The following is a 109,760-nucleotide window of genomic DNA, read 5'->3' as shown; positions in this document are numbered from 1 at the left end:
GGTATCGAGCGCCATCCTCCATAAACTGGTGGAAGGCGGCCGCCGCGCCTGCGGCATGAAGCCTGTCGCCGCCGGCGCGGAACTCGTCGACGGCGAGCTGCACAACGAAGACGCCGACATGCTGCGCGCCGCAGGCAACGTCCATCTGCCGTCCAGCATCACCACCCCCTTCATGCTGAAGGAACCGGCCGCGCCGCACATCGCCGCGGCCCTGGAAGGCGTGACCATCGAAGCGGTGCCGATCCTGGCTGCCTACACCGAAATCCATGCGGCTTCCGACGCCGTGGTGGTCGAAGGCGTCGGCGGTTTCCGTGTCCCCTTCAACGACGACTTCGACAGCGCCGACCTGGCTGCGCAGCTGAACCTGCCGGTGATCCTGGTGGTAGGCCTGCGCCTCGGTTGCATCAGCCACGCCCTCCTGACCGTGGAGGCGATCGTGGCGCGCGGCCTGGTGCTGGCCGGCTGGGTCGCGAATACCGCGGACCCCGACATGCGCTTCATGCGCGAGAACATCGAAGCGCTGGAACAACGTATTCCGGCGCCGCTGCTGGGCCATGTGCCCCGCCTGGAGAATCCGACGGCAGCCGCCGCCGCCCAATACATCGACCTCGCGGGCCTGCCAGGATGGCACGCCCCGCGCGCCCAGAACTAAGGAAAACCAAGATGTCCCAAACGAATACCGTCGCCCTCCACCGCCCTGTCGCCATCAAGCAGGCGGAAAACGTCACCTGGCCGCTGCCTGACGTGCTGGCCCTGTTCGAGCTGCCCTTCAACGACCTGATGTTCCGCGCTCAGCAGGCGCACCGCGCCAACTTCCCGGACGGTGACGTCGAACTGGCGACCCTGCTGTCGATCAAGACCGGCGGCTGCGAAGAAGATTGCGGCTACTGCCCGCAGGCCGCGCGCTACGACACCGGCGTCGAGGCCAAGAAGATCCTCGACATCGACACCGTGCTGGACGCCGCCCGCCAGGCCAAGGCCAGCGGCGCGACCCGTTTCTGCATGGGCGCCGCCTGGCGCAGCCCGAAGGAGCGCGACATGGAGAAGGTCGAGGCCATGGTGCGCGAAGTGAAGGCGCTCGGCATGGAAACCTGCGCGACCCTCGGCATGCTGGAAGAGGGCCAGGCCGAGCAGCTGAAGAAGGCGGGCCTCGACTACTACAACCACAACATCGACACCGCGCCGGACTTCTACAACAACGTGATCTCGACCCGCGAGTACCAGGACCGCCTGGATACCCTGGGCCGCGTGCGCAGCGCGGGCCTGAAGGTCTGCTGCGGCGGCATCGTGGGCATGGGCGAGACGCGCGAGCAGCGCGCCGGCCTGATCGCCCAGCTGGCCAACCTGAACCCGTATCCGGAATCGGTCCCGGTCAACCACCTGGTGCAGGTCGAAGGCACGCCGCTGCACGGTGTCGAGAAGCTCGACCCGATCGAATTCGTGCGCACCATCGCCGTCGCCCGCATCACCATGCCGCAGGCGCGCGTGCGCCTGTCCGCCGGCCGCCGCGAACTGGGCGAAGCCGTGCAGGCCATGTGCTTCATGGCCGGCGCCAACTCGATCTTCTACGGCGACAAGCTGCTCACCACCGGCAACCCGGAAGCGGACGACGACCGCGTGCTGCTAGAGAAGCTGGGCCTGAAAACCCGTGCAGCGACGCTGGAGTCCGCTCCCAAGGCCGCCTGCGGCTGCTAATTAGCGAAGCGGCCGGGGAGACACGGCCGCGATTGAACACATAACCAGAAGCGAAAGACAAACGCATGTTCACCAAGATCCTCATCGCCAACCGTGGCGAAATCGCCTGTCGTGTCGCCGCCACCGCGCGCCGCATGGGTATCCGCACCGTCGCCGTCTACTCGGAAGCCGATGCGGGCTCGAAGCACGTGGCGGTCTGCGATGAGGCGGTCCTGATCGGCCCGGCCGCGGCCAAGGACAGTTACCTGCGCGGCCAGAAGATCATCGAGGTCGCGAAAGCCACTGGCGCCCAGGCCATCCACCCGGGCTACGGCTTCCTGTCCGAGAACGCGGAGTTCGCCGAAGCCGTACAGGCAGCGGGGCTCGCCTTCATCGGCCCGCCGGGCTCCTCGATGCGCGCCATGGGTTCCAAGTCGGCCGCCAAGCAGCTGATGGAAGGCGCTAATGTCCCCCTGGTGCCGGGCTACCACGGCGACAAGCAGGAGCCGGCTTTCCTGCGTGAACAGGCCGACCGCATCGGCTATCCGGTACTGCTCAAGGCCAGCGCCGGCGGCGGCGGCAAGGGCATGCGCGTGGTCGAGCGTTCGGAAGACTTCGAAGCGGCGCTGGCCTCCTGCAAGCGCGAAGCGATCAGCTCCTTCGGCGACGACAAGGTGCTGGTCGAGAAATACCTGATCCGCCCGCGCCACATCGAGATCCAGGTCTTCGCCGACACCCATGGCAACTGCGTCTACCTGCACGAGCGCGACTGCTCGGTGCAGCGCCGCCACCAGAAGGTGCTGGAAGAAGCGCCGGCCCCGGGCATGACCCAGGACCACCGCGCCGCCATGGGCGAGGCGGCCGTCAATGCCGCGCGCGCGGTCGGCTACGTGGGGGCGGGCACCGTGGAATTCATCGCCAACCAGGACGGCTCCTTCTACTTCATGGAGATGAACACCCGCCTGCAGGTGGAGCACCCGGTCACCGAGATGATCACCGGGACCGACCTGGTCGAGTGGCAGCTGCGCGTGGCCGCGGGCCAGCCGCTGCCGAAGAAGCAGCATGAGCTGGCGATCCACGGCCATGCCATCGAGGCGCGCGTGTATGCGGAAAACCCGGAAAAGGGCTTCCTGCCCTCGATCGGCACGCTGCGCCACATGGACACCCCACATGCGGTCGAATTCCAGCTGGGCGCCATTGGTCCCAACCCGGCCGCCGTGCGCGTCGACTCGGGCGTACGCGAAGGCGACGCGATTTCTCCCTTCTACGACCCGATGATCGCCAAGCTGATCGTCTGGGGCGCCGACCGCACCCAGGCCCTGGCGCGGCTGTCGCAGGCCCTCGCCGAATTCCAGATCGTGGGCCTGGCGACCAATATCGCTTTTCTCAAGCGCCTGGTCGAAGGCGAGGCCTTCTCGACCGCCGACCTGGACACCGGCCTGATCGAGCGCCACGGCGACACGCTGTTCCCGGCCCCGGCCGCCGCCCCGCTGGGCGCCCTGGCCCTGGCCGCGCTGGCGCTCACTGCAAGCGAGACCGTGCGTGGCGCGGCGAATCCGGCCGACCCATGGGCCCAGGCCAAAGGCTGGCGCATGAACAGCGCCTACCGCCGCGTGCTGTCCTTCGGCGACGAATTCAGCGGCGCGGAAGGCTACAAGGCAGGTTTGACCTACGGCGCCCACGGCTGGGAAATCGACGCGGGCGGCGAGCGCCAGCGCCTCGAGCTGGTCCGCCACGAGGGCGCCGAGCTGACCATCCGCCTGGGCGAATCCTCCCTGCACGGCAGCGTGCGCCGTGACGGCGAGCTGTTCCACGTGTTCACCGGTGGACGTCATTACACCCTGGCGTACAATGACCCGATGGCGCACGCCGGCGAAGTCGAGTCTCCAGGGGGCCGCCTGACCGCGCCGATGCCGGGTAAAGTCGTGGCGGTGCTGGCCTTGTCCGGCAAGGAAGTCAGGAAGGGCGAGCCGCTGGTCATCATGGAGGCGATGAAAATGGAGCACACGATTTCCGCGCCGAGCGACGGCCTGGTGGAGGATGTGCTGTACCAGGTTGGCGACCAGGTGGCGGATGGGGCGCCGCTGCTGGCTTTCAAGGCGGCTTGAGAAAACCATAAAAACGTAGGGGGAGACATGCGCATACTCCTGTTCCGGGGCGACGGCGTGATCGAGCCATGGGTGCGCGAGTTCGCCGCCCTCATGCCGCAGGTGGAGACCGTCGCGTGGAGGGAGGGCGCCGCCCTGCCGCCATGCGACTACGCGGTCGTATGGAGCCCCACGCCGGCCCTGCTGGACCAGCTCGCGCACGTGCGGGCGATCTTCCTGATGGGCGCCGGCGTCGATGCCCTGCTCAAGCTCGGCGACGCCCTGCCCCCGGTCCCGATCGTGCGCCTGGGCGATGCCGGCATGGGCGTACAGATGGCCGAATACGTGGCGCACGCCGTGCTGCGCTATTACCGCCATTTCGATGACTACGAGGAGCAGGCGCGCCACGGCGTCTGGGACCCGCTGCCGCTCACGCCCAAGGAAGACTTCACGGTCGGGATCATGGGCCTGGGCCGGCTCGGCATGCCGGTGGTCGAGGCCATGCGCCTGTTCGGCTTCCCCGTGCGCGGCTGGAGCCGCACGCCCAAGGACCTCCCCGGCGTGGAATGCTTCCATGGCGCCGACGGCCTGGACGCTTTTCTCCGCGGTACCCGCGTGCTGGTCTGCATGCTGCCGCTCACGCCCGAGACGGCGAACCTGCTCGACCGCCACAACCTCGGCAAGCTGCTCCCGAACGCCTACCTGATCAACGTCTCGCGCGGCGCCATCCTGGCCGAACCCGACCTGATGACCCTGATCCGCTCGGGCCACATCGCCGGCGCCACCCTCGACGTGTTCCGCCACGAGCCGCTGCCGGCGCCGCACCCGTTCTGGAACGAGCCGCGCATCGCCATCACCCCGCACATCTCGGCGCTCACGATGCGCCACGACGCCGTGCGCCAGATCGCCGACAAAATTGCGAAACTGGAGAGCGGCCAACCCGTCGACGACATCGTCGACCGCGACCTAGGATATTAAACAGCATGTACCAGCCAGCCAGCCTGCCGAAGAAGGTCAAGATTGTCGAAGTGGGGCCGCGCGACGGCCTGCAGAACGAGAAGGAGGCCCTGTCCGCCGAGGTGAAGATCGAACTGGTCAACCGCCTGGCGCGCGCCGGTTTTGCCAATGTCGAGGCGGCGTCCTTCGTGTCGCCCAAGTGGGTGCCGCAGATGGCGACCAGCGCGCAGGTCATGGCCGGCATCGAACGCCTGCCGGGCACGATCTACTCGGCCCTGACCCCGAACATGCAGGGCTTCGAGGCGGCGCTGCTTGCGAAGGCCGATGAAGTCGTGATCTTCGGCTCTGCTTCGGAAGCCTTCTCGCAGAAGAACATCAACTGCTCGATCGCCGAATCGATCGCGCGCTTCGAGCCGGTGGCCAAGGCCGCCAAGGCCAACAATCTGCGCCTGCGCGGCTCGATCAGCACCGCCTTCGGTTGCCCCTACCAGGGCGAGGTGCCACTGAGCGCCGTGGCCGACGTGGTGCGCCGCATGCGCGACCTCGGTGTTGATGAGATCGACATCGCCGACACCATCGGCGTCTCGACCGCGCGCAAGACGCAGGCGGTGATGCTGCGCGCCGCAGAGGAGTTCCCACTGGAGCGCCTGTCCGGCCATTTCCACGATACCTACGGCCAGGCCCTGGCCAACATCTATGCGGCGATGGAAGTCGGCGTGGCGATCTTCCACTCCTCCGTCTCGGGCCTGGGCGGCTGCCCTTACGCGAAGGGCGCGACCGGCAACGTCGCCACCGAGGACGTGATCTACCTGATGAACGGCCTGGGCATCGAGACCGGCATCGACCTCGACCAGGTGGTGGACGCCGGCCAATTCATCTCGCAGCAGCTGGGCCGCAAGGGCGCAAGTCGCGCGGGCAATGCAATCGCGGCCAAGCGGGCGGGCTGACGATGCGGGACATGACACGCGCCGCCATCCTGCTGACAGCGGGCCTGCTGTGCACCACGGCGCAGGCCGATGCCGGCGATATCCGCTGCTTCCGGTCTCCCGGCGTCGGTAAACCGCTGAGGCTGGAGTTCGGCTTTCCGCCCGAGGGTTCGAAGACGGCGTACGTGCGCTACGAGAACGGGAGCGCGAACATTCCGCTCAAGCTCATCAAGAGTGACGCGGTCGAGACGGCGCCCGACAGGCCGATGGAAATCACGACCACATGGAAGGAAATGATGCCGGGCGGCGGCACCTACACGGTCGTGTCCCAGGGCGCGAACGTCTATGGATTCACCTACATCCGCGCGAAGGACGGCAAGGCCTACCAGTTCGAGCAGGACCTGGAGGCCTGGGAAGAAGGCGGCTGCCGCTGGACGCGCCGCTGAGCGCGGCCGGTAGAACGAAAAAAGCCGACAGCTTTCACTGTCGGCTTTTTCCTTAATGCTGGTCGGAGTACAAGGATTCGAACCTTGGACCCTCTGGTCCCAAACCAGATGCGCTACCGGGCTGCGCTACACTCCGAGAAGGCAGATCATATCTCCTTGGGGTGACCGGGTCAAGGTTTAAGGGCAAAATAAAGAAACTAGGGCATTGTTTGTCGTATTCTTCGACAAAGTTCAAGCAGGCAATATTGTGAATCTGGCAGCACATTACGGCAGCGACACGGGCATGATGCAGGGGAACAAGCGCGTCCTGATCGGCGTGGGCGTGTCGATGGCCGTGCACCTGATGTTCATGCTTGCTTATCGCAATACCGGCCCCTCACTGCCGGCATTCGAAGCGGAGCCGCCCTCTTCCATCGCCGTGCGCATCCTGCCGCCGCCTCCACCGCCACCCAGGCAGGCGGAGCAAGCGCCGCAAGCGCGCTTGGCACCGGCAGCGCCACGCAGCGCGCGCCGCTCCACTGCCAAACCCGTCATTGCCGTGCCCGCTTCAACAGAACAGCCGGCGGCCCCGGATGCATTCTCCGTCGAGCAATCCGGCGAACCGGCGCCAGGGCAGGACAGCGCGCCCCGGTTCGACATGGGGGCGGCAAGGCAGACGGCGCGGGAGCTGGCCGGACGCACCAAGCTCGGCATCGAAGGCACGGCCCACGCCCAGTTCCCCGATCCTCCTTTGGAGACCGAAACCAAAGCCGCACGCGCCATCAGCAGGACCAAGCGCGCCAACTGCAAGGACGGCCTACCCGGTGGCCTGCTGGCGCCGCTGTTTCTGATGATGGACAAGAAAGACCACGGCTGCAAATGGTAGGGAGCCGGGTGCTACACTAAGGCGATGAAACACCGACTCTTCCTGTTCGACCTTGACGACACCCTGCTCGACTTCAAAGCTTCCGAACAACTGTCCTTCGATCACACAATGCGCGAGCTCGGCCTGCGCGAGCTGCCCGCAGGCCTGTTCGCCAGCTACCAGGCCATCAACCTGGCGCTCTGGAAAGCCTTCGAACTCGGCACCGTCTCGAAGGATTTCCTGAAAGTGGAGCGCTTTCGCCAGACCTTCGCCGCGAACGGCCTCGACCTGGATCCGGAAGCCGCCAGCCACCTCTACCTCGAATCGCTGTCGCACAATGTGGTGCTGGTCGACGGCGCGCAGCAGCTGTGCGAAACCCTGGCCGGCATCGGCGAAGTGGGCATCATCACGAACGGCGTCGAGCACATCCAGCAGCGCCGCATCGCCGCGTCGAAACTGCATCTGCACCTGTCCTTCGTCGCCACCTCGGATGCCTGCGGCCACGCCAAGCCCGACAGCCGCTTCTTCGACTACACGGTAAAAATGGCGCGCGCCTTCTCGCATGCGGAGACGGTCATCGTCGGCGACCGCCTGGACGCCGACATCCTCGGCGCGAACCGCTTCGGCATCGAGAGCTGCTGGTTCAACCCGGGCGCCCTGCAGAACGACACGCAGGCCCGGCCGACCGTGGAAGTAGGAACCTTGCACGAGGTCATCCCGGCGCTGCGCGGCCTGGCCGCCGCCTGAGCCACTACAATTCACCCCCTCACCTGGAAAGCGCAAGGAAAGCACATGGCCAAGAAAGAAGAACTCGACGAAGAAACGCTGGCATTCATCCACTGGTGCATCGAGGTGGAGAAATTCCTCGTCGCCGGCGGCGCCACCGTCAAGCAAGCCCAGGACCACATCGAAGAACAGGTCGAATGGTTCACCGACCAGTTCTACGATGGCTTGACGCCGGAAGAAGCGGCCAAGGAAGCCCTGGCCTGATCACTCACCCTTGATCTGCAACGCGCGCTCGTACAGCGCGTTCTTCTTGCGCCCCGTGATCTGGGCCGCGAGGTTGGCGGCCTGCTTCACCGAGCATTCGGTGAGCAGGATCTGCAGGATGCGCTCGGCTTGGGCGTCCTGCGCATCGGTCGCCAGGACCGCCCCTTCCACCAGCACGACGAATTCGCCGCGCTCGCGGTGCTGGTCGGCCTTCACCCAGCCCAATGCTTCGCTCAGCGGGCAGCGGTGCACTTCCTCGAACAGCTTGCTCAACTCGCGCGCGAACACCACCTGGCGCGTCGGCTCGAACACGGCCAGCAATCCTTCCACGCATTCGACGATGCGGTGCGGTGCTTCGTAGAGGACGAGGGTCGAGGTCTCGCGCACCAGCTCCTGCAGGGCCGCTTCGCGCTGCTTCGCCTTGGCCGGCAGGAAGCCCACGAAGTGGAAGCGGTCGTTCACCAGGCCGCTGGCCGACAGGGCCGCGATGGCCGCCGACGGTCCCGGCAGCGGCACCACGTTCAGGCCCGCCGCGCGCACCGCATCGACGATGCGCGCCCCCGGGTCGGACACGGCCGGCGTGCCCGCGTCCGACACCAGGGCCACGCGCTGGCCGCCGCGCAGGCGCTCGACGATCTTGTCGGCAACCTCGCGCTCGTTGTGCATGTGGGCGGCGATGGTCTGCTTCGATAATCCGAAGCGCTGCAGCAGGGCGCCGGTCTTGCGGGTGTCCTCGCAGGCCACGACATCGGCGAGCGCCAGCAGGTGCAGGGCACGCAAGGTAATGTCGGTGACGTTGCCGATCGGTGTAGCCACGACATACAGCGTTGCGGTAGGATAGGACTGCTGGGCCGCCTCGCCCATGACGGGAAGCCGGGCGATGTCGATGGTCTGCTGTTCTGTCATAAGGGATTCCGATGCTGAAGAAAAATCTCAAGGCGCTGCTTGCAACGTCCGTGTTTGCTTTGTTGGCCGGCTGCACCAGCACGCCATTGCCGCCCGACACGGGTTGCGGCGTACCGGGCGGATTGTGCGCGCCCGCCGCGCCGAGTGCAAGCCCGCCTCCTGCCGAACCGGGCTACACGCCGCCGGCGCCCGTCGAGCGCGCCGTCACCAATCCGGTCGACCTGCCTCCACCGCTCGACGGCAGCACGCGCGCCGCAACGAACGGCAGTGGCCAGGGCACCCGCATCGCCCTGCTGCTGCCGCTCGAGTCCGGCGCCCTGGCCCAGCCCGCCGAAGCGGTCCGCGCCGGCTTCCTGGCCGGCCATGAACGCGAACGCAGCGGCGTGACCGTCAACGTGATACCGACCGGCGATTCGGCCCAGGCGACGCTCGACGCCTACGCGCGGGCAGCGGAATCGAACGACATCGTGGTCGGCCCGCTGGCCCGCCCTGCCGTGGCCGCCCTGGCAAGCAGCGGCGCCGTCAGCAAACCGACCATCGCCCTGAATCACCCGCAGACCAATGGCCCGCTGCCGCGCCAGATGCTGGTGGTCGGCCTCGCGCTCGAGGACGAAGCGCGCCAGGTCGCCGACTGGGCCGCCGCGGAACAGCCCGGGGGCCGCGCCCTCGTGCTCACCGGCTCCGCCGCCTGGCAGCAGCGCCTGACCGGCGCCTTCACGGCGCGCTGGTCGCAGCTGGGCCTGAGCAACTACGTGGTCGAGCTGCCGAGCAGCGACGGCTATGTCGACGGCAATGCCCTGGCCGAGCTGCGCGCCCGCCTGCAGCAGGACCCGCCGCAGCTGGTATTCGCGGCCCTGGACGCCGTCGGCTTGCGCCAGGTGCGCAGCGCCATCGGCACCTCGCTGCCGACCTATGGCACCGCCTCGATCAACCCGGGCCGCGATCCGGCCATGGCGAGCCCGGAGCTGGCCGGCGTGCGCATCCTCGACCTGCCCTGGACCGTGCAGCCCGAGCACCCGCTGGTGGCGAGCTATCCGCGCTGGGATGCCGGCACGGGCGGTTTCGACATGCAGCGCCTGTACGCCCTCGGCATCGACGCCTACCGCATCGCGCGCGAACTGGCGCTGCGCCCGGGCAGCCGCTTCGAGATCGATGGCGTGACCGGGCGCCTGTCGGTGGACATGGGAAGCGGTTCCGCCGCCTTCCGCCGCGTCGAGACCGGCACCGTCTACCGCGACGGCGGTGTGTTCGAGTCGGTGGCGTTCGGGCAGTGATATGTGGCCGCTGCGCCTGTCTGAGCGGCAGGCCCAGGGCCGTCAATGGGAGCAGGCCGCCCTGCTCTACCTGAAACGCCGCGGCCTGACGATGGTCGAAGAGAATTTCCGCTGCAAGGGCGGCGAGATCGACCTGATCATGCGCGATGGTGACACCCTGGTGTTTGTCGAGGTACGCCAGCGCGCGGATCGCACACACGGTGGCGCGGCCGCCAGCATCACCCCGCCAAGATCCGCCGCCTCGTGCGCGCGGCCCAGTTCTACCTGTTGCGTTTTGCCGTCACCCCGCCCTGCCGCTTCGATGTCGTGGCTTTCGATGGCGAGCAGGTGGAATGGCTGCAAGATGTGATCAACTGAGTCAATGAAATGTAAGCAATTTTTACCGCGGTTGCCCGCCCTCCGTTGCCACTGCACTATAATCCTTGGCTATGAATACTCAACGCATCCTCGCTCACTTCCAGGAGAGCGCCGATCTCAAGATGAAATCGGCGCCTGCCCTGGCACTACCCATTTCGCAGGCGATCGAACTGATGTTTGGCGCCCTGTCCAACGGCAACAAGATCCTGGCTTGCGGCAATGGCGGTTCCGCCGCCGACTGCCAGCACTTCGCTGCCGAGCTCGTGGGACGTTTCGAACGCGAGCGTTTCCCGCTCCCGGCGATCGCCCTGACCACCGACACCTCGATCCTGACGGCCGTCGGCAATGACTACAGCTTCAAGGACATCTTCTCGAAGCAGGTGCAGGCTTTCGGCCAGGCCGGCGACATCCTGCTGGCGATCTCGACCTCGGGCAACTCGGGCAATGTGCTGGCCGCGGTCGAAGCCGCGCTGGAACGCGAGATGCGCATCGTGGCCTTTACCGGCAAGGACGGCGGCGCGTTGGCCAAGCTGCTGACCGACGCCGACGTGCACATCAACGTGCAGCACAACCGCACCGCGCGCATCCAGGAAGTCCACCTGTGCGCGATTCACGCCATCTGCGACGGCATCGACGTCGCGCTGTTCGGAGGAGAAGAGGAATGACGAAAACGCGACCGCTGGCCGGCCTGCTCTCGAAAATCGTACTGGGCACCGTCCTGGCCAGCTCGCTGTCGGGCTGCGTCGCCCTGGCCGTCGGCGGCGCCGCCGCGACCGCCCTGGCGACCAATGACCGCCGCACCATCGGCATGCAGACCGAGGACAAGGCGATCAACGTCAAGGCCGAGATCAAGATGCAGCAGCTCACCGGCGAGAACGGTCACGTCAACGTCACCAGCTACAACCGCAAGGTGCTGCTCACCGGCGAAGTGCGCGACGAGGCGATGAAGGCCGCGGCCGAGCGCGAAGTGCGCGCGATCGAGAATGTGGTTTCCGTCATCAACGAACTGGAAATCGCCGGCCCGTCGAGCTATACCTCGCGTTCGAACGACGCCCTGATCACCACCAAGGTCAAGGCCAGCCTGGTCGACAAGAAAACCGTCTCGGCGACCGCCTTCAAGGTCACCACCGAGCGCGGCGTGGTCTACCTGATGGGCCTCGTCACCCCGCGTGAAGGCAATATCGCCGCCGACGTGGCGAAAGGCGTGCCGGGCGTGAACCGTGTCGTCAAGATCTTCGAGTACATCCAGGACGAGGACCCGCGCGCCAACCAGCCCGCACCAAGCCAGAGCTAATCCCAACGGCAGGACTGCGGTCCTGCCGTTTTTCCATCCATTCCCGCCATGACTACTTCTTCACGCTCCTGGATCAAGCCTGCCGCGGCCGCCGCGGTGGTGCTGGCGCTGGCCGGCGTCGGCTATGCCTCTTTCTACAGCACCACGCCGGCGCCCGACGTCACCTTCATCAGCATCAAAGGCGACAAGATCAGCACCGACTCCCTGCGCGGCAAGGTCGTGATGGTCAACTTCTGGGCGACTTCCTGCACCACCTGCGTGAAGGAGATGCCGCACATGGTCGAGACTTACGAGAAGTACAAGGCGCAAGGCATGGAGTTCGTGGCGGTGGCGATGCAGTACGACCCGCCCAACTACGTGCTCAACTTCACCGAGACCAGGAAGCTGCCCTTCACGGTGGCGATCGACTCGGCCGGCGACATCGCCAGGCAGTTCGGCGACGTCACCCTGACCCCGACCACCTTCCTGATCGACAAGAACGGCAAGATCATCAAGCGCTATGTGGGCGAGCCGGATTTCCCGGCCCTGCACAAGCTGATCGAGAAAGAGCTCGCTTCGTAAAGCTGACTGCTAGGCCTTCGGGTAAAGAATCATCTGGGTGCAGCGGAACAGGGCGATGGTCTTGCCGCTGCCCTTGTCCGTCACGACGGCATCCCAGACGTGGGTGGTGCGGCCCAGGTGCACGGCGGTCGCCACGACGGCGATCGTTCCCTGGCGCGCGGTGCCGAGGTGGTTCGATTTCAGTTCGATGGTGGTGAAGCTGTTCGCGCCTTCCGGCAGGTGGGCGATGCAGGCGTAGCCGGCCGCGGTGTCGGCCAGCGTGACGACGCTGCCGGCGTGCAGGTAGCCGTTCGGCGCCAGCAGGTGCGGCTGCACCGGGAGTTCGGCGCATACGCGCCCTTCGGCGACTTCGGTGATCTGGATGCCGAGATGGCCGGGCAGGTAGGGCTTGCCGAACTCGTTGAAGGATTCTGGAGTGTATTTCGGGTTCACGGTGCTGTCGCTTTATCGATAAAAGCGGCATCGTACACCGTGTACCCCGATCGCGCTGGCAGCCTGCTCTAGCGCCGTCGCTTGCCGCCGCCGGTCCGTCCACTGCCGCCGCGCTGCCGCGCCGCTGCATTCTGCTGCTGCAGCATCGCATCCACCCGCTCCGACGCTTCACGCGCCAGCTGCTGCGCGAGCTCGATGCTCGGAAAGTATTCCGGCTCGCGGTATCCCAGCCAGGCATAGGCCGAATACATGCGGCATGTATCTTCCACCTCCTGCAGGTTCATGTAATACAGCTCCTGCGTCGGCGGGGTCAGCTTGCTCACCTTCTTCTTCGCCAGCGACAGCGACCAGTGCTCCCAGGCGCTCTGCAGCACCGGCACCTTGGTGGAGATCGGCACCAGGGACAGCATGAACTTCTCGGCCACCGACAGGGGCAGGGTGTCGAGCCACTCGGCGCGCTCGTTCTGTTCCTCGGTGATGCGCGGGTAGAAGAAGCCGTCCGGCACGTCGATGTTGTGCACGAAGCGCTTCAGGAGCTTGACCAGCGAAGTCTCCCCCGTCACCGAGGAGATGCGGTGCAGCTGCTCCAGCGAGGGCGCGACCGCGAAGCCGGTGGCCGGCACGGGCGGGATCTTTTCCTTCATCAGGGCGCGCATGACCGTATGGGTGTCGTCGTCATAGCCGGCGACAAAACCTTCTTCGTGCACGCCGTAGCGCCCTGCCCGTCCGGCGATCTGCTTGGCCAGCGCGGCCGAGATCTCTTCTTCCTCGTAGCCGTTGTACTTGACGGTGGTCGTCATGACGATGCGCGCGATCGGCATGTTCAGGCCCATCGCCAGCGCGTCGGTGCCGACCACGATGTCGGCCTGCCCCTCGCGGAAGCGCTCGGCCTGGGCGCGCCGCACCTCGGGCGACAGGTTGCCGTAGACGGTGGCGACCGACAGGCCCTTCTCGGTGATCATGTCGCGCCACATCAGCACGTCGCGCCGCGAGAACGCGATCACCGCATCGCCGCGCCGCAGGTTGCCGAGCTTGCGCACCGGCGAGGGTTCCATCGCCAGCGGCGCCATGCGCTTCAGGACGTGGACCTCGAGCGGCACTTCCAGGCGTTCGGCCAGCGCCTCGATGGCGCGGCGCGCTTCCGGCGCGCCGACCAGGAACACGGTCGATGCCGGCGCGCCGCACACGGCCGCGGTCCAGGCGGCGCCGCGGTCGCGGTCGGCCAGCATCTGGATCTCGTCGATGACGGCCACTTCCACCGGCGTCTTCGTGTCCAGCATCTCGACGGTGCTGGCGACATGGGTCGCGCCTTCGGCGATGCGGCGCTCCTCGCCCGTGATGAGGCTGACGGCGATTTCTTTTCCATGCGGGCGCGCGTTCTGCAGGCGCTCGTAGTTTTCCAGCGCCAGCAGGCGCAAGGGGGCCAGATACACGCCGCTCTCGGCCTTGGCCAGGGCCTCCATGGCGCGGTGGGTCTTGCCGGAATTGGTGGGGCCGAGCAGGGCGATGAACTTGCGGCCCATCCTGCTGGCCACCTCGAAGGATTCCGGGTACTCGGCCAGGTTGATGCTTTCCTTGGTGCGCGCGGCAAAGCGTTCTTCCTGCTCGCGCTCGATCGCATGGGTCAGGCGCTGCGAGATGCGGTGGAAGACGAATTCGGCGGGCTCCGAAGTCTCCAGCTCGTCGAGCACGTGCAGGAAGAGCATCGGATCCCAGCCGAAGTCGTCGGCCTCTTCCGCGATGTCGCGGACGAACTCTTCGACCTCGGTCTGCAGCCCCTCGATGGCGTCGGGCGTCGCGCGCTCTTCCAGCAGGTCGCGCCGGGCCAGCATGTCCATCTTGCGCCACTTGCTCGGCTTGGCCAGCACGCCCCGCGCGGGCACCAGGCGGTAGGGCACACGCAGGCCTTCGTAACGCACCTCGCCGGAGAAGCGCAGGAAGACGCGGCCTTCCATCTTGACCAGTTCGATGCCGCGCTCGGCGAAGTCGAGTTCGCGTTCGAGGAAGGCGTCGTCGTGTTCGGTGTCGTCGGACGGAGGATGGGATTGATTCATGGGTCGCTGGCTGATGTCTTGTTGTCGCCACTATATCGCAGCGAGCGCCCATGCACGGCTCATATCAGGCGCGGACCAGGTCGAACCCTTCGTCGAGCCAACCGGTAATGCCGCCGATCATCAGCTTGACGGGCCGGCCCAGCCTGGCGAGGCGCTCGGCGCCGCGGTGGGCGCCGTTGCAGTGCGGGCCGGCGCAGTAGACGACGAACAGGGTATCCATCGGGTATTCCCTTAGTTTGACGTCGACGATCTTCCCGTGCGGGAGGTTGAGCGCGCCCGGCAGGTGGCCTTGTGCGTAGAGCGCTGCGCTGCGGGTGTCGAGCAGGACGAAATCCTGCCGGCCGTTGGCGATGGCGTCGTGCACGTCGGCGCAGTCGGTCTCGAAGGTAAAGGCCTGGGCGAAGTGGGCCAGGGCCTGTTCGCTGGACGCTGCGGGGATGGCGGATACGGCTGAGGGCATGGTGGACTCCTGTGTTGAACGAGGCCTTAGTGTGGCAGCCGCCGGGCGGGCAGGGCAGGCGTTGGCGCGACAGAAACTGGTAACATCGCGCCATGCCCCACCACGTCGCCATCCTCGCCTACGACGGCCTGTGCACCTTCGAATTCGGCTGCGCCATCGAGCTCTTCGCGCTGGACCGCCCCGAGCTGGGCGTGCCCTGGTATTCCCATGCGGTGTGCGCCGTCGAAGCCGGCCCCTTGCGCGCCGCCGGCGGATTGACGGTCGCGGCGCCGCACGGACTCGACGAAGTCGAGCGTGCCGACACCATCGTGATTCCGGGCTGGCGCGGCGTCGACCAGCCGCCACCTTCAGCCTTGATCGACGCCCTGCAACGCGCACACGCGCGCGGTGCGCGCATCTGCTCGATCTGCTCGGGCGCCTTCGTGCTTGCGCATGCGGGCCTGCTCGACGGGCGAAGGGCGACCACGCACTGGCGCTACCTGGAGCAGATGGCGAGCAGCTTCCCGAACGTCGCCGTGGAAGAGGGCGTGCTATACGTGGAAGACGAGCGCATCGTCACCTCGGCCGGCTCGGCGGCGGGCCTGGACATGCTGCTGCACCTGGTGCGCAGCGACTTCGGCGCCGACATCGCGAGCCGCGTCGCCCAGCGCCTGGTGGTGCCGGGCCACCGTGACGGCGACCAGGCGCAGCTGGTCGCACGTCCGCTGCCGCCAAGCGAGCACAATGCGATCGCACGCCTGATGGACTGGGTGCGCGAGAACCTGCGCGCGGAGCATTCGGTCGAGTCGATGGCGGCGCAGGCGAAGATGGGGGCGCGCACCTTCCAGCGCCGCTTCAAGGACAGCACGGGGCAAAGCCCGCTGGCCTGGCTGGTGCGCGAGCGTGTCGAACTCGCGGCGCGCATCCTGGAGACGCGGCCGCAGCTCCCGCTCGACACCGTCGCCGACCTGGCCGGACTCGGTTCGCCCGAATCCCTGCGCCGCCACTTCCGCAGCCACGGAATGCCGCCGCCCGGCCGCTACCGCAAAATGGAAAGGGCCGGCGCCGCCGCGTGAAGCGGCAGGCCGGCCCTTCTGGAAATACCCTTAGCGCAGGATCAGGCGGCGACGCCCGCTTCGTGCGCCTGCTGGTCGGCGTGGTACGAGGAACGCACCATCGCGCCCACGGCGGCGTGCACGAAGCCCATCTCGCAGGCCTTCTCTTCGAACATCTTGAAGGTGTCCGGGTGCACGTAGCGGCGCACCGGCAGGTGCGAGTTCGACGGCGCCAGGTACTGGCCGATGGTCAGCATGTCGATGTCGTGCTCGCGCATGTCGCGCATGACTTCCAGGATCTCTTCGTCGGTCTCGCCCAGGCCCACCATCAGGCCGGACTTGGTGACGGCGTTCGGGTACATCTTCTTGAAGTCGCGCAGCAGCACCAGCGAGTGCTTGTAGTCGGCGCCCGGGCGCGCTTCCTTGTACAGGCGCGGCACGGTTTCCAGGTTGTGGTTCATCACGTCCGGCAGGCCGTCGGCGAAGATGTTCAGGGCCTTCTCGAGGCGGCCGCGGAAGTCCGGCACCAGCACTTCGATCTTGGTGTTCGGCGACAGGGCGCGGGTCTTGGTGATGCACTCGACGAAGTGGCCGGCGCCGCCGTCACGCAGGTCGTCGCGGTCCACCGAGGTGATCACGACGTAGGACAGGCGCAGGTCGGCGATGGTCTTGGCCAGGTTGCCCGGCTCGTTGACATCCAGTGGATCGGGTCGGCCGTGGCCGACGTCGCAGAAGGGGCAGCGGCGGGTGCACTTGTCGCCCATGATCATGAAGGTCGCGGTGCCCTTGCCGAAGCACTCGCCGATGTTCGGGCAGCTGGCTTCCTCGCACACCGTCACCAGCTTGTTCGCGCGCAGGATGTCCTTGATCTCGTAGAAGCGCGAAGAGGCGGTAGCCGCCTTCACGCGGATCCAGTCCGGCTTCTTGAGGCGCTCGGCGTCGGCGATCGGCACGATCTTGATCGGGATGCGCGACGTCTTGCTGGCGCCTTTCTGCTTTTCGGTGGCGTCGTACGTTGCGTTCGAAGCGGCGGTGACGTTGGTTTCGGTAGTCATTGGCTCGTGCCCTGGCGGGCTTCCATTCAGAGATTGTTCAGTTCCGGCTCGGTAGCCAGTTGGCGCACAAGTTCTTGCGCCAGCGCCTGCTGGACATCCGCCAGCGGGGCGTCCACACCCATCGTGCGCATGTCGACCGTGGCCAACCCCGAGTAACCGCAAGGATTGATCCACGTGAACGGGGCCAGGTCCATCGCCACGTTCAGCGAGACCCCATGGTAGGTGCAGCCGTTGCCGCGCACCTTGAGGCCGAGGGCGGCGATCTTCGCGCCCTTCTTCGGGCCGTCCGCCATGTAGATGCCGGGCGCCCCGGCAACGCGTTCGCCCGCGAGATTATACGCCGCCAGCACCTCGATGACCGCCTGTTCGATTTTCGCCACAAACTGACGGGCATACAGCTTGCCACCCGGCTTGTTGCGGCGCAGGTCCATCAATAGGTAAATGACAACCTGGCCGGGGCCGTGGTAGGTCACTTCGCCGCCGCGATCGGTCTGGACCACAGGTATATCGTGCGGCGCCAGCACGTGGCCACGGTCGGCGCCCAGGCCCAGGGTGAAGACGGGAGGGTGTTCCACGATCCACAGTTCGTCCCGGGTGTCGGGCGTGCGCGCGTCCGTGAAGGCGCGCATCGCGGCGAAGGTGGGTTCGTAGTCGGCGCGGCCGAGCTCGCGGATCAGCGGCGTGGCGGGACGGGTCATGGGTATAGGGCGGGAATATGGACAGCCCTGCCATTATAAGCCAGCGCGATCGTCTGTGCCCGCCGGCCGTCCATTTCCCGGGACGCTCAGAGGACCATTTTCACCATGGGGTGGGACGACAGGGCGCGGTAGACGTCGTCCAGCATCTCGCGGCTGGTGGCGCGCACGGTGACGGTGAGGCCCGTGTAGTTGCCCTTGGACGAAGGACGGCTTTCCACCTTGCCGGCATGGAAAGTCGGATCCAGCTTCGTGACGACCTCGACGATCGTCGCCGCGAAGTCGACGTGCGTGGCGCCCATCACCTTGATCGGGAAGTCGCTCGGGTATTCGATGAGGGAGTCTTTCGGGTCCATGGTTTTGTCCTGTGCAAAGCGTTATTGTAGTCTCTCCGATATGGCGATGCTTCGCTGGAAAAAAAGAGGCCGGCGCTGGGGCCGGCCTGAACTATTCCATGTTGGGGAAATAGCGGGATATGTTGCAGGGTTCCCAGGTGTTGCGGCCTGTGAACCACTGACGCCACTGTATCCAAAGCAGCAGCCGGCGGCGACCGGAATGCGACGAAATGCAGTTTGGCGCGACAGGCGACCCGATGCGCGGACTGAGCGGTTATTCGCTGCGGATAGCCTGGTCCTGCGCCCTTGGCCGTTCCCTGAGGCGCTGTGGCGCCTCCGCGCGCGGCGGCGGCGGCGCGACGGCTTGCGGCGGCGGCGCGACGCGTTGCGGTGGCGGGGCCATGACAGGAGCCGGCTGGGCTGCAGGTTGCGGCATCGCGACCAGCGGCTGCGGACGCTCGCGGCGGCCTTCGAACCTGTCGCCACGGTCGCCGCGATCGAAACGCCTGCCCTGATCGCGGTCGCGGTCGCGGTCGCGGTCGTTGCTGTCGTTACCGCGGTCGAAGCGCTGCCATGGCTGGGGCCGGGCCGGCTGCGCGACGAGCGGGGCCGGCGCCGGTACGGCCGCTTGCGGCGCCGGAGTGGTCACAAGCACCGGCGCACGCTCGGCACGATCGACACGCGGCCGTTCACTGCGCTCGCCGTCCAGGTCACGCGGCTCGCTCACGATGCGGTGACGGATTGCCTCGCGCTGTTCAAGGCGGGCACGCAAGCCCTGCGGCGCCGGCGGCGCGGAAGCGGGCGCGTTCGGGACCACCAGTGGCGACGGGGTCGCGCGCGGCACGTTCGGCACGACGACCGGCCCGCGCTGGCCGAAGTTCGCATGCGGGACCACGGTCAGGCCGCGGTGACGGTAGTCGGGGCGACCGTCACGATCACGATCACGGCCGCGCGGCCAGTCGCGGTGCCCGTCCTTGCGATCGTCCCTGCGATCCCGCCACGCATTCAGCCGGCGCAGGCGTTCGTCCGACAGCCGGTAGCCCGGCACGAAGTGGTCGCGCGGGCCGAGCGGATACCAGCCGGTCGCGGGCCGCGAACCGTGCGAATGAAAATTGATGTTCCAGCCGCTGCCGCCAACCCAGCCGACCAGGGCCGGCGCCCACACCGGGCGGCGCTCGATGCGGCCCGGAGCCCAGGCCCAGCGATTGCGCACGTGCACCCAGCGGCCATAGTGGAAGGGCGCATAGCCCCAGGGCGCATTGTCGACCCAGGTCCAGCCCCAGGGGGCGATCCAGGTCCAGCGGCCGTCGCGGTAGGGGACCCACGTGGTGGACACCGTGGGCAGCCACAGGGCGCCGTATTCCGGATCGTCCTGCCAGCTGCCGTGGCGGTCCAGCTCCTCGTAGCCGGTCATGTCGGTGGTGACGTAGCGCGCCGACTTGGCCCCATCGGCCACGCGGTCGCGCTCCAGCGCCCAGGTATCGAAAGCGTCGCTGCGCGCCTGCAGGGTGCGCACGTCCTCGTCGCGCAGTTCGGCGCTGCGTCCGGCACGAATGGTGAGAGTCGCGCCGCCGCCCTCGACCTGGGCTTCGCCCTCGAACACGCTCACCACGCTGGTGTCGCGCACGCGCTCGGCGTCCACGCGCAGGCGGCCGGGTTTCAGCATGCGCACCCGGCCCTGGGGCGTGGAGAGTTCGAACTCGGGCAGCACGTCCTCGCTCAGGATGCGGATGCTGGCGCTGCCGTAGTGCAGGCGCAGGCGCACGCTGTCGTCGTCGAGTTCGCTGATCTCGAGCGAGCTGTCGGCATCGACACGGATGGCGGTCGACCCCACCCGCACTTCGGTACGTCCGCCGGCTTCGGTGGTGATCAGGTTGCGCGTCGTGACCGGCCAGTTGACCAGGGCGTCCTGGCTGGCCTCGCCGACGTCGCCGCCGATGCTGACCTTGCCCTGGACCAGCGCGACCCGGCCGACCCGGCCCGGCGGTTCCGTGTCCAGCGACTCCTGCGCCAGGGCGACAGTGGATAGCGCCGTGAGCGCGAGCATCACGGCAGTCTTGGCGAAACGCTTGTTCATGGCGGGCTCCGGCGGAACGAGGGGACGAGGGACTGCTACCTGATTACAACGCACGAGCGCGCGCTGGGACTACGTAACTTACAGAAAGTTTCAAACGCCGAGTGACGAAACACGGCGGATACAAAGCTCAGGCGCGGCGGCCCGGTTCGACCAGGAAGAGCAGCGAGCCCATCAGCATCAGCACGGCGCCGAACACGCGGTTCTGGAGCTTGACCGCACGCGGGTCACGGAAGAAACGCTGCATGGAGGAGGCCAGGGCCGCGTAACCGTGCATGACGATGGAGTCGATGGTCACCATGGTCACGCCCAGGATCGCCAGTTGCGGCAGCAGCGGCGCCTTCTTGTCGATGAACTGGGGCAGCACCGCGACCATGAAGATGATGCCTTTGGGATTGGTGGCATTGGTGAGAAAACCGGTCATCACGCGCTTGCCGAAGCTCGGGTGGGCGGCCAGGCCGGCCGTATCCACGGCTGGCCCATCGGCTTTGGCGCGCCACTGGCCGATGCCGAGCCAGATCAGGTACAGGGCGCCGACGATCTTGACGGCGGTGAAAGCCGTGCTTGACGCCAGCAGCAGGGAACCGACGCCCGCGCCGGCGATGACCAGCACCAGGACCAGGCCGAGCTGCAGGCCGAGCACGGTGGCGCTGGCCTTCTTCAGTCCATAGGCCAGCCCGTGCGACATGGACAGCACGGCGCCGGAGCCGGGCGAGATGGCGATCAGCGAGCCGGCGATGACGAAGGCGATCCAGGTGGTGAGGAGCATGCTGCTGCGGGAGATAAGGGGGTAAAACCCGGGGGAGACAGGAAAGGGGCCGGCGCGCGCGTCCGGAGGAATCCGGAGCGCGGCGCGTGGCCGGGTACTGCTTACTTCTTCTTCGGATTGACGGCGGCCTTCAGGGTGGCGCCGGCAGCGAAGCGCGGGGTCTTCGATGCAGCGATCTTGATGACGTCGCCGGTTGCCGGGTTGCGGCCCTTGCGTGCGGCGCGCTTGGTGACCGAGAAGGTGCCGAAGCCGGTGATGCCGACGGTGTCACCTTTCTTCAGGCGTTCGGTGATGATCTCGATGATCGTGTTCACAGCGGTGTTAGCGGCCGCGCCGGACATTTCGGTGCGCTTCGCGAATTCCGCGATCAGTTCGCCTTTTTTCATAGTTCCTCCGGGGTTAAAAGAGCGGGAAGATTAGCATAATTATTGCTGTATGTAATCTCGCTACCCGGAGGCGGGCGCATCAATACATCAGGCGAGGCTGGTTTCGACGCCAGGCGCGGCCAGGCGATGGCGCAGCGCGGCGTTGATCAGGGTCTGGTAGCCGGTGCCGCAGCGTTCGGACAGGCTGCGGAATTCGCTCAGCACTTCGTCGTCGAGGTAGATCGTGATACGGGTCTTGCGTTTCGGCGGACGGGTGCGGCGTGCTGGCGCCGCGGTCACTGCTTGCAGGGTCGTTTCGGTATTCATGGCATCTCCTTCGGTGGCGAGGCTGCAGTACCGCAGCCAACAGCTTGCACTATACGTATGCCAGTTTGCCAATACCCGCGAAAAGCGACGAGATGCAGATTTCCGCGACTGAAATGCAAAAAGCCGCGCTGAACCGTGTGACCGGCATTCTCCCGTCAGGTAAGATGATGCGATCTTGACACTATTAACTTAAGCGGAGCAATCGATGGCTGGAGGCAGTCTGCTGGCATTACTGGACGATATTGCAAGCGTCCTCGACGACGTGACCCTGATGAGCAAGGTGGCGGCAAAGAAAACCGCCGGCGTGCTCGGCGACGACCTGGCGCTGAACGCCCAGCAGGTCACCGGCGTGAATGCCGACCGCGAGCTGCCGGTGGTGTGGGCGGTAGCCAAGGGGTCCTTGAAAAACAAGGCGATCCTGGTGCCGGCCGCGCTGGCCATCTCCGCCTTCGTGCCCTGGCTGATCACGCCCCTGCTCGTGATCGGCGGCGCCTTCCTGTGCTACGAAGGGTTCGAGAAGCTGGCCCACAAGTTCCTGCACAGCAAAGAGGAAGACGAACAGCACAAGGCCGAGCACATCGCCCACCTGGCCGCCGAGAATGTGGACATGTGCGCGCTCGAAAAGGACAAGATCAAGGGGGCGGTGCGCACCGACTTCATCCTGTCGGCGGAAATCATCGTGATCGCCCTCGGCACCGTGGAACAGGCGCCCTTCAGCCAGCAGGTCATGGTCCTGGTCGCCATCGCGCTGGCGATGACGGTCGGCGTCTACGGCCTGGTGGCCGCCATCGTCAAGATGGACGACGCCGGCGTCTACCTGAGCCAGAAAGCAAGCGGCGCCGCGCGCGGCGTCGGCAAGTTGCTGCTGGCTACGGCGCCCAAGCTGATGAAGTTCCTGTCGGTGGTCGGCACCGCCGCCATGTTCATGGTCGGCGGCGGCATCATCGCCCACGCCTGGGAACCGCTGCACCATTTCGCCGAGGAAGCCGCGCACATGACGGCCGGCGTGCCGGGCGTCGGCGGCGTGCTGGCGGCCATTACCCCGACCGTGGTCGACGCCCTGGCCGGGGTGCTGGTCGGCGCCATCGTGCTGGCGGTGGTCACCGTCATCCAGCGCATGCGCGGCAAGAAGGCTGCCGCCCACTGATTCTTCCGCGCCGGGCCCGCACAGGCCCGGCGCCTCCGCTGTTTCCCTTCCTCCTCCTGGACATCCCGTCTATGTCAGTGCGCATGGCAGCACGTTTATGCGTCTCGCCTACCGATCTACCAGATTTTCATTCCCTCGGCATGATATTTACAGAAACTGTTGCCTTTTTTTAACATCAAATTGACAACTTGTCTGTATAAGTGGTTTGATCGCTCCGTCAATACTCGCAATATCTGCGAAGCAATTGATCATAATTATTAACAATTTAACGGAGCATCCATGCATTTCACATCCGGGCGCTATCAGCGCACTGCCGCCGCCCTCGCAGTCGGCATGTTGATTTCCTCAGTCGCCATTGCGCAGAGTTCCGAAGGTTCGATCTACGGCCGCGGCAAGCCCGGTGACAAGGTCACGATCACCAGCGTTGAAACCGGTACTTCGCGTACGATCACCATCGACTCCAACGGTACCTACACGGCGCCCAAGCTCCAGCCGGGCGCCTACCGCGTCGAAGCCGCCGGTGTGAGCCGCAACGTGAATGTCGCCATCGGTTCCGGTACCGCGGTCGACCTGTCCGGTACCCCGGTGACCGTGGCCGGCGACAACGTTGCGCGCGTCGTGGTCGCGGGCACCCGTACCGTGATCGACACCTCGAGCGTGGAATCGAACACCGTGTTCAGCGCCGACCAGATGGCCGCGCTGCCGGTGGCGCGCGACCCGAATGCATTCGCACTGCTCGCTCCCGGCGTCGTCAAGGGCGACTCGGACCTGGGCGCAGGCGGCCTGCCGTCCTTCGGCGGCGCCTCGGTTGCCGAGAACAGCTACTACATCAACGGCTTCGACGTCACCAACATCCGCAACTTCCTGTCCTATGCCAACCTGCCGTTCGACGCGGTGGCCGCACAGCAGGTCAAGTCGGGCGGCTACGGCGCCGAATTCGGCCGTTCGCTGGGCGGCGTGATCAGCCTGGTCACCAAGCGCGGCACCAACACCTGGAAGGGCGGCGCTTCGGTCTACTACGAGCCGGATTCGCTGCGCGCCAGCGGCAAGAACATCCGTGACCTGAACAACCCGCAAGACAACAACTACATCTCGTTCAGCGAGGCGCGCCAGCAGCGCGACCTGTCCTTCAACGCCTATGCCGGCGGTCCGATCATCAAGGACAAGCTGTTCGTGTTCGGCCTCATCGAAGGCCGCCATGACCGTACCGACACCTTCTCGGAGTCGAGCAGCACGCGCACCACCTCGACCAAGCCGAACGGCATGATCAAGGTCGATTTCACGCCGACCGATGCGCATCGCCTGGAACTGACCGCGATCTCCAACGAGCGCGAAGAAGAAATCCTCGACTTCAACCGCAACATTTCCGTCTACCCGGACCGGAAGAACCTGACCTACCACATGGGCGAGCCGGGGATCAGCAAGACCACCTCGGGCGGCGAGATCCTGATCGGCAAGTACACCGGCTACCTGACCGATGACCTGACCGTTTCCGCCCTCGTCGGCTCGGTGAAGGAGCAGTCGGCCCTGACCGTCGGCGCGCGCAAGGCAGGTCTCGATTGCCCGGTGGTGCTGGATGTCGACGCGACCGAGATCGGCTGCTGGGCGATGCCGTGGCCGGGTCCGCGTGTCCGTTCCCCGGACGCGAAACCCGCCGATGAAGACAAGCGCCGCGCCTTCCGCTTCGACGTCGACTACGCGATCGGCGGACACTCGCTGCGCGCCGGCGTCGACCGCCAAACCTTCACCTCGTACGCAGGCGCCCAAGCGACCTACTCGGGCGGCTACTACTACCGCTATTTCATCTCCGAGACCGGCACCGTCAACGGCGTGCCGAACGTGGTTGCGCCGGGTGGCGAATACGTGCGTCGCCGCGAAGCGGCGAACACCGGCGGCAGCTTCGAAGTCGAAAACAATGCCTATTACATCGAAGACAACTGGAAGGTGACCGACAATGTCCTGCTGTACGCGGGCCTGCGTTCGGAGTCGTTCAACAACATGAACGGCGCCGGCGTCAGCTTCGTCAAGGCCGACAACCTGCTGGCGCCGCGCCTGGGCTTCGCCTGGGACGTGAAGGGCGACGCATCGCTGAAGGTGTACGGCAATGCCGGCCGCTACTTCATCCCGGTCGCTTCGAACACCAACATCCGCGCGACCCAGGGCGAACTCTTCGAACAGCGCTTCTACACCTTCAACGGCCGCGATCCGCGTACCCAGGCTCCGCTGAACATGAGCTCGAGCGACATCGGCGTACCGCAGATCACCGGCGACGGCACCCTGCCGCTTCCGGCCACCATCGCGGATACCGAGCTGAACCCGATGTCCCAGGACGAATTCATCCTGGGCTTCCAGAAGGCGCTGGCCAAGGGCTGGACCATGGGCATGAAGGCGACCTATCGCAAGGTCAATGACGGCATGGACGACTACTGCTCGCACCTGGGCTTCGAACAGTGGGCAGCGGACAACGGCTACGAGAACTTCGACTCCAGCACCATGGCCACCTGCTTCCTGATCAATCCGGGCAATGACGTGTCGCTGAAGATGGACCTGGAAAACGACGGCAACCTGAAGCAGGTCGTGGTGCCGGCCAAGTACCTGGGCCTGGGCAAGTACACCCGTACCTATCGCGCCATCGAGCTGACCGCGGAACGTCCGTACAACGGCACCTGGGGCCTGGCAGCGTCCTACACCTGGGCCAAGCTCAAGGGTACCGCGGAAGGCTACGTGAACTCGGTCATCAACCAGGAAGATGCCGGCGTGTCGCAGGACTTCGACTTCGGCTCGCTGGATGACGGCGCCGACGGCTACCTGTCGAACGACCGCCGCCACGTGTTCAAGCTGTACGGCAACTACGCGATCACCGACACGCTGCGCCTCGGCTTCAACGGCACGATCGCTTCGGGCCGCCCGACCAGCTGCATCGGCTTCGTGCCGCCCACTGCATTCGACTATTCCGATGCGGCCGCCTACACGACCGCTTCGTCGTACTACTGCCTGAAGGAAGGCGGCAAGTCGAGCCTGGTGCAGCGCGGTACCGCGGGCCGTACGCCATGGACCAGCACCGTCGACCTGCAGCTGGCCTACATGCCGCGCATCGCCAACGGCAAGGTCACCTTCCAGGTCGACGTGTTCAATGTGTTCAACAGCCAGAAGGCTGTCGAGTTCAATGAGCAACGCGACTACTCGGCCGACACCCTGAAGGAAGGCAAGCTGAACCTGAACTACCAGCAGCCGTCCTCGTTCCAGAGCCCGCGTTCGGTCCGCCTGACCGCCCGCTACGAGTTCTGATCGCTTCCTGATCGGTAACATGGAGGCCGCCTTCGGGCGGCCTTTTTCATTGGAGCGCCATGCGCGCCAGTCGCCGTGCCGCAAGCAGGTCGCGCAGGCTCCACGTGACGGCACCGAAGGCCATCACGCTCAGCACCCAGCTGGCCCAGCCGTGGTCGGCCGGCATCAGTCTTGATGGCAGCGCATGCCAGGCGATGAGGGCCTGCCCGGTCAGCGTGAACATCACCCCGAGGTTCATGAAAAGGAAGAGGTGCAACAGGTGCTCGCTCTTCGGCAGCTTCCTGACCTCGCCTTCGACCACCACGTCGCGCGCCGAAATCGCCATCTCCGCCAGGAACAGCGCCACGATCCACCAGACGAAGCCGCCATGCCACTCGCACCAGGCGAGCGAGGCGAACAGGGCCGCGAACACGCCTTCGCGCGCGCTGTGCAGGCGCTCCTCGCCCGCGCAAGCGGGGCGCGAGGGCAGCTTCGCCAGCCATTCGTGGTTGACGAAAACGTCGAGGGCGCCGATCACCCCGTGCACCATCAAGGCATAGACATAGGGCGGCACGTCGTTTCCTTCCTCCCTGCAACTAGCGGCGGCGGACCAGCGCCGCCCCTGCAGCCAGTCCCAGCGCGAAGCTGGCATACACCATGACCAGCGAGGACGTTGACAGGTGCTTCTCGTAGCCCGGCCGCATGCGCCTGGGCGTCAGCCTGTAGTCGGCAAAGGCGGCGCAGGCGGCGGTGGCCGCCGAGGCGGAGAGCAGGCCGGCCGGCGCCTTGCGATCGAGGCGGCTGCCGGCGTAGCGCTCGAACAGGATGGCCCAGAAAGTTGCGCTGGCATGGTGGATCAGGTAGCCCGGCACCGTATAGCGCATCGACGGGCCACTCTGGCGCGCCGCCTTGTCGCCGTGGATCCAGCGGCTGATCACATTGGTCGGCGCGCAGAGGCTGCCGACCTCTTTCTGGCCCAGGGCCGCCAGCATCACCGTCGACAGAACGCTCGACGTGGCGCCGGAGACCAGGCCACGCCGAACTGCCGTGTTCCATTTATGCATGAGGTCCTCTTGTCATGGGTTTCCATGGCGCCGCCGGACGACGTGGGCGCGTCACTTTTCCGGCTTCTGTTCTAGACTAGGTGCTGGCTCGTCCTGGCGCGTCATGGCGGCGCCGATCGCGAGCCCCAGCGCCAGGCAGGCATAGACGCTGGCCAGCGATTTCTGGGAGAGGTGTTTCTCGTAGCCGGGGTGGAAGCGTTTCGGTGTCAGTTTGTAGTCGGCAAAGGCGGCGAAGGCCGAGGTGGCCGCGGAGGCGGCGAGGATGCCTACCGGCGTCTTGCGGTCGAGGTACCTGCCGGCGACGCGCTCGAAGATGATCGACCAGAAAGTAGCGCTGGCATGGTGGATCAGGTAGCCGGTCGCGGTGTAGCGCAGCGAGGCGCCACCCTTGCGTGCGGCCTTGTCCCCGTGCACGTAGTGGCTGACCGCGTTCGTGGGGGCCAGGGCGCTGCCGGTCTCCTTCTTGCCCGCGATCGCCAGGGCCACGGTCGAGAGCAGGCTGGAGGTAGCGCCCGACACGAGGCCGCGCTCCAGGGTCTTGGTCCAGTTTTGCATGATTTTTCTCTCTGGTAATAGGTAAAGGAAGCATGGATGCGAATATTGCTGACGGGCGCTAGCGGCTTCATCGGACAGCACCTGCTGCAGGCGCTGCTGCTCGAGGGCCACCACGTCGTGTGTGCAGTGCGCAAGCCCCGCAGCAGTACCGACCCACGCCTGACTTACATCCACGCGGACTTCGCCAACGATACCCAACAAACGGTCTGGCTGGCGCGCCTTTCCGGCATCGACGCGGTGATCAACACGGTCGGCATCTTCCGCGAATCCGGCAGCCAGACTTTCGCGCGCCTGCACACGGAAACGCCGCGCGCCCTGTTCGCCGCCTGCGCCGAATCGCATGATGTCCAGATGGTGATCCAGCTCTCGGCCCTTGGCGCCGACCGCGAGGCCGACACGCCCTACCACCTGTCGAAAAAGGCGGCGGACGACTTCCTGGCGACGCTGCCGCTGCGCGCTTACATCGTCCAGCCATCGCTGGTCTACGGCAGTGACGGCGCCAGCGCGCGCGCCTTCCGTACCCTGGCAAGCATGCCATTCACCCTCCGCTTCGGCAGCGCACCGCAGCTGGTGCAGCCGATCCACGTCGACGACCTGGTGGCGGCCATCGTCGGCCTGCTCAAGCACCGGCTGCCGATTCCGCCCGGCTCGGGCACCGCGCTGCGGGTGCCGCTGGTGGGGCCGCAGGCCATGCCTTTCGTGGACTACCTGGGAGCGCTCAGGCGCGGCATGGGCATGGGACGGCAGCCGGTCCTGCCACTGCCCGGGGCACTGGCGCGCGCACTGGCGCACCTCGGGCGCTGGCTGCCGGGCGGCCTGCTCGATCCGGACGCGCTGCGCATGCTCGAGCGCGGCAATGCCGGCGACGTGGGCATGACCACCCAGCTGATCGGCCATCCGCCGCGGCCCGTCACGCGTTTCATCCAGGACGCACCCGGGGCCCGGGTCCAGGCCAAGCTGGGCTGGCTGCTGCCCATCCTGCGGACAAGCATCGTGGCGGTATGGATCGTCACGGCCATCGTGTCCTACGGCCTCTACCCGGTCGAGGCCAGCTACGAGCTGCTGGCCCGCACCGGCATCCCGCTGGCACTGCAGCCCCTGATGCTCTACGGCGCCGCCACCTTCGACCTGCTGCTCGGCCTGGGCATCCTGTTCTTCTCGCGGCGGCGCTGGCTGTGGCTGATGCAGCTCGGCCTGATCGGCTTCTATACCGTCGTCATCGCGATCAAGCTGCCGGAATTCCTGCTGCACCCCTACGGGCCGCTCACCAAGAACCTGCCCATGCTGGCCGCCATCTGGCTGCTCTACGAACTCGAGGAACGCTGAAATGGAATACATCGTCGTCAAATGGCTGCACATCCTGTCGTCCACCTTCCTGTTCGGAACCGGCATCGGCTCGGCCTGGTACATGCTGTTCGCGAACGTCAGCCGCGATGTGCGCGCGATCGCCGTGGTGGCGAAGTATGTCGTGATCGCCGACTGGCTGTTCACGGCCACCACCGCCATCCTGCAGCCGGCGACGGGCTTCTACATGATCCACCTGGCCGGCTATCCGCTGCACAGCAAGTGGATCATGTGGTCCATCGCGCTCTACGTGCTGGCCGGCGCCTGCTGGCTGCCGGTGGTGTGGCTGCAGATGCGCATGCGCGACATCGCCCAGGAGGCGGCGAGGACGAACACCGAACTGACGCCGCAGTACTGGCGCTACTTCCGCATCTGGGTCACGCTCGGCGTGCCGGCCTTTATCGCCTTCGTGGCGATCTTCTGGCTGATGGTGGCCAAGCCCATGTGACCCGGACCGACAACCTGCCTGATACAAGGAGAACCCCATGCGGGCTTACCAGATTCTTCCCGGCGCGAACATCGACGCCCTGCAATGCGTGGACTACCCGGACCGCGACCTCGCGCCTTTCGAGGTGCGCATCCGCGTGCACGCGGTCTCGCTCAACTACCGCGACCTGATGGTCGCCAGCGGCAACTACCTCGTCACCGTGGACGACCCCATCGTCCCCTGCTCGGACGGCGCCGGCGAGGTGCTGGCCGTGGGCCCGGGCGTGACGCGGGTGCAGGTGGGCGACCGCGTGGCCGGCTCCTTCTTCCCCTACTGGCAGGACGGCCCGACCTCGCCCGAGAAGATCCGCCATGCGCTGGGCGGCGACATCGACGGCATGCTGGCCGAGGAAGTGGTGCTGCACGAAGAGGCCGTGGCGAAGATCCCGGCCTCACTCTCCTTCGTCGAGGCGGCCACCATGCCCTGCGCCGGCGTCACGGCCTGGAACGCGCTCTTCGTGTCCAGCAACGCCATCAAGCCGGGCGACACCGCGCTCTTCCTCGGCACCGGCGGCGTCTCGGTGCTCGGCATGCAGTTGGCCAGGGCGGCGGGGCTGCGCACCATCATCACCTCGTCCAGCGACGAGAAGCTGCGGCGCGCCCGCGAGCTGGGCGCCCACCACACCATCAACTACCAATCCATTCCGGAGTGGCACGAAGAGGTGCTGGCGCTGACCCACGGACGCGGCGCCAACGTGGTGCTGGAAGTGGGCGGCAAGGGGACGGTCAACCGCTCGGTGTCGGCGGCCGCGATGGGCGGGACGATCGCCATCATCGGCGGCGTCAGCGGCTTCGGCGGCGAGGTGAACCCGGCGTCGCTGCTGGCCACGGCCAAGCGCCTTGTAGGCATTTTTGTGGGCAGCCGCACCATGCTGGACGACGTGATGCGCTTTGCCGACGTGACTGGCCTGAAACCGGTGATCGACCGCGTCTTCCCCTTCGGGCAGGCGAAGGAAGCGTATCGCTACATGGAATCGGGTTCACACTTCGGCAAGGTCGTCATCGACGTGACGAAACAGGCCTGAATCAGCGCGTCTGCGGCCTGAGTTCGATCTCGAAGACCTTGGGCCACAGCTTGCCGGTGACGAACAGGCGCTTGCGCTTGGCGTCCCAGGCGATGCCGTTCAGGACCGCGTCCGGATCGAGGGTGCCGCGCTGCGCCGCCGGCAGCAGGCCCTCGAGGTTGATCACGCCCTTCACGCTGCCGTTGGCGGGGTCGATGCGCAGGATCAGTTCACTGCCCCAGACGTTGGAGAACAGCTCGCCGTCGACCATCTCGAGTTCGTTGAGCCTTTCGATGGGCTGGCCCTTGTGCGTCACCTGGATGCGGCGCAGCTCCTTGTAGGTTTTCGGCTCGAGGATGCGGATGAAGGAACTGCCGTCGCTCATGTAGACCTGCTTCGCGTCGCTGGCCAGGCCCCAGCCTTCGCCCACGTACTTGAAGGTCTGCTTCAGCTTGAAGGTCTTCATGTCGAAGACGTAGCCGACCTGGGAGGTCCAGGTGAGGGCGACGATGTCGTTGCCGACCGCGGTCGAGCCTTCGCCGAAGATCTCTTGCGGCATATCGGCCTTCTGCAGCACCTTGCCGGTGTTCAGTTCCACCTTGCGCAGCGAGGACGTGCCGTTGCGACCCGTCGTTTCATAGAGGTGGCCGTCGCGGAAGAACAGGCCCTGCGTAAAGGCTTTCGGATCGTGCGGGTAGCTGTTCTTGACGACGTAGCCGTAGATCGGGACGTTGGCCTGGGCGCTGGCTCCGGCCGTGGCGGCCAGGGCGAGGGTGGAGACGATGACGTGTTTGAGCATGATGCCCGAATGTAGCACGGTTCAGAACAGCGAGAGGTTCGGCGACGGTTCAGGTGTTTTCTTCGCCACCGCTTGCGGCGCCGCCCAGTCCTTCATGCGCGCCGCCGGGTAGTGGCGCAGGAAGCTGCGCGCCGTCTCGACGTCGCGGCAGGCCAGCCAGTCTTCCATTTCGTCGGGGGCGATCACCACGAGCGAACGTTTCTCGTCGTCCGGCTTGTGCATGCGCGACATCAAGGGATGGTCGTCGGCGTTGATCGTGATCTGGGTGAAGGAGGACGACAGCGTCCCGTCGGCTTCCGTCCATTCGCGCCACAGGCCGGCGACGTAGAACAGGCTGTCGTCAGCCATGCCGATCGCGTGGCGCACGGCGCGGCCGCTCTCGTAGCAGGGCTCGTAGAACCAGGCCATCGGCACCGCGCACAGCTGCAGGCGGCGCCAGGCGGGCGCGAAGGAACGCCGCTCGCCCAGCGATTCGGCGCGCGCGTTCATGGTGTCGAAAGGTTTCACGCCGGGCGGAATGTGGCGGCGCGGGACCATGCCGTAGCTGGCCAGGCAGGCCATGGGGCCGCCGTCGCTGCCCCGGCGTACGATGGGAGCCGAATAGTCCTTCCAGACTTCCTCGGGCCAGCGCCAGTCGGCCGGCAGCTCGCTGAAGGCCCCGAGGGTGCCGAACTGTTCACGGGTGGGAGAGTGGTAATTGACGCACATGATCCGTCCAGCATAGTGCCGTCTACCTGCCTTGGCAACCGGCGCTCAGAAATAGGCGAGCAGGCGTCCGCTGGCGATCACGGCGATCCACAGGCCGAGCGACAGCAGGGCGTGCAGGACGGCCCGGCCGGGCGCGCGTGCGTCCCAGGCGTCGGCGCCGCGATACGGTCCGGCGTGGAAGGCGAGCGCGTTGACGCCCGCCAGCACGATCAGGGCCAGCTTGAGCAGGAAGACCCGGTTCGCCAGCAGGGCGGCCGGGTCGGCCATGAAGAGCAGCAGGCCGGTCGGCAGCACCAGCAGCATGCTGCCGGCCGACCAGGGCAGCAAGTGGCGCGCCAGCGCGCGCACCGGCAGCTGGCGGCCGAAACCGAGCACGCGCAGGTCGAACATCGCGACCGCGCCCACCAGCAGGGCGAAGCCGACGATGTGCAGGGTCTCGACCGCCGGATACAGCCAGGGATGCTCACGCATGGCCTGCGCCAGCGGCAGGGACGCGGCCAGAGCGGCCGCGTCTTGCAAGGGCATCAGCGCAGCTCCGTGGTCTTGTCCTTGATGGTGATCCGTTCGGCGCGCAGCTCGGTCGCGTTGCTGCGGTGTGGATAACCATGGACCGTGGCCTGGCCGCCCACCGCCAGGTTTTCCTTCGGCAGGCCGCGGTTTTCCATGCGCGAGGGCGGCGCCAGCACCACCATCCAGGTCTTGTCGGCCATCTTCAGGCGCACGAAGCCGTGCGGCTGCAGGTAGCCGGACTCCTCGATGGTGCCGGACAGGGTGAGCGGCTTGTCGGCGTTGTATTCGCTCCAGCCATGGTGGGCGGAAGCGGAGGTGGCCACCAGCGCGGCCAGCAAAAACCAGCGTTTCATGGGACTCTCCTTGGAAGAACGGTTGACAGGGGAAGGCGGCCCACCACCCGCAGCCGCCCGTCGACCGGCTGCGCCACCACGATGCCGCCCTGCTCCACATACGCATCGACCAGGGCGCGGATGTTCACGTCGTGCGTCACCAGCACCAGATTATCCTTGCCGCCCGCCTGGCGCCAGAGGGCGATGCGCGCCAGCACCTCGCGTACCTTGGCGCGCCCGGCGGCGTCGCTGTCCTGGAACATGGAATCGAGCATCGGCGCTTCCTCGACGCGGCCGAAGGCGAGGCGGGCGGTATCGAGGCAGCGGCACCAGCGGCTCGACAGCACGGGGCCGAGCGGGATGCCGCGCTGGCGCAAGACGGCGCCGATGGCCACGGCGTCGCGCTTGCCCTGCTCCGACAGATTGCGCTGGGTGGCGCAGGCGGCCAGGCGGAAACCGGGCGGATCGCCGATGCCGGGGGTGGTGAGCGCGTGACGGATGAGCAGCACGTGGCCGCCGCCCTGCAGGCTTTGCCAGAGATCGGACTGCGCCGCCGCCGGCGGCGTGGCAAGCAGGGTCGTCAGGGCCAGGAAGCATCGTCGAAGCATGGCGTCTTCTCCATCGGCTGCGGGGCTCGCCGTCGCATTATCCTGCCTTGGGCCATGGACGAGCGCACGGCAGCATCATAGACTGGTGCATCCCTTCGATGGAGACAAGATGAGCACGCCTACCCGGCGCCGCGCCATACTCGCCGACCTGCCTGAACTGTGGGCCCTGCGCACCCGTGCGATACGCGCCAGCTGCGCGAGCCACTATCCGCTTGAGGTCATCGACACCTGGTGCGCGGCCGCGCCACCCGAACAGATGACGGCCCTGATCGCGGCGGGCGGCGCACTGGTGGAGGAAGCGGACGGGCAACTGCTCGGCTACGCGATCCTGAACCTGGACACGGGCGAACTCGATGCCGCCTTCGTCGATCCGGCGCAGCAGGGGCGCGGCGTCGCGCGGCGCCTGCTGGCGGCGCTCGACGCGATGGCCCTGCGCCACGGCCTGCGCCGGCTCTTCCTCTCGTCTTCGCTGAATGCGGTGCCGGCCTACGAACGCGCCGGCTATGTGGCGCTGCGCCGCGAAACGTATCCGCACCGCAGCGGCATCGTGCTGGAGTCGGTGTTCATGGAGAAGACGCTTCCATGCTGAGCGCATGGGGCGGCGTACGCCCGACTTGGCTGACTCAGACGAAGGTGAAGGTCAGCTCTTCCGGCAGGCGCGACTTCGGCAGGCCGGCGTTGAAGTCCGCATCCGAGGAATAACCGAAGCTGGCCAGCACCACGCTCGCCAGGCCTTGCGCGTGCAGGCCGAACTCCTCGTCCAGGATCTTCTGGTCGAAGCCTTCCATCGGGGTGGCGTCGATGCCCAGGGCGGCGGCGCCCAGCAGGGCGGTGCCGAGGGCCAGGTAGACCTGTTTTTCCAGCCACTGCGGCATGTCGCGCGTCGTGTAGCGGTGGGTATGCACGTAGCCGCGGCGGCCCGCGTCCTGGCCGGCGCGGGCGGCGTCGTCGCGGAAGCGGCCGTCCTTGCCTTCCTGGGCCAGCAGGCGCTCCAGGTGGGCGTCGTCCATGTCGATGCGCGAGCAGAACACGATCACGTGCGAGGCGTCCAGGATCTTGGCCGCGTTGTAGCCGTAGCCGCCCTGCGCCGCCTTGGCCACGCGCGCCTTGCCCTCGGGGGTATTGGCGACGATGAAGTGCCAGGGCTGCGAGTTCACCGAGGAGGGGCTGTGGCGCAGCAGGGAGTAGACCTGCTGCATCAGCTCTTCGGGGATCTGGCGTTCCTTGTCGTAGGCCTTGGCGGTATGGCGCTTGCGGGCTGCCGAGAGAATATCCATCTGTTTCTTCCTTCTTTCACTGAACAACTTAAAAATCTTCGAGCACGATCTTGCCGACCGCACGGCCGCTTTCGATCAGCGCATGGGCGCGGCGCAGGTTCCCGGCCGAGATGCGGCCGTAGTGTTCGCCCAGGGTCGTGCGCAGCTCCCCGGCGTCGACCATGCCGGACACACGGTTCAGCAATTCATGTTGCTTGACCATGTCGGCGGTCTCGAACATCGAGCGCGTGAACATCAGTTCCCAGTGCAGCGAGATCGACTTGCGCTTGAGCGGCACGGCGTCGAGCTGGGCCGGGTCGTCGATCAGCGCGAACTGTCCCTGCGGGGCCAGCACGTCGACGATGGCGTCGTAGTGCCTGTCGGTGTGGGTCAGGCTGATGACGATGTCGACGTTGGAAAAGCCGAGCGCTTCCAGCTGCGGGCGCAGGGGCTGGGTGTGGTCGACCACATGCTGGGCGCCGAGTTCGCGCACCCAGTTGCGGCTTTCCTCGCGCGAGGCGGAAGCGACGACGGTCAATGCGGTGAGCTTGCGCGCCAACTGTACCAGGATCGAGCCGACGCCGCCGGCCGCGCCGATGACGAGCAAGGACTTGCCGGCGCCGCCGCCTTCCTCCACCTTGAGGCGGTCGAACAGCAGCTCCCAGGCCGTGATCGAGGTCAGGGGCAGGGCGGCCGCCTGGGCATGGCCGAGCGAGGACGGCTTGCGGCCGACGATGCGCTCGTCCACGGCCTGGAACTGGCTGTTCGAGCCGGGGCGCAGGAGCGAGCCGGCGTAGAAGACTTCGTCGCCTTCCTTGAACAGGGTGACGCTGCCGCCGACGGCGCGCACGATGCCGCTGGCGTCCCAGCCCAGCACGCGCGGTTCCGTGACGGCCGCGCCCTTGCGGATCTTGGTGTCCACCGGGTTGACCGAGACGGCGCGCACTTCGACCAGCAGGTCGTGGGGGCCGGCCAGGGGCATCGGCAGCTCGACCTCGTGCAGGGAAGCGGGGTCGCTGATGGGCAGGCCGTGCTGGGTATACACTACTGCTTTCATGTTGAATCTCCGGTAAGTTTTGGACTTGCCGACGATTCTATTGGGCAGCCCGGCAGGGAAAAAGCCGGCTGGAGCGATTTCACTTTCACAGCTGGAGAGAAAATGATCAGGCTAGACGACCTGGCCCTGTTCGTCCGCACCGCCGCCCTGGGCAGCTTTTCCCGGGCCGCGCGCGAGGTCAACCTGCTGCCGGGCCAGGCCAGCGCCGCGATCGGGCGCCTCGAGCGCGAACTCGACATCCGCCTGTTCGCGCGCTCCACACGCAGCCTGCGCCTGACCGAAGAGGGCAAGCGCTACCTGCCCTTCGCCCAGGATGCGCTGCAGGCCCTGCGCGACGGCTTCGACGGCATCCGCGGCGATGCCGGCTGCCTGACCGGCACGCTGCAGATCGCGGCGCCCTCTGACTTCGGGCGCAACCTGCTGCTGCCCTGGATCTCGGAATTCCGCCGCGACCATCCGGGGCTCGACATCCAGCTGCTGGTGTCGGACCAGGTGGCGGACGTGTTCCGCGATCCCGTCGACATCGCGCTGCGCTACGGCCAGATCGACGATGCCAGCTATGTCGCCCTGCCGGTCGCGCCCGAGAACCGCCGCGTTCTGGTCGCGTCGAAAGACTACATCGCGCGGCACGGCAGGCCTTCCTCACTCGAGGAACTGGCGGACCACAACTGCCTGCAATACCGGCTGCGCGGGCGCACCTACGACCGCTGGTCCTTCCCGACGGCGGACGGCGCGAAGGTCGTGCAGGTGACGGGGCGGCTGGTGAGCGACGATGCGGAAGTCGTGCGGCGCTGGGCGGTGGCCGGCGAAGGCGTCGCCTATAAATCCTGGCTCGACGTGAGCGCGGATGTGGCGCAGGGGCGGCTGGACGTGCTGCTGCCGGACCTGCCGGGCGAGCCCACGCCCCTGAGCCTGGTGTGCCCGCACCGCCGGCAGTTCTCGCCGGCGGTCAAGCTGCTGCACGCGCTGATCGAGGAGCGCTGCCGGCCGCTCGCGCGCGGGACTTAAGCCTGCATTTCCGCCACCAGCGCCGCGACCAGTTCCGCCGCCGGCATGGCACGCGCCTGCGCGAAGTTGGTGCCGCCCCAGTTGACCGAATATTCCTGGTTGCCTTTGGCTGACGCGGCCGCGTGCAGCTGCTTGGCGGCGTCGTAGGCGATCGGATAGTCGGGCACGGGTGGATGCCCGGGCGCGCCGACGTCACGGAACTGGCGGTTCACGATGCCGCGCGCCGCGCGTCCCGAGATGACGGGGGTGAGTTCGGTCTCGAGCTGGGCGCCACCCGCGATGAGGGAGCGGTGGTGGGGCGAAGCGGACGATTCCGGACAGGCGATGAAGGCGCTGCCCATCTGGACCGCGCTGGCGCCGTAATGGAGCGCGGTGCGGATCTGCGCGCCATCCATGATGCCGCCCGCCGCGATCAGGGGCAGGGAGGTCTTGCCGTGCAGCTGCTGCAGCAGTTCGACGGTGCTCAAGGCGGCGTCCGGCGCTTGCGGATCGAAGACGCCGCGGTGCCCGCCCGCCTCGATGCCCTGGGCGACGATGGCGTCGATGCCGGCCGCTTCGATCCGGCGCGCCTCGTCAAGCGAGGTCGCGGTGGCGAACAAGGTGATGCCGGCGGCCTTCAGGGCATCGATCTTCTCCTGCGGCGGCAGGCCGAAATGGAAGCTCAGCACGGCGGGACGCTCGGCCAGCATCACCTCGCACATCGCGTCGTCGGTGACGAAGGTACCGTAGATCTCGGTCAGTCCTGCCGGAGGCCGGGCGCCGAAGCGCTCGAAATGCGGACGCAGCCAATCGAGCCAGGCGGCCTCGCGCGCGGCGTCGGCCTGCGCTGGCACATGCGTGAACACATTCACCTGGAAGGGGCGGCCGGTCTTCTCGCGCACGGCCCGGATCGCGGCCCGTGCGGCGTCGGGCGTCATGGCGCCCACTGCGATCGAGCCCAGCGCGCCGGCCTCCGACACGGCGGCGGCCAGCGCCGCGCTCGAGATATTGGCCATCGGGGCCTGGATGATGGGATAGCGGATATCCAGCTTCGACAGCAGGTCAGTGCTCATGGCGCGGCTCCGTCAGGTCTTGGTCGAAACACAAGTATAGCCAGAGCGGCGGACTTACGCTCCGCGTACCAGCAGCACGGCCAGCACCAGCATTAGGGTGCCGGTGGCGCCTTCGATCACGCGCCATACCGAGGGGCGGCCGAGCACGCGGGCGAAGCGCTGCGCGCCCAGGCCCAGCGCCGTGAACCACAGCACGGAGGCCGTCATCGCGCCCGCGGCGAAGGAGGTGCGGGCCTCGCCCGCGAGGCTGCTGCCGACCGCTCCCAGCAGCACCACGGTGTCGAGGTAGACGTGCGGATTCAGCAGCGACAGCGCAAGCACGGTGGCCAGCGCGCGGCCCAGGGTCTGGCTTTTCGCGTCGGGCGAGAGTTCGAGGGAAGCGCCGCCGCGCAGGCTGCTCTTCCAGCAGCGCCAGCCATACCAGACGAGGAAGGCCGCGCCGCCATGGCGCGCCACCGCCATCGCCGTGGGCGAGGCCTCGACCAGGGCGCCCAGGCCCGAGATGCCGAGCGCGATCAGGACCACGTCGACCACGATGCAGGTGGCGACCGTGGCCGCCACGTGGTGGCCGCGCACGCCGGTGCGGATCACGTGGGCGTTCTGGGCGCCGATGGCCATGATCAGGCTGGCGCCCAGGCCCAGGCCTTGCAGGAATACCTGTTGAGAAAACATGAAAGCTCCGTGGTGAAGAGCGCATCTTCGCTTCCACACGGACTAAATTCAAATATATTCATGATATTTAAAGATGGTTAAGAAAAATTAATGAAGATCGATCCCCGCCGCAGCGCCGCCTTCATCGCCGCCGTCGACACCGGCAGCCTGGAGCTGGCCGCCGTCCAGCTGTCCTTGACCCCATCGGCCGTCTCACAGCGCATCTCGGCGCTGGAGCAGGATTTCGGCACGCCCCTCCTGGTGCGCAGCCGTCCCTGCCGTCCCACTGGGCCGGGCACGCGCCTGCTGCAGTACCTGCGCCGCTCGACCCTGCTGGAATCGGAGTTCCTCGCCGAGATGGGCATGGATGCGGGGCCGGCGCGGCTCAGCCTGGCCGTCAACAACGACACCCTGGCCACCTGGCTGCTGCCGGTGCTGGCGCCGATCCTGGCGGATGAGGAACTGCTGGTGGAATTCGTGCTCGACAACCAGGGCCATACCTTCTCGCTGCTGGAGCAGGGCCGCGTCGTGGCCTGCGTGGCGGGCGAGCCGACGCCCATGCGTGGCTGCACGGTGAGCCCGCTGGGCCAGATGCGCTACCGGATGGTGGCCTCGAAGGACTTCGCCCACCACTGGTTCGCGAACGGTTTCACACGCGAGAACGCGCAGCGCGCGCCGGTCATCGTGTTCGACCGCAAGGACTCGCTGCAGTCGGCCTTCCTGCTGCGCCACTTCGGCCTGCCCGAAGGCGCCTATCCCTTCCACTACGTGCCGGCCAGCGACCCCTATGTGGGCGCGATCCGGCACGGCATGGGCTACGGCATGCTGCCGCTGGAGCAGTGCGCGGACCTGCTGCGCGAGGGCGTGCTGGTCGACCTGGCGCCCGCACTCTTCGTGGACGTGCCGCTGTACTGGCATGCCTGGCGCATCCAGCCGCCGCGCCTGGAACGCATGGGCGCGGCGCTGGTGAAGGCCGCGCGCGACGTCCTGCTACCGCTGCCCTGACACCAGGGTCAGGTGCGGCTTGCGCCGGTCCGGGCGCCGTGCGCTGCGCGCGACGGCCACCGGCCAGGCCTGCGCCACGGCCCACAGCAGCTCGAGCACGAAGTAGCACCACAGCAGCGGCAAGCCGCCTTGCGCCAGCGCCCAGGCCATCCACAGCGCGAACACCGCGCGCCCGCATGCATCGAAGCGCCCCAGCACCACGCTGGTGCGCAGCAGGCGCAGGCTCGACCACAGCAGCACCAGGCTGCCCAGCAGGCAGGCGAACAGCACCTGCACCGGCGCGCAGGCCGGCAGCGGCGCGCCGCCCAGGCTCACGTTCAGGTTCGATAACTGCGGATACAGCAGGGCGAAGGTCCAGGGCGTGGCGAAGGGCGTGATGATCAGGATGTCGTACAGCGCGCTGGCGCGCGTGAGACGGAAGTAGGCGGGGGGAGAAAGGGAAAGCATGGCGGGCTCCGGCTGTGGCTGCGGAAACCATGCTGGCACGCCTGGCGCGCCTCCTTCTTGCGATGGACGAAGGCGGACAAAAAAAACGGGCCGGACGCCTGCGCGTCCAGCCCCAAGGGAATCACGGAGAAAGAGCAGTGTTGCGATCAGGTGCCGATGCGGCCGCCGTCGTTCTTGGTGATGACGATGGTGGCCGAGCGCGGACGCTTGCCGGCGCCGTAGCCGGCGTTCGACGGCCACTGGCTGGTGTATTTCGTCGGGTCGGCGACGTTGGCGGCGGCGGTGCCTTCGCCCGGGTGCTGGATGTTGATGAACAACGCCTTGCCGTCCGGGGTCTCGGCGATGCCGGTGATCTCGGAGCCGACCGGGCCCACCAGGAAGCGCTTGAGCGTGTCCGCGGTCGCGGCCTTGCCGACGTAGGTATCCACCGTCAGGTTGCTGCCGTTGGCGCGCGGGTAGCTCAGGCTGACCTTCTTGCCGTCGCCGACCTGGCCCGGGAGGCCCGCCAGCATCATGCAGTTGGTGACGTCGGTGTAGGCGCCGTCGTCGGTCTGGATCCAGCAGATGCCGGTGGAAGGCGTGAAGGCCAGGCCGTCCGGGCTCGAGAAGTCCTGGTCGGCGGTGAGGCCGGACAGGTTGACCTTGCTGCCGTCCGCGCCGGATTCGGCGCCGAACAGGTAGACGTCCCAGCTGAAGGTGGCGGCGGTGGAGCCGGCGCTGCCTTCCTTGACGCGGATGACGTGGCCGTTCGGGTTGCCCTGCTGCGCGCTCGTGCCCTTCATGTCGGTGTAGACGCGCGGGTTGGCGGCGTCCGGCGCGGCCTGGCTCGAGCCGCTCGGCTCGACGCGGCGGTTGCTGTTGTTGGTCAGCGTGAAGTAGATCTCGCCGGTGCCCGGGTGCACCGAGCACCATTCCGGACGGTCCATCTTGGTCGCGCCGACGGCGTCGCCGGCCAGGCGGGCGTTGACCAGCACGTCGGCCTGGTCGGCGAACTTGTAGCCGGCGTAAGCTGCGATCAGCGGGTTGGCGATCGACAGCTCGATCCACTGGCCGGTGCCGTCGGCATTGAACTTGGCCACGTACAGCTTGCCGCTGTCGAGGTATTTGTCGCCGGTGGCAACGCGGTCTGCTGGCGTTGCGTCAGCGGCGGCCCAGACCGCGGTCGACACGAATTTGTAGATGTACTCGTTGCGCGAGTCGTCGCCCATGTAGACGGCCAGCGGCTGGCCCACGACGGGTTTGCCGAAGACGGCGCTCTCGTGGGCGAAGCGGCCCAGCGCGGTGCGCTTCTTGATCGCTTTGCTCTTGTCGAAGGCATCCATCTCGACGATGTAGCCCATGCCGTTCATCTCGTTGCGATAGTCGTCGCTGCCGTCGACCGACGTACCCTTCTTGCTGATGTTCCAGCGCTGGTATTTGTCCTCGCTACCGCCGGTCTCCCAGCCGTGGCGCGACGCCGCGCCGGCGTCGCGGCCGTAGCGCTTGAGCGAGGTGACGCTCTTGTCATTGCCGCGCGCGGCATCGTCCGTGCTGGCGCGGGTGAAGTAGCCCGACCAGTTCTCTTCGCCCGACAGGTAGGTGTTCCACGGGGTCCTGCCGGTGCCGCAGTTGTTCAGGGTGCCGCGGATCTTCGTGCCGCCCGTCGAGTACTTGGTGACCACCAGGGCGTTGCCGCGCACCGGGCCGGAGAGCTCGATGTCGGTCTGCTGGTGCACGCGGCGGTTCAGGCTCGAATCCTTCACATAGCTCCACTTGCCGCTAGCCGCACGCACTTCGACCACGGACAGGCCGTGCAGGGCCATCTCCTTGTCCACTTCCGCAGCAGGACGCGGCAGGCTCATGGTGCCGCCGTTCGCGTGCACGAAGAAGGACGACAGCTTCTCGTCGGTGGTGGCTTCGTGGTTCATCACCAGCACGCCGCGGTCGTTGACCGTGGTCGCCGGGCCGTTGCTGGCGGAGAGCGCGAAGAATTCCATGCCGTCGTGGTGGTCGCCGGCGCGGTTCTCGAAATCGGTATCGGTGCCGTCGTTCTTGAAGGCGGGGGTGCTGGCGGTAAGCGGGTCGCCCAGTGCGTACAGGACGGTGGCGGTATAGCCGGCCGGGACGACGACCGTATCGGCCAGGCTCTTGGAGACTGCCGTGAAGCCGAGCAGCTTCTCGGCCGGGGGCGGATTGGTGCCGCCCGGCGGATTCGGCACGGTCGTGACGTCGTCGTTGTCCGAGCCGCCGCAACCGGAGAGGCCGATGGCGCCCAGCAGCGCGGAAGCCGCCGTCGCGGCGCCGCCGCGCAGCAGGCTGCGGCGGCTCAGGCGGGCTTCGAGGACGGTGCTGAATTGTTCGTTCGACGAAACGTTCGTATCGATGTCGTGATGGTCGATGCGGGCGAGGTCGGTCGGCTTGTTCACGGGTAATCCTGTTGGTTGTTAGGAAAAGTCCGTGCATGGTAAGAAGCCAACATGACAACCTTGTGACGATCTCGTAACAATTCGATGACAGGCGCCGATGCTGGCGACGAAACACATGTCCTTGCGGCTATACTGCCCGGACCCCACTCAGGATATGCACATGCAGGACAGCCGCAGCGCCGCCAGCGCGCTCGATCCGGCCACGCTCGGCCGCCAACTCTTCGAAGCCAGCCCCGACTGCGTCAAGCTGCTCGACGGCGAAGGCCGCATCGTCGCGATCAACCGCTGCGGCATCGAGGCCCTGGGTGCGGACAGTATCGACACCCTGCGCGGCCGCCTCTGGAGATCCTTCGTGCCCGAGGCAAGCCATGCCGAGCTCGATGCCTCCATGGCGCAGGCGCACGCCGGCGGAGTCGGCCGCTTCCGGGGCTGCATGCCGGATCCGCAGGGCCTGACCCGCTGGTGGGAAGTGACCATCAGCCCGATCGATGGCGGCCTGCTGGCGACTTCGCGCGACATCAGCGAACAGGTCGCGGCCGAGGCCGAGCGCGAGCGCCTGCTGGCCCAGCTCAGGAGCGCCAACGAGCGCATGGAAGACGTGTTCCGCCAGGCCCCCGCCTTCATGTGCGTGTTTACAGGGCCGGGGTTGGTATTCGACATGGTCAACGAGCGCTACCTGCAGCTGGTCGGCGGGCGCGACCCGGTCGGCCTGGCCCTGCGCGAAGCGCTGCCGGAACTGGCCGGCCAGGGTTTCGTCGAGCTGCTGGAGGGCGTGTACCGCAGCGGCGAGCCGGTGTTCGGCACCGACGTGCCGGTGATGCTGCAGCGGCGGCCCGGCGCGCCCCTGGAACGCCGCTTCGTCGACCAGGTCTACATGCCGCTGCGCGACCCCGATGGCGGCGTCAGCGGCATCCTGGTGCACGGCATCGACGTCACCGACCGCAAGCTCAATGAGATCGCGCTGTACGAAAGCCGCGAACGCTTCCAGAAGATCGTCAGCCAGGCCGCCACCGGCGTGGTACAGATGGACACCGAAGGCCGCATCACCCTGGTCAACCAGAAGTACTGCGAGATGGTCGGGCGCAGCGAAGCCGAACTGCTCGGCGTGAGCGTGCTCGACTTCACCGCTCCCGGCTCGGTGCCGGTCACGATCGACGCCATGCGGCGCCTGGCCGGCGGCGAGCAGGGTGTGGTGGTCGACAAGGAATACCTGCGCCGCGACGGCAGCCTGATGCCGGTCACCAGCAGCGTGAACGCCCTGCGCGGCCCAAGCGGCGAATTCCAGGGCCTGGTCGCGATCGTGGTCGACACCACCGAGAAACGGCGCGCCGAGGAACAGCTGCGCGCCAGCGAGGAACGCTACCGCACCCTGTTCGAATCGGTCGACCAGGGCTTCTGCATCCTCGAGATGATCTTCGACGAGGACGAGCGCCCGGTCGACTACCGCTTCCTCGAGATGAACCGCATGTTCGAGGTGCACACCGGCCTGGTGGGCGGCGCCGGCAAGACCGCGCGCGAGATGGTGCCGACCCTGGACAGCTTCTGGTTCGAGACCTACGGCCGGGTGGCGCAAACCGGCGAACCGGTGCGCTTCGAGAGCGAGGCCCCGGCCATGGAGCGCTGGTTCGACGTCTACGCCACGCGCCTGGGCGGCCCCGGCAGCAACCGCGTCGCCCTGCTGTTCAGCGACATCACCAGCCGCAAGGAGTCGGAAGCCACGCTGCGCAAGCTGGCCAGCGACCTGGCCGAGGCCGACCGCCGCAAGACCGAGTTCCTGGCCACGCTGGCGCACGAGCTGCGCAACCCGCTGGCGCCGATCCGCAGCGGCCTGGGCGTGATGCGCCTGAAAGGCGACAGCCCGGCCGCGGTGGCGCGGGTGCGCGAGATGATGGAGCGCCAGGTCGGCAATATGGTGAACCTGATCGACGACCTGCTCGACATCGCCCGCATCAGCGGCGGCAAGCTGGAACTGAAGAAGGAGCGCGCCGACCTGCGCACGGTGCTGTCGAGCGCCGTCGAGACCAGCCTGCCGCTGGTCGAAAGCGGGCGCCACGAGTTGACCGTGGACTTGCCGGAGACCGAGGTGCCGGTCGAGGCGGACGTCACCCGCATCGCCCAGGTGGTGGCTAACCTGCTCAACAACGCGGCCAAGTACACGCCGGCCGGCGGATGCATCGGCCTGGCGCTGCGCGTCGAGGACGATCACGCCGTAATCTCGGTATCCGACAACGGCATCGGCATCCCCCAGGACCAGCTGTCCGCGGTGTTCGAGATGTTCAGCCAGGTCGGCCAGCATACCGAGCGCTCGCAAGGGGGGCTCGGCATCGGCCTGTCCCTGGTGCGGCGCCTGGTGAACATGCACGGCGGCGAGGTGAGCGCGGCCAGCAGGGGACCTGGCACGGGCAGCGTGTTCACGGTGCGCCTGCCGCTGGCGAGCGGCGCCCAGGCCGGTGGCGACATGGCCCCGGCCTTCGAACCGGATGGCGCCGGCGGCGAGGGCGCGCGCATCCTGGTGGTGGACGACAACGTCGACGCCGCCGTGACGCTGTCGATGATCCTGGACGCCTGCGGCTACACCACCCGGGTGGCGCACGACGGCGCGCACGCCGTGGAGCTGGCCGCGGCGTTTCGTCCCCAGGTCGCTTTCCTCGACATCGGCATGCCCGGCATGGACGGCTACCAGACCGCGCGCGCGATGCGGCGTTTAGCGGGCCTGGAACACATCACCCTGGTGGCGCTCACCGGCTGGGGCGCCGACAGCGACCGTCAAAAATCCAGCGAGGCCGGCTTCGACCACCATCTCACCAAGCCGGTGCAGCTGGACGTGGTGCAGGATTTGCTGGCCAAGCTCGCGGCCTGATGCCTCAGGCCTGGCGCTGGCCCAGGGCGATGGAGGCTGCGCCGGCCAGCGCCAGCGCCACGCCAAGGTAGTCGCTCCACACCGGCTTGACCCCATCTACAACATACAGCCAGCCCAGGGCGGTGGCGATGTAGACCGCGCCGTAGGCCGCGTACACGCGTCCGCTGGCGGCCGGATGCAGGGTCAGGAGATACACGAATACCACCAGGCTGAGCGCCGCCGGCAGCAGCAGCCAGGGCGATCCCTTCCCCGTCAGCCACAGCAGCGGCAGGTAGCAGCCCAGCAGCTCGGCGATGGCGGTGAGGAAGTAGAGACCGGCGGTGCGGCCGAAGGGCAGGAGATCGACAGGCATCGGGACGAAAGCGTGTGGAAAACCCGCATCTTATCCTCAAGCGGGTTTCGGTCCCTTTTCGGCCTGGGCCTGGAACCAGCGCCGGCTGCTGTCATCCGCCGGGAAGAAGGATTCCAGGCGCAGCTCGTGCACGGTGACGTCGTGCGGCGTGCCCAGGGTCGTGATGGTGGTGAACAGGTTCAGCGCGATGTCGTCCTTCTTGAGGGTGACCGGCAGGAAGGGCAGCGCGCGCCGTTCCAGGTTCGGCTGGCTGGCAGCCAGGGCGATGCCGGGCAGCGCCATCAGTTCGTCCAGCAGGGCGGTCGCTTCGCTGCCGGGACCGTCGCCCATCGCTTCGCGCTGCACCCACTGCAGCAGGTCGGTGCAGACGTCTTCCCAGTTCACCAGGTACTGGCGCAGGCCGTTCGGGTCCAGGATCAGCTTCAGCACGTTGACCGAGCCATCGCGCGGGATCGGGGCGTGTGACGGCATGCCGAGGAAGAGGCGCATCATGTTCGCGGCCGGTTCGTTGGCCATCACCAGGTTCCACAGGCGGTCGACCACCAGGGCCGGATAGGGCGCCTGCTGCGCCAGCATGAAGTCGAGCGCCTGCATCACGGCGCCGAGCTCGGGGTCGGACAGGCTGCGTTCGCGGTAGGCCGGCGCGAAGCCGGCCGCGAGCAGCATGGCGTTACGCTGGCGCAGCGGGATGTCGAGCACCAGGCCGAGCTTGAGGATCAGCTCGCGGCCGGGCTGGGCCCGGCCCGTCTCCAGGAAGCTCAGGTGGCGCTGCGAGATGCCGGCATCCAGCGCCAGGCGCAGCTGGCTGATGCCGCGCTTGCCGCGCCAGTAGCGCAGGGCGGCGCCGAAATCGCTGAAGTACTGGTGTTCGGCTGCGTGTGCAACGGTGTCCATGCCTGTCTCCCCTCGAAGTTGCGGCGATTGTGGCCGATCGTGCCCGCGAACTCAAGCCTTGTCGAGGAAGCCGGTGACGCTGGCCAGGCGGCCGTCGCCCGCCACCACCGCGATGTCGGTGCCGTGCGCGACGCTGTCGCCGTCCGGGGCGCGCAGGGTCCAGGAAAAGCGCACCACGTCGTTGTGGCCGTCGGGCACGCCCGACAGCTCGAAACGGTGGCCGGGGAAGTGGTGCTGGGCGCCGGCGATCAGGGTCTCGATGCCTTCGTGGCCACTGCCCTGCATCATCGGGTCGACGTAGCGGGCATTCGGGGTGAACAATTGCTTGACGTGGTTGCGGCGGGCGGCGCCGTCGGCTTCGTTCCAGGCGGCCAGGTATTGGCGGGCGATCGTGCTTGCGTTGTTCATGGTCATCTCCGGTTGGTGTGTGTCGACTTGACGGATTCCATTCTCCGCAAGCCGGGCGGGCGCGGCGATTACCTCCCAGGTAATGAAGTCCCGCCACCTTGATCGCGCCTGCGCCATCGATTCGCGATGTGGCGTATTCTCGCCTGGTGGCGGATACCGCAAGCATTGGAAACAACGGGAAACATCTTGAGCGAGCAGACACTTTCAGCAATCAAGCAGGGCGCCCAGCAACTGGCCGACGTCGTCACCCTGAGCGCGCCGCAGCGCTACCTGCGCTTCGTGGAAGGGGTGGCCGCAAGCGGCGAGGTCTGGGGCCTGTACCGCGACGGCTGGGCGCTGGCGAAGACCGACGACGGCACCCTGGTGTTCGCCATGTGGCCGGCCAGCGAATTCGCCGACCTGTGCGCGGAATTCGAGTGGGACGGCTACGAGCCGCAGTCCTTTCCGCTGGACGACCTCCTGAACGACCTGCTGCCGCAGCTGGAGGAGGATGGGGTGTTACCGGGGATTTTCTATACGCCGGGGGACAAGGGCCTGACGCCGACGGCGTACATGCTGCGCGTGGACCTGGAACGCGCGCTCAAGAATTCGTAGGGTGGACCGGGCCACGAAAGGCGGGTTCCCCGTCCGCGCGTTCAAATTCCGCATGAACGGACAGAACGTCTGATTACACGCTGGCTGAACGCGCGGTCGGCAGAGCCGACCACCCTACAACAGCTCATAACGCACGTCGCGGCGGTCTTCCGTCTGCAATCCTTCGACCAGGTAGGCATCCCAGCCCAGGCGCCCGTCGACGCCGTCCAGGCGCACGTTGTGCACATCCGCCGCCAGCAAGACCAGCTCGACCTCGTACTCGAGTGTCAATCCCGTGAACATCGCCAGCATGCTGCGCAGCGCCCGCGCCGCCAGGCCGCCCGGTAGGAAGTCGTTGAAGCCCGCGCGGTCGAGCGGTCCCACCACCAGGCGCAGGCGCAGGTCCCGCTGCCAGACACGCGCGCCGGCGATCGTCCCGCCCCCGAGCACGGCCTTGTCGCTGCCCAGCAGGGTCTGCTGCGCCAGCGGCACCTCGTACCAGCTTCCGACGAACTGCTCCGCCACGACCTGCTGGCCAAAATATTCGGACAGCACACGCGCCAGCTGCACGCTGGAGCTCGGGCGGTGCCGCATCGAGGAAGCGAAGTAGGCGATCGACTCGTCCCTCACCTCGCCATCCTGCTTGCCGCTCAGGCGCCGCCGCAGCGCCTTGTCGCCCAGGCCCGCAAGGCTGAGCAGGATCGCCATGAAGCCGTCCTCGCCTCCCTGCTGGTATTGCAGCGCCAGCCGGTACTTGCGCCAGGCTTCGTAGAACAGGGCCAGCGAGCGGTTCGAGAAGGCATCGAGAAAGGCGCGCGCGCCTTCGGCTTCCGGCTCTCCCTTGGCCTGCGCCTGGTGCTCGGCGATGCGCTCCGTGTAGTGCAGGGGCAGCACGCCCTGGGCGCCCAGCAGGCCCATGAAGGCCGGGGTCAGGCGCAGGTATTTCAGGCTGCCTTCCTGCAGCGCGGCGGCCAGGGCCGGCGTGCTGGCATCGAGCTCGCGCGGTTCCGGCGTGATGGCCTCCAACTGGCTTGGCGGGAAGCCGAGCGAGAGCGAGTTCTGGAAGCGCAGGTAGTCCGCCACCAGGCCACGGCGTGGCTGGCCGCGGCGGTGCAGCCACAGTTCCAGCATGCGCACCGCCTGGAAGTACTCGAAGCGGTAGGGCTCGCGGAACAGGCGCTCGATTACAGCAGGCGCAAATCGCCGCTGCGCGGCTCGCATGTCAATAGCGCTTCTCCGGTTTTGTGGGACACGATCACCAGCTGGGTGAAGCTGTTCGCATGCACGTAGAGGGCGAGGAAGCGCGCGATCACCTCCGCGAAGGCGTGGATGCCGCTGCCGATGAAGGCTTCCTCGTCGATGCCGATCCTCACCTCGACCCCGCGCACCAGGCAGGTGAACGGGTTCCCGTCCAGCCAGGCCGTGGTGGGTTTCTGGGAAATCGACTTGATGCCGCCGATCTGGCGCTGCGAGGAGGGCGAACGCGGCAGGTCGTACAGGGCCAGCATCTCGCGGAAGGCCTCGACGCCTCCCTCGGCCAGGGACAGGTGGTTCAGCGCCAGGTGCGAGACCAGGCGCCAGTGCGCGCCGCGCCCGTGCGCGAAGCGGTAGGGGCTTGAAGGCTTGCGCAGGAAGGAGATGGCGCGCTTGCTGGAGCCGCCCTCCAGGAACAGGTCGCCGCCCGGCTGGCCGTAGCTCAGGCTCGAGGGCAGGTCGCGGTTGGTGCAGGTCAGTTCGATGTTCAGGGTGTCGGTCTCGATCTCGGCGGGGTCGAAGTCGATGTCGACGATCGAGACCTGGGTCTCGAAGCCGGGACTGCGGTCCGCGAGCGTCTCGTCGCGCCGCACGCAGTAGTAGTGGCCCGCGTCCTCCGGCGTCTGCGCATGGTGCAGCGCATAGAAGGGGCGGAAGGCGACCAGCGATTCGCCCTGCGGCGTCTGGCGCACCAGGGTGAGCGACTCGATGGCATAGACCTCGTAGGCCCAGGCGCGCCGCGCATCGCCGAGCACCGGGTAGCTGGCGCTGGTGTGCGTCACCCGGATCGGATCGCCGTGCTGGCGGAACAGGTTGATCACCGGCGTGCAGCCCAGCAGCACGTTGTTGGTCGACAGGGTGCCGAGCATGCGCGCCAGGTTCGAGTCCGAACGGATGCTGGCCAGGGCCAGGTGCAGGTTCACGGCCCGCGTGCCCGGCGGGACGCTTGCCGCCAGTGCGGCCAGGTCGATGTCGACGAAGTTGAACTTCTCGGGGAAGCAGAAGTATTCCGTCAGCAGCCGGTAGGCGGCGTGCGAACGCGCGGGGAAGTCGATCAGCGCTTCGTCTTCCTCGAAGCCGGCCGGCCGCACGGGGACCGCGGACAAGGCGCGCCAGACACCGCTGCCCTCGACCTCGACCCAGGCGCCCACGGTGCGCATGAACAGCGCGTCGCGCAGCGCCGCGCAGAAGGATGGCTCGCCGTCCAGGAAGACACGCAGCGTCCGCATGCCGCTGTGCTCCAGCGTGCCCCGCTCGGATGTCGAGACGAGCCCCAGGCTGATGCAGGACGAGGCGCTGCCCGGCAGCTGCGCGGCGTCGGGCGCCTCGATGACGGCCGAGAACCGCGCGCTGCGCAAGGCCAGCGGCGCCACCTCGACCGGATAGACGGTGCGGAAGGTGCAGGCGGCGCCGCGCACCGGGCGTGTGTTCAGCTGGGTGCCGCGCGCGATCGTGCTGGGGCCGGACTGCGCGGCGGCGCCGCCCAGGTCCACGCGCGCGATCGAGCACGAAGGAAAAGGCCGCAGGTAGTGCGGATACAGCACTTCGAACAGGGCTTCGGTGAACTCCGGATAGTCGTCATCCAGGCGGCGGGCAATGCGCGCATTGAGCAGGGCGAAGGATTCGATCATGCGCTCGGTATGCGGGTCTTCGCACACCTCGCCGCTGATCAGGAGACGCCCGGCGATGCGCGGGTAGCGTTCGGCGAACTCGCGCAGGTTGCGGCGCAGGTAGGCCAGTTCGCTTTCGTAATAGGGCAGCAGCTGGTCGACGCTCATGCCGCGGCTCCCGCCGGGCGGCCCGTCTTGCCGGCCTTGCTGATGCTGTACTGCAGGGTCGAGGGCGTGAGCACGGCGTCGAAGTTGACCGGCTCCTGCGAGGTGCTGGCCACCAGCACCGCGGTGATCGAGAAATTCAGGCGGTTGACGGAGTCGCCACGCATATCCAGGCTGGCCCGCACATTGCGCAGGCGCGGCTCGTGGCAGGCAATGGTCTTCTCGATGCTGGCGCAGATCTCGGCGCGGTCCGAGGGACTGGACAGGCAGCGGTCGGCGAAGTCGCCCAGGCCGTAGGTGACCATCGAGCGGCTGCATTCCGGATAGGCTTTCAACGCCTCTTCCGGAATGCTCGAACGCGTGTTGAGCAGGGCCTCGAGATCGCGCGCGACCGTGTCCTTCAGCTCCTCGGCCGTCAGTCGCTGGGCGGCGTTGTTGCCGTGGCCACGGTTCGGCTGCCCCAGCAGGCGGTCGAACAAGCCTGGCGTATATCCCTTCATCCCGCTCTCCTCGCGCTGTCGCATTCGTGAACACGAAACGCGATGTTGCCATGCGAACTCGTACCAACGTTTGATCAAGTTCACATGCGAAACCCTTGCCGCTTGTTATGTTTCGCTGAGTATCCGACCAAGCATTGAGGGAGGCAGGACATGACCAGCAAAGTTCTCTGGGGCGAAGGCCTGTTACTGCGACCGCAGCACTTCCAGCGGCAAGACCACTACCACGAGCAGTGTCTGCACAAGAGCATCAAGGCGGTCCACCCCTATGCCTGGGGCGTCGAGAACCTGCAGGTGGACAAGGAAGCACTGGCGAGCGGCGTGCTGCGCCTCCTGGGGCTGTCGGTGCGCTTCCAGGACGGCGAGCTGGTCGACGCGCCCGACGTCGACGCCCTGCCCGAGACGGTCGACCTGAGCCTCCTGCCGCCCACCCAGCAGGCCCTCACCTATCACATCGCCCTGCCCGGCATGAAGCCCTTCAGCGGCAACTTCACGCCGCCGGGCCAGGCCTCGAACACGGCGCGCTTCGTGCAAGCGAACCAGGACACGCCCGACCTCTATACCCAGGCCGCGCCGGTGCAGCTGGCCTACCTGAAAAAGTCGCTGCGCCTGGTCTCCGAGGCCGAGCCGCGCGATTCCTACATCCACTTCCCGCTGCTGCGCGTGCGCCGCGCGTCGACCGGTGGCTTCGAGCTGGACGACGCCTTCGTGCCGCCCACCCTGTCGGTAGGCGCCGCGCCGATGCTGTTCCAGCAGCTGCGCCGCCTGCTCGATGCGCTGCAGGCCAAGGTGGCCGCCCTGTACGGGCACCAGCGCGAGCCGAGCCGCAATGTGGTGGAGTTCCGCTCCGGCGACATGGCCTCGTTCTGGCTGCTGCACACGGCCAGTTCGGCCTGTGCGACCTTGACCCACAACTTCCAGCATCCCGCCCTGCATCCGGAACGGCTGTTCCAGCAGTTGCTCGACGTCGCCGGCGGGCTGATGACCTTTTCGAAAAGCTGGCAACTGAGCGACCTCCCGGCCTACCAGCATGGCGATCCCGGTCCCTGCTTCACCAAGCTGCACGCCATCATCCGCGAACTGCTCGACACGGTGATCTCGTCGAAATACTTCGCGATTTCCCTGTCGGAGGTGCGGCCGTCCTACCACATCGGGGCGCTGGATTCGGGCAAGATCGACGAGAAGACCACCTTCTATATCGCGGTGTCGGCCGCGATCCCCGCGGTGGAGCTGGTCGACGTGGTGCCCCTGCGCTTCAAGGTGGGCGCGCCGGACGACGTCGAGAAATTCGTGCTCTCCGCCCTGCCGGGGGTGCGGCTGCAGTACGCGCCGCAGCTGCCGGCGGCCGTGCCGGTGCGGCCCGAGACCTGCTACTTCGTGCTGGAAGCGAAAGGGCCGATGTATGAACGCATGCTCAAGGCGCAATCGATCTCAATCTATGTCCCGGCCGGCATGAAGGAACTGCGGCTGGAACTGCTGGCCGTCGCCGCATGAAGCGTTTCAGTCAAGCGCCCACCTTTTCCGAGTGCCTGTCATGACAACTGCTACGACAACCCCGGCACGCCGGGCTGCCGGGTGGCTCAGGTACGGCCTCGTCGTCCTGGCGACCTTTCTGGTCTGCTGGACCGGCATGCTCTGGTATTGGCACAAAACGCAAGGTGATCCGGGCACGGGCGAGCTGGCGTTGACCCTGCTTGTCGTGCCCCTCGCTCTGCTGCTGGGGTTCTGGAAGACGAGCAAGGTGGTCGCGGCCAAGGATGCGGCGGCCATGGCCGCCGGCGCCAAGCCGGCAGTGGCTTCGGCTGGCTCGGCTACAACCCTCGAGGCCGCTTCTCCCTCGCCGGTGCTCGCCATCGTCGCGACGGCGCTGCGGTCTCCGCACGGAAGCTCCGCCGAGGACCTCGCCAGCGCGATCGCGGACAACGAGGCACGCGCCGACCTGGACGAGGAACTGGTCGACGACAATGGTTTTCCCGTCATGACCGCGCGCAGTGACGATGCGCCCGATGAGGCCCTGCAGGACGAGATCATGGCATGGCTGTGCGCACAGGGAATGCCCCAGCCGCGCTTCAGCGAAGAGCAATGGCGCGCCCTGACCCTGGCGACGGGCGTGGCCGGCGAACTGGGTAGCCGTGCGGGCGAGCTGATGCCTGTCGAGGGCACGCCGCCCCTGCTTCAATTGCGCCTGCTTCTGCCGCAGGAATGGCCGGCCGATGTGCGCCGCGCGGCGACGATGTGGCTCAAGCATGCCATCAGCCAGTACGGCTGGCCTGTGGATAAGATCACGGTGCCAGAAGCAGCGGGCCAGGCCCAAGCGCTGACGCCGGCCGCAATGCTCACGCAACTCATGCCAGCGGCCACGAAACCGGGATCCATGGTCGCCATCGTCATCGCGTGCGCGTCCCTGATCGGACAGGAAAGCGTGGACCGCCTGGCTGCGAGCGAATCGCTGTTCACCTCGTCGTCCCAGGCGCGCGGACAGATCCCGGGCGAGGGCGCGGCGGGCTTGTTGCTGACGGATGTGGAACAGGCGCGGCAGTACGAGCCCGGCGACAATGCCCTGCTCGGTCCCATCGGCGAAATGCGCCGCGATGACTCTGCCGACGAGGCACGACGCGTCGAGGCGGCGGTGCTGCTGGAATTAAGCGAACACGTCGCCAAGGCAGGCGGTATCGAACTGGACCAGGTCGACATGGTCGTGGCCGACACCGCACACCGCGCGAACCGGGTGCGCGAGCTGATGGCCCTGGCGGCCCCGACCATTCCCCAGCTCGACGCGGCCGACGACGTGATCCGTATCGGCCTGGGCAGCGGCAGCTGCGGCGCCGTGCCCTTCGTGACCGTGCTTGCGCTGGCCCAGCACTATGCGCGCGAACGTGGTGTGCCCGTCCTGTGCATCAGCAACGAGGACCCCTGGCTGCGTGCTGCCGCCCTGGTCCGCCCGATGGCGTGAGCCTCAAGCGTCGAGCGCGCTGACCACCAGCTTACGCTTGCCGTTCGGCGCCAGCGGGATATCGTTCTCTTCCTGCAGGGAGATATCGAAGAAGCCACCCCAGCGGCGTTGCTGCGCATCGAGCACGAAGGCTTTCTGCTCGTCGTTGAGGCTGCCATGGCGCGGCACCACGGCCAGGGTGATCTCGCCAGCCTTGTTCTGGCGCACCTGGTACAGGCGCACGAAATCCCAGGTCACTTCGTCGATGACGATCGACAGGCCCGGAATGCGCTTGCCGCTGCGGTCGACCAGGTACTCGTGGCCGCGGCCGTCGATGCCCGCGCAACGTCCATTCGCGTCGATCAGCCCGTAGTCGTTGGTGCGGTAACGGATCAGGGGCATCACGTCGTTCCACAGCGAGGTGCCGACGATCTCGGGACGGTCGCCATCCATGCGGTTCTCGTTCCAGCCATACAGGGCGTCGAACTGGTAGTCCGAGGTCCCTGCATCGTCGACCTTCAGGAAGGCCAGGTTTGTCCTTTCCGACAAACCATAGTTTAGCGATACAGGCGCACGGAACAGGCGCCGGATCGAGGCAAGCTGGCTCGGCGTGGCCGGCTCCGAGGCCAGCAGCACCGCTTTGACCTGCACCTCGAGTTCGCCGGCCTGCAGGAGTTCGGACAGCGCCGTCGCGGAACTCGGGTAGGCGTGCACGTACTCGGGGCGGAAGCGATGGATGGCGTCGACGATGGCCGCCTTGTGCTGCTCGTGCACGTGATAGGGCGAAAGCATCAGGCGGTTGCCGACGACCCGTGCCGGCTCCTCGTGCGCCAGGCGGCGCGCGTCGGCGCCGATGCGCAGGATGCGCGACTTGTCGAAGGAGAAGCCGAGCTTGCCCCATTCGTGGGTGAAAAAGGCTTTTTCGATATCGGCCAGGCGCTTGGTGCGCCACAGGCCGATGCCCTGGCCGGAAGAACCGCCGCTGGTGGCGTACATCAGCTTCTCGGGGTCGAGCCGGCTGTCGAGGAAGTCGCGCTGCTGCGACATCACTTCTTCCTTGGAAAGATAAGGAAAGGCGGCGAAGACCTCGTGCAGGGGCTCGTTGGCAGCCTCGGCGCTACTGAGCTTGACGCTGCGCTGGTAGAACGGCACGTGCTCGAGCGCATGCACGAGGATGTGGCGCAGGCGCGCGTTCGCGTGTTCGGCAATGGCGGCCTTGTCCTGCTTCAGGAGCTCGCAGACGCGGAAGAAATCCGGGTGGTAGAGCACCCGGCTCGGGATGTAGCGGCGCCAGGTGTAATAGGGTTTGGCGAGAAGGTCGTGCAGGCTCACATCGTCACCCGTTCAGAATGCGTTTGAATTCTTCCGGGCCCACGCCCCCCAGTCCCAGCGCTTCCAGCGTGCGTGCCTCGGCGGTGAAGTCGCGGTCGAGCAGGGCGCCCGCGATGCAGATCAGCGCGTCCGCCGTCGGGGTCGGCACGCCCATCAGGCGGCCGACCGAGGACAGCAGCGCCAGTCCCATGGGCACGTCTTCGGTGATGAAGCGCGTCTGCAGCGTGGCCGGCCCCTTCGGCCCGCCTTCGCGCGCATAGCGGCGGAACACGGAGATCGACTCCTGCGACAGGTCTTCCTCGTTGCGGAACTTGCACTCGTCGAAGTAGGGCGAGGGTTTCCCGCCGGTGGCCGCGATGACGGCGTTCTTCTCAGCGTCGAGTTTATATAGCAGGTTCAGCACGCAGGGCGTGAAGGCCTCGCGGTACATCCAGAATTCGCCCTGGGCGTACTCGATGCGGCTGGCCGAGAGCAGCGAGCCGACCGTGTGCACGATCAGGTTCGGGTTGTGCATGGCCGACTCGAGCACATTGCTGCGGATCGCGACATAGGTCGGGAACAGGCGGGCGGCGCGCTCCAGGCCTTCGCTAGCGCGCTCGCGCGGCAGGAAGGCCAGGGCATTGCGGGTATTCTTGAACAGGACGTTGACGACACCTGGCTCGGTGATGCGCGCGTCGTAGGGCAGGCTCTCGCCTTCCGCGAGCAGGAAGGGCTCCTTTTCCTGGTAGGGCAGGAAATAGCAGGAACCCATATAGCCGGGCGCCATCAGCACCAGCTGGTGCGCCTTCAGGTAGGGACCGATCAGGGCCGCGATTTCGGCGTGGCACTGGGTCTGGGTGGTGATGATGATCGCGTCGGGCGTTTCCGCGAAGGCTTCCTCGACGTCGCGGGTGGCCAGGGCCAGGGTCGCGGTGCTGCTCTCGCCACCCTTGGGATTGCTGACGATCCTGATGGTGCGCGTCTCGCGGACGTGGTCGAAGTTTTCGTCGTGCAGGGAACGGGAAGTCTTGAACAGGACCACCCGGTGTCCGTCCTGCGCCAGGATCGCGCCGAGCGCACACCCGGCGTTGCCTGCACCAACCATTAACACATTCATGCGTCCTCCAGTAGACAGCCAGGGGCACGACGCGGCGAGCGTCAGTGACAGGTCCGCTCACGCAGGGGCGGTGGCTCGTTTGTCGGTCGACATGGGAGGACGGGTGGGACGCCTGGACGTCACACCAGAGAGGATTCTGTCGCTACCCACGCGAGAAAATGCAAGACAGGCAAGCTTTTGGCCTGCTCATCGATGAAATTAAGATAAGTTTGTTCGAGGGGGAAGTCAACCGAATTCCCAATTGAACGCGGCAGTACGATGAGCAAAGATAAGGCCGTGATGCAGGCTTTTGCTTGATTTTGGTTGCCTGATGTAATCAGACGAGTTGCGCGATATTTGCCTTGGATCAGCCTTTTCAAACCCTTCTACGAGGGGGAGGGTTGACGTACGCTAGGCTGGGGGAAATTGATGAGCTGCTAGAGAATTGCTGAGCAGCAGGTTTGGCCGCCAGGGACCGGTGATGAGCAACAAGTGGCGGGAAAGCCGATGCGTCCGGCGAACGAAGCGCGTTCGCCGGACAGGAAGGTCTTATTCCACCGTCACCGACTTCGCCAGGTTGCGCGGCTTGTCCACATCGGTGCCGCGGGCCAGCGCGGTGTGGTAGGCCAGCAGCTGCAGCGCGGCCACGTGCAGGATCGGCGACAGGTCGCCATAGTGTTCCGGCAGGCGGATCACGTGCAGGCCATCGCCCGAGGTGATGCGCGAGTCGACGTCGGCGAACACATACAGCTGGCCGCCGCGGGCGCGCACTTCCTGCATGTTCGACTTCAGTTTTTCCAGCAGCGCGTCGTTCGGGGCGATCGTCACCACCGGCATCTCTTCGGTCACCAGGGCCAGCGGACCGTGCTTCAGTTCGCCCGCCGGATAGGCTTCGGCGTGGATGTAGGAGATCTCCTTGAGCTTCAGCGCGCCTTCCAGGGCGATCGGGTAGTGCATGCCGCGGCCCAGGAAGAGGGCGTTTTCCTTGCGTGCGAACTCTTCCGCCCAGGCGATGATCTGCGGCTCCAGCGCCAGCACCGAGCTCAATGCGACCGGCAGGTGGCGCATCATCTTGAGGTGCTCGGCTTCTTCCTCGTCGGTGAGGCGGCCGTTCACTTGCGCCAGGGTCAGGGTCAGGAGGAAGAGCGCGGCCAGCTGGGTCGTGAAGGCCTTGGTCGAGGCCACGCCCACTTCCACGCCGGCGCGGGTGATGTAGGCGAGCTTGCACTCGCGCACCATGGCGCTGGTGGAGACGTTACAGATGGTCAGCGTATGCGGCATGCCCAGGCTGCGCGCGTGCTTCAGGGCGGCCAGGGTGTCGGCGGTTTCGCCGGACTGCGAGATCGTCACGACCAGGGTCTGCGGGTGCGGCACGCTGTCGCGGTAGCGGTATTCGCTGGCGATCTCGACGTTGACCGGCACCTTGGCGATGCATTCGATCCAGTACTTCGCGGTCAGGCCGGCATAGTAGCTGGTGCCGCAGGCCAGAATCAGGACGCGGTCGATTTCCTTGAACACGCCATAGGCGCCGTCGCCGAACAGTTCCGGCATGATGCCGGTCACGCCTTCGAGGGTGTCGCCGATCACGCGCGGCTGCTCGAAGATTTCCTTCTGCATGTAGTGGCGGTAAGGGCCGAGCTCGGCCGCGCCGGTGTGGGCGTGCACTGTCTTGACTTCGCGCTCGACCGGACGGCCTTCGCTGTCGACGATCCAGTAGCGCGCCAGTTGCAGGTCGACGACGTCGCCTTCTTCCAGGTAGATGATCTGGTTGGTGGTGCCGGCCAGGGCCATGGCGTCCGAGGCGACGAAGTTCTCGTTCTCGCCCACGCCGACGATCAGCGGCGAGCCCTGGCGCGCGGCCACGACGCGGTGCGGTTCCTCGCGCGAGAACACGGCGATGGCATAGGCGCCGTGCAGGCGCTTGACGGCCTGCTGGACGGTGTCGAACAGGTCGCCGTTGTACATGTGGTCGACCAGGTGGGCGATGACTTCGGTGTCGGTCTGGCTGGTGAATTCGTAGCCGAGGCCTTTCAGCTCGCTGCGCAGCTCGTCGTGGTTTTCGATGATGCCGTTGTGGACAAGTGCGATGCGCGCATTCTCTTCGTTCGGCGAGAAGTGCGGGTGGGCATTGTGCGAGGCCGGGGCGCCGTGGGTGGCCCAGCGGGTGTGGGCGATGCCGGTGAAGCCGTCCAGGCGGGCTTCGCGCACCTGCGATTCGAGGTCGGCCACGCGCGAGGTACTGCGCGAACGGGTCAGCTTGCCGTCCAGGTGCACGGCCACGCCGCAGGAGTCATAGCCCCGGTATTCGAGACGTTTCAGGCCCTCGATCAGGACTGGCGTGATGACGCGCTTGGCGACTGCACCGACGATACCGCACATGGTTGACCTCTTTAATGGTTAGCAATGCAAACTATCGTAGAGCAACTAGAATGAAATAAGCTTTCAGTTTCCACTATTATTTGAAAGAATATTTCATAATGAAACCATGATGAAATATAATTTCAAAACTAACTAAGAATTTCTCATTTATTTCATCATGTCAGAACGATATCCCATCGACGATCTGGATCGTCGCATCCTGAACGCGCTGCAAACTGATGCATCGCATACGAATGCCGAATTGGCCGAACTCGTCCACGTGTCTCCACCCACTTGTTTGCGCAGGGTGAAACAACTGACGGACAGCGGCGTCATCGAGCGCCAGGTGGCGATCGTCGCGCCGGAGAAAATCGATGCGCGCCTGACGGCCATCGTCGAGATCACCCTGGACGTGCAGGCGGCCGAGCGCATGGGCGAATTCGAGGCCCTGGTGGCCGGCGAGGGCGCCGTGCTCCAGTGCTATCGCGTGGCGCCGGGCCCGGATTTCGTGCTGGTCGTGCAGGTGGCGGACATGCCGGCCTACCACGAGCTCGCCCACCGCCTGTTCACCTCGCACGCGAACGTGCGCAATGTGAAAGCCTATTTTTCGACCCACCGCAGCAAGTTCGATACGCGCATCGCTCTGTAAACGCCCGTCGAACTTGTGGATAACTTTGTGGAATACCTTTGGTAAAAGCACAGGATAAGCATGTGATTACCCTGTGTTTTTCCTGTTCTTAAGCTGTTACCAAGCTGTCGATTTCCAGTGGATTACTTCTTCACCTTCACTGGACGGCTCCAGCCTTCGATGGTCAATTGCTTGGGACGGGAGATGGTCAGCTTGCCCGCCGGCGCGTTCTTGGTCAGCGTCGTGCCCGCTCCCAGGGTGGCGCCCTTGCCCACGGTAACCGGCGCCACCAGCTGGCTGTCGCTGCCGATGAAGGCTTCGTCCTCGATCACGGTACGGAATTTGTTCGCGCCGTCGTAATTGCAGGTGATGACGCCGGCGCCGATGTTCACGCGCGAGCCGACCGTGGCGTCACCGACATAGGCGAGGTGGTTGGCCTTGCTGTGCGCGGCGACCTGGCTGTTCTTGATCTCGACGAAGTTACCCACATGGACGTCCTCGCCCAGCTCGGTGCCAGGACGCAGGCGTGCGTAGGGACCGATCTGCGACTTGTCGCCCACCACGGCCTCTTCGATGTGGCAGAAGGGCTTGATCTGGGCGCCTGCACCGATTTTCGCATTCACCAGCACGCAGTTCGGCCCCACGCTCACGCCGTCCGCCAGTTCGACCCGGCCTTCGAACACGCAGCCGACGTCGATCGTCACGTCGCGTCCGCAGATGAGCTCGCCACGCACGTCGATGCGGGCCGGATCCATCAGGGTCACGCCTTTTTCCAGCAGGGCATTGGCGATGTTCAATTGATGGCGGCGCTCGAGCTCGGCCAGCTGCACCTTGCTGTTCACGCCCGCCACTTCCCATTCCGCCGAGGGCTGGGCCGACACCACCGGCACGCCGTCCGCCACCGCCTGGGCCACGATGTCGGTGAGGTAGTACTCACCCTGGGCATTGTTGTTCGACAGGGCGGCCAGCCATTTCTTGAGGTGCGCGGTCGGGATGCACATGATGCCGCTGTTGATCTCGCGGATCGCGCGCTCGGCCTCGTTCGCATCCTTTTCTTCCACGATGCGCACGATCTTGCCGTCCTCGCGCACGATGCGGCCCAGGCCGAAGGGATTGGCCTGCTCGACCGTCAGGATGGCCAGCTTATCGGTGCCCGCGGCCTCGACCAGGCGGCCGAGCGAAGCGGCGGTGGTCAGGGGCACGTCGCCATACAGCACCAGGGTCGGCACGCTCTCGTCGAGCTGCGGCACCGCCTGCATGACGGCATGGCCGGTACCCAGCTGAGGCTGCTGCAGGGCGGTGTCGATCGACGTGCCGGAGGCTTCGGCCAGCTTGCCGAGCATCTCAGGCACCGCTGCGCCCCCGTGACCATAAATCACGCATAATTTACTTAAAGATAAGCTGCGTGCGGTATCGATAACATGCTGCAACAGCGGCTTCCCCGCCAGTGGATGCAGGACTTTCGGCAGGGCGGACTGCATGCGCTTTCCCATGCCGGCGGCGAGGATCACAACGTTCATATGCGGTTCTCAAAAAGTTGATAATATGAAAAAGTTTAACACGCCAGACACCTTGTTCCAGCGCACTATTGCGCTCTGCCTGGTCGCGCTATTCGCCCTTCTTGCCGCTTGCAGCTCGGTGCGTTTTACGTACAACCAGGGCGATACCTTACTGTATTGGTGGTTGGATTCCTACGCCGATCTGGAAGGCCAGCAGGCCGACATCGCCAAGCGCGACATCGACAAACTGTTCCAGTGGCACCGCCAGACCCAGTTGCGCGATTACGCGGCCCTGCTCGGCACCATGCAGCGCGAACTGGCCGGCAATCCCACCCAGGCTGACCTGATCAATATTTACAGAGAAATCCGTGTCCGCGGCGAGCGCCTGGCGACCCGCGCCGTGCCGGAACTGACCACCCTGGCACTGTCCATCAAACCAGACCAGATCGCCGATATCGAGCGCAAGTTCAACACGAAAAACACCGAATATCGCGAGAAATTTATTGAGGGCAGTGTGGAGAAGCGCCAGCGTGCCCGCTTCAAGAAGGCCATGGACCAGCTCGAGCTGTGGTTCGGCCGTTTCAGCAATGAACAGGAAGACGCCCTGCGCCGCACCATGAACGCGCGTCCGCTCGACAACGAGGTCTGGCTGGAAGAGCGCATCTGGCGCCAGCGCCGCATCCTGGCCCTGCTGCGCAAGTTCCAGCAGGAGAAGCCGAACCGCGAGCAGGCGGCGGCCCAGATCACGGCGATGCAGCGCGAACTGTTCGGACGCATGGAGTCGCCCGAGCGCAAGGCCTTCTACGATACGAGCCTCGACCAGACCACGAAGTTCATCCTGGCCGCGATCCGCATGGCCACCCCGGCCCAGAAAAAGCATGCCCAGGAGCGCATGCAAGGCTGGATCAACGATTTCCAGGCACTTGCGGCCGGCAAGTAGCGCGGCGAAAGGGCGGCAGGATGCCCATGCTATAGTGCCGCCCATGCAAAAGAAGTCTTCCCCCAAGCCCCACGGGGCTCCGCGCCTGGCCCCGCGCCAGGTCCGCATCATCGGCGGCATGTGGAAACGCGCCCTGTTGCCGGTCCTCGACGCCGAAGGCTTGCGCCCGACCCCGGACCGGGTGCGCGAGACCGTCTTCAACTGGATCAACCACCAGCTCGGCAGCGACTGGGACAACGCCGCCTTCCTCGACCTGTTCGCCGGCTCCGGCGCCCTCGGCTTCGAAGCTGCCAGCCGCGGCGCGGCTTCCGTCACCATGGTGGATAACCACGGCCCGGCGGCACGCCAGCTGGAAGCCAACCGCGACAAACTGAAAGCCGGCAATGTCTCCGTGCTGCGCGCCGACGCCCTGACCCTGGTGCGCGACCTGGCCGCCCGTGGCCAGCGTTTCGACGTGATCTTCCTCGATCCGCCCTACCAGCTCGGCCTGCTCACCCAGATCCTGCCGCTGTGCCGGGCGCTGCTGAAGGAAGACGGCATGGTGTATGCGGAGACGGGTGAGGCCCTGCCCCTCGAGGGAGAAGTACCCGACTGGCTGGGCGGCTGGGAAGCAATTCGCGAGGACAAAGCGGGCATGGTCTACTATTACCTGCTCAAACCGCAGGCGAGCGCGGCATAAGCGAGACATATAACGCCTGTCCTGCACAAGGATTGGGCATCGAGCGCCCCAGGCTGGGGCGGCTGCCGGATTTTCAGGCATAATGCGCGTTCTGACAGGGTGATCTCCAAGGGAGCCGCAATGGTTGTAGCCGTTTATCCAGGTACTTTCGATCCGCTCACGCGGGGGCACGAGGACTTAGTGCGCCGTGCATCGGGCCTGTTCGACCGCCTGGTGGTGGGCGTGGCCGACAGCAAGAACAAGAAACCGTTCTTCTCGCTCGACGAGCGCCTGGAAATCGCCAACGAAGTGCTGGGCCATTATCCGAACGTGCAGGTCGAGAGCTTCTCGGGCCTGCTGAAGGATTTCGTGCGCCAGCACGATGCGCGCGTGATCGTGCGCGGCCTGCGCGCCGTGTCCGACTTCGAGTACGAGTTCCAGATGGCGGGCATGAACCGCTACCTCTTGCCCGATGTCGAGACCCTGTTCCTGACCCCGTCCGACCAGTACCAGTTCATCTCGGGCACCATCGTGCGCGAGATCGCGATGCTGGGCGGCGACGTGTCGAAATTCGTTTTCCCCTCGGTGGACCGCTGGCTGCAGAAGAAGATCGCAGCGATGAAGGCGGCCCCGGCGGCTTGAAAGCAGTAGAAGCGAGACCAGCATGGCTCTGATGATTACCGACGATTGCATCAACTGCGACGTCTGCGAACCCGAATGCCCGAACGACGCGATCTCGATGGGCCTTGAGATCTACGAAATCGACCCGCACAAGTGCACCGAATGCGTCGGCCACTTCGAAGAGCCGACCTGCGCGGTGCTGTGCCCGGTCGCCTGCATTCCCCTGAACCCGGCCTGGCGCGAATCGCGCGAAGAACTGCAGGCCAAGTACGAACGCCTCACCGCCGCCAAGGCGGGTACCTGATCCCCGAGCCGGCTGTCCAGCCGGCTTTTTTTATCTCTTTCTTCCATCCAGGGCTGCGCCAGGCTGCGTGCGTGCCCGCACCTTGGCCGCCCGGTGCTGCGGCTATGCTGCCGTCATGGATGCGAAAGACGATCAGGAAGAGGTGATTCCTTCTTCCGTGCATGAACATGTCGGTACCTTGTCCGAATTCTATGCCCGGCACGAGGAGGAACTCACGCCTGCGCAGCGCTTTGTCGAGCGGATCAGCGTCTTCCTCGGCAGTCCCGGCTATGTCGCCGGCAACCTGGTCTTCGTCGTGCTATGGATCGCCTGGAACCTGGCCGCCCCCGAACTCGGCTTCGACCAGTGGGACGAGCCGCCCTTCTTCTGGCTGCAGGGCCTCATCGCCCTGAACGCCTTCGTCATCTCGACCACCGTGCTGATTCGCCAGAACCGCATGTCCACCCTCGCCAGCCAGCACGCCCACCTCGACCTGCAAGTGAACCTGCTGGCGGACGAAAAGACCAGCAAGATCATCCAGATGCTCGAGGAACTGCGGCGCGACCTGCCCCAGGTCGCCGACCGGGTCGACCCCGAGGCCGAGGAACTGGCCAGGCCCACCGATACCGAGGCCGTCCTGTCCATCATCGAGGAGTCGTCCGAGCGGCTCAACTGCGAGAAGAAATGATTTCCTGACGAGCTGCTGCGTACATGGCAATTTTCCGGGCCCGCTTCCTTACGCTCGCCTAATCGACCAATAATTTCATTAACTGGTCGCTACAATGTGAACTTTGTATAACCGCATGCATTACTCAGCAATAAGCACGCTTTGTGCTGGCATTTTCACTAATCCATGCGAAAAACAACCCTGGGAAGCAGCCTGCTCCCGCACCAGCCACAGCCCACCAAATTTCGCTCTTCCTCGCTCTAAATTCGGAGTATTTTCACGCATCGTGCTTTCTTCTCCTCTCGATACAAAATGGGCCGACATTTCGAAAGGTGACTTATTGTGATATTTGTTAAATCGGAAGAGCGAGAAAAGCCGGGTGACGAAGAGTCACGAGCGACGATGCGCTAGCGGGTCAATGGGGGCTGAACGAGGGGTAAAAAAGGGAGCGGGTCCGGCGATCGCCACCTCGAGACGGAGACGACCGGAAAAACGGGCGAAAAAAAACGCGGCGTCCGGATCGGAGGCCGCGTCAATGGAGGAAGACGGGTGTCAGGACGTTGTCCTGGATCAGAAACGTTCGCCCAGCTGCACCTTGGGCGGGCGCGGGCGGATGGTCAACACTGCGGCGCGGCCAATACCGACGAGCAGGGGACGGAAGAACATGGCCACGCCACCTGCCAGCGCCAGTCCCGTCGCGGTACGCAGGACATCGCCGACCGGGACGGCGGCTACGGTGGTCTGGAGGAGGGCAAGCGCGTTCATGATGTGTTCGGTGTTGAGATGGCACGACTATAGTGCGACGCAACATATAAATCTAATTTTGTTCACTGATGACGATTATCCATTTCATGAATAGTTAAGGTACACTCATGGCAACGTCCGTATTGCTACCACCTGCCCATGAGCTTCCTGACGCTTGACCTGAACCTGCTGCGCGTGTTCGACGCAGTCATGACCGAGCAAAACCTCACCCGCGCCGCCGGCCACCTGGCGATGACCCAGCCGGCGGTCTCGAACGCCATCAAGCGCCTGCGCGAGAGCCTCGGGGACGAACTCCTGATCCGCACCGCCTACGGCGTCAAGCCGACCCCGCGCGCGGAAGCGCTGTGGCCGGCCGTGCGCCAGGCCCTGGCCGCGCTGGAAGCGGCGGTGATGCCGGAAACCTTCGACGTCTCCAAGGCCCAGGCGACCTTCCGGATGGCGATGGCCGACGCCACCGCCGCCCTCTGGCTGCCCTCCCTGATGCGTTCCATCGAGCGCGAGGCCCCGGGTGTGAACATCCGCATGGTGCCCCTGACCACGCGCGAGCCGCGCCCCATGCTGCTGCGTGGCGACATCGACCTGGCGGTCGGCTTCTTCCCGGGCGTGGCGGCCCAGCTCTCGTACGAAACCGGCTCGCCGATCCGCCACGAGCGCCTGTATTCCGGCGTCTACGTCTGCGTGATGCGCAAGGACCACCCGCTGGCCAAGGAAAAGCTCGACCTCGACACCTACTGCAAGGCCAACCATCTCCTGGTGAGCTTCTCGGGGCGCGCCCACGGCCTGGTCGACGAGGCCCTGGCCCAGATCGGCCGCGAACGCCGCATCCTCCTGACCGTGAACCAGTTCTTCACCGCGGGGCGGGTGGTGGCGAATTCAGACCTGATCACGGTGCTGCCGAAGCACCTGATGGTCTCGACCGGCATGACCGATGCGCTGGTCTGGCGCGAACTGCCTTTCCAGCTGCCGGCCGTTCACCTGGACATGCTCTGGCACGAGCGCGACGGCCGCAGCCCGGCGCACCGCTGGCTGCGCAAGAACCTCGAAAGCATGGCGGAAAGCGCGGCGCCGAAGACGGGCGCACGCAAGGTGGTCTGATTGCCTGCGGGGCGGTTTTTGCCGCCCCGCAGTGATTTTAGGCACAGTTCCAAGACGTTTATATCCACCATGAAATTCGCACCGGCAACTTGCGCCTGATCGGCGCGCCGTTTGCGAGAGCTCATCTTCATCGCATCCGTCACCTCTACATTGGTGAGGCGCCATGCATCCGGCATGGGGCAGCACATGGAGGCAAGCATGCGAACTTTATCCACAAGGCTGGTTTCCGTCGCGACCGCTGCGCTGGCCCTGGCCGCAACCGTATGGAGCAGCGTCCAGGCGGCCGGCACCGATGTCGCCTACGCCACGCCGGCGGCAAGCGAAGCGGGCAAGGCAGGCGCCCATGGTGGCGACGTCTACGGCATCGTCAACCTGATTTCGCCCCTGTCCTTCAACGCCATCATCAACGCGCGCGGGCAGGTCGCCTTCGATTACGTCCCGCTCGGGAACGACAGCCTGCACGTGGGCTTTTTCAACGGCGAGCGCCTGGTCGACATCCTTCCGCCCAACCACGACACATCGCGCCTCGGCGGCCTGAACGACAAAGGGGAAATCGCCCTCAATGTGCGTCTTGCCTATCCCGGCGATCCCGTTCCAAGCGCCTTCCAGCCCTTCCGCCGACACCCGGGCGCGGCCTGATTCCCTTACGCGCCTTCAATCCTGAAGAGGAAACCTTCCTCAGCGAGATCAACAACCGTGGAGAGATCGTCGGCAGCTCGGCCACCGGACCAGCGAACAGTACCTTCCGGGCGGCGCGCTGGACGGCGGACAACCGGCTGTTGCCGCTGCCGGGCCTCGCCGGCTTCGGCGAAACCTACGCGGACGACATCAACGAGCGCAATACCAGCGTCGGCTTCGGTTACGATGCCAGCGGCACCGCGCGGGTGCTGGTGTGGGATGCGAACGGCCGTCCCGCTCCGCTGGCGCTTGGTCCGTCGAGCGCGAGCGCCAATTTCATCAACAAGCGTGGCGACATCACAGGGATGCTCGACACAGAGGGACCGAACTTCCGTGCCTACCTGTGGAGCCCCGTCAAGGGCGTCGTGCGCCTCGGCAGCAACACGGTCCCGACAGCGCTCAGCGAATCGGGTGAAGTGGTCGGCCGCAGGCTGGTCGCGGACCTCGTCACCCATGCCTTTCTGTATTCGCGTGCACGCGGACTGGTCAACCTGCATCCTGCGCCGGCCCACGCTTCCGAGGCGCTGGGCGTGAACGACAGCGGCGTGGCCGTGGGTTTCGTGCGGCCATCGAATACCTTGGAGAGCCTGGCCTACCGCTGGTCGCCAGGGGGCGCCGCCACCGACCTGAACACCCGCCTGTTCAATCCACCGGCAGGGCTCATACTCACCGAGGCGCGCGCCATTTCCCCCAGCGGCGACATCGTGGCCGACTCGAATGCCGGCGTAGTCTTGTTGCGGCGCGGTGGTGGCGGCACCGATGCGCCGGTGCTGGGGCCGATCCAGCTTTCCTCACTGCGCCCCAAGGAGCCGGTCCAGCTGACCCTGTCCTTCCGCGACCGCAACCCGGGGGACACCCATACCGCGACGATCGACTGGCACGACGGCAGGGGACCGCAGCCGGCGGTGGTGAGCGAATCCAGAGGCAGGGGAGAAGTGCGCGGCGAGTTTGTCTTTCCGTCCCAGGGCGGCTACGGCGTCACGGTCAGCGTGACCGACTCGACCCGCCGCACCACCGTCATGCACCGGCAGGTCGACGTCTTCGACATCAGCCGCCCGGCTTCCCTGGCGAAGGAAGTGGCCGGCGCGCGCACGAAGCCGACGTCATACGGTTGGAAAGGAGGCGAGAGCTGGGCGACGCGCGAACGCGCCATGCAGCGCAAGCCACGGTAGGCGCGAGCGTGGATGCGGGCTTCGGAGCGCGCCGGCAGGGCTAGCGGATCGGCAGCTTGGTGGTGTTCTTGACTTCTTCCATGACCGCATAGGTGTGCGTTTCGCGCACACCTTTCTGCAGCAGGGTCTTGCCGAGGAATTCACGGTAGGCGGCCATGTCCTTGACGCGCGCCTTGACCAGGTAGTCGAAGCCGCCCGCCACCATGTGGCATTCCAGCACTTCCGGGATCATCTGCACGCTCTGTTTGAATGCATCGAAGACCTCGGGAGTGGTACGATCGAGCACCACCTCGATGAACACCAGCAGGGAAACGTCGAGCAGCTGGGGATTGAGCTGGGCCGTGTAGCCCGTGATGTAGCCGGACTCGTGCAGCTTGCGCACCCGTTCCAGGCAGGCGGCGGGAGACAGGTTGACGCGTGCAGCCAACTCGACGTTGCTGATTCGCCCGTCGTTCTGCAGTTCCACGAGAATTTTCTTACTGATCTTGTCGAGCATGGTCTGTCTCCTGCCATGTAAACATTATTCGGCCAGATTGTCGCACCAAAAACTATCTTTTGCTAGTCTGTCTTAAAAACAGAATTAATCCAGAAGATTTCCTTCTACAATCGAATCATTCCAACGTGTTCCACAGCACGCCGGCCGCTCGCAATGCGGTGCGGCGTTTTTTGCTGCGCGGGGCACGCTCGGTGATATCCAATTCCTTTTTCTGAAGAGACACCATGCAGATTGCCGCAGCTCCGGCTTCGACCGCTTCGACCTCGACCCCGGTTTCCACTTTCGTTCCCTTCGATGCACTCAAGAGCGAAATCAAGCGCGAACAGACCCCGCTGCGCGCGGCCATCACCGCCGCCTACCGCCGCGACGAAACCGAAGCAGTGCAATGGCTGCTGGCGCAGGGCGCCAGCGCCAACGGCGACGCCTACATGCTGGCCCACCGCCTGGTCTCGAGCGTGCGCGAAAAGCGTACCCGGGCCTCGGGCGTGGACGCGCTGATGCACGAGTTCTCGCTGTCCTCGGAAGAAGGCGTGGCGCTGATGTGCCTGGCCGAAGCCCTGCTGCGCATCCCGGACAGCGAAACCGCCGACCGCCTGATCGCCGACAAGATCAGCCGCGGCGACTGGAAAAAACACCTGGGCGAATCGCCTTCGCTGTTCGTGAACGCGGCCACCTGGGGCCTGCTCATCACCGGCAAGCTGGTGTCGACCAATAGCGAGAAGAACCTGGGTTCGGCCCTCACCCGCCTGATCGCCAAGGGTGGCGAGCCGCTGATCCGCAAGGGCGTCGACATGGCCATGCGCATGCTGGGCAACCAGTTCGTCACCGGCCAGACCATCGAGGAAGCGCTCAAGAACAGCCGCGAGAACGAAAACCGCGGCTACCGCTACTCCTACGACATGCTGGGCGAAGCGGCGCTGACCGAGCAGGATGCGAAGAACTACTATGCCTCCTACGAGACCGCGATCCACGCGATCGGCAAGGCCTCGAACGGCCGCGGCATCAAGGACGGCCCGGGCATCTCGATCAAGCTGTCGGCCCTGCACCCGCGCTACAGCCGCGCCCAGTACCAGCGCGTGATGGGCGAGCTGCTGCCGCGCGTGCGCAGCCTGGTCCTGCTGGCCAAGAGCTACAACATCGGCATCAACATCGACGCCGAGGAAGCCGACCGCCTCGAGATCTCGCTCGACATGCTGGAATCGCTGGCGTTCGACAAGGAGCTGGAAGGATTCGAAGGCATCGGCCTGGTGGTGCAGGCCTACCAGAAACGCTGCCCCTTCGTGATCGACTACCTGGTCGACCTGGCCAAGAGGAGCAGCCGCAAGTTCATGGTGCGCCTGGTGAAGGGCGCCTACTGGGACGCCGAGATCAAGCGCGCCCAGGTCGAGGGCATGCCGGGCTATCCGGTCTACACCCGCAAGGTCTACACCGACGTCTCCTACCTCACCTGCGCGCGCAAGCTGCTGGCGGCCAGCGACATCCTCTATCCGCAGTTCGCCACCCACAATGCGCATTCGCTGTCGGTGATCTACACCTGGGCCAAGGCGGACGGCGTCAGCAACTACGAATTCCAGTGCCTGCACGGCATGGGCGAGACCCTGTACGACCAGGTCGTCGGCCCGCGCAAGCTCGATAAAGCCTGCCGCATCTACGCGCCGGTCGGCTCGCACGAGACCCTGCTGGCCTACCTGGTGCGCCGCCTGCTGGAAAACGGCGCCAACTCCTCCTTCGTGAACCAGATCGTGGACGAGAACGTGGCGATCGACAGCCTGCTGGCCGATCCGTTCGAGCAGGCGCGCGCCTCGGCTGGTCGCCCGCACCCGGCGATCGCCCTGCCGCTGCAGATGTTCGGCGACGAGCGCAAGAACTCCGCCGGCCTGGACCTCGTCAACGAGAACATCCTGGCTACCCTCGCCGGCGGCCTCGCCCAACAGCGCCAGCACCTGGCCATGCCGCTGATCGCCGGCCCGGTCGATGCGAGCGCGCGCGCGGACGTCATCAACCCGGCCATGTCGAGCGACGTCGTCGGCCAGGTCGTCGAAGCGACCCGTACCGATGTGGAGACCGCCCTGGCGGCAGCCAGCGCTTTTGCCGGCGAATGGGAAGCCAGCAGCGTCGAAACCCGCGCCACCATCCTGGAGCGCACCGCCGACCTGTTCGAACAGAACGGCACCGAGCTGATGGCCCTGGCCGTACGCGAAGCCGGCAAGTCGCTGCCGAATGCGATCGCAGAACTGCGTGAAGCGGTCGACTTCCTGCGCTATTACGCCGTGCAGATCCGCGATTCCAAAGCGGACGGCGCACTCGGCCCGGTCACCTGCATCTCGCCATGGAACTTCCCGCTCGCGATCTTCACCGGCCAGGTGGCCGCCGCCCTCGTGGCCGGCAACGTGGTGCTGGCCAAACCGGCCGAGCAGACCCCGCTGATCGCGCACCGCGCCGTGGAACTCTTCCATGAAGCCGGTACCCCACGCGCCGCGCTGCAGCTGCTGCCGGGCCGCGGCGAAGTGGTGGGCGCCGCCCTCACGTCGGACTCGCGCATCAAGGGCGTGATCTTCACCGGCTCGACCGAAGTGGCCCAGCTGATCAACCGTACCCTGGCGGCGCGCGCCGAACAGGAAGGCATCGACATCCCGCTGGTGGCCGAGACCGGCGGCCAGAACGCCCTGATCGTGGATTCCTCGGCGCTGCCGGAGCAGGTGGTGCAGGACGTGCTGTCCTCGGCCTTCGATTCGGCCGGCCAGCGCTGCTCGGCGCTGCGCGTGCTCTTCCTGCAGGAAGACATCGCCGACAAGACCATCAAGATGCTCAAGGGCGCGATGCTGGAACTGCGCGTGGGCGCCCCCGACCGCCTGGCCACCGACATCGGCCCCGTCATCGATGCCGAAGCCCAGCGCAACCTGCTGGCCCACATCGAACGCATGCGCGCCACCGCGCGCGGCCACTATGCGCTCGAGCTGCCGGACACTGTCACGAAGAACGGCACCTTCGTCCCGCCAACCGTGCTGGAAATCGGCTCGCTGGCGGAACTCAAGCACGAGGTCTTCGGCCCGGTGCTGCACATCGTGCGCTACCGCCGCGCCGAACTGCCGAAGGTGATCGGCACCATCAACGCCACCGGCTACGGCCTGACCCTGGGCGTGCACTCGCGCATCGACGAGACCATCGACTTCATCGTCGAGCGCGCACACGTGGGCAACATCTACGTGAACCGCAACATCGTCGGCGCAGTGGTCGGCGTGCAGCCTTTCGGCGGCGAGGGCAAGTCCGGCACCGGTCCGAAGGCCGGCGGTCCGCTCTACCTCAAGCGCCTGCAGCGCAATACGGGGCCCCTGATGGAGCACAGCCGCGCGTTCGACGCGGGCCTGGACGCGCTGCTCGGCTGGATGCGTGCGAACGGCCACGGCGAGCTGGCGACCCTGGCGCAAAGCTACGGGCGAACCGCACTGACCAATGTCGAAATCGCCCTGCCGGGTCCGACCGGCGAGCGCAACACCCTGGCCTTTACCAAGCGCGGCACCGTGCTGTGCGCGCCGAAAACGGCGGCCGGCCTGCTCAACCAGCTGGCCGCCGCCCTGGCGACCGGCAACCGCGCCCTGGTACTGGCGGAACCCGGCCTGATCCCGGCCGAGCTGCCGGCGCTGGTGAAGGAGCGCGTGCGCTTCGTCGGCCAGGACGAAATCGATGCGAGCGAGTTCCAGATCGCGCTGCTGGAGGCAGGGCTGGGCGGTTCCCTGCGCGCCAAGCTGGCCGCGCGCACCGGCGCCATCGTCGGTATCGTCGACACCACGGCGCATGAAGGGGTGGCGCTGTGGCGCCTGGTGGCCGAACGGGCCGTCTGCGTCAACACGACGGCGGCTGGCGGCAACGCAAGCCTGATGACCTTGGGCGTGTAATGATGAACGGGGAGCGAAAGCTCCCCGTTTTGTTTTGAGCGATGTAGTGGCAGTTCGTAGGGTGGTCGGCTCTGCCGACCGCGCGTTCAACCAGCGTGAAAATGGACGATATAACGCATTTCATCGTGTATTTGAACGCGCGGTCGGCGAAGCCGACCACCCTACAAAAACCGTAGCAGCAGGAGACACATTCTTATAAAACGGAGGTAGACATGCTGGTTGGCGTACCAAAGGAAATCAAGAATCACGAGTACCGCGTCGGGCTGACCCCGCCCTCGGTGCGCGAACTGACGTCGCGCGGCATCGAGGTCGTCGTGCAGCAGGGCGCCGGGGAGCAGATCGGGCTGTCGGACGATCAGTACACGGCGGCCGGCGCCACCCTCGCCGGCTCGGCCAGGGACGTCTTCGGGCGCGCCGACATGATCGTCAAGGTCAAGGAACCGCAGCCCCAGGAATGCGCCATGCTGCGCGAAGGGCAGATCCTCTACACCTACCTGCACCTGGCGCCCGATCCCGAGCAGACCGCGGCGCTGGTGAAGTCGGGGGCCGTCTGCATCGCCTACGAAACCATCACCGGCCCAGGTGGCGGCCTGCCCCTGCTCGCGCCGATGAGCGAGGTGGCCGGCCGCATGGCGATCCAGGCCGGCGCCGCGCATCTCGAAAAATCCAGGGGCGGCATGGGCCTGCTGCTGGGCGGCGTGCCGGGCGTGGCGGCCGGTCACGTGGTCATCATCGGCGCGGGTGTGGTCGGGACCAATGCGCTGCAGATGGCGGTCGGCACGGGCGCGAGGGTGACGGTGCTCGACAAGAACGTCGATCGCCTGCGCCAGCTCGACCTCGTCTACGGCAACCGCATCTCCACGCTGTATTCCAACGCGCATGCGATCGAGGAGGCGGTACTCGATGCCGACCTGGCGATCGGCGGCGTGCTGGTGCCGGGCGCCGCGGCGCCGAAGCTGGTCACCCGCGACATGATTTCGCGCATGAAGAAGGGCGCGGTGGTGGTGGACGTGGCGATCGACCAGGGCGGCTGCTTCGAAACCTCGCACCCGACCACCCACGCCGACCCGACTTTCGTGGTCGACGGCGTGATCCACTACTGCGTGGCGAACATGCCGGGCGCCGTGGCGCGCACCTCCACCTTCGCACTCAACAACGCAACGATCGGCCATGCCGTGGCGCTGGCCACCAAGGGCTGGCGGCGCGCGCTGCTGGAGGATGTCCACCTGCGCAATGGCCTGAATGTCTGCCAGGGCAAGGTCACCTACCAGGCGGTGGCCAGGGATCTCGGCTACGACTACGTGCCGGCGGAGTCCCTGCTGGGCTGAAGCGGCATGTCCGCAAGATCCCGGCACATGCGCCGGGTGATGTGGAAAGCGTATTGCGCGGCCACCGATTTCACGAAACGCATGAAATCGATGGCCGCGTGTTCGTTCGCATTGTCCGAGATCGTGCGCAGCACGGCGCAGGGCACGCCCAGCTCGTAGCACACCTGCGCCACCGCGGCGCCTTCCATTTCGACCGCCACGAGGCCGGGAAGGGCGTCGTTGAGACTGTTCACATGCGCGCCGTCGTTGACGAACTGGTCGCCGCTCGCCACCAGGCCGCGGTGCACGCGCGGCTGGTCGAGCCGGAATGCCTGCCGTTCGCCATCCTGGATCGTCTCGAGGAAGTCGCGTTCCAGGAAGTCATGGGCGGCGCGCGAAAGGCGCAGGGACAGCTGCTGGTCGGGCTGGAAGTGCGTCTGGCCGGTCAGCGGCACCTCGAAACGCGGAAACAGGGGGCTGGCGTCCATATCGTGCTGGACCAGCGCTTCGGCGACCACGATGTCCCCGACCCGCACGGTTTTGTCCCCGGCGCCGCCCACGCCGGTAAAGAGGATGTGGGTAACTCCGAACTTCTCCACAAGCGTTGTGGCAGTCATGGCGGCGGCAACCTTGCCAATTCGCGATAAAACGCACACAGCGTCGATTTCCCACAGTGTTCCTGCCCAGTACTCGCGCATGCCATGGATGAGCTTGGCGGGGCCTCTCATGGCTTCCACGAGCCCCTGTTGTTCTTCCGCCAAGGCGCTGATGATCCCTAAACGCATGTTTTTCCTGTTTTTTTAATCACTTATCCTGTTTGTCGAGCGGCTTGCGGAAGTAGACCACCCGCTCCGTTTCCTCGAATCCGAGTGCCTTGTGCATGGCATGGCTGACCGTGTTCTCGAGCAGCGCATCCGATGCCATCTCCGTGCATCCCTGTTCTCTGCACCATTTTTCAGCAACGGCCACCAGCTGGGCGGCAAGGCCTCGCCTGCGGTAAGCCGGATCCACATAGAGACCTTCCAGGAAACCGACCGGCGAGGAATCGGTGCCGTTCACATAATCGCTGCGCAGGGCGACTTCCACCAGTCCCTGGGGCTCGCCGCAGCTCGAATACGCCAGGAACTGTGCATAACGATTGGCTTGTGCACAGAGCTCGCGCATTTCTGCGAGGTGTTCGTCGCGTTCTGCAGGCCACAGTGCCATGCGCAGCGCCAGCCAGCCGGCTTGTTCAGTACTTGTACAGCGCTTGATCGAGGTCATCCGTAGGCCTTTGTCGAGCAGTCGAGCTTCTATTTTGCTTGTCTTAGGAGTGAGAGGCTAGAGAAAGCAAGCTGCCGGAGGCCTTTTGGCCGCGAAGTTCCAGGTTCTTGGTTAACTAAAGTGTGTATATAAAGCTGGTAGTAGATAGTAAACGCGCATCTTTCTGTTGATAAGTCGGGTTTACTCCACAGTATCAATGATTTGCATGCGCGTTAACCGGTTGAACAAAGCCTGTGTGGAGCCTGAACGGAACTTGGACAAAATTTTGGCAGGCACGAAAAGACCTCGTTCTGCACATCCGGTCCTGTGGATATTCATCGGCTTTTCCACAGTTCGGCCGGGAATCGCTGCGTCAGCGCGGGTTTTGCAGGCCAACAGGGAAGACAGGAGGTGGTAGCGGAAGTGTCGACGGTCCTGGTCGGCATCTTGGCTGCATGCCCGAAGTTGTCGTCAACGAAGGTCGATGTCTTCCAGTTCGTTGGCGAACAGGGTGCCGGAAGTGCTGCATGCCAGGAAACGGATACGCGAACGCATTCCTGTCTTTGTTGTTGTAGTAAACAAGTTTGTATACAAACTGGTAGTGATAGTAAACGCGCACTGCTTTGTGGATAAGACGGGTTTTCTCCACAACGTCAACGGTTTACGGTCGCGTTAACCTGCTGGACAAAGCTTGTTTTTGAGTTGGAGGAAACTTGGACAGATTTTTGGTCTGCTAGTAAATGGCCGCGTTCTGCACATTCGATACTGTGGATATCCCATCTGTTTTCCACAGGAGCATGCGAGTTCGCGCCGTTTTCCTGCTGACCTTGGCCTGCAATGCATCGATACGAGCGATCAGGCGAGCTCCTCCTTTGCTTCCAAGGTTTGTCGGTTTGATACGACGTGTCAGCAAAAATTTTTTTTAAGGAAGCACCGCGAGGTTTACAAACAAAGTTTGTATACAAGGATAGTAGTAGTGGTTAACGGCCCATCCTTTCTGTGGACAAGTTCTTGGAGGCTCTAAAAATCAAGCACTTGAGCGAAGCATAAGGCGGTGCACTGTCAGCCTGGGTTCGCCTTCGAAAAAGGGGACAAGAATCGCGACCCTGTCAAATCGGGGCCGTTTTGCACAAACCGCACCTGTGGATATCCATAGCGTTATCCACAGATGGGCTCTAGACAGGCGTTTACGATCTGGTAAGCTTGCCTCAACGAATGACGAACGGAGGGGTTGGATGGATCTCGACGCGCTGTTTCGCATGCCCATGACACGCAGGCCGAAGGACGGCGGTGTGCGTCCATTTGCCTGCGGACCTGGTGCCGGATCGCAGCCTTCCGAACGCTTTGGCGGCGAAGCGTGCAGGGCTCGCCTGGCGAGCGGCCTGCTCACGGGACGCTAGCCTTGGAGTCCGCTGGCGAGTACGACTACATCATCGTCGGCGCCGGCACCTCGGGCTGCGTGCTGGCGAACCGCCTGACCCGCAATCGCGACGTGAACGTGCTGCTGCTGGAAGCCGGCGGCAAGGACGATTACATGTGGATCCACATCCCGGTCGGCTACCTGCGCTGCATCGGCAATCCGCGCACGGACTGGCTGTTCCGTACCGAAGCCGATCCCGGCCTGCATGGACGGTCGCTGATCTACCCGCGTGGCAAGGTGCTGGGCGGGAGCTCCTCGATCAATGGCATGATCTACATGCGTGGCCAGCCCTTCGACTACGAGCGTTGGGCCGAGGTCGCGGGCGACGATTCCTGGCGCTGGGAGCGGGTGCTGCCGCTGTTCAAGCGCAGCGAAGACCATTATCTCGGCGCCAGCGAACTGCACGGCGCCGGCGGCGAATGGCGGGTGGAAAAGCAGCGGCTGTCCTGGGCGATCCTGGACGCCTTCCGTGAAGCGGCGCTTGAAACCGGCATCCCGAAACTCGAGGACCTGAATGCCGGCCGGGGCGAGGGTTCGGCCTATTTCGAGGTCAACCAGCGCCGCGGCATCCGCCTGAATACGGCGAAGGCCTTCCTGAAGCCGGCCTCGCAAAGGCCAAACCTGACGATCATGACCGGCTGCCACGTCGAGCGCCTGCTGTTCGAGGAGACGCCGCAGGGCAAGGCCTGCACCGGCGTCCGGTTCACCGGCGGCGGCCGCGCCTTCACCGCCACGGCGCACCGCGAAACCTTGTTGGCGGCAGGGGCGGTAGGCTCGCCGCAGATCCTGCAGCTGTCCGGCATCGGACCAGCAAGCGAATTGCAGCGCCACGGCATCCATCCGGTGGCCGATTTGCCCGGTGTCGGAGAGAATTTGCAGGACCATCTGCAGCTGCGCATGGTCTTCAAGGTGCAGGGTGTGCCCACCCTGAATACCCGGGCCACCAGACCATTCGGCAGATTCCTGATCGGGCTCGAATACGCGCTGTTCCAGAGCGGCCCCATGTCGATGGCGCCGTCGCAGCTGGGCGCTTTTGCCCGCTCCTCGCCGCAGCAGCAGGCGCCGGATCTGCAGTACCACGTGCAGCCGCTGTCGCTGGACAAGTTCGGCGACCCGCTGCACCGTTTTCCGGCCTTTACCGCCAGCGTCTGCAACCTGCAGCCGACCTCGCGCGGCCATGTGCGGATCGGGTCCGCCGACAGCTACGCGCCGCCGAAGATCACGCCGAACTACCTGAGCACCGAAGCGGACCGCCGCACCGCCGCCAGCGCCCTGCGCCTGACGCGGCGCATCGTGGCCGCGCCGGCGCTGGCGAAGTACCGCCCGGAAGAGGTCATGCCGGGCCCGCAATTCCAGAGCGAGGAAGAGCTGGCCCATGCGGCGGGCCTGGTCGGCACCACGATTTTCCACCCGGTCGGCACCTGCCGCATGGGGAAAGCGGGCGATTCCTTGGCCGTGGTCGACGGCCGCCTGCGCGTGCACGGCGTCGGCAGGCTGCGCGTGGTGGACGCCTCGATCATGCCCTTCATCACCTCGGGCAACACGAATTCACCGACGATCATGATCGCGGAAAAGGCGGCGCAAGACATCCTGGCCGGGCAGGCCTAGGCTGGCCGTGCAAAAGCGCACAAGCGTCGTGCGCCCATGCCGGCCGCATGAGGCGCGTACGGTAAGCCAGCCGTATTGTGAGGGCCTGGCCTTGTATGTATGATCTGGCAAGCAGTGCCCCGGTTCGCTTGTCGCAACCACCTGTCTGGAGAGTCAATGGCGGATGTCATCCTGGAGACAAGGCAGCTCACCAAGGAATTCAAGGGATTCACGGCAGTCAGCGGCGTCGACTTGCGGGTCGAACGCGGCCACATCCACGCCCTGATCGGCCCCAACGGCGCCGGCAAGACCACCTGCTTCAACCTGCTGACCAAATTCCTTGCCCCGACCAGCGGGCGCATCCTCTTCAATGGCCGCGACATCACGGCCGCCCGTCCCGCCCAGGTCGCCCGCATGGGCATCATCCGTTCCTTCCAGATTTCCGCCGTCTTCCCGCACATGACGGTGCTGGAAAACGTGCGCGTCGGCCTGCAACGCCGGCTCGGCACCAGTTTCCACTTCTGGCGCAGCAGCCGTTCGCTGGACGGGCTGAACGGCCAGGCGCTGGCCCTGCTGGGCGAGGTCGGCCTGGAAAACTTTGCGGACACCCTGACGGCCGACCTGCCCTATGGCCGCAAGCGCGCCCTCGAGATCGCCACGACCCTGGCGATGGAACCGGAACTGATGCTGCTGGACGAGCCGACCCAGGGCATGGGCCACGAAGATGTCCACAGGGTTACCGAACTCATCCGCAAGGTGGCGGCGGGGCGCACCATCCTGATGGTCGAACACAATATGAAGGTGGTGGCCGGCATCTGCGATCGCATCTCCGTACTGAAGCAGGGCGCGGTGCTGGCCGAGGGCAGCTATGCCGAGGTGTCGGGTAATCCACAGGTGATGGAGGCCTATATGGGCACAGCCGATGGAGAACTGGCGGGAGCACGGCATTGAGCCCGCTGCTCGACGTCAGGCAGCTGCACGCCTGGTATGGCGAATCGCACATCCTGCACGGCATCGACCTGCAGGTCGGGGAGGGCGAAGTCGTCACCCTGCTGGGCCGCAACGGCGCAGGGCGCACGACCTTGCTGCGCGCCATCATGGGCCTGACCGGCCGGCGCAGCGGCTCGATCCGCATCAAGGGCGTGGAAAGCATCGGCCTGCCGACCTACAAGATCGCCCACCTCGGCATCGGCTACTGTCCCGAAGAGCGCGGCATCTTTTCCTCGCTCTCCTGCGAGGAAAACCTGCTGCTGCCGCCGCAGCTGCAGGGGAGCGGGAAGGGCATGACGGTGGACGAGATCTACGCCATGTTCCCGCAGCTCCATGAGCGCCGCCACAGCCAGGGCACGCGCCTGTCGGGCGGCGAACAGCAGATGCTGGCCGTCGCCCGCATCCTGCGCACCGGCGCGCGCCTGCTGCTGCTGGACGAGATCTCGGAAGGCCTGGCGCCGGTGATCGTGCAGAGCCTGGCGCGCACCATCACGGCGCTCAAGGCGCAGGGCTACACCATCGTCATGGTCGAACAGAACTTCCGCTTCGCGGCTCCGCTGGCGGACCGCTTTTACGTGATCGAACACGGCCAGGTCGTCGAGACGATAGCGGCCGCGCAACTGGATGACAGGATGCCGGTGCTCACCGAGCTGCTCGGCGTGTGAATTGAAGAAATCGTACTCGCACAATAACTGAGACCTTATGAAACGCAGCGCCATCGCCCTTGCCGCCACCGCCTTCGCCACCTTCGGCCTGTCCATGCCCGTCCAGGCCCAGATCTCGGGCGACGTCATCAAGATCGGTTTCATCACCGACCTGTCCGGCGTGTATTCCGACGTGGACGGCAATGGCGGGGCGGAAGCGATCCGCATGGCCATCGCCGACATGGGCGGCGCCATCAACGGCAAGAAGGTCCAGCTGGTCGTCGCCGATCACCAGAACAAACCGGACATCGCCGCCTCCAAGGCGCGCGAATGGTTCGACCGCGAGGGCGTGGACCTGCTCATCGGCGGCACCAATTCCGGCGCCAGCCTCGCGATGGCCAAGGTCGCCGCGGAAAAAAAGAAGGTCTTCATCGCCATCGGCTCCGGCACCGCGCAACTGACCAACGAACAGTGCACGCCCTACACCGTCCACTACGCCTACGACACGGTGGCGCTGGCGCGCGGCACCGGCGCCACCATGCTCAAGCAGGGCGGCAAGTCCTGGTACTTCCTGACCGCCGACTATGCCTTCGGCCAGTCGCTCGAGAAGGATACGGCCGATGTCGTGAAGGGGGGTGGCGGCACCGTGGTGGGCAGCGTCAAGCATCCGCTGTCGGCCTCGGACTTCTCGTCCTTCCTGCTGCAGGCGCAGTCGTCCAGGGCCCAGGTGCTGGGCATGGCCAATGCGGGCGGCGACCTGATCAATGCCGTGAAGGCCGCCAACGAGTTCGGCCTGACCAAGAAGATGAAGGTGGCCGGCCTCCTGGTGTTCATCAACGATGTCCACAGCCTGGGCCTGAACACGACCCAGGGCATGTACCTCACCGACGGCTGGTACTGGGACCGCACGCCGGAATCGCGCGCCTGGGCCAAGCGCTATTTCGCCAAGATGAAGAAGCAGCCTTCGATGCTGCAGGCGGGCGATTACTCGGCCACCATGCAGTTCCTGGGAGCGGTGAAAGCACTGGGGACCGACAACGCCGACAAGGTCATGGCCCATCTGAAGAAGACCCCGATCAACGACATGTTCGCCAAGAACGGCGTGATCCGCCCCGATGGCCGCATGGTCTACGACATGTACCTGATGCAGGTGAAGACGCCGAAGGAATCGAAGGGCGCCTGGGACTACTATAAGGTCGTCGCCACCATCCCGGGCGAGCAGGCCTACACGAAGAAGGCCGAAACCAAGTGCGCGCTGTGGAAGTGAGCCGGCGCCCCGCATGGAGATCTTCGGCATTCCCCACCAGGCCCTGCTGAGCCAGCTGCTGCTCGGCCTGGTCAACGGCTCTTTCTACGCCATGCTCTCGCTGGGCCTGGCCGTCATCTTCGGCCTGCTCAATGTCATCAACTTTGCCCACGGCGCCCTCTATATGTGCGGCGCTTTTGCCGCCTGGATCGGGGTCACCAGCTTCGGCCTGGACTACTGGACCATGCTGCTGCTGGCGCCCCTCATCGTCGGCCTGTTCGGCATCCTGGTCGAGCGTTCGATGCTGCGCTGGCTGTACCGCTTCGACCACCTCTACGGCCTGCTGCTGACCTTCGGCATCACCCTGCTGCTGGAAGGCGTGTTCCGCTCCTTCTTTGGCGTGTCCGGGCAAACCCTGGACGTGCCGGAACGCCTGAGCGGGGCGACCGACCTCGGCTTCATGATCCTGCCGAACTACCGCGCCTGGGTGGTGGTCGCCTCGCTGACGGTCTGCCTGTCGACCTGGTTCGTCATCGAGAAAACCCGGCTGGGCGCGCTGTTGCGCGCCGGTACCGAGAACCCGAAGCTGGTCGAGGCCTTCGGCGTCAACGTGCCGCTGATGGTCACGCTCACCTATGGCTTCGGCGTGGCGCTGGCGGGATTCGCCGGCGTGCTGGCGGCGCCCGTCATCAACGTCACGCCGCTGATGGGCTCGAACCTGATCATCGTCGTGTTTGCCGTGGTGGTGATCGGCGGCATGGGTTCCATCCTCGGTTCCATCCTGACCGGCCTCGGCCTGGGCGTGATCGAGGGCCTGACCCGGGTGTTCTATCCGGAAGGGTCGGAAGTCGTCGTCTTCGTCGTGATGGTCATCGTCCTGCTGCTGCGTCCGGCCGGGCTCTTCGGCAAGGAAAAATAGGCATGAACAAGAAAGTCGGCTATACCCTGGCACTGCTGCTTTTTTTGGCAGCGCCCTTCGTCGCCTATCCCGTGTTCCTGATGAAGCTCCTGTGCTTCGCCCTGTTCGCCTGCGCCTTCAATCTCTTGATCGGGTTCACCGGCCTGCTGTCCTTCGGGCATGCCGCTTTTTTCGGCAGCGCCGGCTATGTCACGGGCCACCTGCTGGCCGTGAGCGGACTGCCGACCGGGCTCGGCATCGTGCTGGGCGTGCTGGCTTCCAGCCTGCTGGGCCTGGTAATCGGCGCGCTGGCGATTCGCCGCCAGGGCATCTATTTCTCGATGATCACGCTGGCGCTGGCCCAGATGGTGTATTTCGCGGCGCTGCGCTCGCCGTTTACGCACGGCGAGGATGGCTTGCAGGGCGTGCCGCGCGGGACGCTGTTCGGCCTGGACCTGTCGAACGACCTGGCCATGTACTACCTGGTGCTGGCGATCGCCGTGGGCGGTTTTGCCTTGGTGGTGCGCACCGTGCATTCGCCCTTCGGCCAGGTGCTGGGGGCGATCAGGGACAACGAGGCGCGCGCCGTGTCGCTGGGCTACGAGGTCGACCGCTACAAGCTGCTCGCCTTCGTGCTGTCCGCAGGCCTGGCAGGGCTCGCCGGGGCCACCAAAACGGTCGTGCTGGGCTTCGAGACGCTCACCGACGTGCACTGGACCATGTCGGGCCTGGTGGTCCTGATGACGCTCGTCGGCGGCATGGGGACGATGGCGGGCCCGGTGCTGGGGGCCTTCATCGTGGTGGCGCTGGAAAACAAGCTGGGCGACGTCGGCGGCTGGCTGGCGGAACATACCGGCATCGCCTGGTTCGGCACCCTCGGCGAGTCGGTCGGGATGGTGACGGGCCTGATTTTTATTGTCTGTGTTCTCTTGTTCCGTCGTGGTATTGTGGGGGAAATAGCTTCAAAGCTAGAGCGCGGCCGCAAGCAGGCCGCCTGAAGCGCCTTCTGCCAGTGGAGCGGACATGAACCTCGAATCCCATTTCGTCGACGTGCACGGCCTGCGCATGCATTACGTCAGCGCGGGCGAAGGTCCCACCGTGATCCTGATGCACGGTTTTCCCGATACCCACGAGATCTGGCGCCACCAGATTCCCGCGCTGGCGAAGGCCGGCTACCGGGTGATCGCGCCGGACATGCGCGGCTACGGCAAGACCGATGCGCCGGAGAGTACGGGGGCCTACGCGATCGAATTCCTGTGCGCCGACATCCTCGGCCTCATGGACGCGCTGGGCGTGGAGAAGGCGGCGCTCGTCGGCCACGACTGGGGCGGCCTGGTCGGCTGGCAGCTGTGCATGGACGCGCCGCAGCGCTTCGAGCGTTTCGTCGCCATGTCGACCGGCCACCCGGCCGCGATCGCCAATGCCGGCGTGACCCAGCAGATGCGTTTCTGGTACATCCTCGGCTTCCTGATGCCGGTGGTGGCGGAACATGCGATCCGCGCCAATGACTGGTTCTTCCTGCGCCAGATGACGCGCCGCAAGGAGCAACTGGCGATCTGGCGCGCGGCGCTGGAGCCGGAAGGACGCCTGACCGCGGCGCTGAACTACTACCGCGCGAACATCAAGCTGGGCCGGCCCCACCATTGGCGCCCGGTCGAGGTGCCCGTGATGGGCATCTGGAGCGACCGTGACCCGGCCCTGGGCGAGAAGCAGATGCTGGACTCGGTCCACCATTGCCGCGCGGGCTTTCGTTACGAGGCCTTGAAGGGGGCGGGGCACTGGATGCAGCTGTCCGCCACCGAGCGCCTCAACGCCCTGCTGCTCGACTTCCTGCCGCCCTACAAAGCCGCCGCGTAGATCGCGCGCGCGTCCGCCTGCGTCAGCTCGCGCGGATTGTTGCCGAGCAGACGGGTCTGCAGCATGGCGTCCGCCGCCAGCCGGTCGAGGTCGCTTTCCCTGATGCCGACCTGGCTGAGCATGGTCTCGATGCCGGTGATCTTCGCGATCTGCTGCATTGCAACAATAAGCGCCTCGGTCCGTGCTTCTTCGCTGCCGCTGGCATGCGGCACGACGATGGCCGCCAGTTCCGCATAGAGCCCGGCCGCTGCCGGCATATTGAAGCGCAGCACATGCGGCAGCACCAGGGAGTTCGACAGGCCGTGCGGCACGTGGAAGATGCCGCCGATGGGATAGGCCAGCGCGTGCACCGCCGCCACCGGCGCGTTCGAGAAGGCCTGGCCGGCGAGGCAAGCGCCCAGCAGCATCGCCTGGCGCGCTTCCAGGTCGTGCCCGTGTTCGCAGGCGCGGATCAGGTTCCGCGACAGCAGGCGCAAGGCTTCCCGGGCCAGCGCATCCGAGATCGGGTTCTTTTTGTGCTTGCTCGTGTACGCTTCGATGGCGTGCACCATCGCATCGATGCCAGTGGCCGCCCTCACGGCCGGCGGCAAACCCAGGGTCAGCGTTGCGTCGAGGATGGCCAGGTCGGCGTACAGCTGGGGCGCGACGACGCCCATCTTGGTGGCGGCGCCGGTCGTGACGATGGCGATGTTGGTGACCTCGGAGCCGGTCCCCGCCGTGGTCGGCACCTGTATCAGCGGCAGGCGTTTGCCGGACACTTTTCCGATGCCGTAGATTTCAGGAAGTAGCTGGGGTGAGGGCGCCAGTACCGCCACCAGCTTCGCGACGTCCATCGAGCTTCCGCCGCCGATACCGATCACGAGGTCGGCTTCCATGCGACGCGCCGCGTCGACGGCGGCGAGGACGACCGATTCCGGTGGATCGGCCAGCACCTCCGAGAAGACGATGGCGGACTTGCCGTTTTGCTCGAGGCTGAGCCTGGGCAGGTCGAGCAGGCCGGTGCGCAGGAAGCCGGCGTCGGTGACGATCAAGGGGCGGCGCACGTTTGGGAAGCGTTCGGTGATTACCTCGCCGAGGCGGCGGGCGAGGCCTGGCTCGGAAAGGAGGGTGGCGACGGTGCTGAAGGCGAAGCTGCTCATCGGATGTCTCCCTGTCGTTTTTTCCTGAGCTTACCGCATTCCGGCATGGGTTTGTCCAGCTGTTTGATGCCTGGGAGTACAATGCAGCCTCTGCATTCCTCGATGTCTTCCCATGATTGATTTTGCTTGGCTCGGCGCGGCTGCCTTCACCGCCGGCCTGGTCGACGCCGTCGTTGGCGGCGGCGGCCTGATCCAGATTCCCGCCATCTTCTCCGTCCTTCCGAAAGAAGTTCCCGCGACCCTGCTGGGCACCAACAAGTTCGCCAGCATCTTCGGTACCAGCGCTGCGGCAGTGAATTACGCCCGGCGCGTGCGGGTGGCGTGGAGCACGGCGGCGCCTGCCGCTGTGGCCGCTTTTATCCTGTCCTTCGTCGGCGCCTGGACGGTGACGCGCGTGCCGGCGGACTTTGTACGTACGCTGCTGCCCATCGTCCTCGTGGCCGTGGCTGTCTATACCTTCAAAAAGAAGGATCTCGGCGCCGTCCATGCGCCGGTGCATAGCGGACTGGCCGAACGGTACTGGGCCATCGGTATTGGCGCTGCGATCGGATTTTATGACGGCTTCTTCGGTCCGGGCACGGGCAGCTTCCTGATCTTCCTTTTCGTACGCTTCTTCGGCTTCGACTTCCTCGGCGCATCGGCGGCAGCGAAGATCGTGAACGTCGCCTGCAACTTCTCGGCCTTGCTCTGGTTCGGCTACAGCGGCCATATCCTGTGGCAGCTCGGCCTGATGATGGCGGTGTGCCAGGTTGCCGGCTCGCTGATCGGTACGAAGCTGGCGCTGAAGCATGGTAGCGCTTTCGTCCGCAAACTGTTCCTGGTTGTGGTCTCGGCCTTGATCCTCAAGACTGCTTACGATGCCTTCAGCAAGATAGGTTGGTGACGTTCCACGTGAAACAATGAAGCCGGGCTCGCCCGGCTTTTTTGTTTTTGTTCCACGTGAAACATTCACAAGAATGTCGGCAACTATGTTCCACGTGGAACAAAATCTGTCGTTTTCGGGCCGCTGAAGAGTCCTGCAAGAAAAAGAATCTATAATCGCGCATTAGTCTCCTCGCACCACTCCTCATCATGCTATTTCCTACTGAATTCGACGTCATCGTCGTCGGCGGCGGCCATGCCGGTGCCGAGGCTGCACTCGCGTCCGCACGCACAGGTCAGAAGACCCTGCTGCTGACCCATAACATCGAAACGCTGGGCGCCATGTCCTGCAACCCGTCGATCGGTGGCATCGGCAAGGGCCACCTGGTCAAGGAAGTCGACGCCCTCGGCGGCGCCATGGCCATCGCTACGGACGAGTCCGGCATCCAGTTCCGCATCCTGAACTCCTCGAAAGGCCCTGCCGTGCGCGCCACCCGCGCGCAGGCTGACCGTGTCTTGTACAAGGCCGCGATCCGTTCGCGTATCGAAAACCAGCCGAACCTGTGGCTGTTCCAGCAGGCGGTGGACGACCTGATGGTGGAGGGCGACCGCGTGGTCGGCGCCGTCACCCAGGTCGGCCTGCGCTTCCGCGCCCGCGCCGTGGTGCTGACTGCCGGTACTTTCCTCGACGGGAAGATCCACGTCGGCCTGCAGAATTACTCGGGTGGCCGCGCCGGTGACCCGCCGGCCCTGTCGCTGTCAAGCCGCCTGAAGGAACTGAAACTGCCGCAAGGCCGCCTGAAAACCGGCACGCCGCCGCGCATCGACGGCCGCAGCATCGACTTCTCTGTGTTGGCCGAACAGCCGGGCGACCTCGATCCGGTACCGGTGTTTTCGGTCATGGGCAATGCCGCCATGCACCCGCGCCAGGTGCCGTGCTGGGTCACGCACACCAACGAGAAGACCCACGACATCATCCGCAATGGCCTCGACCGCAGCCCGATGTACACCGGCGTCATCGAAGGCGTGGGCCCGCGTTACTGCCCTTCGATCGAGGACAAGATCCACCGCTTCGCCTCGAAAGAGTCGCACCAGATCTTCCTGGAGCCGGAAGGCCTCACGACCAACGAGTTCTACCCGAACGGGATCTCGACCAGCCTGCCGTTCGACGTGCAGCTGGAACTGGTGCGCTCGATGCGCGGCCTGGAGAACGCTTTCATCCTGCGTCCAGGCTATGCGATCGAGTACGACTATTTCGACCCGCGCGGCCTGAAGGCTTCGCTCGAAACCAAGACGATCAAGGGCCTGTTCTTCGCCGGCCAGATCAACGGCACCACCGGCTACGAGGAAGCCGCGGCCCAGGGCCTGCTCGCCGGCCTGAACGCCGCGCTGCAGACCAAGGGCGAGGAAGCCTGGACCCCGGGCCGCTCGGAAGCCTACCTCGGCGTGCTGGTCGACGACCTGACCACGCAAGGCGTGGCCGAGCCTTACCGCATGTTCACCAGCCGCGCGGAATACCGCCTGTCGCTGCGTGAGGACAATGCCGACATGCGCCTGACGGAAATCGGCCGCAAGCTGGGCATCGTGGGCGACGCCCAGTGGGCTGCTTTCGAGACCAAGCGCGAAGCCATCGCCCGGGAACTCGAGCGCCTGCGTTCGACCTGGGTGAATCCGCGTATCCTGGCTGCCGCGGAATCCGAACGTGTGGTGGGGCAGGCCCTCGAGCGTGAGTACAACCTGGCCGACCTGCTGCGCCGCCCCGGAGTGCAGTACGACACCCTGATGACCATGACGGGCATGGAGGGGCAGCCCCTGGCCGGCCCCGGCGTGGAAGACCCGGCGGTGAAGGAACAGATCGAGATCCAGCTGAAGTACGCGGGCTACATCAACCGCCAGGCGCGCGAAGTGGAGCGTCACGACCACTACGAGAACCTGAAGCTGCCGGAAAACCTGAACTACCTGGAGATCCAGGCCCTGTCGATCGAGGTGCGCCAGAAGCTCGACAAGCAGCGTCCGGAGACGCTGGGCCAGGCCTCGCGCATCTCGGGCGTGACCCCGGCGGCGATCTCGCTGCTGCTGGTGCACCTCAAAAAACGCGGCGCGAAGGGCTTCACCAATGCTCCAGCGGAGGCGGCCGAATGAGGGGTTTCGACCGCGCCGCCCTGGCGCACGTGCTGGCCGATGGAATTGCCGAGATGAAGCTGGACGTGCCGGCAGCCCAGCAGGAAAAGCTGATGGATTACCTGGCGCTGATGAGCAAGTGGAACGGCGTCTACAACCTGACTTCGCTGCGCGACCCGATGCAGATGGTGACCCACCACCTGCTGGATTCGCTCGCCGCGGTGCCGGCCTTCGTGGACGCCCATAACGTGCTGGACGTCGGGGCAGGGGGCGGATTGCCGGGCATCGTGCTGGCGATTACCAGGCCAGGCATGAAAGTGTCGATGATCGACACCGTACACAAGAAAACGGCCTTCCTGAAGCAGGTGAAGGCCGAGCTGGAGCTTTCCAACGTCACCGTGCACACGATGAAAGTGCAGGACCTCGAGGTGAGTGACAAATTCGACGTCATCACCTCGCGGGCTTTCGCGGACCTGAGCGATTTCCTGAACTGGTCCGGACACCTTCTGGCGGAAGGCGGCAAATTCATTGCGCTGAAAGGCACGGCGCCGGCGGAAGAACAGGAGCGGATCCCGACGGAGTGGCGAATCACCGGTTTGCAGCCCTTGCAGGTTCCAAGGCTGGGAGCGGAGCGCCACCTGGTTTTCGTGGAACGATCCGCATAAACAGAATAAATAGAATAAATCGTATAAACAGTTTATATCGTTTATAAAATACGAATCGTTAAAATGGTTTGTACGATATGAACGATATATTGCCTTGTTGCTGATTCCAACGGATAGGAATAGATGGCGAAGATTTTTTGCGTAGCGAACCAGAAGGGTGGCGTCGGCAAGACCACCACCTCCGTGAACCTGTCGGCCGGCCTGGCGAAGCTCGAGCAGCGCGTGCTGCTGGTGGACCTCGACCCGCAGGGCAATGCCACCATGGGCGCCGGCATCAACAAGGCGACGCTCGCCAGCTCGATCTACCAGGTGCTGCTTGGCGAGTCCGACGTGGCGAGCGCGAAGGTGCGTTCGGAAGCGGGGCGCTTCGACGTGCTGCCCGCCAACCGCGAGCTGGCCGGCGCCGAGGTCGAGATGGTCTCGCTGGAGAACCGCGAACGCCGCCTGAAGGATGCCCTGGCCCTGGTCGACAAGGACTACGATTTCATCCTGATCGACTGCCCGCCTGCGCTGTCGCTGCTGACGTTGAACGGCCTGTGCTCGGCGCACGGCGTCATCATTCCGATGCAGTGCGAGTACTACGCGCTCGAGGGCCTGTCCGACCTGGTCAACACGATCAAGAAGGTACACGCCAACCTGAACACCGACCTGCGCATCATCGGCCTCTTGCGGGTGATGTTCGATCCGCGCATGACGCTCTCGCAGCAGGTCTCGGGACAGCTGGAACAGCACTTCGGCGACAAGGTCTTCAAGACCATCATCCCGCGCAACGTGCGCCTGGCCGAAGCGCCCTCGTATGGCATCCCCGGCGTCGTGTTCGATCCCTCGTCCAAGGGCGCCCAGGCGTACATCGCCTTCGGCGCCGAAATGGTCGAACGCATCAAGACTATGTAATCAAGAAAGCTGACACAGAAATGGCAACCAAGAAATTGAAAGGGCTCGGCCGCGGGCTCGACGCACTCCTCGGCGGCGACAGCCAGCCGGCGCAAAGCACCGCTCCCTCCTCGCTGCCGGTGACGCAGATCCAGGCCGGCAAATACCAGCCGCGCACCCGCATGGACGAAACCTCGCTCAGCGAGCTGGCCGCCTCCATCAAGACCCAGGGCATCATGCAGCCGGTGCTGGTGCGGCCGCTGGGGGAGGGCGCTCCCGTGCCCTACGAGATCATTGCCGGCGAGCGCCGCTTCCGCGCGGCCCAGATGGCCGGCCTGGAAGAGATCCCGGTCCTCGTGCGCGAAGTCGACGACCAGTCGGCCGCCGCCATGGCCCTGATCGAGAACATCCAGCGCGAAGACCTGAATCCGCTCGAAGAGGCCCAGGGCATCCAGCGCCTGATCAACGATTTCGATTTCACCCACGAGCAGGCGGCCACCGCGGTCGGCCGCTCGCGCAGCGCGGTGTCGAACCTGCTGCGCCTGATCAACCTGGCCCAGCCGGTCCAGACCATGCTGATGGCCGGCGACATCGACATGGGACATGCCCGCGCCTTGCTCGCCGTCGACAGCGCGAACCAGATCACGCTGGCGAACCAGGTGATCGCCAAACGCCTGTCGGTGCGCGAGACCGAGAAGCTGGTCGCCCGCGCCCTCGAGGAACAGGCCAGCCCGGCCGCCACCGCCCGCGCCAAGGAAAAGCCCGGCGACATCGTCCGCCTGGAAGAAGAGCTGTCGGACAAGCTGGCCACGCCAGTGATGTTCAAGATGGGCGCCAAAGGCAAGGGCCAGCTCATCATCGACTTTGCCGACCTCGACATCCTGGACGGCGTGCTGGCCCGCCTGCGCGCCTGAGATTTAACGTTTTTCGTAGGGTGGGCGAGTCCCTCGCCCACGCGTTCAACCGACGTATGCATGCCACGGCACCACAACTCAGCCGCGGTTTGAACGCGCGGCCGGCAGAGCCGACCACCCTACTGACCCTTCGGTTAAGTAGTTGAAAATATGGAGATTTTGTCATTCTCCATGTTGCTTCCATCACATCTTTACGCAGCAGTTATAAGCGCGGAATCGTTTGACTCGCGTCCGTATAACCACTTATAATCCCGCTGATTCATGTAATTACCACATCGTTAACCATCCAAGTGCGCCAGCGCGAAACTACAAAAATATGCTGCGCATCGTCTCCCTGCAATTGATGGCCACGGTAGTCGCAGGCGTCATCGCCGCACTACTGGGGGGATGGTCTGCGATGTTTTCGGCAGTACTGGGCGGTTTGTGTTGTGTAGTGCCCAACGGCATCATGGCAGTAAGACTGTTCGCCAATGCGCATCGCGCGGGCGGCGCCAGTCCTGCAACATTCTTCATCTGGGAATTTGTAAAGATCATATTGACGGTCGCGCTCCTGTTCGCGACCGCCAAGCTGTACCACGATCTGAACTGGCTGGCGCTGTTCGCCGGGTTCGTCGTGGCGCTGAAAAGTTACATCATCTTATTATTTAGGCACTGACATGACGAGTCCAAGCGTAGAAGGCGTCGCAGCAGCAGGATCGCACGCCAACCCGACCCCATCGGAGTACATCACCCACCACCTGGGCCACCTGTCGAACAAGCACCAGGATTTCGTGGTCGACTTCAGTGTCGTCAACTACGACACCATCTTCTGGTCCGTCCTGATGGGCGTGCTCGGCTGCCTGTTCATGTGGATGGCCGCCCGTAAAGCCACCTCGGGCGTGCCGGGCCGTTTCCAGGCTGCCGTCGAGATGCTGGTCGAAATGGTCGAAGACCAGTCGAAGTCGATCGTCCACGGCGACCGCAGCTTCATCGCTCCGCTGGCGCTGACCGTCTTCGTCTGGGTCGCCCTGATGAACTCGCTGGACTTCCTGCCAGTCGACATGTTCGCCAAAGGCTTCGAATGGCTGGGCCTGACCGACGTCTTCCCGTATCACCGCGTGGTCCCGACCGCTGACCTGAACGGCACCATCGGCATCTCGCTGGGCGTGCTCTGCCTGATGCTCTACTACGGCATCAAGATCAAGGGCCTGGGCGGCTTCATCCACGAACTGTTCGCAGCCCCGTTCGGCATCTACATGGCGCCGTTCAACCTGCTCCTGAACATCATCGAATATGCAGCAAAAATGGTGTCGCTCGGTATGCGACTGTTCGGCAATATGTACGCCGGTGAGCTGCTGTTCCTCTTGATCGCTCTGCTGGGCTCGACCGCTACCGTCTTCGGTTTCGTTGGTCAGGTGATTGCCGGCTCGATTTGGGCGATCTTCCACATCCTGATCGTGTTCCTGCAGGCATTCATCTTCATGATGCTGACGCTGGTGTATATCGGTCAGGCCCATGAAGGCCACTGATCGGCGCCGCAAGCATCGAACAGATAGTGGTTGTAAAGAAGTTGTAGTTTTTAATCTAGTTTTTAAATTAACTTTTGGAGTTACACATGACTGACCTTTCTTTTGTTGCACTGGCTTGCGGTTTGATCATCGGCCTGGGCGCTATCGGTGCTTGCATCGGTATCGCAATCATGGGCGGTAAGTACCTGGAAGCTTCTGCACGTCAGCCAGAACTGATGAACACCCTGCAGACCAAGATGTTCCTGCTGGCTGGTCTGATCGACGCGGCATTCCTGATCGGCGTCGGTATCGCCATGCTGTTCGTCTTCGCACGTCCGTTCAGCTAATCAAGCACGCGCTTGACCTGAAGAGCCGAACCAGTCCTGGTTCGGCATCCGTGTTTCTGTAAGAAGGATAAAACCGTGAACCTTAACGCAACTCTGTTTGCCCAGTTCGCTGTCTTCTTCATCCTGGCGCTGTTCACGATGAAATTCGTGTGGCCGCCGCTGATGAAAGCGCTCGACGAGCGCGCCGAGAGGATTGCGAACGGCCTCGCCGCTGCTGACCGTGGCAAGGCTGACCTGGCTGCCGCTGAAAAGCGCGTCCAGGCCGAAATGGCTGGCGCCCGTGACGAAGTCCAGAAGCGCATCGCCGACGCTGAAAAGCGCGCTGCCCAGATCATCGAAGCAGCCAAGGCCACCGCCGCCGAAGAAGCCGCCCGCATCGTAGCAAGCGCCAACGCAGACGCCGAGCAGCAAGTGAACCGCGCCCGCGAAGAACTGCGTGGCCAGGTCGCCGCACTGGCAGTGCAAGGCGCCGAGCAGATCCTGAAGCGTGAAGTGAACGCAGCGGCCCACGCCGACCTGCTGTCGAAACTGTCGACCGAGCTCTGATCATGGCTGAACTCGCAACCGTCGCCCGCCCTTACGCCGAAGCGCTGTACCGTGTCGCCCAGTCGGGCGACGTGGCCGCCTGGTCGGCCGTCACTGCCGAACTGGGCCAGATTGGCGCCAATCCGGACGTGCAGGCTTTCGCCAGCAACCCGAACGTCACGCACGCCCAGCTGGCCGACACGATTGCGTCCCTGGTCAAGTCGCCGCTGAACGCTGAAGCGAAGAACTTTATCGCGATGCTGGCCGAAAACGGCCGCGTCAACCTGCTGCCCGAAATCGCCGCCCAGTTCGCGGCACTGAAGAACGCCAACGAAGGTGCCGCCGATGCGGAGATCTTCAGCGCCTTCGAGATCTCGGGTGACCAGCTGGCCCAGCTGGTCGCTACGCTGGAAAAGAAATTTGGCCGCAAGCTGAACCCAACGGTAACAGTGGATCCTTCGCTGATCGGTGGTGTGCGCGTGGTCGTCGGCGACGAAGTGCTCGATACCTCGGTACGCGCCAAGCTGCAACAGATGCATGTTGCGCTGGTCTCGTAATCGATAGCATCGATAGACACTCGCCGGCCACAGCGCCCTTGCCCTACGCATCAAAAACATTTGGAGTTAGCACTCATGCAACTTAATTCTTCTGAAATCAGCGAACTGATCAAGAGCCGCATCCAGGGTCTGGAAGGTTCGGCTGAAGTTCGCAATCAAGGCACGGTGATCTCCGTCGCCGACGGTATCTGCCGCATCCATGGTCTGTCGGACGTGATGCAGGGCGAGATGCTGGAATTCCCTGGCAACACCTTCGGCCTGGCGATGAACCTCGAGCGCGACTCCGTCGGCGCCGTCATCCTGGGCGCCTACGAGCACATCTCGGAAGGCGATACCGTCAAGACCACCGGCCGCATCCTGGAAGTGCCGATCGGTCCGGAACTGCGTGGCCGCGTGGTCAACGCACTGGGCCAGCCGATCGACGGCAAGGGTCCGATCGCGACCAGCCTGACCGCGCCGATCGAAAAGATCGCTCCGGGCGTTATCGCCCGTGAATCGGTCTCGCAGCCGATGCAGACCGGTATCAAGTCGATCGACGCGATGGTGCCGATCGGCCGTGGCCAGCGCGAGCTGATCATCGGCGACCGCCAGACCGGTAAATCGGCTGTCGCTGTCGACGCGATCATCAACCAGAAGGGCCAGGGCGTCACCTGCGTGTACGTCGCAATCGGCCAGAAGGCATCGACCATCAAGAACATCGTCCGCTCGCTGGAACAGCACGGCGCGATGGAGTACACCATCGTTGTCGCCGCTTCCGCTTCGGAATCGGCTGCGATGCAGTACATCTCGGCCTACTCGGGCTGCGCCATGGGCGAATACTTCCGCGACCGCGGCGAAGACGCGCTGATCGTCTATGACGACCTGTCGAAGCAAGCCGTTGCTTACCGCCAGATCTCGCTGCTGCTGCGCCGTCCGCCGGGCCGCGAAGCCTACCCGGGTGACGTGTTCTACCTGCACAGCCGTCTGCTCGAGCGCGCAGCCCGCGTGAACGCCGACTACGTCGAGAAGTTCACTAATGGCGCCGTCACCGGCAAGACCGGTTCGCTGACCGCACTGCCGATCATCGAAACCCAGGCAGGCGACGTCTCGGCCTTCGTGCCGACCAACGTGATTTCGATTACCGACGGCCAGATCTTCCTGGAGACCTCGCTGTTCAACGCCGGTATCCGTCCTGCGATCAACGCCGGTATCTCGGTGTCGCGCGTCGGTGGCGCCGCCCAGACCAAGGTCATCAAGGGCCTGTCGGGCGGTATCCGTACCGACCTGGCGCAGTACCGTGAACTGGCTGCGTTCGCGCAGTTCGCATCGGACCTGGACGAATCGACCCGCAAGCAGCTGGACCGCGGCGCGCGCGTGACCGAGCTGCTGAAGCAGCCGCAGTTCTCGCCGCTGTCGACCTCGCTGATGGCCGCATCGCTGTTCGCCGTCAACAAAGGCTACCTGGACGACATCGACGTCAAGAAAGTGCTCCCGTTCGAACACGGCCTGCACAACTTCCTGAAGTCGAGCCACGCTGCCCTGCTGTCGAAGATCGACGAAACCAAGCAACTGGACAAGGACGGCGAAGCTGCGCTGGCCGCCGCCATTGCTGATTTCAAGAAATCCGGCGCATATTAATCGTCAAGCTGGCGCTGCCCGAGGGCGGCGCCGGTGCGCGGAAGGAGTAAGGACTCATGGCAGTAGGCAAAGAGATTCGTGGCAAGATCAAGAGCGTAGAGAATACGAAGAAGATCACCAAGGCGATGGAAATGGTCGCCGCATCGAAAATGCGCAAGGCGCAGGACCGCATGCGCGCCGCCCGTCCCTACAGTGAGAAGGTTCGTAGCATCACCGCAAATCTTGCGGGCGCAAACCCGGAGTACACCCACGCATTCATGGCGCAAGCCAAGGATGTGCAGGCGAAAGCCGTCGGCTTCATCGTCGTCACGACCGACAAGGGTCTGTGCGGCGGCATGAACACCAACGTGCTGCGCCAGGTGACCCAGAAGGCACGCGAAGTGGAGCAGGCAGGCAATCGCGTCGAGGCAGTCGCCATCGGCAACAAGGGCCTGGGTTTCCTGAACCGCATGGGCATGAAGCTGGTCTCGCAAGCGACCCAGCTCGGCGACACCCCGCACCTGGACAAGCTGATCGGTCCGGTCAAAGTGATGCTGGACGCGTACCAGGAAGGCAAGCTCGACGCTGTCTACCTGTGCTACACCAAGTTCATCAACACGATGAAGCAGGAACCGATGGTCGAGCAGCTGCTGCCGCTGCCGGCAAAGCACCTGGAAAAGGATGCGGGCGGTATCAGCTGGGACTACATCTACGAACCGGAAGCACAGGTCGTCATCGACGAACTGCTGGTGCGTTACGTGGAAGCGCTGGTGTACCAGGCGGTTGCAGAAAACCTGGCGTCCGAGCAATCGGCGCGCATGGTCGCGATGAAGGCCGCGAGCGATAACGCCGGCAGTGTCATCAGCGACCTGAAGCTGGTCTACAACAAGACCCGCCAGGCAGCGATTACCAAAGAACTCTCCGAGATCGTGTCGGGCGCCGCAGCGGTTTAATCGCTGCCCCTCTTGATCAAGCATACAAGAATTTAACTATATCTGAAGGAACGAAAATGGCTGATGGCAAAATCGTTCAGTGTATCGGCGCAGTGGTTGACGTGGAATTCCCGCGTAACGCCATGCCGAAAGTGTACGACGCACTGAAAATGGAAGGTTCGGAACTGACCCTGGAAGTTCAGCAGCAGCTGGGCGACGGCGTGGTCCGTACCATTGCTCTGGGCAGCTCGGAAGGCCTGCGTCGCGGCATGATCATCCAGAACACCGGCAACCCGATCATGGTCCCGGTCGGCACCCCGACCCTGGGCCGCATCATGGACGTGCTGGGCAACCCGATCGACGAATGCGGTCCGGTCAGCCACGAGCGCATGGCTTCGATCCACCGCGAAGCACCGGCCTACGACGAACTGTCGCCGTCGACCGACCTGCTGGAAACCGGCATCAAGGTGATCGACCTGGTCTGCCCGTTCGCAAAAGGCGGCAAGGTCGGCCTGTTCGGCGGCGCCGGCGTCGGCAAGACCGTCAACATGATGGAACTGATCAACAACATCGCAAAAGCGCACTCGGGTCTGTCCGTGTTCGCCGGCGTGGGTGAGCGTACCCGTGAAGGTAACGACTTCTACCACGAGATGGCGGACGCCAAGGTCGTCGACCTGGAAAACCCGACCAACTCGAAAGTGGCGATGGTCTATGGCCAGATGAACGAACCGCCGGGCAACCGTCTGCGCGTCGCGCTGACCGGCCTGACCATGGCGGAAGCGTTCCGTGACGAAGGCAAGGACGTTCTGTTCTTCGTCGACAACATCTACCGCTACACCCTGGCCGGTACCGAAGTGTCGGCACTGCTGGGCCGTATGCCGTCGGCGGTGGGTTACCAGCCGACCCTGGCCGAAGAAATGGGCCGCCTGCAAGAGCGCATCACCTCGACCAAGACCGGCTCGATCACCTCGATCCAGGCCGTGTACGTCCCTGCGGACGACTTGACCGACCCGTCGCCGGCAACCACCTTCGCCCACCTGGACTCGACCGTCGTTCTGTCGCGTGACATCGCTTCGCTGGGTATCTACCCGGCAGTGGATCCGCTCGACTCGACCTCGCGCCAGCTGGACCCGCTGGTCGTCGGTGAAGAGCACTACAACACCGCGCGCGCCGTGCAGGGCACCCTGCAGCGCTACAAGGAACTGCGCGACATCATCGCGATTCTGGGCATGGACGAACTGGCGCCGGAAGACAAGCTGGTCGTCGCTCGTGCACGTAAGATGCAGCGTTTCCTGTCGCAGCCGTTCCACGTCGCTGAAGTGTTCACCGGCTCGCCGGGCAAGTACGTTTCGCTGAAAGACACGATCAAGGGCTTCAAGATGATCGCATCGGGCGAACTGGACCACCTGCCGGAGCAGGCCTTCTACATGGTCGGCACCATCGAGGAAGCAATCGAAAAGGCCAAGAAGCTGGCTGCCTAAGCCAACTTCCTTACCTTTCACCTGAAGGACAGACATGGCAAACACGATTCAAGTGGACGTGGTCTCGGCCGAAGAGCAGATCTTCTCCGGCCTGGCCGAATTCGTCGCACTGCCGGGTGAAGCGGGTGAGCTGGGTATCTACCCACGCCACACCCCCCTCATCACGCGCATCAGGCCAGGTGCCGTCCGCATCCAGAAGGCTGGTGGCGGCGAAGAGTTCGTCTTCGTCGCAGGCGGTATCCTCGAAGTGCAGCCGAATGGCGTGACCGTGCTGGCCGACACCGCGATCCGCGGTGGCGACCTGGACGAAGCGAAGGCACTGGAAGCAAAGAAGCAGGCCGAAGAGCTGATGCTGAACAAGGAATCGAAGATCGACTACGCGAAAGCTCAGGCCGAAATGGCCGCGGCGATCGCGCAGCTGGCGGCGATCCAGAAGCTGCGTTCGAAGGGACGTTGATTCATACGTCCGCGTTTGCGGCGCATCCGCTTTCGCGGAAAGAGAAAGGCAGCCTGCGGGCTGCCTTTTTTATTGGCAATTGTTTTGCCTCAAGTTTTAGCAGTGCGGGAATGTGGCACACCGTTAGCTGGCGCACGCGTGCATGCGGCGATCCGGCTTAGTATCGTTTCTCCAGCATGCGAGACATCGGTCCGGATCATGGCACTCCCTCCAGAACCCCCTGAGCAGCACGCCGCCGCAGCCGAAGCGCCGTTCGGCCAGACCCTCTACCGCTTCCTCTTTTTCGACTGGCTGTTCCGCGACGTGAGCCGGGCGCGCGACCTCTACGAGCGCCATGCCGCGCGCGAGCACAACCGCCGCATGAGCCGCTACCTGCCGGTCTATATGCGGCGCTGGTCGGTGCTGGCGGGTTTCGACTTCGCGCTCGGCTTCCTGTTCGAACGGGTGCTGTCGGCCACCATGCTCTCCGCCCTGTTCTTCACCGGATCCTGCGTCACGCTCACCGGCATCGTCGTGATGACGGTGACCTGGCTGTTCCTGAGCAGCGCCAGGCTGTCCTGAGCGTGTCCCGTTCGCCCCCGCCGGGCGACCACTCGCCCCATCCAGGCGACCACCGGTCGGCTTCCGATTGCGGCCCCGGGGGCCGCGCAAATACAGTCGGCACTCCAAAACAAGAAAGGAGTCCCGACCATGATCATCCGCACCGCCGTCTGCGCCGCCGTGCTGCTCCTGTGCCAGCCGCAGGCCGCCTTTGCCTTTGATGCCCCGCAGGACAAGGCGCCGCTCACACGGCTTGAAAAAGACCTGGCATTCCGCCTGCACGCGACCCTCGCTCCCTACTTCCAGCCGGACGGTCCCGGCGCCGCCGTTATTGTCGTCAAGGACGGCAAGACCCTGCTGCGCACGGCCTACGGCATGGCCGACACATTGAGGGGTGTCAGGATGACGCCGGAAATGGTGCTGCGCATCGGCTCGATGACCAAGCAGTTCACCGCGACCGGCATCCTGCTGCTGGAAGACGAGGGCAAGCTCTCGGTCCAGGACGAGATCACGAAGTATTTGCCGGACTACCCGACCCAGGGGAAGAAAATCACCATCGAACACCTGCTGACCCATACCTCGGGCATTGTCAGCTACACCGGCAGGCCGGGTTTCTCGCAGCGCGCGCCGCAGGACACCACGGTGGCCGCGACGATCGACTCGTTCAAGAACGACCCGATCCAGTTCGAACCGGGGAGCAGCTGGCGCTACAACAACTCGGGCTACTACCTGCTCGGCGCCATCATCGAAAAGGTCTCGGGACAGCCTTACCACCAGTTCGTCGAGCAGCGCATCTTCGTGCCGCTCGGGATGGAGCACACGGCCTACGAAGGTCACGAGCGCGGCAAGTGGCCGGGCGCCGCCGGGCACTCCCCCCTCGACAAAGGTTTCGGCCCGGCCCGGCCGCTCGGCAAGAACCAGTCCTATGCCGCCGGAGAACTGGTGTCGACGGTGGACGACCTGGCGAAATGGGATGCGGCCGTGGGCAGCAAACTGCTCAAGCCGGCCACCTGGCAGCGCGCCTTCACTTCCTATCGCCTGAGCGATGGCAAGGACAGCTACTACGGCTATGGCTGGGAGATGAGCCTGGTTCAGGGAGAACCGGCGGTCGGCCACAGCGGTTCGACCCGGGGCTTCCGCTCCTACGGCCTGCGGATACCGGGCAAGGGCGTATATGTGGCGGTGCTGACCAACAGCGACGCCGGCACGGTGGTCCCCGACGTGGTGACGCGCCGCGCCGCCGCCGTCGCCATCGGCAAGCCCTTCCCGGAATTCAGGGAAGTGGCGCTGGACGCCGCCGCACTGGATGCGGTGGCGGGCGCCTACACCTTCGGAAAGGACACCCAGCGCGTGTTCCGGCGCGACGGCGAGTACCTCTCCCTGCAGCGCCCCGGGCGTGGCCCCCTGGTGCTGAAGGCCATGTCGCCCGACACCTTCTTCGTGCCGGACACGGTCGACTGGTTCGTGTTCCAGCGCGATGCGGCAGGCAAGGTCACCGGCGTGACCTACCACCAGGACGGCCGGGCGCTGGCGCACGTGCGCAGCGGCGACGCGCCGCCGCCGCGCGTGGTGGCGAAGATCAGCGACGCCGCTTTCGATGCGCGCGCGGGACGCTACGAGATCCAGCCCGGGATGGTGTTCGAGCTCTCGCGCGAGGGCGGGCGTTACTTCCTGCAGCCGACCGGGCAGCGCCGCGTCGAGATCTTCCCCCTGAGCGAAGCGCGCTTCTTCTCGCGCGATGTCGATGCCGAAATCGGCTTCGATGGCCAGAACCTCACGTTCACGCAGGGCAGCCGCAACATGGTCGGCCGCAGGCTCTGATCCGCGCAGAAGCGGTTCCGTGCCGCGCGTCCCCCGTTTCGTCGGCCGGGCATGGCAGTGGCCGCCCGGCCGGCCTATCCTGCTCTATTCATGAACAGACGAGGGAAGGGATTCGCCATGCTCCGCACCGTCATCTGCGCCGCCATCCTGCTGGCGCTCCAGGCCCCGCCCGCCTTCGGCGGGGACGCAGGCAAGACCATCGCCGCGCGCATCGACGCGGCAATCGCGCCTTCCTTCCAGGCCGGCGCCCCGGGCGCCACGGTCATCGTGGTCAAGGACGGCAAGACCATCCTGCGCCGCGCCTACGGCATGGCCGACGCCGGCAAGGGCATCGCGATGCGGCCGGACATGGTGCTGCGCCTTGCTTCGATCACCAAGCAGTTCACGGCGGCGGCCATCCTGCTGCTGTCCGAGGAGGGCAGGCTGTCGCTCGACGACGACATCACGCGGCACCTGCCGGACTATCCGGCGCGCGGCAGGCGGATCACCATCGAGCACCTGCTGACCCATACCTCGGGCATCGCGAGTTTCACCAGCAAGCCTGCCGCAGAGGGGCGGTCGCGGCAAGACATGAGCGTGGCCCAGCTGATCGACTCCTTCAAGGACGATCCGCTCGACTTCGAGCCGGGCAGCGAATTTCGCTACAACAATTCGGGCTATGTCCTGCTCGGCGCGATCATCGAGAAGGTGTCCGGCACAGGCTATGCGGACTTCCTCGCGCAGCGCATCTTCGTTCCGCTGGGGATGAAGGACACCGCCTACGAGGGCCATGCGCGTCGCCGGGCCCCGGTCGCGGCGGGCCACAGCCGGACGGAGAAGGGCTACGACTACGCGGCGCCGCTCAGCATGAGCCAGCCCTACGCGGCCGGCGCGCTGGTGTCGACCGTGGACGACCTGGCGCGCTGGGATGCCGCCATTTCCTCCGGCAGCCTCTTGAAATCCGCCAGCTGGCGGCGCGCCTTCACTTCCTGGCGCCTGAACGACGGCAAGCCGACCGGATACGGCTATGGCTGGGAAGTGGGAAAGGTGCAGGGCGAGGCCATGGTGGGCCACGGCGGCGCCATCAATGGCTTCACCGGCTTCGCACTGCGTATCCCGGAGCGCAAGGTCTATGTGGCGGTGCTGAGCAACAGCGACAGCGGGCCGGCCAACCCGCAGCTGGTGGCGCGCAAGGCCGCCGCCGTCGCTCTCGGCAAACCCTACCGCGAGTTCAGGGAAGTGGCGCCGGCGCCCGGCGCGCTGGACGCCGTCGCCGGCAGCTACGACGCCGGCGACGGCGTGCGGCGCGTGTTCAGGCACGCGCGCGAAGGGCTGTTGATGCAGCTGGATGGCCAGCCGCCGGTGCGGCTCAAGGCGGCGTCGAAGGACAGGTTCTTCGTGGCGGGAGGACTGGACTGGTTCGCCTTCGAGCGCGATGCGCGCGGAAAGGTCACGGGCGTGACGCTGCACCGGGAAGGCGAAGCGCTGCGCAACCCGCGCATCGGCGACGCCCCGGCCGGGCGCCGGGCGGTGAAGATCCCGCACGCGGCCTTCGACAGGCATGTCGGCCGCTACCAGCTGCGCCCCGACCTGGTGATCGAGTTCACGCGGGAAGGGGACCGCTACTTCGGCCAGGCCCTGGGCCAGGACAGGCTCGAGATCTTCCCGATGAGCGAGAACGTGTTCTTCTCGGATGCGGCCGACGCCGAGATCGTGTTCGAGGGACAGGGGATGGTGCTCAGGCAGGGAGGCCGCAGCACCCCGGGCCGCAAGCTGTGACTCAGCGGCTTCTCGCCTGCTCGCCGGCCAGGCGCAGCGCGACCTTGTGGCGGAAGTAATCCTCCTTCACATAGCGGTACAGGTTCGCGCCCGGGCACACGGTGTTGTCCGAGTGGTCGCGGTGGCTCCTGATGTCGTCCAGCGAGACCTTGTACTTCGCGGCCAGCATCGCCATCAGCTCGACCACCGCGTCGAGCTGGGCCTGGTTCGGCTCGACTTCCTCGAAATTGCCGACCACCTCGATCAGGGCGTGGCCGCTGGGGTCGTAGTCGGTATTCGTGTCGCCCGCGTAGTCGATATGGCGCGCCTCGTACATGCGGCCGTCCAGGTCGATCACGTAGTGGTAGGGGATGTCGAGCCAGCCCTTGCTCGCGCGCGACCAGCTCTGCAGGCGGCGCAGGTAGGCCTGCGGGTCGGTGCCCGGCTTGAAGGGCTCGCCCTGGTGGTGCAAGGTGATCCGGGTGATGGCGTGGCGCCGCGCTTTCGATGCGTCGGCTGGGGTGCCGCCCCAGGCGCTGACGGGCACGATGGCGCGTTCGACCGAGTTCAGGGGCTCGGCGGCGTGGGCCCACAAGGGCAGCAGGAGGGCGAGGCAGGGCAGGAAAGGGAAGCGCATGGGCGTGATGGAAAGGGACGAAACCGCATCTTTCCACGATTCCGTCAGGCGCGCCAGCGCGTGATGTAAATCTGATAAGCTAAGGGGAACAACCACCACTTTTCGATCATGCGCAGCATTTCCCAGATTCTCAGCGACAGCAAGACCATCGCCATCGTCGGCCTGTCGAACAAGCCCGACCGCGCCAGCAACGAGGTCGCCGCCTACCTGCAGCAGGCCGGCTACCGCATCGTGCCGGTGAACCCGAGCTATGCCGGCGACACCATCCTCGGCGAGACCGTCTACGCCTCGTTGCAGGAAGCGGCCGACGCCCTGGCGGCCGGCGGCCAGCCGATCGACATCGTCGACTGCTTCCGCAAGTCCGAGGACATCCCGCCGATCGCGCGCGAAGCGATCGCCGTGCGCGCCGGCTGCCTGTGGATGCAGCTCGGCGTCGAGAACCAGGCCGCGGCCGACCTGGCGCGCGCAGCCGGGCTCGATGTCGTGCAGGACCATTGCATCAAGATCGAGCACCGCAGCCTGCAAGGCTGAGGATTTTCTACGCAGGCGGCTGCGTTACAATCAGGGCATCGCCACCCTGGAATGCCGCCGCCATGTTCAAGACCTCCGCTTTCCTGCTCGCCGCCATCGCCGCCGCGAGCGTCCACCAGCCTGCCGCCGCCCAGGCAGGAACCGCTCCCCTTGCCACCCGTCCTGCCATGCCGGATGGCCGTACCCCGGCGGCGTGTCCCGCCATCCTGAAGCAGAACTTCAAGCGCCTGCAGGACGACGCGCCGCAGGACCTGTGCCAGTACGCGGGCAAGGTGGTGCTGGTGGTGAACACGGCCAGCTACTGCGGCTTCACCAAGCAGTACGAAGGGCTGGAGAAGCTGTACGCGAAATACGGCGGCCGCGGCCTGGTGGTGCTGGGCTTCCCCTCGAACGACTTCGGCAAGCAGGAGCCGGGCAACTCGAAGGAGATCGCCGACTTCTGCTTCAACACCTATGGCGTGAAGTTCCCGATGTTCGCCAAGAGCGCCGTCACCGGACCGGAAGCCAATCCCCTGCACGCCAGCCTGACGAAAGCCACCGGCCAGGCGCCGAAGTGGAACTTCACCAAGTACCTGATCGGCCGCGACGGCAAGGTGCTGGACTACTTCCCGAGCAAGGTCACGCCGGAAGATCCGGCCCTGGTCGGGAAGATCGAAGCGGCGCTCTGAATAACCTTGATGTGATTGTGGGTATTTGATCCACATCAACGATTTTTTTGCGCTGCATCAATAAGCTTGCCTTCGTCACTGACGACAAAGACGAAAGGCAAGAAAAAGATGAAAGCAATGTTGAAGCATGTGCTGGCGGCGGTCCTCGCCGTCGCTGGTAGCCAGGCCTTGGCACAGGACACGAACTGGCTCGTACGCGCCCGCGCGGTTCATATCGACACCGCCAACGAATCTTCGCCCCTGGCGGGCGCCGGCGCAGCAGACCGCATCCATGTCAGCACGAAGACGATCCCGGAACTGGACGTCTCCTACTTCTTCACGCCGAACCTGGCGGCCGAACTGATCCTGACTTATCCACAGAAGCACGACGTCACCCTCGACGGCCAGCGCATCGGCAGCTTCCGCCACCTGCCGCCGACCTTGACGGCACAGTACCACTTCGCGCCGCAGGCCAGCGTGCGTCCCTATGTCGGAGCGGGCATCAACTACACCCGCATCTCGCGCGTAAAACTGCTCGATGGTGCGGCCGACCTGGAGAAGGACAGCTGGGGCCTGGCGCTGCAGGCCGGCGTCGACGTCAAGCTCGATGCGCGCTGGTCGCTCAATCTGGACGTGAAGAAGGTGAAGCTGCGCAGCGACGTGCTGCTGGGTGGGGCAAGGGCATCGGAAGTGCGGGTCGATCCGCTGCTGGTCGGCGTCGGCGTGGGTTACCGCTTCTGAGGCGGCTTCGATTTACGCTGCGGGTCCGTCGTCGACGATGACGGCGCGCAGCGGCCCGCGCAGGGCATTGCAGACGACGATGTCGTCCGCCTCTTCCAGCATCGCGCGCGTGATCACGCGCTCGCTCGCCTGCCAGGCCGGGGCTTCGAGCAGCACCGCGCGCATCACCCCCGGCAGCAGGCCGCAGGATAGCGGCGGCGTGTACCAGCGGCCCCCGAAGCGCACGAACACATTGCTGCGCCCCCCTTCCGTGAGTTCCCCCCTTTCGTTGAAGAACAGGGCGTCGAAGGCGCCGCGCGCCTCGGCCGCGCGCCAGGCCGCGTCGTAGCGGCTGCGCACGCTCGTCTTGTGGCGCAGGAAGAGGTCGCCCGAGTGGGTGGTCTCGTTCGCCAGCAGCAGCGCCACCGGCTCGTTCAGGGGCTGCAGCGGCGCGGACTGCACCACCATCTTGCCGCCCGGCTGGACGGCCAGGCGCAGGCGGTGCAGCTGGCCGGCGGGGAGGGCCAGGCAGGTTTCGATGAGCAGCGCGCGCGCCTCGCCCGGCTCGAAGGGATAGCCGAAGGTGCGGCAGGAGGCCGCGAGGCGGTCCAGGTGCTGCTCGAGATGGCGGCAGCCGTGTTCCAGGCTGGCGCGCAGGGTCTCGAAGATCTCGAATTCGTTGGGCAGGCTGGTCAGGAAGCGGGCCTTGAGCCGGCATTCGGCGTATTCGGCCGCCGCATCGCTGTCGTGGACGATGCCGGCGCCCACGCCCAGCTCACCGCGCCGCGTGCCGCCCTGGGGCGCGCCCAGGGCCAGGGTGCGGATCGGCACCGACAGGCAGAAATCACCGAAGGCTGCGCCGTCCGCCGGCGGGTCGAACCAGCCGATCGCGCCGGTATAGATGCCGCGCGGCGCCGGCTCCAGCTCGTGGATGATCTCCATCGTGCGGCGTTTCGGCGCCCCCGTGATGGAGCCGCAGGGGTAGAGGGCGGCGAACAGTTCCTCGAGCGTCGCATCCGGGCGCAGGCGCGCCTCGACGGTCGAGGTCATCTGCAGCACGGCGCCATAGCGCTTCACCTCGAACAGGGCCGGCACCCGCACGCTGCCGGTGACGGCAATGCGTCCCAGGTCGTTGCGCAGCAGGTCGACGATCATGAGGTTTTCGGCGCGATTCTTCGGATCCCGGGCCAGGGCCTGGCCGCGCTCGGTGTCGGCCGCATCGTCACCGCTGGCCGGCGCAGTACCTTTCATCGGGCGCGCGGCCAGCATGCCGGCTGCGTGGCGCACGAAAAGCTCGGGAGAGAAGGACAGCAGGGCTTCCCCGTCCGGCAGCGCCACCAGGGCCCCGTAGGGCACGCGCTGGCGCGCCCGCAGGCGCGCGTACAGGGACACCAGCGGGCCATAGGTCTCGAAGCGCAGGCGGTAGGTGTAGTTGACCTGGTAGGTGTCGCCGGCCGCGATATAGTCGCGGATGCGGCCGATCGCTTCGGTGAACGCCGTTTCGTCGACATTGGCGTCGATGCCGGCCACGCCGGCCGGTTCCAGGCTCGCGGCGCGGGTGGCGATCCAGGCCTCGACCTGGCTCGCTTCCATATGCTCGCACTGTTCGAACAGCAGGACCCGGGCCAGCGGACCGCCGATCGGGTGGGCCGGCAGGTCCGCCAGCTGCGCGCCCAGTTCGTAGGACAGGAGCGGCACCGCGTACAGGCCGCGCGCCAGTGCCGCCTGCATGTCTTGCAGCAGCTGCGGCCAGCCGGCGGCGTCCAGGCAAGACAGCGTGCCCGCGTGACGGCTGTACAGGCGCGAGCGCGCTTCGCCTTCGGCGCCGGCGTCGTCGAGCAGTGCGAAGACTTCCTGGGTGTCCATGATGCGTTGGCGGCCGTTTATGCCGCCAGCAGCAGCGAGAGCTGCACGGCCGTGCCTTCGGCCGGATTCTGCTTGAAGCCGCTCTTGGCGAAGCGGTGCCAGCGTCCCGTCACATAGCTCACCAGCAGGCTGGCGCGCGCCGCCACGTCGTCCTCGACGCCGTGGCCCTGGCTGACCGCCACGCGCAAGGCCTGGCGGCAGGCCATCTCGATGCGGTCGTAGAAGCCGTTCATGCGCGATTGCAGGCGCTCGTCCTCGCCCACCAGGGCATCGCCGATCAGGACCCGGGTCATGCCGGGATTGCTGGCGGCGAAACCGAGCAGCATCTGCAGGATGGCGTGGGCCTGGTCGATGCCGCGCTCCTCGCGCTCGGCGATCTGGTTGATCAGGCCGAAGACGCTGGACTCGATGAACTCGATCAGGCCCTCGTACATCTGGGCCTTGCTGGCGAAGTGGCGGTACAGGGCGGCCTCGGATACCGAGAGGCGCGCGGCGAGGGCCGCCGTGGTGATCTTCTCGCCCTTGGGCTGCTCGAGCATCGAGGCCAGGGCCTGGAGGATTTGCAGCTTGCGCTGGCCTGGCTTGGTGCTTGCCATGTGATCCCTAGTGTTTGTTGTTGTATTAGCGTAGACGGTGCAGACGCGCGGGCAACTGCCGCACGGATTTTACTTTGACATCGACGTAGCGGGGGCGTTTCAGGGTCCGCGGCAAGGGGGCACGGCCGATCGGGTCGCTCATCTTCAGGTACTGGGTCACCCACACGGTGCGCAGGCCGAGGCGGCTGGCGCTTTTCAGGTTGGCCAGGGTGTCCTCGACCAGGATGCAGCGGCGCGCCGCCACGCCGTGCTTGCGCAGCAGGCGGCGCAGCATCAGGCTGGACGGCTTGGGACGCAGCTGGCCATGCACGTGCATGTGCTCGATCGCCACGTGGTGGGCGAAGTGGCGGGACAGGCCCAGGTGGCGCATCACGTCCGTCGAGTAGTGGGTCGGTGCATTGGTCAGCAGGATCTTGCGGCCCGGCAGGCGCCGGAGCAGGGTGGCGAGGCCTTTTTCGGCGCGCACCAGCTTGTCGAGCGCGCCCAGGTCGTGGGTCACGTGCAGGAAGTCGGCGCTGCAGACCCCGTGGTGGCGGATCATGCCGAGCAGGGTGGCGCCGTAGCGCTTCCAGTAGCCCAGGCGCGCGGCATCGACCACGGACTGGCTGGCCGGCGTGACGCCATCGCCGAGCACCCGCGCGATATAGGTGTTCATGTTGGCGCTAATCGCCGGAAAGATTGCATGAGATGCGTCATGCAGCGTGTTATCCAGGTCGAATAGCCAGACGGGACTGGGGAGCGTAAGATTTGGCACTTTACTTCAAAGCAACAAGGAGAAAGACAATGCGACGTCCGATTATAGTGGTGTTCTTCAGCCTCTTCCTGATGGCCTTCCAGGCGCTGGCGGGAGAACGGGGGGCGCTCTTCAAGGTCAGCAGCGGCGCCAACGCGCTCTACCTCTACGGCACCGTCCATGCCGGGCGTCCCGACTTCTATCCGCTCGAACCGCGCATTGGTGCGGCAATGGCCGCGGCGCCGACCCTGGCGCTGGAAGTCGATTCGACCGGCGATCAGGCGGCGATGGCCGCCACCATTTTCAAGCATGGCATGTTCCCGGCCGGCACGCCCGGCCTGCCTGGCCTCCCGGCCGAGCGCCGCGCGCGGATCGAAGCCGGCCTCAGGAAGCAGGGCATCGAGCCTGCCATGGTCGCCCAGCTGAAGCCATGGATGCTGGTCGCGACGCTCGCGATGGTCGAAGCCGGAAAGCTCGGCTACGACCCGAAACTGGGCGTCGACGCCCACCTGGCCGGCCTGGCCAAGAGCAGCGGCAAGACCCGCATCACCGAGCTCGAATCGATGGAATACCAGGCGACGCTGTTCAACCGCATGCCGGTCGACGACCAGTGGACGATGCTGGAAGAGGCGCTGAACGACATGGAGTCGGGCCGCCATGCGCGCGAGGCGCGTGAACTGTTCGCGGCCTACGAGGGCGCAGACCAGGCGGCGCTGGACCGGATCGCCAAGCGCCTCGAAGAAGACAATACCGTGGGCGGCAAGTTTACGCGCGAAGTCCTGATGAACGAGCGTAACGGCCCGATGGCGGACAAGATCGTGTCGCTGGTCGGACGCGAAAACAACGCGGTGGTGGCGGTGGGCCTGCTGCACCTGGTCGGCAAGGAAGGCGTGCCGGAACTGCTGCGCAAGCGCGGCGTGAAGGTGGAGCGGGTGTACTAAGCGCTTTGGCAGATCACGCGGACTTGTTCATGAGTGACAAGGCCGCGTGGCGCGCAATTCGAAATACACAGCCGCGTAGCGTCAGCAACACAGGCAAAGCCAGGTGGGTTTGAAAGTACGGGATTTGCTGCAGGAGGGGAGTGGTGCCCTTGACGTGGATTGAACACGTGGCCTCTCCCTTACCAAGGGAGTGCTCTACCACTGAGCTACAAGGGCATTCAGGTCAATTCTTGCGGCGGAAATTTCCGCCACAAAAAATTTAGTGAGACCGGATCATAGTGCCAAAAGCCTGTTCGGTCAAGACTTCCAGCAACAAACTGTGCTCGATGCGGCCATCGATGATGTGCACGGTGTTCACGCCCGACTTGGCCGCGTCCAGTGCCGACGAGATTTTCGGCAGCATACCGCCGGAAATCGTACCGTCCGCGAACATCTCGTCGATCTCGCGCGCCGACAGGTCGGTGACCAGGTTGCCGTTCTTGTCCTGCACGCCGGCGATATTGGTCATCATGATCAGCTTTTCGGCCTTCAGGATCTCGGCGATCTTGCCGGCGACGACGTCGGCATTGATGTTGTAGGCCTGGCCGTCCTGGCCGAAGCCGATCGGCGAGATGATCGGGATGAAGGCGTCGTCCTGCAGCGCTTTCACGACCGCCGGATTGATCGCCTCGATCTCGCCGACGAAACCGATGTCGAGGAATTCGCCCGGCTTTTCCTTGTCCGGCATCGACATGCGGCGTGCGCGGATCAGGCCGCCGTCCTTGCCGGTCAGGCCCACGGCCTGGCCGCCGTAGTGGTTAATCAGCATCACGATGTCCTGCTGGACTTCGCCGCCCAGCACCCACTCGACCACTTCCATGGTCTCTTCGTCGGTAATGCGCATGCCCTGCACGAAGGTGCCTTGCTTGCCGATCTTTTTCAGCGCATTGTCGATCTGCGGACCGCCGCCGTGCACCACGACCGGATTCATGCCCACCAGCTTGAGCAGGATGACGTCGCGTGCGAAGCCGTGCTTCAGGCGTTCGTCGGTCATGGCATTGCCGCCGTACTTGATGACGATGGTCTTGCCGTGGAAATTACGGATGTAGGGAAGCGCCTCGGCCAGGATCTGTGCCTTGATCTGCGGCGATACTTTGGTCAGATCGTTGGGCTGGTCGTCGGTATTCAAGCTGGCAAGAGTAGCGTTCATGAGGGGTCCAAATTAAATGTCGCAAGATTTTAAGGCAACAGCGTAGTCCTTGTGCTGATTATATGGCGTCTTGTTGTATTTTATTGGCCTGATGGCTACGTATCGAAGCAAACTGAACAGGGAGCATGAAGTGAGCGTGTGTATTCGTTGCGGAGGGGAATTCGGCTGCGCCATGCGTGATGGCACTTCCGAGCCCTGCTGGTGCACGGCGCTGCCGCCCGCCGTTCCCGTACCGCTGGAGAAGGTCGGATGCTGGTGTCCGACCTGCCTGCGTGCGCATATTGCCGCAGAGCTGGCAAAGCGTTCTTCGTAGGGTGGTCGGCAGAG

Annotated in this window: 112 protein-coding genes, 2 tRNA genes and 1 pseudogene (1 of these 115 running past the window's edge); 66 read left to right on the top strand and 49 right to left on the bottom strand. The window is 65.5% G+C overall.

Annotated features, from left to right (window positions below):
• The 6 genes from bioD to NX780_RS07565 form a co-directional block, all read left to right on the top strand.
• On the top strand, positions 1–652 hold the 3' portion of the coding sequence (bioD, locus tag NX780_RS07590; protein ID WP_258827259.1) for a dethiobiotin synthase. It extends 191 nt beyond the left edge of the window; the window shows 652 of its 843 coding nt (coding positions 192–843); its start codon lies beyond the left edge, outside the window; it ends in the stop codon at positions 650–652.
• An 11-nt stretch (positions 653–663) separates the two neighbouring features.
• Positions 664–1,695, top strand: coding sequence for a biotin synthase BioB (bioB, locus tag NX780_RS07585; RefSeq protein WP_258827258.1), 1,032 nt, complete (start codon positions 664–666; stop codon positions 1,693–1,695).
• A gap of 65 nt (positions 1,696–1,760) precedes the next feature.
• Positions 1,761–3,782, top strand: a complete 2,022-nt coding sequence (locus tag NX780_RS07580; protein WP_258827257.1) for an acetyl/propionyl/methylcrotonyl-CoA carboxylase subunit alpha — start codon at positions 1,761–1,763, stop codon at positions 3,780–3,782.
• A 27-nt stretch (positions 3,783–3,809) separates the two neighbouring features.
• Positions 3,810–4,739 carry a 2-hydroxyacid dehydrogenase gene (locus tag NX780_RS07575; RefSeq protein ID WP_258827256.1) on the top strand — a complete coding sequence of 310 codons (930 nt, stop codon included), beginning with the start codon at positions 3,810–3,812 and terminating at the stop codon, positions 4,737–4,739.
• Positions 4,740–4,744: 5 nt separating this feature from the next.
• The gene (locus NX780_RS07570; protein WP_258827255.1) at positions 4,745–5,665 is read left to right on the top strand and encodes a hydroxymethylglutaryl-CoA lyase; all 921 of its coding nucleotides are present in this window, start codon (positions 4,745–4,747) and stop codon (positions 5,663–5,665) included.
• Positions 5,666–5,676: 11 nt separating this feature from the next.
• On the top strand, positions 5,677–6,090 hold the full coding sequence (locus NX780_RS07565) for a hypothetical protein (protein ID WP_258827254.1): 414 nt from the start codon (positions 5,677–5,679) through the stop codon (positions 6,088–6,090).
• A gap of 59 nt (positions 6,091–6,149) precedes the next feature.
• Here NX780_RS07565 and NX780_RS07560 read toward each other — a convergent pair.
• Positions 6,150–6,226: transfer RNA gene (locus NX780_RS07560), tRNA-Pro, on the bottom strand.
• Positions 6,227–6,295: 69 nt separating this feature from the next.
• Between NX780_RS07560 and NX780_RS07555 the strand changes: the two genes are divergently transcribed.
• From NX780_RS07555 to NX780_RS07545, 3 genes are read left to right on the top strand one after another with little or no spacing between them, the layout of a single operon-like run.
• A complete protein-coding gene (locus tag NX780_RS07555; RefSeq protein ID WP_258827253.1) occupies positions 6,296–6,955 on the top strand; it encodes a hypothetical protein in 660 nt (219 codons plus the stop codon).
• A 24-nt stretch (positions 6,956–6,979) separates the two neighbouring features.
• A complete protein-coding gene (locus NX780_RS07550) occupies positions 6,980–7,681 on the top strand; it encodes a YjjG family noncanonical pyrimidine nucleotidase (protein WP_258827252.1) in 702 nt (233 codons plus the stop codon).
• A gap of 45 nt (positions 7,682–7,726) precedes the next feature.
• The gene (locus NX780_RS07545; RefSeq protein WP_258827251.1) at positions 7,727–7,924 is read left to right on the top strand and encodes a hypothetical protein; all 198 of its coding nucleotides are present in this window, start codon (positions 7,727–7,729) and stop codon (positions 7,922–7,924) included.
• Here NX780_RS07545 and rsmI read toward each other — a convergent pair whose 3' ends face one another.
• Positions 7,925–8,830 (bottom strand): 16S rRNA (cytidine(1402)-2'-O)-methyltransferase, encoded by a 906-nt coding sequence (rsmI, locus tag NX780_RS07540; protein ID WP_258827250.1) that lies wholly within the window; start codon positions 8,828–8,830, stop codon positions 7,925–7,927.
• A gap of 11 nt (positions 8,831–8,841) precedes the next feature.
• On the opposite strand from rsmI, the gene NX780_RS07535 reads away from it, so the two are divergent.
• The 5 genes and pseudogenes from NX780_RS07535 to NX780_RS07515 all read left to right on the top strand — a co-directional run bounded on the left by NX780_RS07535 (position 8,842) and on the right by NX780_RS07515 (position 12,316).
• A complete protein-coding gene (locus NX780_RS07535; protein ID WP_258827249.1) occupies positions 8,842–10,104 on the top strand; it encodes a penicillin-binding protein activator in 1,263 nt (420 codons plus the stop codon).
• 1 nt (position 10,105) lies between these two features.
• Positions 10,106–10,461: pseudogene (locus tag NX780_RS07530) on the top strand (YraN family protein).
• A gap of 71 nt (positions 10,462–10,532) precedes the next feature.
• Positions 10,533–11,126 carry a phosphoheptose isomerase gene (locus NX780_RS07525; RefSeq protein ID WP_258827248.1) on the top strand — a complete coding sequence of 198 codons (594 nt, stop codon included), beginning with the start codon at positions 10,533–10,535 and terminating at the stop codon, positions 11,124–11,126.
• Positions 11,123–11,755 (top strand): BON domain-containing protein, encoded by a 633-nt coding sequence (locus NX780_RS07520; RefSeq protein ID WP_258827247.1) that lies wholly within the window; start codon positions 11,123–11,125, stop codon positions 11,753–11,755. Before NX780_RS07525 ends, NX780_RS07520 begins: the two co-directional genes overlap by 4 nt.
• Before the next feature lie 48 nt (positions 11,756–11,803).
• Positions 11,804–12,316, top strand: coding sequence for a TlpA family protein disulfide reductase (locus tag NX780_RS07515; RefSeq protein ID WP_258827246.1), 513 nt, complete (start codon positions 11,804–11,806; stop codon positions 12,314–12,316).
• 9 nt (positions 12,317–12,325) lie between these two features.
• Here the strand turns inward: NX780_RS07515 and NX780_RS07510 are convergent, their stop codons facing one another.
• The 3 genes from NX780_RS07510 to NX780_RS07500 all read right to left on the bottom strand — a co-directional run bounded on the left by NX780_RS07510 (position 12,326) and on the right by NX780_RS07500 (position 15,262).
• On the bottom strand, positions 12,326–12,748 hold the full coding sequence (locus NX780_RS07510; RefSeq protein ID WP_258827245.1) for a PaaI family thioesterase: 423 nt from the start codon (positions 12,746–12,748) through the stop codon (positions 12,326–12,328).
• A 68-nt stretch (positions 12,749–12,816) separates the two neighbouring features.
• On the bottom strand, positions 12,817–14,802 hold the full coding sequence (locus NX780_RS07505) for a helicase-related protein (protein ID WP_258827244.1): 1,986 nt from the start codon (positions 14,800–14,802) through the stop codon (positions 12,817–12,819).
• A 64-nt stretch (positions 14,803–14,866) separates the two neighbouring features.
• Positions 14,867–15,262, bottom strand: coding sequence for a rhodanese-like domain-containing protein (locus tag NX780_RS07500; protein ID WP_258827243.1), 396 nt, complete (start codon positions 15,260–15,262; stop codon positions 14,867–14,869).
• A gap of 92 nt (positions 15,263–15,354) precedes the next feature.
• Between NX780_RS07500 and ftrA the strand changes: the two genes are divergently transcribed.
• Complete coding sequence (gene ftrA / locus NX780_RS07495; RefSeq protein WP_258827242.1) at positions 15,355–16,317, top strand: transcriptional regulator FtrA; 963 nt, start codon at positions 15,355–15,357, stop codon at positions 16,315–16,317.
• A gap of 41 nt (positions 16,318–16,358) precedes the next feature.
• On the opposite strand, the gene lipA is transcribed toward ftrA, so the two are convergent.
• The 7 genes from lipA to NX780_RS07460 all read right to left on the bottom strand — a co-directional run bounded on the left by lipA (position 16,359) and on the right by NX780_RS07460 (position 21,916).
• Positions 16,359–17,351, bottom strand: a complete 993-nt coding sequence (lipA, locus tag NX780_RS07490) for a lipoyl synthase (protein WP_258827241.1) — start codon at positions 17,349–17,351, stop codon at positions 16,359–16,361.
• Positions 17,352–17,377: 26 nt separating this feature from the next.
• Positions 17,378–18,049, bottom strand: a complete 672-nt coding sequence (gene lipB / locus NX780_RS07485; RefSeq protein ID WP_258827240.1) for a lipoyl(octanoyl) transferase LipB — start codon at positions 18,047–18,049, stop codon at positions 17,378–17,380.
• A gap of 86 nt (positions 18,050–18,135) precedes the next feature.
• Positions 18,136–18,402 (bottom strand): HP0495 family protein, encoded by a 267-nt coding sequence (locus NX780_RS07480; RefSeq protein ID WP_258827239.1) that lies wholly within the window; start codon positions 18,400–18,402, stop codon positions 18,136–18,138.
• Positions 18,403–18,655: 253 nt separating this feature from the next.
• On the bottom strand, positions 18,656–20,458 hold the full coding sequence (locus NX780_RS07475; protein ID WP_258827238.1) for a DUF6600 domain-containing protein: 1,803 nt from the start codon (positions 20,456–20,458) through the stop codon (positions 18,656–18,658).
• Positions 20,459–20,585: 127 nt separating this feature from the next.
• A complete protein-coding gene (locus NX780_RS07470) occupies positions 20,586–21,224 on the bottom strand; it encodes a LysE family transporter (RefSeq protein WP_258827237.1) in 639 nt (212 codons plus the stop codon).
• Between the two features lie 101 nt (positions 21,225–21,325).
• Positions 21,326–21,610 (bottom strand): HU family DNA-binding protein, encoded by a 285-nt coding sequence (locus NX780_RS07465; RefSeq protein WP_027864703.1) that lies wholly within the window; start codon positions 21,608–21,610, stop codon positions 21,326–21,328.
• A gap of 87 nt (positions 21,611–21,697) precedes the next feature.
• Complete coding sequence (locus NX780_RS07460; RefSeq protein ID WP_258827236.1) at positions 21,698–21,916, bottom strand: BrnA antitoxin family protein; 219 nt, start codon at positions 21,914–21,916, stop codon at positions 21,698–21,700.
• A 205-nt stretch (positions 21,917–22,121) separates the two neighbouring features.
• Between NX780_RS07460 and NX780_RS07455 the strand changes: the two genes are divergently transcribed.
• Both NX780_RS07455 and NX780_RS07450 read left to right on the top strand, forming a co-directional pair.
• Entirely contained in the window at positions 22,122–23,063 is a 942-nt protein-coding gene (locus NX780_RS07455; RefSeq protein ID WP_258827235.1) for a DUF808 domain-containing protein, read from the top strand.
• Between the two features lie 279 nt (positions 23,064–23,342).
• A complete protein-coding gene (locus NX780_RS07450; RefSeq protein WP_258827234.1) occupies positions 23,343–26,351 on the top strand; it encodes a TonB-dependent receptor in 3,009 nt (1,002 codons plus the stop codon).
• A gap of 46 nt (positions 26,352–26,397) precedes the next feature.
• Here the strand turns inward: NX780_RS07450 and NX780_RS07445 are convergent, their stop codons facing one another.
• From NX780_RS07445 to NX780_RS07435, 3 genes are read right to left on the bottom strand one after another with little or no spacing between them, the layout of a single operon-like run.
• Positions 26,398–26,982 carry a hypothetical protein gene (locus NX780_RS07445; RefSeq protein WP_258827233.1) on the bottom strand — a complete coding sequence of 195 codons (585 nt, stop codon included), beginning with the start codon at positions 26,980–26,982 and terminating at the stop codon, positions 26,398–26,400.
• On the bottom strand, positions 26,927–27,394 hold the full coding sequence (locus NX780_RS07440) for a hypothetical protein (protein WP_258827232.1): 468 nt from the start codon (positions 27,392–27,394) through the stop codon (positions 26,927–26,929). The genes NX780_RS07445 and NX780_RS07440 overlap by 56 nt, the downstream gene beginning before the upstream one ends.
• A gap of 51 nt (positions 27,395–27,445) precedes the next feature.
• Positions 27,446–27,949 (bottom strand): hypothetical protein, encoded by a 504-nt coding sequence (locus tag NX780_RS07435; protein WP_258827231.1) that lies wholly within the window; start codon positions 27,947–27,949, stop codon positions 27,446–27,448.
• Positions 27,950–27,985: 36 nt separating this feature from the next.
• Here NX780_RS07435 and NX780_RS07430 point away from each other — a divergent pair, with 36 nt between their 5' ends.
• Genes NX780_RS07430 through NX780_RS07420 form a run of 3 tightly spaced genes read left to right on the top strand, consistent with a single transcriptional unit; the run spans position 27,986 to position 30,804 of the window.
• Entirely contained in the window at positions 27,986–29,275 is a 1,290-nt protein-coding gene (locus tag NX780_RS07430; RefSeq protein ID WP_258827230.1) for an SDR family oxidoreductase, read from the top strand.
• Position 29,276: 1 nt separating this feature from the next.
• Positions 29,277–29,741 (top strand): DUF2269 family protein, encoded by a 465-nt coding sequence (locus tag NX780_RS07425; RefSeq protein ID WP_258827229.1) that lies wholly within the window; start codon positions 29,277–29,279, stop codon positions 29,739–29,741.
• 37 nt (positions 29,742–29,778) lie between these two features.
• The gene (locus tag NX780_RS07420) at positions 29,779–30,804 is read left to right on the top strand and encodes a zinc-dependent alcohol dehydrogenase family protein (RefSeq protein ID WP_258827228.1); all 1,026 of its coding nucleotides are present in this window, start codon (positions 29,779–29,781) and stop codon (positions 30,802–30,804) included.
• Position 30,805: 1 nt separating this feature from the next.
• Here NX780_RS07420 and NX780_RS07415 read toward each other — a convergent pair whose 3' ends face one another.
• The 5 genes from NX780_RS07415 to NX780_RS07395 are packed head-to-tail and all read right to left on the bottom strand — an operon-like array spanning position 30,806 to position 33,740.
• The gene (locus NX780_RS07415) at positions 30,806–31,582 is read right to left on the bottom strand and encodes a glutaminyl-peptide cyclotransferase (RefSeq protein ID WP_258827227.1); all 777 of its coding nucleotides are present in this window, start codon (positions 31,580–31,582) and stop codon (positions 30,806–30,808) included.
• 21 nt (positions 31,583–31,603) lie between these two features.
• A complete protein-coding gene (locus NX780_RS07410; RefSeq protein ID WP_258827226.1) occupies positions 31,604–32,290 on the bottom strand; it encodes an SOS response-associated peptidase in 687 nt (228 codons plus the stop codon).
• A 45-nt stretch (positions 32,291–32,335) separates the two neighbouring features.
• Positions 32,336–32,815 carry a hypothetical protein gene (locus NX780_RS07405; RefSeq protein ID WP_258827225.1) on the bottom strand — a complete coding sequence of 160 codons (480 nt, stop codon included), beginning with the start codon at positions 32,813–32,815 and terminating at the stop codon, positions 32,336–32,338.
• A complete protein-coding gene (locus tag NX780_RS07400; RefSeq protein WP_258827224.1) occupies positions 32,815–33,153 on the bottom strand; it encodes a DUF6152 family protein in 339 nt (112 codons plus the stop codon). Before NX780_RS07400 ends, NX780_RS07405 begins: the two co-directional genes overlap by 1 nt.
• Positions 33,150–33,740, bottom strand: coding sequence for a histidine phosphatase family protein (locus NX780_RS07395; protein ID WP_258827223.1), 591 nt, complete (start codon positions 33,738–33,740; stop codon positions 33,150–33,152). Before NX780_RS07395 ends, NX780_RS07400 begins: the two co-directional genes overlap by 4 nt.
• Before the next feature lie 109 nt (positions 33,741–33,849).
• On the opposite strand from NX780_RS07395, the gene NX780_RS07390 reads away from it, so the two are divergent.
• On the top strand, positions 33,850–34,329 hold the full coding sequence (locus NX780_RS07390; RefSeq protein ID WP_258827222.1) for a GNAT family N-acetyltransferase: 480 nt from the start codon (positions 33,850–33,852) through the stop codon (positions 34,327–34,329).
• 34 nt (positions 34,330–34,363) lie between these two features.
• Here the strand turns inward: NX780_RS07390 and nfsB are convergent, their stop codons facing one another.
• Entirely contained in the window at positions 34,364–35,017 is a 654-nt protein-coding gene (gene nfsB, locus NX780_RS07385; RefSeq protein ID WP_258827221.1) for an oxygen-insensitive NAD(P)H nitroreductase, read from the bottom strand.
• Between the two features lie 28 nt (positions 35,018–35,045).
• The gene (locus NX780_RS07380) at positions 35,046–36,053 is read right to left on the bottom strand and encodes a zinc-binding alcohol dehydrogenase family protein (RefSeq protein WP_258827220.1); all 1,008 of its coding nucleotides are present in this window, start codon (positions 36,051–36,053) and stop codon (positions 35,046–35,048) included.
• 102 nt (positions 36,054–36,155) lie between these two features.
• Here NX780_RS07380 and NX780_RS07375 point away from each other — a divergent pair, with 102 nt between their 5' ends.
• On the top strand, positions 36,156–37,061 hold the full coding sequence (locus tag NX780_RS07375; RefSeq protein WP_258827219.1) for a LysR family transcriptional regulator: 906 nt from the start codon (positions 36,156–36,158) through the stop codon (positions 37,059–37,061).
• Here the strand turns inward: NX780_RS07375 and NX780_RS07370 are convergent.
• On the bottom strand, positions 37,058–38,113 hold the full coding sequence (locus NX780_RS07370; protein ID WP_258827218.1) for an NAD(P)H-dependent flavin oxidoreductase: 1,056 nt from the start codon (positions 38,111–38,113) through the stop codon (positions 37,058–37,060). The two genes, NX780_RS07375 and NX780_RS07370, sit on opposite strands and share 4 nt — an antisense overlap.
• A gap of 54 nt (positions 38,114–38,167) precedes the next feature.
• On the bottom strand, positions 38,168–38,785 hold the full coding sequence (locus NX780_RS07365) for a LysE/ArgO family amino acid transporter (RefSeq protein ID WP_258827217.1): 618 nt from the start codon (positions 38,783–38,785) through the stop codon (positions 38,168–38,170).
• Between the two features lie 90 nt (positions 38,786–38,875).
• Between NX780_RS07365 and NX780_RS07360 the strand changes: the two genes are divergently transcribed.
• Positions 38,876–39,769: a LysR family transcriptional regulator ArgP gene (locus NX780_RS07360; protein ID WP_258827216.1), complete on the top strand. Its 894-nt coding sequence runs from the start codon at positions 38,876–38,878 to the stop codon at positions 39,767–39,769.
• Here the strand turns inward: NX780_RS07360 and NX780_RS07355 are convergent.
• Entirely contained in the window at positions 39,755–40,216 is a 462-nt protein-coding gene (locus tag NX780_RS07355) for a hypothetical protein (protein ID WP_258827215.1), read from the bottom strand. The two genes, NX780_RS07360 and NX780_RS07355, sit on opposite strands and share 15 nt — an antisense overlap.
• A 146-nt stretch (positions 40,217–40,362) precedes the next feature.
• The gene (locus NX780_RS07350) at positions 40,363–42,621 is read right to left on the bottom strand and encodes a PhoX family protein (protein WP_258827214.1); all 2,259 of its coding nucleotides are present in this window, start codon (positions 42,619–42,621) and stop codon (positions 40,363–40,365) included.
• Between the two features lie 160 nt (positions 42,622–42,781).
• Between NX780_RS07350 and NX780_RS07345 the strand changes: the two genes are divergently transcribed.
• Positions 42,782–45,481, top strand: coding sequence for a PAS domain-containing protein (locus NX780_RS07345; RefSeq protein ID WP_258827213.1), 2,700 nt, complete (start codon positions 42,782–42,784; stop codon positions 45,479–45,481).
• A 4-nt stretch (positions 45,482–45,485) separates the two neighbouring features.
• On the opposite strand, the gene NX780_RS07340 is transcribed toward NX780_RS07345, so the two are convergent.
• From NX780_RS07340 to NX780_RS07330, 3 genes are read right to left on the bottom strand one after another with little or no spacing between them, the layout of a single operon-like run.
• Complete coding sequence (locus NX780_RS07340; RefSeq protein WP_258827212.1) at positions 45,486–45,833, bottom strand: YnfA family protein; 348 nt, start codon at positions 45,831–45,833, stop codon at positions 45,486–45,488.
• A gap of 36 nt (positions 45,834–45,869) precedes the next feature.
• Positions 45,870–46,727 carry a helix-turn-helix domain-containing protein gene (locus NX780_RS07335; protein ID WP_258827211.1) on the bottom strand — a complete coding sequence of 286 codons (858 nt, stop codon included), beginning with the start codon at positions 46,725–46,727 and terminating at the stop codon, positions 45,870–45,872.
• 51 nt (positions 46,728–46,778) lie between these two features.
• Entirely contained in the window at positions 46,779–47,135 is a 357-nt protein-coding gene (locus NX780_RS07330; RefSeq protein ID WP_258827210.1) for a nuclear transport factor 2 family protein, read from the bottom strand.
• A gap of 186 nt (positions 47,136–47,321) precedes the next feature.
• Between NX780_RS07330 and NX780_RS07325 the strand changes: the two genes are divergently transcribed.
• Entirely contained in the window at positions 47,322–47,729 is a 408-nt protein-coding gene (locus tag NX780_RS07325) for a DUF2750 domain-containing protein (RefSeq protein WP_258827209.1), read from the top strand.
• Between the two features lie 114 nt (positions 47,730–47,843).
• On the opposite strand, the gene tssG is transcribed toward NX780_RS07325, so the two are convergent.
• The 3 genes from tssG to tssE are packed head-to-tail and all read right to left on the bottom strand — an operon-like array spanning position 47,844 to position 51,237.
• Positions 47,844–48,929, bottom strand: coding sequence for a type VI secretion system baseplate subunit TssG (gene tssG, locus NX780_RS07320; protein ID WP_258827208.1), 1,086 nt, complete (start codon positions 48,927–48,929; stop codon positions 47,844–47,846).
• Positions 48,893–50,740: a type VI secretion system baseplate subunit TssF gene (tssF, locus tag NX780_RS07315; protein WP_258827207.1), complete on the bottom strand. Its 1,848-nt coding sequence runs from the start codon at positions 50,738–50,740 to the stop codon at positions 48,893–48,895. Before tssF ends, tssG begins: the two co-directional genes overlap by 37 nt.
• On the bottom strand, positions 50,737–51,237 hold the full coding sequence (tssE, locus tag NX780_RS07310; protein WP_258827206.1) for a type VI secretion system baseplate subunit TssE: 501 nt from the start codon (positions 51,235–51,237) through the stop codon (positions 50,737–50,739). The genes tssF and tssE overlap by 4 nt, the downstream gene beginning before the upstream one ends.
• A gap of 150 nt (positions 51,238–51,387) precedes the next feature.
• On the opposite strand from tssE, the gene tssK reads away from it, so the two are divergent.
• Together tssK and NX780_RS07300 are read left to right on the top strand one after the other, a co-directional pair.
• Positions 51,388–52,728: a type VI secretion system baseplate subunit TssK gene (gene tssK, locus NX780_RS07305; protein ID WP_258827205.1), complete on the top strand. Its 1,341-nt coding sequence runs from the start codon at positions 51,388–51,390 to the stop codon at positions 52,726–52,728.
• Between the two features lie 40 nt (positions 52,729–52,768).
• Positions 52,769–54,187 carry a hypothetical protein gene (locus tag NX780_RS07300; RefSeq protein ID WP_258827204.1) on the top strand — a complete coding sequence of 473 codons (1,419 nt, stop codon included), beginning with the start codon at positions 52,769–52,771 and terminating at the stop codon, positions 54,185–54,187.
• A 3-nt stretch (positions 54,188–54,190) separates the two neighbouring features.
• On the opposite strand, the gene NX780_RS07295 is transcribed toward NX780_RS07300, so the two are convergent.
• The 4 genes from NX780_RS07295 to glmS all read right to left on the bottom strand — a co-directional run bounded on the left by NX780_RS07295 (position 54,191) and on the right by glmS (position 58,952).
• Positions 54,191–55,498: a phenylacetate--CoA ligase family protein gene (locus NX780_RS07295; RefSeq protein ID WP_258827203.1), complete on the bottom strand. Its 1,308-nt coding sequence runs from the start codon at positions 55,496–55,498 to the stop codon at positions 54,191–54,193.
• A gap of 4 nt (positions 55,499–55,502) precedes the next feature.
• Positions 55,503–56,594 (bottom strand): NAD/NADP-dependent octopine/nopaline dehydrogenase family protein, encoded by a 1,092-nt coding sequence (locus tag NX780_RS07290; RefSeq protein WP_258827202.1) that lies wholly within the window; start codon positions 56,592–56,594, stop codon positions 55,503–55,505.
• A 119-nt stretch (positions 56,595–56,713) separates the two neighbouring features.
• Positions 56,714–56,953: a hypothetical protein gene (locus NX780_RS07285; protein ID WP_258827201.1), complete on the bottom strand. Its 240-nt coding sequence runs from the start codon at positions 56,951–56,953 to the stop codon at positions 56,714–56,716.
• 169 nt (positions 56,954–57,122) lie between these two features.
• Complete coding sequence (gene glmS, locus NX780_RS07280; protein ID WP_258827200.1) at positions 57,123–58,952, bottom strand: glutamine--fructose-6-phosphate transaminase (isomerizing); 1,830 nt, start codon at positions 58,950–58,952, stop codon at positions 57,123–57,125.
• 157 nt (positions 58,953–59,109) lie between these two features.
• Between glmS and NX780_RS07275 the strand changes: the two genes are divergently transcribed.
• Positions 59,110–59,580 (top strand): Lrp/AsnC family transcriptional regulator, encoded by a 471-nt coding sequence (locus NX780_RS07275; RefSeq protein WP_258827199.1) that lies wholly within the window; start codon positions 59,110–59,112, stop codon positions 59,578–59,580.
• A 122-nt stretch (positions 59,581–59,702) separates the two neighbouring features.
• Here the strand turns inward: NX780_RS07275 and glmU are convergent, their stop codons facing one another.
• A complete protein-coding gene (gene glmU / locus NX780_RS07270) occupies positions 59,703–61,079 on the bottom strand; it encodes a bifunctional UDP-N-acetylglucosamine diphosphorylase/glucosamine-1-phosphate N-acetyltransferase GlmU (RefSeq protein ID WP_258827198.1) in 1,377 nt (458 codons plus the stop codon).
• Between the two features lie 25 nt (positions 61,080–61,104).
• Between glmU and NX780_RS07265 the strand changes: the two genes are divergently transcribed.
• The 5 genes from NX780_RS07265 (at position 61,105) to NX780_RS07245 (ending at position 64,248) form a co-directional block, all read left to right on the top strand.
• Entirely contained in the window at positions 61,105–61,998 is an 894-nt protein-coding gene (locus NX780_RS07265) for a DUF6279 family lipoprotein (RefSeq protein ID WP_258827197.1), read from the top strand.
• A gap of 43 nt (positions 61,999–62,041) precedes the next feature.
• On the top strand, positions 62,042–62,677 hold the full coding sequence (gene rsmD / locus NX780_RS07260) for a 16S rRNA (guanine(966)-N(2))-methyltransferase RsmD (protein WP_258827196.1): 636 nt from the start codon (positions 62,042–62,044) through the stop codon (positions 62,675–62,677).
• Between the two features lie 120 nt (positions 62,678–62,797).
• Complete coding sequence (gene coaD, locus NX780_RS07255; protein ID WP_258827195.1) at positions 62,798–63,298, top strand: pantetheine-phosphate adenylyltransferase; 501 nt, start codon at positions 62,798–62,800, stop codon at positions 63,296–63,298.
• A 22-nt stretch (positions 63,299–63,320) separates the two neighbouring features.
• Positions 63,321–63,581 (top strand): YfhL family 4Fe-4S dicluster ferredoxin, encoded by a 261-nt coding sequence (locus NX780_RS07250; RefSeq protein ID WP_258827194.1) that lies wholly within the window; start codon positions 63,321–63,323, stop codon positions 63,579–63,581.
• A 115-nt stretch (positions 63,582–63,696) separates the two neighbouring features.
• Entirely contained in the window at positions 63,697–64,248 is a 552-nt protein-coding gene (locus NX780_RS07245) for a DUF1003 domain-containing protein (RefSeq protein ID WP_258827193.1), read from the top strand.
• Between the two features lie 549 nt (positions 64,249–64,797).
• On the opposite strand, the gene NX780_RS07240 is transcribed toward NX780_RS07245, so the two are convergent.
• A complete protein-coding gene (locus NX780_RS07240; protein WP_258827192.1) occupies positions 64,798–64,992 on the bottom strand; it encodes a hypothetical protein in 195 nt (64 codons plus the stop codon).
• Positions 64,993–65,130: 138 nt separating this feature from the next.
• On the opposite strand from NX780_RS07240, the gene NX780_RS07235 reads away from it, so the two are divergent.
• The 3 genes from NX780_RS07235 (at position 65,131) to NX780_RS07225 (ending at position 67,937) form a co-directional block, all read left to right on the top strand.
• A complete protein-coding gene (locus NX780_RS07235) occupies positions 65,131–66,087 on the top strand; it encodes a LysR family transcriptional regulator (protein ID WP_027864665.1) in 957 nt (318 codons plus the stop codon).
• A gap of 198 nt (positions 66,088–66,285) precedes the next feature.
• Positions 66,286–66,726: a hypothetical protein gene (locus tag NX780_RS07230; protein WP_258827191.1), complete on the top strand. Its 441-nt coding sequence runs from the start codon at positions 66,286–66,288 to the stop codon at positions 66,724–66,726.
• A 140-nt stretch (positions 66,727–66,866) separates the two neighbouring features.
• A complete protein-coding gene (locus NX780_RS07225; RefSeq protein WP_258827190.1) occupies positions 66,867–67,937 on the top strand; it encodes a hypothetical protein in 1,071 nt (356 codons plus the stop codon).
• Between the two features lie 40 nt (positions 67,938–67,977).
• Here the strand turns inward: NX780_RS07225 and NX780_RS07220 are convergent, their stop codons facing one another.
• On the bottom strand, positions 67,978–68,433 hold the full coding sequence (locus NX780_RS07220) for an Lrp/AsnC ligand binding domain-containing protein (protein WP_258827189.1): 456 nt from the start codon (positions 68,431–68,433) through the stop codon (positions 67,978–67,980).
• A gap of 224 nt (positions 68,434–68,657) precedes the next feature.
• On the opposite strand from NX780_RS07220, the gene putA reads away from it, so the two are divergent.
• Together putA and ald are read left to right on the top strand one after the other, a co-directional pair.
• Positions 68,658–72,329: a trifunctional transcriptional regulator/proline dehydrogenase/L-glutamate gamma-semialdehyde dehydrogenase gene (gene putA, locus NX780_RS07215; protein WP_258827188.1), complete on the top strand. Its 3,672-nt coding sequence runs from the start codon at positions 68,658–68,660 to the stop codon at positions 72,327–72,329.
• A gap of 212 nt (positions 72,330–72,541) precedes the next feature.
• Complete coding sequence (ald, locus tag NX780_RS07210) at positions 72,542–73,657, top strand: alanine dehydrogenase (protein WP_258827187.1); 1,116 nt, start codon at positions 72,542–72,544, stop codon at positions 73,655–73,657.
• On the opposite strand, the gene NX780_RS07205 is transcribed toward ald, so the two are convergent.
• Positions 73,627–74,421, bottom strand: coding sequence for a 5'-methylthioadenosine/adenosylhomocysteine nucleosidase (locus NX780_RS07205; protein WP_258827186.1), 795 nt, complete (start codon positions 74,419–74,421; stop codon positions 73,627–73,629). The genes ald and NX780_RS07205 overlap by 31 nt on opposite strands.
• A 19-nt stretch (positions 74,422–74,440) precedes the next feature.
• Complete coding sequence (aac(6'), locus tag NX780_RS07200; protein WP_258827185.1) at positions 74,441–74,899, bottom strand: aminoglycoside 6'-N-acetyltransferase; 459 nt, start codon at positions 74,897–74,899, stop codon at positions 74,441–74,443.
• A 1,381-nt stretch (positions 74,900–76,280) separates the two neighbouring features.
• On the opposite strand from aac(6'), the gene NX780_RS07195 reads away from it, so the two are divergent.
• From NX780_RS07195 to NX780_RS07165, 7 genes are all read left to right on the top strand, one after another.
• Positions 76,281–77,906: a GMC family oxidoreductase gene (locus NX780_RS07195; RefSeq protein ID WP_258827184.1), complete on the top strand. Its 1,626-nt coding sequence runs from the start codon at positions 76,281–76,283 to the stop codon at positions 77,904–77,906.
• A gap of 156 nt (positions 77,907–78,062) precedes the next feature.
• A complete protein-coding gene (locus NX780_RS07190) occupies positions 78,063–78,836 on the top strand; it encodes an ABC transporter ATP-binding protein (protein WP_258827183.1) in 774 nt (257 codons plus the stop codon).
• Complete coding sequence (locus NX780_RS07185; protein ID WP_258827182.1) at positions 78,833–79,540, top strand: ABC transporter ATP-binding protein; 708 nt, start codon at positions 78,833–78,835, stop codon at positions 79,538–79,540. Before NX780_RS07190 ends, NX780_RS07185 begins: the two co-directional genes overlap by 4 nt.
• Before the next feature lie 37 nt (positions 79,541–79,577).
• Complete coding sequence (locus NX780_RS07180; RefSeq protein WP_258827181.1) at positions 79,578–80,786, top strand: ABC transporter substrate-binding protein; 1,209 nt, start codon at positions 79,578–79,580, stop codon at positions 80,784–80,786.
• Positions 80,787–80,799: 13 nt separating this feature from the next.
• Positions 80,800–81,684, top strand: coding sequence for a branched-chain amino acid ABC transporter permease (locus tag NX780_RS07175; protein WP_258827180.1), 885 nt, complete (start codon positions 80,800–80,802; stop codon positions 81,682–81,684).
• Between the two features lie 2 nt (positions 81,685–81,686).
• Positions 81,687–82,661, top strand: a complete 975-nt coding sequence (locus NX780_RS07170; RefSeq protein ID WP_258827179.1) for a branched-chain amino acid ABC transporter permease — start codon at positions 81,687–81,689, stop codon at positions 82,659–82,661.
• A gap of 25 nt (positions 82,662–82,686) precedes the next feature.
• Positions 82,687–83,520, top strand: coding sequence for an alpha/beta fold hydrolase (locus NX780_RS07165; RefSeq protein WP_258827178.1), 834 nt, complete (start codon positions 82,687–82,689; stop codon positions 83,518–83,520).
• On the opposite strand, the gene NX780_RS07160 is transcribed toward NX780_RS07165, so the two are convergent.
• On the bottom strand, positions 83,502–84,659 hold the full coding sequence (locus tag NX780_RS07160; protein ID WP_258827177.1) for an iron-containing alcohol dehydrogenase: 1,158 nt from the start codon (positions 84,657–84,659) through the stop codon (positions 83,502–83,504). The two genes, NX780_RS07165 and NX780_RS07160, sit on opposite strands and share 19 nt — an antisense overlap.
• Before the next feature lie 112 nt (positions 84,660–84,771).
• Here NX780_RS07160 and NX780_RS07155 point away from each other — a divergent pair, with 112 nt between their 5' ends.
• The 17 genes from NX780_RS07155 to NX780_RS07075 all read left to right on the top strand — a co-directional run bounded on the left by NX780_RS07155 (position 84,772) and on the right by NX780_RS07075 (position 101,594).
• A complete protein-coding gene (locus NX780_RS07155) occupies positions 84,772–85,542 on the top strand; it encodes a sulfite exporter TauE/SafE family protein (RefSeq protein ID WP_258827176.1) in 771 nt (256 codons plus the stop codon).
• Positions 85,543–85,730: 188 nt separating this feature from the next.
• Entirely contained in the window at positions 85,731–87,662 is a 1,932-nt protein-coding gene (gene mnmG, locus NX780_RS07150) for a tRNA uridine-5-carboxymethylaminomethyl(34) synthesis enzyme MnmG (protein ID WP_258827175.1), read from the top strand.
• A complete protein-coding gene (gene rsmG, locus NX780_RS07145) occupies positions 87,659–88,306 on the top strand; it encodes a 16S rRNA (guanine(527)-N(7))-methyltransferase RsmG (protein WP_258827174.1) in 648 nt (215 codons plus the stop codon). The genes mnmG and rsmG overlap by 4 nt, the downstream gene beginning before the upstream one ends.
• 123 nt (positions 88,307–88,429) lie before the next feature.
• Positions 88,430–89,200 (top strand): ParA family protein, encoded by a 771-nt coding sequence (locus tag NX780_RS07140; protein ID WP_258827173.1) that lies wholly within the window; start codon positions 88,430–88,432, stop codon positions 89,198–89,200.
• A gap of 20 nt (positions 89,201–89,220) precedes the next feature.
• Positions 89,221–90,093 (top strand): ParB/RepB/Spo0J family partition protein, encoded by an 873-nt coding sequence (locus tag NX780_RS07135; protein WP_258827172.1) that lies wholly within the window; start codon positions 89,221–89,223, stop codon positions 90,091–90,093.
• Positions 90,094–90,409: 316 nt separating this feature from the next.
• The gene (locus tag NX780_RS07130; protein WP_258827171.1) at positions 90,410–90,748 is read left to right on the top strand and encodes an ATP synthase subunit I; all 339 of its coding nucleotides are present in this window, start codon (positions 90,410–90,412) and stop codon (positions 90,746–90,748) included.
• 1 nt (position 90,749) lies between these two features.
• Entirely contained in the window at positions 90,750–91,601 is an 852-nt protein-coding gene (atpB, locus tag NX780_RS07125; protein WP_258827170.1) for a F0F1 ATP synthase subunit A, read from the top strand.
• An 86-nt stretch (positions 91,602–91,687) separates the two neighbouring features.
• The gene (gene atpE / locus NX780_RS07120) at positions 91,688–91,927 is read left to right on the top strand and encodes a F0F1 ATP synthase subunit C (RefSeq protein ID WP_056340707.1); all 240 of its coding nucleotides are present in this window, start codon (positions 91,688–91,690) and stop codon (positions 91,925–91,927) included.
• A 75-nt stretch (positions 91,928–92,002) separates the two neighbouring features.
• The gene (locus NX780_RS07115) at positions 92,003–92,473 is read left to right on the top strand and encodes a F0F1 ATP synthase subunit B (protein ID WP_258827169.1); all 471 of its coding nucleotides are present in this window, start codon (positions 92,003–92,005) and stop codon (positions 92,471–92,473) included.
• 2 nt (positions 92,474–92,475) lie between these two features.
• Complete coding sequence (locus NX780_RS07110) at positions 92,476–93,009, top strand: F0F1 ATP synthase subunit delta (RefSeq protein WP_258827168.1); 534 nt, start codon at positions 92,476–92,478, stop codon at positions 93,007–93,009.
• A gap of 75 nt (positions 93,010–93,084) precedes the next feature.
• Positions 93,085–94,626, top strand: coding sequence for a F0F1 ATP synthase subunit alpha (atpA, locus tag NX780_RS07105; RefSeq protein ID WP_258827167.1), 1,542 nt, complete (start codon positions 93,085–93,087; stop codon positions 94,624–94,626).
• 56 nt (positions 94,627–94,682) lie between these two features.
• On the top strand, positions 94,683–95,558 hold the full coding sequence (gene atpG / locus NX780_RS07100) for a F0F1 ATP synthase subunit gamma (protein WP_258827166.1): 876 nt from the start codon (positions 94,683–94,685) through the stop codon (positions 95,556–95,558).
• Between the two features lie 56 nt (positions 95,559–95,614).
• Positions 95,615–97,018, top strand: a complete 1,404-nt coding sequence (atpD, locus tag NX780_RS07095) for a F0F1 ATP synthase subunit beta (RefSeq protein WP_258827165.1) — start codon at positions 95,615–95,617, stop codon at positions 97,016–97,018.
• A gap of 34 nt (positions 97,019–97,052) precedes the next feature.
• Positions 97,053–97,475, top strand: coding sequence for a F0F1 ATP synthase subunit epsilon (locus NX780_RS07090; RefSeq protein WP_258827164.1), 423 nt, complete (start codon positions 97,053–97,055; stop codon positions 97,473–97,475).
• Positions 97,476–97,673: 198 nt separating this feature from the next.
• Positions 97,674–98,036 (top strand): hypothetical protein, encoded by a 363-nt coding sequence (locus NX780_RS07085; protein ID WP_258827163.1) that lies wholly within the window; start codon positions 97,674–97,676, stop codon positions 98,034–98,036.
• Between the two features lie 129 nt (positions 98,037–98,165).
• A complete protein-coding gene (locus tag NX780_RS07080; RefSeq protein ID WP_258827162.1) occupies positions 98,166–99,836 on the top strand; it encodes a serine hydrolase in 1,671 nt (556 codons plus the stop codon).
• A gap of 117 nt (positions 99,837–99,953) precedes the next feature.
• Positions 99,954–101,594 (top strand): serine hydrolase, encoded by a 1,641-nt coding sequence (locus NX780_RS07075; RefSeq protein ID WP_258827161.1) that lies wholly within the window; start codon positions 99,954–99,956, stop codon positions 101,592–101,594.
• Position 101,595: 1 nt separating this feature from the next.
• On the opposite strand, the gene NX780_RS07070 is transcribed toward NX780_RS07075, so the two are convergent.
• Positions 101,596–102,210: a peptidoglycan recognition protein family protein gene (locus tag NX780_RS07070; protein WP_258827160.1), complete on the bottom strand. Its 615-nt coding sequence runs from the start codon at positions 102,208–102,210 to the stop codon at positions 101,596–101,598.
• Positions 102,211–102,318: 108 nt separating this feature from the next.
• Between NX780_RS07070 and NX780_RS07065 the strand changes: the two genes are divergently transcribed.
• The 3 genes from NX780_RS07065 (at position 102,319) to NX780_RS07055 (ending at position 104,129) form a co-directional block, all read left to right on the top strand.
• A complete protein-coding gene (locus NX780_RS07065) occupies positions 102,319–102,741 on the top strand; it encodes a CoA-binding protein (RefSeq protein ID WP_258827159.1) in 423 nt (140 codons plus the stop codon).
• Positions 102,742–102,803: 62 nt separating this feature from the next.
• The gene (locus NX780_RS07060) at positions 102,804–103,409 is read left to right on the top strand and encodes a glutathione peroxidase (RefSeq protein ID WP_258827158.1); all 606 of its coding nucleotides are present in this window, start codon (positions 102,804–102,806) and stop codon (positions 103,407–103,409) included.
• A 117-nt stretch (positions 103,410–103,526) separates the two neighbouring features.
• The gene (locus tag NX780_RS07055) at positions 103,527–104,129 is read left to right on the top strand and encodes an OmpW/AlkL family protein (RefSeq protein ID WP_370663590.1); all 603 of its coding nucleotides are present in this window, start codon (positions 103,527–103,529) and stop codon (positions 104,127–104,129) included.
• 12 nt (positions 104,130–104,141) lie between these two features.
• Here NX780_RS07055 and pabB read toward each other — a convergent pair whose 3' ends face one another.
• From pabB to NX780_RS07040, 3 genes are read right to left on the bottom strand one after another with little or no spacing between them, the layout of a single operon-like run.
• Positions 104,142–105,974 carry an aminodeoxychorismate synthase component I gene (gene pabB, locus NX780_RS07050; protein WP_258827156.1) on the bottom strand — a complete coding sequence of 611 codons (1,833 nt, stop codon included), beginning with the start codon at positions 105,972–105,974 and terminating at the stop codon, positions 104,142–104,144.
• A gap of 17 nt (positions 105,975–105,991) precedes the next feature.
• Complete coding sequence (slmA, locus tag NX780_RS07045; RefSeq protein ID WP_258827155.1) at positions 105,992–106,570, bottom strand: nucleoid occlusion factor SlmA; 579 nt, start codon at positions 106,568–106,570, stop codon at positions 105,992–105,994.
• 25 nt (positions 106,571–106,595) lie between these two features.
• The gene (locus NX780_RS07040) at positions 106,596–107,324 is read right to left on the bottom strand and encodes an HAD-IA family hydrolase (RefSeq protein WP_258827154.1); all 729 of its coding nucleotides are present in this window, start codon (positions 107,322–107,324) and stop codon (positions 106,596–106,598) included.
• A 29-nt stretch (positions 107,325–107,353) separates the two neighbouring features.
• Here NX780_RS07040 and NX780_RS07035 point away from each other — a divergent pair, with 29 nt between their 5' ends.
• Positions 107,354–108,244 carry a TraB/GumN family protein gene (locus NX780_RS07035; RefSeq protein ID WP_258827153.1) on the top strand — a complete coding sequence of 297 codons (891 nt, stop codon included), beginning with the start codon at positions 107,354–107,356 and terminating at the stop codon, positions 108,242–108,244.
• Positions 108,245–108,385: 141 nt separating this feature from the next.
• Here the strand turns inward: NX780_RS07035 and NX780_RS07030 are convergent.
• From NX780_RS07030 to NX780_RS25380, 3 genes are all read right to left on the bottom strand, one after another.
• Positions 108,386–108,460, bottom strand: a tRNA-Thr gene (locus NX780_RS07030).
• Positions 108,461–108,503: 43 nt separating this feature from the next.
• The gene (argB, locus tag NX780_RS07025) at positions 108,504–109,433 is read right to left on the bottom strand and encodes an acetylglutamate kinase (protein ID WP_258827152.1); all 930 of its coding nucleotides are present in this window, start codon (positions 109,431–109,433) and stop codon (positions 108,504–108,506) included.
• Positions 109,434–109,445: 12 nt separating this feature from the next.
• A partial coding sequence (locus tag NX780_RS25380; RefSeq protein ID WP_441294993.1) for a hypothetical protein occupies positions 109,446–109,760 on the bottom strand: 315 nt, incomplete at its 5' end.

Source organism: Massilia agri, from assembly GCF_024753255.1.
Taxonomy (GTDB): Bacteria; Pseudomonadota; Gammaproteobacteria; order Burkholderiales; family Burkholderiaceae_D; genus Telluria; species Telluria agri.
This window is presented reverse-complemented; position numbering and strand designations above follow the sequence as displayed.

What these genes read in the sequence shown, in the direction of transcription:
- bioB (WP_258827258.1), top strand. Translation starts at nt 664, where the DNA reads ATGTCCCAAACGAATACCGTCGCCCTCCACCGCCCTGTCGCCATCAAG.
- NX780_RS07580 (WP_258827257.1), top strand. Translation starts at nt 1,761, where the DNA reads ATGTTCACCAAGATCCTCATCGCCAACCGTGGCGAAATCGCCTGTCGT.
- NX780_RS07575 (WP_258827256.1), top strand. Translation starts at nt 3,810, where the DNA reads ATGCGCATACTCCTGTTCCGGGGCGACGGCGTGATCGAGCCATGGGTG.
- NX780_RS07570 (WP_258827255.1), top strand. Translation starts at nt 4,745, where the DNA reads ATGTACCAGCCAGCCAGCCTGCCGAAGAAGGTCAAGATTGTCGAAGTG.
- NX780_RS07565 (WP_258827254.1), top strand. Translation starts at nt 5,677, where the DNA reads ATGACACGCGCCGCCATCCTGCTGACAGCGGGCCTGCTGTGCACCACG.
- NX780_RS07550 (WP_258827252.1), top strand. Translation starts at nt 6,980, where the DNA reads ATGAAACACCGACTCTTCCTGTTCGACCTTGACGACACCCTGCTCGAC.
- NX780_RS07545 (WP_258827251.1), top strand. Translation starts at nt 7,727, where the DNA reads ATGGCCAAGAAAGAAGAACTCGACGAAGAAACGCTGGCATTCATCCAC.
- rsmI (WP_258827250.1), bottom strand. Translation starts at nt 8,830, where the DNA reads ATGACAGAACAGCAGACCATCGACATCGCCCGGCTTCCCGTCATGGGC.
- NX780_RS07535 (WP_258827249.1), top strand. Translation starts at nt 8,842, where the DNA reads ATGCTGAAGAAAAATCTCAAGGCGCTGCTTGCAACGTCCGTGTTTGCT.
- NX780_RS07525 (WP_258827248.1), top strand. Translation starts at nt 10,533, where the DNA reads ATGAATACTCAACGCATCCTCGCTCACTTCCAGGAGAGCGCCGATCTC.
- NX780_RS07520 (WP_258827247.1), top strand. Translation starts at nt 11,123, where the DNA reads ATGACGAAAACGCGACCGCTGGCCGGCCTGCTCTCGAAAATCGTACTG.
- NX780_RS07515 (WP_258827246.1), top strand. Translation starts at nt 11,804, where the DNA reads ATGACTACTTCTTCACGCTCCTGGATCAAGCCTGCCGCGGCCGCCGCG.
- NX780_RS07505 (WP_258827244.1), bottom strand. Translation starts at nt 14,802, where the DNA reads ATGAATCAATCCCATCCTCCGTCCGACGACACCGAACACGACGACGCC.
- NX780_RS07500 (WP_258827243.1), bottom strand. Translation starts at nt 15,262, where the DNA reads ATGCCCTCAGCCGTATCCGCCATCCCCGCAGCGTCCAGCGAACAGGCC.
- ftrA (WP_258827242.1), top strand. Translation starts at nt 15,355, where the DNA reads ATGCCCCACCACGTCGCCATCCTCGCCTACGACGGCCTGTGCACCTTC.
- lipA (WP_258827241.1), bottom strand. Translation starts at nt 17,351, where the DNA reads ATGACTACCGAAACCAACGTCACCGCCGCTTCGAACGCAACGTACGAC.
- lipB (WP_258827240.1), bottom strand. Translation starts at nt 18,049, where the DNA reads ATGACCCGTCCCGCCACGCCGCTGATCCGCGAGCTCGGCCGCGCCGAC.
- NX780_RS07480 (WP_258827239.1), bottom strand. Translation starts at nt 18,402, where the DNA reads ATGGACCCGAAAGACTCCCTCATCGAATACCCGAGCGACTTCCCGATC.
- NX780_RS07475 (WP_258827238.1), bottom strand. Translation starts at nt 20,458, where the DNA reads ATGAACAAGCGTTTCGCCAAGACTGCCGTGATGCTCGCGCTCACGGCG.
- NX780_RS07470 (WP_258827237.1), bottom strand. Translation starts at nt 21,224, where the DNA reads ATGCTCCTCACCACCTGGATCGCCTTCGTCATCGCCGGCTCGCTGATC.
- NX780_RS07465 (WP_027864703.1), bottom strand. Translation starts at nt 21,610, where the DNA reads ATGAAAAAAGGCGAACTGATCGCGGAATTCGCGAAGCGCACCGAAATG.
- NX780_RS07460 (WP_258827236.1), bottom strand. Translation starts at nt 21,916, where the DNA reads ATGAATACCGAAACGACCCTGCAAGCAGTGACCGCGGCGCCAGCACGC.
- NX780_RS07455 (WP_258827235.1), top strand. Translation starts at nt 22,122, where the DNA reads ATGGCTGGAGGCAGTCTGCTGGCATTACTGGACGATATTGCAAGCGTC.
- NX780_RS07450 (WP_258827234.1), top strand. Translation starts at nt 23,343, where the DNA reads ATGCATTTCACATCCGGGCGCTATCAGCGCACTGCCGCCGCCCTCGCA.
- NX780_RS07445 (WP_258827233.1), bottom strand. Translation starts at nt 26,982, where the DNA reads ATGCCAGCTTCGCGCTGGGACTGGCTGCAGGGGCGGCGCTGGTCCGCC.
- NX780_RS07440 (WP_258827232.1), bottom strand. Translation starts at nt 27,394, where the DNA reads ATGCATAAATGGAACACGGCAGTTCGGCGTGGCCTGGTCTCCGGCGCC.
- NX780_RS07435 (WP_258827231.1), bottom strand. Translation starts at nt 27,949, where the DNA reads ATGCAAAACTGGACCAAGACCCTGGAGCGCGGCCTCGTGTCGGGCGCT.
- NX780_RS07430 (WP_258827230.1), top strand. Translation starts at nt 27,986, where the DNA reads ATGCGAATATTGCTGACGGGCGCTAGCGGCTTCATCGGACAGCACCTG.
- NX780_RS07425 (WP_258827229.1), top strand. Translation starts at nt 29,277, where the DNA reads ATGGAATACATCGTCGTCAAATGGCTGCACATCCTGTCGTCCACCTTC.
- NX780_RS07420 (WP_258827228.1), top strand. Translation starts at nt 29,779, where the DNA reads ATGCGGGCTTACCAGATTCTTCCCGGCGCGAACATCGACGCCCTGCAA.
- NX780_RS07415 (WP_258827227.1), bottom strand. Translation starts at nt 31,582, where the DNA reads ATGCTCAAACACGTCATCGTCTCCACCCTCGCCCTGGCCGCCACGGCC.
- NX780_RS07410 (WP_258827226.1), bottom strand. Translation starts at nt 32,290, where the DNA reads ATGTGCGTCAATTACCACTCTCCCACCCGTGAACAGTTCGGCACCCTC.
- NX780_RS07405 (WP_258827225.1), bottom strand. Translation starts at nt 32,815, where the DNA reads ATGCCCTTGCAAGACGCGGCCGCTCTGGCCGCGTCCCTGCCGCTGGCG.
- NX780_RS07400 (WP_258827224.1), bottom strand. Translation starts at nt 33,153, where the DNA reads ATGAAACGCTGGTTTTTGCTGGCCGCGCTGGTGGCCACCTCCGCTTCC.
- NX780_RS07395 (WP_258827223.1), bottom strand. Translation starts at nt 33,740, where the DNA reads ATGCTTCGACGATGCTTCCTGGCCCTGACGACCCTGCTTGCCACGCCG.
- NX780_RS07390 (WP_258827222.1), top strand. Translation starts at nt 33,850, where the DNA reads ATGAGCACGCCTACCCGGCGCCGCGCCATACTCGCCGACCTGCCTGAA.
- nfsB (WP_258827221.1), bottom strand. Translation starts at nt 35,017, where the DNA reads ATGGATATTCTCTCGGCAGCCCGCAAGCGCCATACCGCCAAGGCCTAC.
- NX780_RS07380 (WP_258827220.1), bottom strand. Translation starts at nt 36,053, where the DNA reads ATGAAAGCAGTAGTGTATACCCAGCACGGCCTGCCCATCAGCGACCCC.
- NX780_RS07375 (WP_258827219.1), top strand. Translation starts at nt 36,156, where the DNA reads ATGATCAGGCTAGACGACCTGGCCCTGTTCGTCCGCACCGCCGCCCTG.
- NX780_RS07370 (WP_258827218.1), bottom strand. Translation starts at nt 38,113, where the DNA reads ATGAGCACTGACCTGCTGTCGAAGCTGGATATCCGCTATCCCATCATC.
- NX780_RS07365 (WP_258827217.1), bottom strand. Translation starts at nt 38,785, where the DNA reads ATGTTTTCTCAACAGGTATTCCTGCAAGGCCTGGGCCTGGGCGCCAGC.
- NX780_RS07360 (WP_258827216.1), top strand. Translation starts at nt 38,876, where the DNA reads ATGAAGATCGATCCCCGCCGCAGCGCCGCCTTCATCGCCGCCGTCGAC.
- NX780_RS07355 (WP_258827215.1), bottom strand. Translation starts at nt 40,216, where the DNA reads ATGCTTTCCCTTTCTCCCCCCGCCTACTTCCGTCTCACGCGCGCCAGC.
- NX780_RS07345 (WP_258827213.1), top strand. Translation starts at nt 42,782, where the DNA reads ATGCAGGACAGCCGCAGCGCCGCCAGCGCGCTCGATCCGGCCACGCTC.
- NX780_RS07340 (WP_258827212.1), bottom strand. Translation starts at nt 45,833, where the DNA reads ATGCCTGTCGATCTCCTGCCCTTCGGCCGCACCGCCGGTCTCTACTTC.
- NX780_RS07335 (WP_258827211.1), bottom strand. Translation starts at nt 46,727, where the DNA reads ATGGACACCGTTGCACACGCAGCCGAACACCAGTACTTCAGCGATTTC.
- NX780_RS07330 (WP_258827210.1), bottom strand. Translation starts at nt 47,135, where the DNA reads ATGAACAACGCAAGCACGATCGCCCGCCAATACCTGGCCGCCTGGAAC.
- tssG (WP_258827208.1), bottom strand. Translation starts at nt 48,929, where the DNA reads ATGCGAGCCGCGCAGCGGCGATTTGCGCCTGCTGTAATCGAGCGCCTG.
- tssF (WP_258827207.1), bottom strand. Translation starts at nt 50,740, where the DNA reads ATGAGCGTCGACCAGCTGCTGCCCTATTACGAAAGCGAACTGGCCTAC.
- tssE (WP_258827206.1), bottom strand. Translation starts at nt 51,237, where the DNA reads ATGAAGGGATATACGCCAGGCTTGTTCGACCGCCTGCTGGGGCAGCCG.
- tssK (WP_258827205.1), top strand. Translation starts at nt 51,388, where the DNA reads ATGACCAGCAAAGTTCTCTGGGGCGAAGGCCTGTTACTGCGACCGCAG.
- NX780_RS07300 (WP_258827204.1), top strand. Translation starts at nt 52,769, where the DNA reads ATGACAACTGCTACGACAACCCCGGCACGCCGGGCTGCCGGGTGGCTC.
- NX780_RS07290 (WP_258827202.1), bottom strand. Translation starts at nt 56,594, where the DNA reads ATGAATGTGTTAATGGTTGGTGCAGGCAACGCCGGGTGTGCGCTCGGC.
- glmS (WP_258827200.1), bottom strand. Translation starts at nt 58,952, where the DNA reads ATGTGCGGTATCGTCGGTGCAGTCGCCAAGCGCGTCATCACGCCAGTC.
- NX780_RS07275 (WP_258827199.1), top strand. Translation starts at nt 59,110, where the DNA reads ATGTCAGAACGATATCCCATCGACGATCTGGATCGTCGCATCCTGAAC.
- glmU (WP_258827198.1), bottom strand. Translation starts at nt 61,079, where the DNA reads ATGAACGTTGTGATCCTCGCCGCCGGCATGGGAAAGCGCATGCAGTCC.
- NX780_RS07265 (WP_258827197.1), top strand. Translation starts at nt 61,105, where the DNA reads ATGAAAAAGTTTAACACGCCAGACACCTTGTTCCAGCGCACTATTGCG.
- rsmD (WP_258827196.1), top strand. Translation starts at nt 62,042, where the DNA reads ATGCAAAAGAAGTCTTCCCCCAAGCCCCACGGGGCTCCGCGCCTGGCC.
- coaD (WP_258827195.1), top strand. Translation starts at nt 62,798, where the DNA reads ATGGTTGTAGCCGTTTATCCAGGTACTTTCGATCCGCTCACGCGGGGG.
- NX780_RS07250 (WP_258827194.1), top strand. Translation starts at nt 63,321, where the DNA reads ATGGCTCTGATGATTACCGACGATTGCATCAACTGCGACGTCTGCGAA.
- NX780_RS07245 (WP_258827193.1), top strand. Translation starts at nt 63,697, where the DNA reads ATGGATGCGAAAGACGATCAGGAAGAGGTGATTCCTTCTTCCGTGCAT.
- NX780_RS07240 (WP_258827192.1), bottom strand. Translation starts at nt 64,992, where the DNA reads ATGAACGCGCTTGCCCTCCTCCAGACCACCGTAGCCGCCGTCCCGGTC.
- NX780_RS07235 (WP_027864665.1), top strand. Translation starts at nt 65,131, where the DNA reads ATGAGCTTCCTGACGCTTGACCTGAACCTGCTGCGCGTGTTCGACGCA.
- NX780_RS07230 (WP_258827191.1), top strand. Translation starts at nt 66,286, where the DNA reads ATGCGAACTTTATCCACAAGGCTGGTTTCCGTCGCGACCGCTGCGCTG.
- NX780_RS07220 (WP_258827189.1), bottom strand. Translation starts at nt 68,433, where the DNA reads ATGCTCGACAAGATCAGTAAGAAAATTCTCGTGGAACTGCAGAACGAC.
- putA (WP_258827188.1), top strand. Translation starts at nt 68,658, where the DNA reads ATGCAGATTGCCGCAGCTCCGGCTTCGACCGCTTCGACCTCGACCCCG.
- ald (WP_258827187.1), top strand. Translation starts at nt 72,542, where the DNA reads ATGCTGGTTGGCGTACCAAAGGAAATCAAGAATCACGAGTACCGCGTC.
- NX780_RS07205 (WP_258827186.1), bottom strand. Translation starts at nt 74,421, where the DNA reads ATGCGTTTAGGGATCATCAGCGCCTTGGCGGAAGAACAACAGGGGCTC.
- NX780_RS07190 (WP_258827183.1), top strand. Translation starts at nt 78,063, where the DNA reads ATGGCGGATGTCATCCTGGAGACAAGGCAGCTCACCAAGGAATTCAAG.
- NX780_RS07180 (WP_258827181.1), top strand. Translation starts at nt 79,578, where the DNA reads ATGAAACGCAGCGCCATCGCCCTTGCCGCCACCGCCTTCGCCACCTTC.
- NX780_RS07175 (WP_258827180.1), top strand. Translation starts at nt 80,800, where the DNA reads ATGGAGATCTTCGGCATTCCCCACCAGGCCCTGCTGAGCCAGCTGCTG.
- NX780_RS07170 (WP_258827179.1), top strand. Translation starts at nt 81,687, where the DNA reads ATGAACAAGAAAGTCGGCTATACCCTGGCACTGCTGCTTTTTTTGGCA.
- NX780_RS07165 (WP_258827178.1), top strand. Translation starts at nt 82,687, where the DNA reads ATGAACCTCGAATCCCATTTCGTCGACGTGCACGGCCTGCGCATGCAT.
- NX780_RS07160 (WP_258827177.1), bottom strand. Translation starts at nt 84,659, where the DNA reads ATGAGCAGCTTCGCCTTCAGCACCGTCGCCACCCTCCTTTCCGAGCCA.
- NX780_RS07155 (WP_258827176.1), top strand. Translation starts at nt 84,772, where the DNA reads ATGATTGATTTTGCTTGGCTCGGCGCGGCTGCCTTCACCGCCGGCCTG.
- mnmG (WP_258827175.1), top strand. Translation starts at nt 85,731, where the DNA reads ATGCTATTTCCTACTGAATTCGACGTCATCGTCGTCGGCGGCGGCCAT.
- rsmG (WP_258827174.1), top strand. Translation starts at nt 87,659, where the DNA reads ATGAGGGGTTTCGACCGCGCCGCCCTGGCGCACGTGCTGGCCGATGGA.
- NX780_RS07140 (WP_258827173.1), top strand. Translation starts at nt 88,430, where the DNA reads ATGGCGAAGATTTTTTGCGTAGCGAACCAGAAGGGTGGCGTCGGCAAG.
- NX780_RS07135 (WP_258827172.1), top strand. Translation starts at nt 89,221, where the DNA reads ATGGCAACCAAGAAATTGAAAGGGCTCGGCCGCGGGCTCGACGCACTC.
- NX780_RS07130 (WP_258827171.1), top strand. Translation starts at nt 90,410, where the DNA reads ATGCTGCGCATCGTCTCCCTGCAATTGATGGCCACGGTAGTCGCAGGC.
- atpB (WP_258827170.1), top strand. Translation starts at nt 90,750, where the DNA reads ATGACGAGTCCAAGCGTAGAAGGCGTCGCAGCAGCAGGATCGCACGCC.
- atpE (WP_056340707.1), top strand. Translation starts at nt 91,688, where the DNA reads ATGACTGACCTTTCTTTTGTTGCACTGGCTTGCGGTTTGATCATCGGC.
- NX780_RS07110 (WP_258827168.1), top strand. Translation starts at nt 92,476, where the DNA reads ATGGCTGAACTCGCAACCGTCGCCCGCCCTTACGCCGAAGCGCTGTAC.
- atpA (WP_258827167.1), top strand. Translation starts at nt 93,085, where the DNA reads ATGCAACTTAATTCTTCTGAAATCAGCGAACTGATCAAGAGCCGCATC.
- atpG (WP_258827166.1), top strand. Translation starts at nt 94,683, where the DNA reads ATGGCAGTAGGCAAAGAGATTCGTGGCAAGATCAAGAGCGTAGAGAAT.
- atpD (WP_258827165.1), top strand. Translation starts at nt 95,615, where the DNA reads ATGGCTGATGGCAAAATCGTTCAGTGTATCGGCGCAGTGGTTGACGTG.
- NX780_RS07090 (WP_258827164.1), top strand. Translation starts at nt 97,053, where the DNA reads ATGGCAAACACGATTCAAGTGGACGTGGTCTCGGCCGAAGAGCAGATC.
- NX780_RS07085 (WP_258827163.1), top strand. Translation starts at nt 97,674, where the DNA reads ATGGCACTCCCTCCAGAACCCCCTGAGCAGCACGCCGCCGCAGCCGAA.
- NX780_RS07080 (WP_258827162.1), top strand. Translation starts at nt 98,166, where the DNA reads ATGATCATCCGCACCGCCGTCTGCGCCGCCGTGCTGCTCCTGTGCCAG.
- NX780_RS07075 (WP_258827161.1), top strand. Translation starts at nt 99,954, where the DNA reads ATGCTCCGCACCGTCATCTGCGCCGCCATCCTGCTGGCGCTCCAGGCC.
- NX780_RS07070 (WP_258827160.1), bottom strand. Translation starts at nt 102,210, where the DNA reads ATGCGCTTCCCTTTCCTGCCCTGCCTCGCCCTCCTGCTGCCCTTGTGG.
- NX780_RS07065 (WP_258827159.1), top strand. Translation starts at nt 102,319, where the DNA reads ATGCGCAGCATTTCCCAGATTCTCAGCGACAGCAAGACCATCGCCATC.
- NX780_RS07060 (WP_258827158.1), top strand. Translation starts at nt 102,804, where the DNA reads ATGTTCAAGACCTCCGCTTTCCTGCTCGCCGCCATCGCCGCCGCGAGC.
- NX780_RS07055 (WP_370663590.1), top strand. Translation starts at nt 103,527, where the DNA reads ATGTTGAAGCATGTGCTGGCGGCGGTCCTCGCCGTCGCTGGTAGCCAG.
- pabB (WP_258827156.1), bottom strand. Translation starts at nt 105,974, where the DNA reads ATGGACACCCAGGAAGTCTTCGCACTGCTCGACGACGCCGGCGCCGAA.
- slmA (WP_258827155.1), bottom strand. Translation starts at nt 106,570, where the DNA reads ATGGCAAGCACCAAGCCAGGCCAGCGCAAGCTGCAAATCCTCCAGGCC.
- NX780_RS07035 (WP_258827153.1), top strand. Translation starts at nt 107,354, where the DNA reads ATGCGACGTCCGATTATAGTGGTGTTCTTCAGCCTCTTCCTGATGGCC.
- argB (WP_258827152.1), bottom strand. Translation starts at nt 109,433, where the DNA reads ATGAACGCTACTCTTGCCAGCTTGAATACCGACGACCAGCCCAACGAT.